Source organism: Neolewinella agarilytica, assembly GCF_900110645.1.
GTDB classification, from domain to species: domain Bacteria; phylum Bacteroidota; class Bacteroidia; order Chitinophagales; family Saprospiraceae; genus Neolewinella; species Neolewinella agarilytica.
Map to the genome: position 1 here is coordinate 1 of NZ_FOFB01000020.1, position 115,343 is coordinate 115,343.

General features: G+C 51.8%; 93 protein-coding genes (1 of these 93 running past the window's edge). 63 read left to right on the forward strand and 30 right to left on the reverse strand.

What is annotated here, in order from left to right; all coding sequences use genetic code 11:
* On the forward strand, nucleotides 1–1,877 hold a 1,877-nt coding region (locus BM123_RS16565; RefSeq protein ID WP_090170581.1), incomplete at its 5' end, for a T9SS type A sorting domain-containing protein.
* A 263-nt stretch (nucleotides 1,878–2,140) separates the two neighbouring features.
* Complete coding sequence (locus tag BM123_RS16570) at nucleotides 2,141–3,463, forward strand: ABC transporter permease (protein ID WP_090170583.1); 1,323 nt, start codon at nucleotides 2,141–2,143, stop codon at nucleotides 3,461–3,463.
* Nucleotides 3,464–3,545: 82 nt separating this feature from the next.
* Here the strand turns inward: BM123_RS16570 and BM123_RS16575 are convergent, their stop codons facing one another.
* Together BM123_RS16575 and BM123_RS16580 are read right to left on the reverse strand one after the other, a co-directional pair.
* Nucleotides 3,546–4,115, reverse strand: coding sequence for a hypothetical protein (locus BM123_RS16575; protein ID WP_090170585.1), 570 nt, complete (start codon nucleotides 4,113–4,115; stop codon nucleotides 3,546–3,548).
* Between the two features lie 206 nt (nucleotides 4,116–4,321).
* Complete coding sequence (locus tag BM123_RS16580; protein ID WP_090170587.1) at nucleotides 4,322–5,569, reverse strand: exo-beta-N-acetylmuramidase NamZ family protein; 1,248 nt, start codon at nucleotides 5,567–5,569, stop codon at nucleotides 4,322–4,324.
* A 47-nt stretch (nucleotides 5,570–5,616) separates the two neighbouring features.
* Here BM123_RS16580 and BM123_RS16585 point away from each other — a divergent pair, with 47 nt between their 5' ends.
* Nucleotides 5,617–7,032, forward strand: coding sequence for an exonuclease domain-containing protein (locus tag BM123_RS16585; protein WP_090170589.1), 1,416 nt, complete (start codon nucleotides 5,617–5,619; stop codon nucleotides 7,030–7,032).
* A 628-nt stretch (nucleotides 7,033–7,660) separates the two neighbouring features.
* On the opposite strand, the gene BM123_RS16590 is transcribed toward BM123_RS16585, so the two are convergent.
* Both BM123_RS16590 and BM123_RS16595 read right to left on the reverse strand, forming a co-directional pair.
* Nucleotides 7,661–8,905 (reverse strand): ABC transporter permease, encoded by a 1,245-nt coding sequence (locus BM123_RS16590; protein WP_090170590.1) that lies wholly within the window; start codon nucleotides 8,903–8,905, stop codon nucleotides 7,661–7,663.
* Nucleotides 8,906–9,024: 119 nt separating this feature from the next.
* A complete protein-coding gene (locus BM123_RS16595) occupies nucleotides 9,025–9,723 on the reverse strand; it encodes a hypothetical protein (RefSeq protein WP_090170592.1) in 699 nt (232 codons plus the stop codon).
* A gap of 116 nt (nucleotides 9,724–9,839) precedes the next feature.
* Between BM123_RS16595 and alr the strand changes: the two genes are divergently transcribed.
* The gene (gene alr / locus BM123_RS16600) at nucleotides 9,840–12,239 is read left to right on the forward strand and encodes an alanine racemase (protein ID WP_090170594.1); all 2,400 of its coding nucleotides are present in this window, start codon (nucleotides 9,840–9,842) and stop codon (nucleotides 12,237–12,239) included.
* A 10-nt stretch (nucleotides 12,240–12,249) separates the two neighbouring features.
* Here alr and BM123_RS16605 read toward each other — a convergent pair whose 3' ends face one another.
* The 3 genes from BM123_RS16605 to BM123_RS16615 all read right to left on the reverse strand — a co-directional run bounded on the left by BM123_RS16605 (nucleotide 12,250) and on the right by BM123_RS16615 (nucleotide 17,777).
* On the reverse strand, nucleotides 12,250–13,800 hold the full coding sequence (locus BM123_RS16605; RefSeq protein WP_139211919.1) for an FG-GAP repeat domain-containing protein: 1,551 nt from the start codon (nucleotides 13,798–13,800) through the stop codon (nucleotides 12,250–12,252).
* Nucleotides 13,764–15,725 (reverse strand): cytochrome-c peroxidase, encoded by a 1,962-nt coding sequence (locus BM123_RS16610; RefSeq protein WP_090170598.1) that lies wholly within the window; start codon nucleotides 15,723–15,725, stop codon nucleotides 13,764–13,766. Before BM123_RS16610 ends, BM123_RS16605 begins: the two co-directional genes overlap by 37 nt.
* A gap of 84 nt (nucleotides 15,726–15,809) precedes the next feature.
* Nucleotides 15,810–17,777, reverse strand: coding sequence for an alkaline phosphatase PhoX (locus tag BM123_RS16615; RefSeq protein ID WP_090170600.1), 1,968 nt, complete (start codon nucleotides 17,775–17,777; stop codon nucleotides 15,810–15,812).
* Between the two features lie 567 nt (nucleotides 17,778–18,344).
* Here BM123_RS16615 and BM123_RS16620 point away from each other — a divergent pair.
* Nucleotides 18,345–19,316 carry an NYN domain-containing protein gene (locus BM123_RS16620; RefSeq protein WP_090170602.1) on the forward strand — a complete coding sequence of 324 codons (972 nt, stop codon included), beginning with the start codon at nucleotides 18,345–18,347 and terminating at the stop codon, nucleotides 19,314–19,316.
* Between the two features lie 3 nt (nucleotides 19,317–19,319).
* Here BM123_RS16620 and BM123_RS16625 read toward each other — a convergent pair whose 3' ends face one another.
* Nucleotides 19,320–21,026: an ABC transporter ATP-binding protein gene (locus BM123_RS16625; RefSeq protein ID WP_217642177.1), complete on the reverse strand. Its 1,707-nt coding sequence runs from the start codon at nucleotides 21,024–21,026 to the stop codon at nucleotides 19,320–19,322.
* 325 nt (nucleotides 21,027–21,351) lie between these two features.
* Between BM123_RS16625 and BM123_RS16630 the strand changes: the two genes are divergently transcribed.
* Nucleotides 21,352–21,537 carry a hypothetical protein gene (locus tag BM123_RS16630; RefSeq protein WP_090170606.1) on the forward strand — a complete coding sequence of 62 codons (186 nt, stop codon included), beginning with the start codon at nucleotides 21,352–21,354 and terminating at the stop codon, nucleotides 21,535–21,537.
* Nucleotides 21,538–21,593: 56 nt separating this feature from the next.
* On the opposite strand, the gene BM123_RS16635 is transcribed toward BM123_RS16630, so the two are convergent.
* From BM123_RS16635 to BM123_RS16645, 3 genes are all read right to left on the reverse strand, one after another.
* Nucleotides 21,594–22,691, reverse strand: coding sequence for an MBL fold metallo-hydrolase (locus BM123_RS16635; protein WP_090170609.1), 1,098 nt, complete (start codon nucleotides 22,689–22,691; stop codon nucleotides 21,594–21,596).
* A 42-nt stretch (nucleotides 22,692–22,733) separates the two neighbouring features.
* Entirely contained in the window at nucleotides 22,734–23,777 is a 1,044-nt protein-coding gene (locus BM123_RS16640) for a lactonase family protein (RefSeq protein WP_090170616.1), read from the reverse strand.
* A 111-nt stretch (nucleotides 23,778–23,888) separates the two neighbouring features.
* Nucleotides 23,889–25,370 carry a sigma 54-interacting transcriptional regulator gene (locus BM123_RS16645; RefSeq protein ID WP_090170618.1) on the reverse strand — a complete coding sequence of 494 codons (1,482 nt, stop codon included), beginning with the start codon at nucleotides 25,368–25,370 and terminating at the stop codon, nucleotides 23,889–23,891.
* Between the two features lie 465 nt (nucleotides 25,371–25,835).
* Between BM123_RS16645 and BM123_RS16650 the strand changes: the two genes are divergently transcribed.
* The 6 genes from BM123_RS16650 to xseB all read left to right on the forward strand — a co-directional run bounded on the left by BM123_RS16650 (nucleotide 25,836) and on the right by xseB (nucleotide 31,406).
* Nucleotides 25,836–26,381 carry a dihydrofolate reductase family protein gene (locus BM123_RS16650; protein WP_090170619.1) on the forward strand — a complete coding sequence of 182 codons (546 nt, stop codon included), beginning with the start codon at nucleotides 25,836–25,838 and terminating at the stop codon, nucleotides 26,379–26,381.
* Between the two features lie 271 nt (nucleotides 26,382–26,652).
* On the forward strand, nucleotides 26,653–27,813 hold the full coding sequence (locus BM123_RS16655; protein WP_090170620.1) for an acyl-CoA dehydrogenase family protein: 1,161 nt from the start codon (nucleotides 26,653–26,655) through the stop codon (nucleotides 27,811–27,813).
* A gap of 90 nt (nucleotides 27,814–27,903) precedes the next feature.
* Entirely contained in the window at nucleotides 27,904–28,836 is a 933-nt protein-coding gene (locus tag BM123_RS16660) for a UbiA family prenyltransferase (RefSeq protein ID WP_175489431.1), read from the forward strand.
* A 125-nt stretch (nucleotides 28,837–28,961) separates the two neighbouring features.
* A complete protein-coding gene (trpS, locus tag BM123_RS16665) occupies nucleotides 28,962–29,975 on the forward strand; it encodes a tryptophan--tRNA ligase (RefSeq protein ID WP_090170623.1) in 1,014 nt (337 codons plus the stop codon).
* Between the two features lie 138 nt (nucleotides 29,976–30,113).
* Nucleotides 30,114–31,127: a CPBP family intramembrane glutamic endopeptidase gene (locus tag BM123_RS16670; RefSeq protein ID WP_090170627.1), complete on the forward strand. Its 1,014-nt coding sequence runs from the start codon at nucleotides 30,114–30,116 to the stop codon at nucleotides 31,125–31,127.
* Nucleotides 31,128–31,220: 93 nt separating this feature from the next.
* The gene (gene xseB / locus BM123_RS16675; RefSeq protein WP_090170634.1) at nucleotides 31,221–31,406 is read left to right on the forward strand and encodes an exodeoxyribonuclease VII small subunit; all 186 of its coding nucleotides are present in this window, start codon (nucleotides 31,221–31,223) and stop codon (nucleotides 31,404–31,406) included.
* Nucleotides 31,407–31,558: 152 nt separating this feature from the next.
* Here xseB and BM123_RS16680 read toward each other — a convergent pair whose 3' ends face one another.
* Nucleotides 31,559–32,368: a DUF6503 family protein gene (locus BM123_RS16680; RefSeq protein WP_090170640.1), complete on the reverse strand. Its 810-nt coding sequence runs from the start codon at nucleotides 32,366–32,368 to the stop codon at nucleotides 31,559–31,561.
* Between the two features lie 98 nt (nucleotides 32,369–32,466).
* Here BM123_RS16680 and BM123_RS16685 point away from each other — a divergent pair, with 98 nt between their 5' ends.
* Nucleotides 32,467–33,333: an SDR family oxidoreductase gene (locus tag BM123_RS16685; RefSeq protein ID WP_090170642.1), complete on the forward strand. Its 867-nt coding sequence runs from the start codon at nucleotides 32,467–32,469 to the stop codon at nucleotides 33,331–33,333.
* Nucleotides 33,334–33,482: 149 nt separating this feature from the next.
* A complete protein-coding gene (locus BM123_RS16690) occupies nucleotides 33,483–33,845 on the forward strand; it encodes a DUF1801 domain-containing protein (RefSeq protein WP_090170645.1) in 363 nt (120 codons plus the stop codon).
* Between the two features lie 20 nt (nucleotides 33,846–33,865).
* Here the strand turns inward: BM123_RS16690 and BM123_RS16695 are convergent, their stop codons facing one another.
* From BM123_RS16695 to BM123_RS16720, 6 genes are all read right to left on the reverse strand, one after another.
* The gene (locus tag BM123_RS16695) at nucleotides 33,866–34,240 is read right to left on the reverse strand and encodes a DUF3703 domain-containing protein (RefSeq protein WP_090170648.1); all 375 of its coding nucleotides are present in this window, start codon (nucleotides 34,238–34,240) and stop codon (nucleotides 33,866–33,868) included.
* Nucleotides 34,241–34,268: 28 nt separating this feature from the next.
* Nucleotides 34,269–34,562, reverse strand: coding sequence for a hypothetical protein (locus BM123_RS16700; RefSeq protein ID WP_090170650.1), 294 nt, complete (start codon nucleotides 34,560–34,562; stop codon nucleotides 34,269–34,271).
* A 65-nt stretch (nucleotides 34,563–34,627) separates the two neighbouring features.
* The gene (locus BM123_RS16705; protein ID WP_090170653.1) at nucleotides 34,628–35,149 is read right to left on the reverse strand and encodes a hypothetical protein; all 522 of its coding nucleotides are present in this window, start codon (nucleotides 35,147–35,149) and stop codon (nucleotides 34,628–34,630) included.
* 196 nt (nucleotides 35,150–35,345) lie between these two features.
* Complete coding sequence (locus tag BM123_RS16710; RefSeq protein ID WP_090170656.1) at nucleotides 35,346–36,749, reverse strand: peptidylprolyl isomerase; 1,404 nt, start codon at nucleotides 36,747–36,749, stop codon at nucleotides 35,346–35,348.
* A gap of 10 nt (nucleotides 36,750–36,759) precedes the next feature.
* Nucleotides 36,760–37,617, reverse strand: a complete 858-nt coding sequence (locus tag BM123_RS16715; protein WP_245748598.1) for a peptidylprolyl isomerase — start codon at nucleotides 37,615–37,617, stop codon at nucleotides 36,760–36,762.
* Entirely contained in the window at nucleotides 37,614–39,584 is a 1,971-nt protein-coding gene (locus BM123_RS16720) for a peptidylprolyl isomerase (RefSeq protein WP_175489432.1), read from the reverse strand. Before BM123_RS16720 ends, BM123_RS16715 begins: the two co-directional genes overlap by 4 nt.
* 138 nt (nucleotides 39,585–39,722) lie before the next feature.
* Here BM123_RS16720 and BM123_RS16725 point away from each other — a divergent pair, with 138 nt between their 5' ends.
* The 4 genes from BM123_RS16725 (at nucleotide 39,723) to BM123_RS16740 (ending at nucleotide 42,669) form a co-directional block, all read left to right on the forward strand.
* Nucleotides 39,723–40,370: a uroporphyrinogen-III synthase gene (locus tag BM123_RS16725; protein ID WP_090170662.1), complete on the forward strand. Its 648-nt coding sequence runs from the start codon at nucleotides 39,723–39,725 to the stop codon at nucleotides 40,368–40,370.
* A gap of 103 nt (nucleotides 40,371–40,473) precedes the next feature.
* Nucleotides 40,474–41,574, forward strand: a complete 1,101-nt coding sequence (locus BM123_RS24620) for a vWA domain-containing protein (protein WP_090170665.1) — start codon at nucleotides 40,474–40,476, stop codon at nucleotides 41,572–41,574.
* Nucleotides 41,571–42,077, forward strand: coding sequence for a hypothetical protein (locus tag BM123_RS16735; protein WP_090170668.1), 507 nt, complete (start codon nucleotides 41,571–41,573; stop codon nucleotides 42,075–42,077). Before BM123_RS24620 ends, BM123_RS16735 begins: the two co-directional genes overlap by 4 nt.
* A 52-nt stretch (nucleotides 42,078–42,129) precedes the next feature.
* Nucleotides 42,130–42,669, forward strand: coding sequence for a GNAT family N-acetyltransferase (locus BM123_RS16740; protein ID WP_090170670.1), 540 nt, complete (start codon nucleotides 42,130–42,132; stop codon nucleotides 42,667–42,669).
* Between the two features lie 47 nt (nucleotides 42,670–42,716).
* Here BM123_RS16740 and BM123_RS16745 read toward each other — a convergent pair whose 3' ends face one another.
* Nucleotides 42,717–44,807, reverse strand: coding sequence for a T9SS type A sorting domain-containing protein (locus tag BM123_RS16745; protein WP_090170673.1), 2,091 nt, complete (start codon nucleotides 44,805–44,807; stop codon nucleotides 42,717–42,719).
* Between the two features lie 174 nt (nucleotides 44,808–44,981).
* Here BM123_RS16745 and BM123_RS16750 point away from each other — a divergent pair, with 174 nt between their 5' ends.
* The 4 genes from BM123_RS16750 (at nucleotide 44,982) to BM123_RS16765 (ending at nucleotide 49,564) form a co-directional block, all read left to right on the forward strand.
* Nucleotides 44,982–45,515 carry a GNAT family N-acetyltransferase gene (locus BM123_RS16750; RefSeq protein ID WP_090170675.1) on the forward strand — a complete coding sequence of 178 codons (534 nt, stop codon included), beginning with the start codon at nucleotides 44,982–44,984 and terminating at the stop codon, nucleotides 45,513–45,515.
* A 357-nt stretch (nucleotides 45,516–45,872) separates the two neighbouring features.
* Nucleotides 45,873–46,607, forward strand: coding sequence for an SAM-dependent methyltransferase (locus tag BM123_RS16755; protein WP_090170678.1), 735 nt, complete (start codon nucleotides 45,873–45,875; stop codon nucleotides 46,605–46,607).
* A gap of 93 nt (nucleotides 46,608–46,700) precedes the next feature.
* Nucleotides 46,701–47,717 carry an aspartate-semialdehyde dehydrogenase gene (locus BM123_RS16760; RefSeq protein WP_090170681.1) on the forward strand — a complete coding sequence of 339 codons (1,017 nt, stop codon included), beginning with the start codon at nucleotides 46,701–46,703 and terminating at the stop codon, nucleotides 47,715–47,717.
* 146 nt (nucleotides 47,718–47,863) lie between these two features.
* On the forward strand, nucleotides 47,864–49,564 hold the full coding sequence (locus BM123_RS16765; protein ID WP_090170684.1) for a hypothetical protein: 1,701 nt from the start codon (nucleotides 47,864–47,866) through the stop codon (nucleotides 49,562–49,564).
* 354 nt (nucleotides 49,565–49,918) lie between these two features.
* On the opposite strand, the gene BM123_RS16770 is transcribed toward BM123_RS16765, so the two are convergent.
* A complete protein-coding gene (locus BM123_RS16770; RefSeq protein WP_139211921.1) occupies nucleotides 49,919–51,667 on the reverse strand; it encodes a tetratricopeptide repeat protein in 1,749 nt (582 codons plus the stop codon).
* A gap of 31 nt (nucleotides 51,668–51,698) precedes the next feature.
* Here BM123_RS16770 and BM123_RS16775 point away from each other — a divergent pair, with 31 nt between their 5' ends.
* Nucleotides 51,699–54,608 (forward strand): T9SS type A sorting domain-containing protein, encoded by a 2,910-nt coding sequence (locus BM123_RS16775; RefSeq protein ID WP_175489433.1) that lies wholly within the window; start codon nucleotides 51,699–51,701, stop codon nucleotides 54,606–54,608.
* Nucleotides 54,609–55,008: 400 nt separating this feature from the next.
* Nucleotides 55,009–55,734, forward strand: coding sequence for an RluA family pseudouridine synthase (locus tag BM123_RS16780; protein WP_090170691.1), 726 nt, complete (start codon nucleotides 55,009–55,011; stop codon nucleotides 55,732–55,734).
* Here the strand turns inward: BM123_RS16780 and BM123_RS16785 are convergent.
* Nucleotides 55,723–57,216 (reverse strand): hypothetical protein, encoded by a 1,494-nt coding sequence (locus BM123_RS16785; RefSeq protein ID WP_090170694.1) that lies wholly within the window; start codon nucleotides 57,214–57,216, stop codon nucleotides 55,723–55,725. The two genes, BM123_RS16780 and BM123_RS16785, sit on opposite strands and share 12 nt — an antisense overlap.
* A 305-nt stretch (nucleotides 57,217–57,521) precedes the next feature.
* On the opposite strand from BM123_RS16785, the gene BM123_RS24750 reads away from it, so the two are divergent.
* The 14 genes from BM123_RS24750 (at nucleotide 57,522) to BM123_RS16850 (ending at nucleotide 72,378) form a co-directional block, all read left to right on the forward strand.
* Nucleotides 57,522–57,647, forward strand: a complete 126-nt coding sequence (locus BM123_RS24750; protein ID WP_262490480.1) for a hypothetical protein — start codon at nucleotides 57,522–57,524, stop codon at nucleotides 57,645–57,647.
* Between the two features lie 137 nt (nucleotides 57,648–57,784).
* Entirely contained in the window at nucleotides 57,785–58,243 is a 459-nt protein-coding gene (locus tag BM123_RS16790; protein WP_090170697.1) for a hypothetical protein, read from the forward strand.
* Nucleotides 58,244–58,300: 57 nt separating this feature from the next.
* Nucleotides 58,301–58,834 carry a hypothetical protein gene (locus BM123_RS16795; protein ID WP_090170700.1) on the forward strand — a complete coding sequence of 178 codons (534 nt, stop codon included), beginning with the start codon at nucleotides 58,301–58,303 and terminating at the stop codon, nucleotides 58,832–58,834.
* Nucleotides 58,835–59,133: 299 nt separating this feature from the next.
* Nucleotides 59,134–59,340 carry a class I lanthipeptide gene (locus BM123_RS16800; protein WP_090170703.1) on the forward strand — a complete coding sequence of 69 codons (207 nt, stop codon included), beginning with the start codon at nucleotides 59,134–59,136 and terminating at the stop codon, nucleotides 59,338–59,340.
* A gap of 56 nt (nucleotides 59,341–59,396) precedes the next feature.
* Nucleotides 59,397–59,600: a class I lanthipeptide gene (locus tag BM123_RS16805; RefSeq protein ID WP_090170706.1), complete on the forward strand. Its 204-nt coding sequence runs from the start codon at nucleotides 59,397–59,399 to the stop codon at nucleotides 59,598–59,600.
* Nucleotides 59,601–59,778: 178 nt separating this feature from the next.
* Nucleotides 59,779–59,973, forward strand: a complete 195-nt coding sequence (locus tag BM123_RS16810; RefSeq protein ID WP_090170708.1) for a class I lanthipeptide — start codon at nucleotides 59,779–59,781, stop codon at nucleotides 59,971–59,973.
* 132 nt (nucleotides 59,974–60,105) lie between these two features.
* Nucleotides 60,106–60,300, forward strand: coding sequence for a class I lanthipeptide (locus BM123_RS16815; RefSeq protein ID WP_090170711.1), 195 nt, complete (start codon nucleotides 60,106–60,108; stop codon nucleotides 60,298–60,300).
* 244 nt (nucleotides 60,301–60,544) lie between these two features.
* Nucleotides 60,545–62,980 (forward strand): TonB-dependent receptor, encoded by a 2,436-nt coding sequence (locus BM123_RS16820; RefSeq protein ID WP_090170713.1) that lies wholly within the window; start codon nucleotides 60,545–60,547, stop codon nucleotides 62,978–62,980.
* 206 nt (nucleotides 62,981–63,186) lie between these two features.
* A complete protein-coding gene (locus BM123_RS16825) occupies nucleotides 63,187–64,344 on the forward strand; it encodes a glycoside hydrolase family protein (RefSeq protein ID WP_090170716.1) in 1,158 nt (385 codons plus the stop codon).
* A 2-nt stretch (nucleotides 64,345–64,346) separates the two neighbouring features.
* Complete coding sequence (locus BM123_RS16830) at nucleotides 64,347–65,570, forward strand: lanthionine synthetase LanC family protein (RefSeq protein WP_090170719.1); 1,224 nt, start codon at nucleotides 64,347–64,349, stop codon at nucleotides 65,568–65,570.
* 10 nt (nucleotides 65,571–65,580) lie between these two features.
* A complete protein-coding gene (locus tag BM123_RS16835; RefSeq protein ID WP_090170722.1) occupies nucleotides 65,581–66,540 on the forward strand; it encodes an LLM class flavin-dependent oxidoreductase in 960 nt (319 codons plus the stop codon).
* A 20-nt stretch (nucleotides 66,541–66,560) separates the two neighbouring features.
* Nucleotides 66,561–69,755, forward strand: a complete 3,195-nt coding sequence (locus BM123_RS16840; RefSeq protein WP_090170725.1) for a lantibiotic dehydratase — start codon at nucleotides 66,561–66,563, stop codon at nucleotides 69,753–69,755.
* 14 nt (nucleotides 69,756–69,769) lie between these two features.
* A complete protein-coding gene (locus BM123_RS16845) occupies nucleotides 69,770–71,971 on the forward strand; it encodes a peptidase domain-containing ABC transporter (protein WP_090170728.1) in 2,202 nt (733 codons plus the stop codon).
* A 2-nt stretch (nucleotides 71,972–71,973) separates the two neighbouring features.
* Nucleotides 71,974–72,378 (forward strand): hypothetical protein, encoded by a 405-nt coding sequence (locus tag BM123_RS16850; RefSeq protein WP_090170731.1) that lies wholly within the window; start codon nucleotides 71,974–71,976, stop codon nucleotides 72,376–72,378.
* 21 nt (nucleotides 72,379–72,399) lie between these two features.
* On the opposite strand, the gene ffh is transcribed toward BM123_RS16850, so the two are convergent.
* The gene (ffh, locus tag BM123_RS16855; RefSeq protein ID WP_090170733.1) at nucleotides 72,400–73,731 is read right to left on the reverse strand and encodes a signal recognition particle protein; all 1,332 of its coding nucleotides are present in this window, start codon (nucleotides 73,729–73,731) and stop codon (nucleotides 72,400–72,402) included.
* Nucleotides 73,732–74,240: 509 nt separating this feature from the next.
* On the opposite strand from ffh, the gene BM123_RS16860 reads away from it, so the two are divergent.
* The 6 genes from BM123_RS16860 (at nucleotide 74,241) to ettA (ending at nucleotide 83,031) form a co-directional block, all read left to right on the forward strand.
* The gene (locus BM123_RS16860) at nucleotides 74,241–75,095 is read left to right on the forward strand and encodes an OmpA family protein (protein ID WP_090170736.1); all 855 of its coding nucleotides are present in this window, start codon (nucleotides 74,241–74,243) and stop codon (nucleotides 75,093–75,095) included.
* 32 nt (nucleotides 75,096–75,127) lie between these two features.
* Nucleotides 75,128–76,141: a helix-hairpin-helix domain-containing protein gene (locus tag BM123_RS24625; protein WP_090170741.1), complete on the forward strand. Its 1,014-nt coding sequence runs from the start codon at nucleotides 75,128–75,130 to the stop codon at nucleotides 76,139–76,141.
* Nucleotides 76,142–76,449: 308 nt separating this feature from the next.
* Complete coding sequence (locus BM123_RS16870) at nucleotides 76,450–77,295, forward strand: alpha/beta hydrolase (protein WP_090170744.1); 846 nt, start codon at nucleotides 76,450–76,452, stop codon at nucleotides 77,293–77,295.
* Between the two features lie 966 nt (nucleotides 77,296–78,261).
* The gene (yidC, locus tag BM123_RS16875) at nucleotides 78,262–80,151 is read left to right on the forward strand and encodes a membrane protein insertase YidC (protein ID WP_245748600.1); all 1,890 of its coding nucleotides are present in this window, start codon (nucleotides 78,262–78,264) and stop codon (nucleotides 80,149–80,151) included.
* 288 nt (nucleotides 80,152–80,439) lie between these two features.
* Nucleotides 80,440–81,225, forward strand: coding sequence for a DUF6438 domain-containing protein (locus tag BM123_RS16880; RefSeq protein ID WP_090170750.1), 786 nt, complete (start codon nucleotides 80,440–80,442; stop codon nucleotides 81,223–81,225).
* A 123-nt stretch (nucleotides 81,226–81,348) separates the two neighbouring features.
* Entirely contained in the window at nucleotides 81,349–83,031 is a 1,683-nt protein-coding gene (gene ettA / locus BM123_RS16885) for an energy-dependent translational throttle protein EttA (protein ID WP_090170752.1), read from the forward strand.
* A 111-nt stretch (nucleotides 83,032–83,142) separates the two neighbouring features.
* Here ettA and BM123_RS16890 read toward each other — a convergent pair whose 3' ends face one another.
* From BM123_RS16890 to BM123_RS16900, 3 genes are all read right to left on the reverse strand, one after another.
* Entirely contained in the window at nucleotides 83,143–83,553 is a 411-nt protein-coding gene (locus BM123_RS16890) for a response regulator (RefSeq protein WP_090170754.1), read from the reverse strand.
* Between the two features lie 119 nt (nucleotides 83,554–83,672).
* Nucleotides 83,673–84,983: a sensor histidine kinase gene (locus tag BM123_RS16895; RefSeq protein ID WP_090170757.1), complete on the reverse strand. Its 1,311-nt coding sequence runs from the start codon at nucleotides 84,981–84,983 to the stop codon at nucleotides 83,673–83,675.
* A gap of 242 nt (nucleotides 84,984–85,225) precedes the next feature.
* Complete coding sequence (locus BM123_RS16900) at nucleotides 85,226–85,735, reverse strand: RNA polymerase sigma factor (protein WP_090170760.1); 510 nt, start codon at nucleotides 85,733–85,735, stop codon at nucleotides 85,226–85,228.
* 392 nt (nucleotides 85,736–86,127) lie between these two features.
* On the opposite strand from BM123_RS16900, the gene hemL reads away from it, so the two are divergent.
* The 10 genes from hemL (at nucleotide 86,128) to BM123_RS16950 (ending at nucleotide 96,348) form a co-directional block, all read left to right on the forward strand.
* Nucleotides 86,128–87,435, forward strand: coding sequence for a glutamate-1-semialdehyde 2,1-aminomutase (gene hemL, locus BM123_RS16905; protein WP_090170763.1), 1,308 nt, complete (start codon nucleotides 86,128–86,130; stop codon nucleotides 87,433–87,435).
* Between the two features lie 69 nt (nucleotides 87,436–87,504).
* The gene (locus BM123_RS16910) at nucleotides 87,505–88,527 is read left to right on the forward strand and encodes a phosphotransferase family protein (protein WP_090170765.1); all 1,023 of its coding nucleotides are present in this window, start codon (nucleotides 87,505–87,507) and stop codon (nucleotides 88,525–88,527) included.
* Between the two features lie 3 nt (nucleotides 88,528–88,530).
* Nucleotides 88,531–89,745, forward strand: a complete 1,215-nt coding sequence (locus BM123_RS16915; RefSeq protein WP_090170768.1) for an acyl-CoA dehydrogenase family protein — start codon at nucleotides 88,531–88,533, stop codon at nucleotides 89,743–89,745.
* A 52-nt stretch (nucleotides 89,746–89,797) separates the two neighbouring features.
* The gene (locus tag BM123_RS16920; protein WP_090170771.1) at nucleotides 89,798–90,751 is read left to right on the forward strand and encodes a gliding motility-associated C-terminal domain-containing protein; all 954 of its coding nucleotides are present in this window, start codon (nucleotides 89,798–89,800) and stop codon (nucleotides 90,749–90,751) included.
* A 99-nt stretch (nucleotides 90,752–90,850) separates the two neighbouring features.
* Nucleotides 90,851–91,327: a hypothetical protein gene (locus tag BM123_RS16925; RefSeq protein ID WP_090170773.1), complete on the forward strand. Its 477-nt coding sequence runs from the start codon at nucleotides 90,851–90,853 to the stop codon at nucleotides 91,325–91,327.
* Between the two features lie 111 nt (nucleotides 91,328–91,438).
* A complete protein-coding gene (locus tag BM123_RS16930) occupies nucleotides 91,439–92,611 on the forward strand; it encodes an O-succinylhomoserine sulfhydrylase (protein WP_090170776.1) in 1,173 nt (390 codons plus the stop codon).
* Nucleotides 92,612–92,737: 126 nt separating this feature from the next.
* On the forward strand, nucleotides 92,738–94,015 hold the full coding sequence (locus tag BM123_RS16935) for an AAA family ATPase (RefSeq protein WP_090170779.1): 1,278 nt from the start codon (nucleotides 92,738–92,740) through the stop codon (nucleotides 94,013–94,015).
* Nucleotide 94,016: 1 nt separating this feature from the next.
* Entirely contained in the window at nucleotides 94,017–94,640 is a 624-nt protein-coding gene (locus BM123_RS16940; protein WP_175489434.1) for an RloB family protein, read from the forward strand.
* Between the two features lie 209 nt (nucleotides 94,641–94,849).
* A complete protein-coding gene (locus BM123_RS16945; RefSeq protein ID WP_175489435.1) occupies nucleotides 94,850–95,998 on the forward strand; it encodes an NAD(P)/FAD-dependent oxidoreductase in 1,149 nt (382 codons plus the stop codon).
* A gap of 125 nt (nucleotides 95,999–96,123) precedes the next feature.
* Nucleotides 96,124–96,348 (forward strand): hypothetical protein, encoded by a 225-nt coding sequence (locus BM123_RS16950; RefSeq protein ID WP_139211924.1) that lies wholly within the window; start codon nucleotides 96,124–96,126, stop codon nucleotides 96,346–96,348.
* A gap of 2 nt (nucleotides 96,349–96,350) precedes the next feature.
* Here BM123_RS16950 and BM123_RS16955 read toward each other — a convergent pair whose 3' ends face one another.
* Both BM123_RS16955 and BM123_RS16960 read right to left on the reverse strand, forming a co-directional pair.
* The gene (locus tag BM123_RS16955; protein WP_090170790.1) at nucleotides 96,351–97,211 is read right to left on the reverse strand and encodes a DUF6503 family protein; all 861 of its coding nucleotides are present in this window, start codon (nucleotides 97,209–97,211) and stop codon (nucleotides 96,351–96,353) included.
* Between the two features lie 150 nt (nucleotides 97,212–97,361).
* The gene (locus tag BM123_RS16960) at nucleotides 97,362–97,916 is read right to left on the reverse strand and encodes a Dps family protein (RefSeq protein WP_090170793.1); all 555 of its coding nucleotides are present in this window, start codon (nucleotides 97,914–97,916) and stop codon (nucleotides 97,362–97,364) included.
* 317 nt (nucleotides 97,917–98,233) lie between these two features.
* On the opposite strand from BM123_RS16960, the gene BM123_RS16965 reads away from it, so the two are divergent.
* From BM123_RS16965 to BM123_RS16980, 4 genes are all read left to right on the forward strand, one after another.
* Nucleotides 98,234–99,061, forward strand: a complete 828-nt coding sequence (locus tag BM123_RS16965) for a type 1 glutamine amidotransferase (protein ID WP_175489436.1) — start codon at nucleotides 98,234–98,236, stop codon at nucleotides 99,059–99,061.
* A gap of 141 nt (nucleotides 99,062–99,202) precedes the next feature.
* Complete coding sequence (locus tag BM123_RS16970) at nucleotides 99,203–99,451, forward strand: hypothetical protein (RefSeq protein ID WP_090170797.1); 249 nt, start codon at nucleotides 99,203–99,205, stop codon at nucleotides 99,449–99,451.
* 60 nt (nucleotides 99,452–99,511) lie between these two features.
* The gene (pulA, locus tag BM123_RS16975) at nucleotides 99,512–101,527 is read left to right on the forward strand and encodes a type I pullulanase (RefSeq protein WP_090170800.1); all 2,016 of its coding nucleotides are present in this window, start codon (nucleotides 99,512–99,514) and stop codon (nucleotides 101,525–101,527) included.
* Nucleotides 101,528–101,593: 66 nt separating this feature from the next.
* Nucleotides 101,594–102,769 (forward strand): AIR synthase related protein, encoded by a 1,176-nt coding sequence (locus tag BM123_RS16980; protein ID WP_090170805.1) that lies wholly within the window; start codon nucleotides 101,594–101,596, stop codon nucleotides 102,767–102,769.
* Between the two features lie 5 nt (nucleotides 102,770–102,774).
* Here the strand turns inward: BM123_RS16980 and BM123_RS16985 are convergent, their stop codons facing one another.
* Nucleotides 102,775–103,815, reverse strand: a complete 1,041-nt coding sequence (locus BM123_RS16985; RefSeq protein WP_090170807.1) for a LacI family DNA-binding transcriptional regulator — start codon at nucleotides 103,813–103,815, stop codon at nucleotides 102,775–102,777.
* Between the two features lie 219 nt (nucleotides 103,816–104,034).
* Complete coding sequence (locus BM123_RS16990; protein ID WP_139211925.1) at nucleotides 104,035–104,379, reverse strand: hypothetical protein; 345 nt, start codon at nucleotides 104,377–104,379, stop codon at nucleotides 104,035–104,037.
* A gap of 188 nt (nucleotides 104,380–104,567) precedes the next feature.
* Between BM123_RS16990 and BM123_RS16995 the strand changes: the two genes are divergently transcribed.
* The 5 genes from BM123_RS16995 to BM123_RS17015 all read left to right on the forward strand — a co-directional run bounded on the left by BM123_RS16995 (nucleotide 104,568) and on the right by BM123_RS17015 (nucleotide 114,729).
* Complete coding sequence (locus tag BM123_RS16995; RefSeq protein ID WP_090170813.1) at nucleotides 104,568–108,251, forward strand: TonB-dependent receptor domain-containing protein; 3,684 nt, start codon at nucleotides 104,568–104,570, stop codon at nucleotides 108,249–108,251.
* A gap of 36 nt (nucleotides 108,252–108,287) precedes the next feature.
* Nucleotides 108,288–112,373: a hypothetical protein gene (locus BM123_RS17000; protein ID WP_090170816.1), complete on the forward strand. Its 4,086-nt coding sequence runs from the start codon at nucleotides 108,288–108,290 to the stop codon at nucleotides 112,371–112,373.
* A gap of 191 nt (nucleotides 112,374–112,564) precedes the next feature.
* Nucleotides 112,565–113,614 (forward strand): PorV/PorQ family protein, encoded by a 1,050-nt coding sequence (locus BM123_RS17005; RefSeq protein ID WP_090170818.1) that lies wholly within the window; start codon nucleotides 112,565–112,567, stop codon nucleotides 113,612–113,614.
* Nucleotides 113,615–113,854: 240 nt separating this feature from the next.
* Nucleotides 113,855–114,328 carry a transcription elongation factor GreA gene (gene greA, locus BM123_RS17010; RefSeq protein ID WP_175489437.1) on the forward strand — a complete coding sequence of 158 codons (474 nt, stop codon included), beginning with the start codon at nucleotides 113,855–113,857 and terminating at the stop codon, nucleotides 114,326–114,328.
* Nucleotides 114,329–114,333: 5 nt separating this feature from the next.
* On the forward strand, nucleotides 114,334–114,729 hold the full coding sequence (locus BM123_RS17015; protein WP_090170823.1) for an HIT family protein: 396 nt from the start codon (nucleotides 114,334–114,336) through the stop codon (nucleotides 114,727–114,729).
* Nucleotides 114,730–114,765: 36 nt separating this feature from the next.
* On the opposite strand, the gene BM123_RS17020 is transcribed toward BM123_RS17015, so the two are convergent.
* A protein-coding gene (locus tag BM123_RS17020; RefSeq protein ID WP_090170826.1) for an LON peptidase substrate-binding domain-containing protein crosses the window boundary here: on the reverse strand, nucleotides 114,766–115,343 show its 3' portion. It continues 58 nt past the right edge of the window; 578 of the gene's 636 nt are visible here — the last part of the coding sequence; its start codon lies beyond the right edge, outside the window; the stop codon is at nucleotides 114,766–114,768.

Genomic DNA, 115,343 nt, shown 5'->3' on the forward strand with positions numbered 1-115,343 from the left:
GTCACTTCCGCTACATCCAGTTCATCAAGATCTACGACGAGGTGGCTCCGACCATCGACGCGGACGAGCCTGCTGACTGTTTTGCCGGAACTTCCCTGACTTGTACTGCTGAAGTTGAACTGACCTTCACGGCACTTGACGAGTGTTCTGATGCTGACGTTCAGATCGAACTGGACGCTAACTACGTAGCTGGTGCCGGCTTCACTGCTGACAACCCTGCCACTCTTGGCGTAGGTGTTTCCCTGAGCAATGACGGCATGGGTGGTTTCACCATCAACGCTACCAACGTACCCGTAGGTAACCACGCTGTCCGCGTTCGCGCCTCTGACGGCTGTGGTAACTTCGACGTTGAGATCATCGAATTCTGTGTTGAGGGTGACAAAGCTCCAACGCCGATCTGTATCAGTCAGCTGACCGTTACGCTGATGCCTGACGGCCAGGGTGGTGGCATGGCTGCTATCTGGGCATCTGACTTCATCGCTTCTGATGTTGAGGACTGCTTCGGTAACGTCATTGACAAGTACAGCATCTACACGGAAGAAGAAGCCGGCGCTGCTGGTTTCGCTCCTGCTGCCGGCCGCCTGGGCATTGACCTTGACTGTGATGATGACTCTACGGTTCCCGTCCGGGTTTACGCCATTGACGACAATGGAAGCGCGGATTACTGTGCGGTCTTCGTACTGGTACAACTCTTCCAGGAGGATCTTTGTACGGGCACGGGTGGAAACCTGGCCGGTAACATTGCTACCCAGGATAACGACCTGATGGAAGGTGTTGAAGTTAACCTGACCGGTAACAATGATATGGACGAGATGGTAATGACTGCTGCTAACGGTGGCTACTCTTTCACCAGCCTGCCACTGAACGCTGACTACACGGTTGAGGCTAGCTACTCTCCTGAAGTTGACCTGTCTCAGGTTAAAGTATCTGACGTAGTGAAGATCGGTAGCGTAATCCTGGGAACGAGTACTTTCGATAACGGTTACGACTTCGTTGCTGGTGATGTTGACCAGGACGGTTCACTCTCTATCTTCGATATGGTCGCGATCCAGCGGGTAATCCTAGGCAATGACGAGACCTTCGCTACGGGAGAGACCTGGCGCTTTGTTACCGAAGAATACAACCTGACGGCGAGCAACTGGGCGACAACTTTCCCGGAGGTGTATAACGTGAACGATCTGGCGGGTGTACTATCGGATGTTGACTTCGTCGCCATCGAGATGGGTAACGTTGTCCGCGAAGGCGGTCGTTCTGCGTTGAACCTGGAAACGGAAGATACCAGCCTGGAGGCTGGTCAGACGCACACGATGATCCTGACGGCAGCTGAGATGCGTGGCTTCCAGGGAACGATCGCGCTGGCTGCCGGTCTGGAGCTCATTGACGTAACATTTGAAGGAGAGGGAGGATTGAACCTCAACCGTGCTGGTGAAGGGCTAATTGGTGTCGCGATGCACGAAGCCATCAGTCTGACACTGGAAGTCCGCGCTACGGAAGCCGGCCGCCTGAGCGAGCTGGTGAGCCTGACGGAGACGCTGGTACGGACCGAAGGGGTAAACCTGAATGGTGAGAGCACTGGCCTTGGCCTTGCTTTCAACGGTTCTTCCCTTGCACCTGCGGTGAGCGCCCTGCTGCAGAACACACCGAACCCGGTTGTAGACGCTACGACGATCCGTTTCGAACTGGCGACTGCCGGCCCTGCTACTCTGAGTATTCAGGATGCTGCCGGTCGCATTGTGCTGGTACGTCAGCTTGACGCCCTTGCCGGTATGAATCGCGTTGATCTTACTTCCAAAGACCTCGGCGCTGCCGGCGTACTGACGTACACGCTGACTGCCGGAGACTTCTCCGCTACGAAGAAGATGGTAGTTGTTCGCTAAGAACGACTGACTTCTCAGCCCCATCCGGAAGGATGGAAGGGAAAACCCCGTTACTCTTCCTGAGTAGCGGGGTTTTCTATTGTTGTTTTAGGAAATCTACTTACAAGCTATTGTTAACCGGCCATTGCGTCCAGGAACCTCTTCTCTGCACCTGCGTTTATCGCCCGATAACTTAATAAATGGATTACTTCTTGTCAGGAGTAAACGCATAAAGTATCGAAATAGGATAATCTCACGGCCTCGTCGTAAGTTTACCATTCAATATGAACCTGCCCCTTTATCTCGCCCGAACTGTAGCCCGTGGTGGCTCCGAATCCATCTCCCGAACCATTATCGGTATTGCCGTGGCTGCCGTAGCCATTTCTATGGCGACTATGGTCCTGGCCAGTGCGCTGATTGGTGGGTTCAAATCAGAAATTTCGGATAAGATTTTTGGCTTCTGGGGGCATATTCACATCACGGCGGACGCTGCCAGTTATGGTATCTTCGATTCTTATAATTATCCTATTTCGATCAAGCAGGATTTCTACCCGCATCTGGACACTACCGGTAGGGTAACCCTTGAAGCCTTTGGTTCCTCTCTCGGGCTGGAAACGGCCGAAGAGGAGGTGAGCAAAGAAGGGGTGAAGCACATCCAGCAGTTCATCGTCCTGCCGGGCGTAGTGAGTGTATACCCCGAAGGAGAACGGCTCCCGACGCAGGAAGCACTGGTGCTGAAAGGAATTGCAGAAGACTACGACTGGGACAACTTCAATCGTTACATCGAAGAAGGAGAAATCCTTAAGGTAACACCCGACTCCACCAGCCGGGGGATCGTGATCAGTAGCATAACTGCCCGGCGATTAGAACTTAAACTGGGAGACCGGATGGACTTCGCCTTCATCGACGGACGCGGGCAGGAGCGGGCCCGGGCGTTCCAGGTGACGGGCATTTATAAAACGGGCCTGGAAGAATTTGACCGGCAATTTGCCCTGGTTGACATCAAACAACCCCGGCAACTGTTGAACTGGGACGATGACAAAGTGGGGGGCTTTGAGGTAATCCTGGACAACATTGATGACCTGGAAATTTTCGCCAATTATATCCACTATCAGGTGCTGCCGCAGGAACTGTACGGCGATAGCATTCGCCAGAAAATCGGCGAGCTCTTCGACTGGCTCGATATACAGGATTATAACTGGGCCATCATTCTGGCGCTCATGATTGTAGTCGCCATTATTAACATGATGACGGCTTTGCTCATCCTCATCCTGGAGCGCACCAATATGATCGGTACGCTCAAAGCCCTGGGGCAGAGTAACTGGAGTATCCGACAGATCTTTCTTTACTACGCCGGCTTCATCATCATCGGTGGGCTGTTGCTGGGCAATGGCCTGGGACTATTACTTTGCTGGATTCAGAAAACCTTTGGGGTCGTCCATCTCGACGAGGAATCGTACTACCTCTCCGTGGCGCCCATCAAGGTAGACTGGGGCTTGTTGCTGGCTTTGAACGTGGGTACTTTCCTGATCACGCTGGCTTTCCTGATTGTGCCCTCTTATCTCGTTACGCGGATCGATCCGGTGAAGGCGATTCGGTTTAAGTAAGGGGGGAAAGGGAAATAAGGGAGAAAGGGGGCGCGCACGCAGGTGCAAGGGAAAGGTCGAGGAGCAACGGAGCCTGCCCGCTTTAGAAGCGGTAGCCAAAACGCCAGTTTGTTACAATGCCACGGTGGAAATTTCGCACGGCGGGGAAACGAAAATCTCTGACCCTGAACCGGACGCCGGCCGTAAATTCAAAATCGAAACGCTCTCCCAGCTGACGGCGGAGACCCCAGAGGAGCTTGGTGCTAATCTGTTCACTTGCTACTAGCGCATTGTTGGAGGTGAAGAGAAATAAATCAGGGCGGTACTCGGCCGTCAGGGTAACGAAATTGCCGCTGTTGTTACGAATGCTCCGGCCGGATTCAACGCGCTTCTCCAGATTGTAGTAATGCCGGCCAGCAACCGAAACAAGTGGGCGTAGGGCGAAGTAGCTTCTTTCGCCGTTTTCATTGTTGCCAATTACCCAGCGGGTTCTCGAAGCAATACCCGCCTCAACGCGCAAGGTGCTGGACGCTGATAAGCCAATTTCCTGCACGAAATGCAGCGTGTTGAGGTTGAACTGCAGGCTGGAGAGGGACTTCTCAACGCTTGCCTCCTGGGCAAACAAAGAAAATACGAACAGGGCAAGCAGGGAAGTGAAATGGAATTTTAACATGGGCTAAGATTGTAGGTGTTCAGGGAGACTAACTCCCCGATGATGTTCTAAACATAGTACACCGCCTACGTCAATTCCAAGGAGCTTAACGCCGGCTTAACCGCTTGAAAGGAGCTTTAACGGACCTTTAAGATGATCCGGTCGAGGAGTTGTACTCCGAGTACCCGAAGACTCGGAGTGCAACTCCTCGATCGGGGAGGAGTTTTTTAGGGATACAGCAGATAGGGCTGCCGCTGCTGGTCGAATGCCGCGAGCTCAGCTTTAAAGACAGTACGAATCTTTTTCGCAGAATCTCCGGCTTCAATCATTTGGCGGAGGCGGGGACCGCCGGCCAGGAGGTCGAAGAAGTCCGGGCGGGTGAAGAAGGTTACGCCCTGCTCGCTCAGGTCGCGGTAGGCTTCTACCAATAGCTCGTAGCGAATGTCGTGGGCACGGGCTTTTTCCAGCGGCCATTGGCTCAGGTCAACGCCCCGGCATAGTTCTCCTTTCAGTTTAGGGTCCGCACTGCCGGGGCCGGGAGTGGGCGTGAAGCGAATGTCTCCATAACGGAGCTTCGGGTGACCGAAGAGCTGAAACTGCCGGTTGGTGCCCCGGCCTACGGAAAGGGCCGTTCCTTCAAAGAAACACAGGCTGGGGTAGAGATAGACACTGCGCGGGTTGGGCAGGTTTGGCGAGGGGGCAATCGGGAGATCGTAAACGGACTGGTGGGTGTAGCCGGGCATGGTGATGATGTCCAGCTCGGCCTGCAGCCCCTCCGGCAGCCAGCCTTCACCGTTGACCATTCGGGCAAATTCGCCTACGGTTAAGCCGTGCACTACGGGGATGGGAGCAATGCCAATGAAGCTTTCATGGCCGGGCTGCAATACGGGGCCGGCGAGGTAATGCCCGTTTGGGTTGGGCCGGTCAAGTACCATCACTTTTGTTCCGTAGCGGGCGGCGGACTCCATAACGTAAAATAAGGTAGAGATGTAGGTGTAGAAGCGGGCGCCGACATCCTGAATGTCGAAGACGATGATGTCTACGTCTGCCAAGTCCGCAGCGGAGGGCTTTTTGCTTTTGCCGTAGATAGATTTGATGGGGATGCCGGTTCTGACGTCCCGACCATCTTTTATATCATCTCCGGCGTCTGCTGTTCCCCTGAAGCCATGCTCGGGGGCGAGGATTTTGCGGATGTCGAGACCGAGATGCTGGAGGCTGTCGGCCAGGTGGACCTTGCCAATGGTAGAGGTTTGGTTAACGACCAGCGCGATGCGCTGGCCCCGGAGCTGGGGCAGGTAAGCCTGGGTCTCCCAGGCAGCCGGGCGGAGCGGAAGGGGAGCGGGCGCTGTCTGCTCCTCAACTTCCCCCTGCACCTGCGGCTGCGCCCCCTCTCCCGTAACGGCTACGGAAGATGTTTTGCCACAATTTGAGGCAAATGTCAGTAGAAAACAAAAAATAATGTATACCTTAGCCATTACAGGAATATTAATACAGGCCCACACTCTTTTTGAGTTGAACCAGGATGAAAAACAAAGAATACGCGATCGTTGATATCGAAACGACCGGTGGACGGGCCAACCGCCACCGGGTTACCGAAGTGGGGATCGTGATCTTTGACGGTGAAAAGGTACTGGAAAGATGGGAATCGCTGATCAATCCTGAAATGCGTATCCCCGCCGGCATCACCGAACTGACCGGTATAACGATGGAGATGGTCGCTGACGCGCCCAAGTTCCACGAAGTCGCCCGCCAGATTGTGGAGCTCACCCAGGACCGGATTTTTGTGGCTCACAACAGCCGCTTCGACTATGATTTTCTGCGGGAAGAATACCGCCGGCTGGGCTATACTTTCAGTCGGAAACAACTCTGTACCGTACGCCTGACGCGCAAGACCTATCCAGGCCTGAAGTCGTACAGTCTCGGCAATCTGGTGCGGCATTTCGGCATTGAACTCAAGAACCATCACCGGGCCCTGGCGGACGCTACCGCTACGACGGAGCTGCTCAGACTCTGCCTGGTCAACGCGGACTCTGATAAGGAAGTCAAGGCACTCGTGAACCGGGGCATTACGGAATCGAAGTTGCCACAGAACATGAAGCTGAGTCAGATTGAAAACCTGCCGGAAGAGTGTGGCGTTTATTATTTTCATAACAATGCCGGACAGGTGATTTACGTCGGGAAGAGTAAGAATATCCGTTCCCGGGTGGCCCAGCACTTCAATGACCGGACCGCAAAGGGAAAGACCATCGCCCGTGAAGTAGCGGACATTACCTGCGAGTTAACGGGCTCCGAGCTGGTTGCGCTCCTGCTGGAAAGCGAAGAGATCAAGCGACTACAACCTTCCATAAACCGGGCGCAGCGACACACGAAATTTGCCTACGCGATCGTCTCGGAAATCAATGACAAAGGCTACCGGGTTTTCGATATTGCCAGGAATACCGCTCAGCTGCGGAAAGAGGCGGATGTGATCAGTGAATTCCCCAGCCTGAGCCGGGCGAAAGGACGGCTGAACTTCGTCCGCAAGCACCTGGATCTCTGCGGTATTTATACCAAACTATCGACTGGCTCTTCGGCCTGTTTTTACTTTCACCTCAAGCAGTGCCACGGGGCCTGCGTCGAACAGGAATCACCGGAAGACTATAACCTCCGGGCGGCGGAAGCCCGCCTGCTGCTACGCAATGTCTTCGATTTCGACTTCCTGCTCTTCGACCGCGGGCGTACGCACGACGAGGAAGCGGCCATCCTGGTGCGGGAAGGGAAGTATCAGGGCTACACCTTCATTAGTAAAGACGAAGCTAATGATGTGGAATCGGTAGTGAGAAGTGTCAAATGCAGCCAGACCCACCCGGATACGGCTCGTATCATCCAACGCTACGTGAGTGAAAAGGGTGGCCGGATGGTGGATATTAAGACGGGGCGGCGGATGTCTTTGGTGTAGGGTGCTCGCTTCGCGACGAGGGTTTCACGCAGACGGACGCAGAGGGCTTCGTCTTGGAGCTAGATGGTATCCAGATTTGAGCGTCTAGCGAAGGCGGTAGCTGCAGCGGCATTGGCTCCCCTCCCCAGCCGGAGGCGTTTGGAGGAGGGGCTGGGGGAGAGGGTTAACGCATACTCGGAGCCGGACCCTCACCGCGAAGCAGCCCCGAAGGGAAAGGAACATTTTATCCTTCGCTCCGCTACGGAAAATGCACACTTCGAGGTCCTAAATTGGCAGTCTAGGACCTCGAAGTGTGCTCAGCCATGGAGCCGGAGGCGAAATTGCTGAGTTCCTTTGAGCGTCCGGTGAGTATGCGTCAGCCCAGGGGGCTGGGGGAGAGGGTTTTGGAGGCTGCTTTGCAGCTTTGCGGTTTAATCACAGAGGTACACGGAGGTCGCTGCGCAGCAGGCAATTAACCACAGATTAACACGGATTCATTGAGCATGTGTCTGCCATGAATCCTATTAATTCGACCAAAATCCTATTTAATCCTACCGCGCAGCAGCCACGCAGTGAATCCAATAGGCAGCATTCATTCTCTCATTCATTCACTCATTCGCTCATTCACTCATTCTCTCATTCATTTCACTCACCGCCTGATCGCCTCCACCGGATCCAGCCCCGCTGCTTTTCGCGCAGGATAGGTGCCGAAGATGATGCCGGTGACCAGGGCCACTATGCCGACGACCAGGAGTGTGTTTAGGGTGAAGACGGCCTTGAATTCCAGATCGTCAACGATCATATTCAGGATAGGGGCCGCGATCAAGGCGACCAGCATCCCCAGAATGAGACCGAAAACACAGCCGATGGCGGAAACGGCCACACTCTCCGCCAGAAACTGGGTAATGATGTTGCGTCGGTTAGCACCGACGGCTTTGCGGACGCCAATTTCGGCCGTTCGCTCGGTAATGGCCATGAGCAGTACGTTCATCACGCCAACTCCGCCGACCACGACGGCGATACCGATCAGAAAGCCCATCACCAGACGGAAGACGAGAATGCCCTCCGCCAGTTGTTCCAGATAGCCGGACTGGGTAAAGGATTCCGTTGCATCGGGGATGTTAGCAAAATGCCGCTCCAGCCAGCCGTCAGCGAACTCCTGAGCGGGGAGAACATCGTGCACGTTGTCAAGTGCAAGGTTCATGTCCGGGTAGACCTTGGGCGCTTTGGCCAGCTGACTGAGCGTATTTAAGGGGAAGACGAAGGCAAGCGAATTGTCGTCATCTTTGGCCTTGAACACCCCGCTTATGGCCAGAGAATCCCCGTAGAGGAAAATCTGTTGACCGAGGGCGTGTTCCGTCAGGCTGTCTCCTTCGGGAAGCAGCCGCCGGGCAAGGTTAGAATTTATGAAGGCGATTTTGTCTCCCCGTTCTGCGGCCTCGGGGCTGAAAAGGCTTCCGTGCAGGATAATAGAATCGGCCGGAGGGTCGAGTAGGGGAAGGGTAGTCGCCATATACCGTAGCCCTATTTTACTACTGTCTGCCGTATGGCCGATCGTACTTCCCTGGCTCATCAGTTGGCCAGTGCTGGCATAGGGCAGGGAGTCTTGCAGTTCCGCCATTACGGCGGGGGAGAGCCTGGCGATGGTGTCTCTTTCGGTATAGATTCCATCGATGCTGCTTCCTTTTTGGCTTCTGACGACGAGGTTCTCCAAAGAGCTTCGTTCAGCGATTTTTTCTCTGGCAAAGAGCTCCAGGCCGTCAATCATGGCCAGCATAGCCACCAGCGCACCAACGCCGATGATGATGCCGAGAACGGAGAGAAAAGTCTGAAAGAAATTGTTGCGCAGGTTGCGGAAGGCTTCGGCGAAGGCGCGGGTGATGGCTTGGAGCATAGCGGGAGTTTGGGATGGCTTCCCAATGTAACCAAGCACTTGCTGCGTAGAGGGGGTGGATAGACTAACGGTCAGTGTTTATCTACGAAGAAGATCCGCTTGAGCCAATTGTCAGGTGATTAATCCGCAGCGAGATCCTCTTTTTCCACCATCTTAAAAAACCACCAAACCAGTAAAGCGGACTCTTCCTGGTAATCGCTCTCCCGCAGGGCGGCGGCGTAGCGCTCCATAACCAGCTCGTCTTTTAGCAGGAAGCCGCGCAGGGTCTGCAGCAATTTGGTGTAGCGGGCGAAGTCGGCTGCGGGTGGGACCGTCTTGGCGCCCAGTTTTTCGCAGATCGTCTGCAGCAGCGCAGTAGAGTAGGGGGCGTACTTCTCCGGATACTGCCCCATCAGGTAGAGAGAGACCATATTATAGTCATCGTCATGATTATGGCTGGGCGTCCGGTCTTTGGGGTGCGCGTCCCGAAAGCGATTGAAGAGCTCATTGATGTAAAAGCCGAAACGACCCACGCGACCTTCGAGGTCACGGTCTTCACTAAACAGGTCACGGAAGGCTTCGCGGACGAAGTCGGGCTCCCAGCGCATAATGGCCAGCATGGCGCGCTTGGGATCGTAGCCGCCACGGCGATAGTGGCGGCGGTTGGTCTTGCTGTCCAGCGCCAGGTCGTAGCTCTCGGCCAGGTCTTTTGCCTCGACGTTGAAGTGCGTCTGCCAGTTTTTCTGGGTCTCCCAGAGGGGGAGGTAGGCGAGGGCTTCGTCGGTGAGTATCCAGTCCTGAAAAGCGAGGATGGCGGCATCAATTTTAGGTACTTGCATGAGGGCAGAACGGCTTTGGAGCGAAGGTATGGGTTTGAGGGGGAGAATAGTTGTGGGAGCCTTACTTTTCCGCCGACTAAAGTCAGCGGTACACCCAATCCTCGTACCTTCACGCCATGCCATCGCTTCCGTCCATCCCGATCCTTTACGACCGTTACGGCGACTTCGACCTCCTCGTCGATTCCCGCCGCCTGCGCGATCCGGAGAAGACGCTGTTTTTTGCGCTGCCGGGGCAGCGGACGCACGGGAACAAATTCGTGGGACAGCTGTACCGAAAGGGCGTGCGGCACTTTGTGGTACATACACTCAGGCGGGGACCGCAGGTGCAGGGGGAGTTGGACAAGCGGGGGAAGTACCCCGAAGCCACTTTTCTCCTCACGGACGATCCGCTGCGGCTGTTGCAACAGCTGGCGGCGCACCACCGGCGGCAGTTCGATATTCCGGTGCTGGCGATTACCGGCAGCAATGGCAAAACCATCGTCAAGGATTGGCTCGCCCAGCTGCTGCAGCCCTACCTGAAGGTTTGTGCCAGCCCTCGTTCCTACAACTCCCGGATCGGGGTACCGCTCTCCGTCTGGCAGCTGCGGCCGGAGCACGAGGTCGCCATCTTCGAAGCCGGCATCAGTGAAGCCGGAGAGATGGCCGCTCTGGCGGAGATCATCCTGCCTACCTGCGGGCTGTTCACCATGCTGGGCAGCGCTCACGCTGCCGGCTTTACGGACGAGCTGGCAAAGCACCGCGAGAAAATATCTTTGTTCCGGGGGGCTAAGTGGGTGGTCGTGCCGGCTGATGACACCACCTCCGTTGGCCTGCTCCGGAAGCTGGACGTTGAGCCCATCACCCATCTCGGTATCAAAGGCCGCTGGCTGGAGGTAGAGGAAGTGTCCCTGGAGCTGCCTTTCCCCGAGCTCCCGGCCATCTATCTGGAGAATGCCTATGCGGCCGCTACGGCTGCTTATGCCCTGGGGCTGGGTAAAGAACAGATTGCCGCCAGCCTCCCCGATCTTCACGTACTGGATAACCGGCTGGAACAACGCGCCGGTCTGCACGGCGGCCCGGTCATCAACGACAGTTACAGCAACGACCTGACGGCGCTGGCCGCTGCTCTTGACTTCGCCGAAGCCAGAGCGAACAGCGGAAAACTATGCCTGATTCTGGGGACGATCCAACCTCGCTCCTCCAACTCACCCAGCACCCGCGTCAGCGCCCCCGAAGACACGCTGCTGCCGCTCCTCCATCCTCGCCTGACCCGCCTGCTCACCATCGGTGAAACGAATGCTGGCTTGTCCCGCTCCATCGCCGGTGCCCGTCATTTTTCCCACCCGGAAGCCTTACTGGCCGAACTGGGGAATATCCCTTTTTCACCCGGAGAGGTGATTCTGATCAAGGGCGCCAGCGAAGAGCGGCTGCACCGGGTGGCGGACGCCCTGAGCCGTCAACAACACCGCACGCTACTGCGGATCGACCTGGCCGCCCTGCGGCACAATTTCAACGTTTACCGGAGTGGTACCTCCGCCAAAATGATCGTGATGGTCAAAGCCAGCGCCTACGGCGGTGGCGCGCCACCCGTAGCTCACGCCCTGGCCGAAGCCGGCGCGGATTACCTGGCCGTGGCTTACCCTGATGAGGGCAGCCACCTGCGGCAACACGGTCTGCAATTGCCCATCATGGTACTTAATGCGGCGGGCCACGATTTTGACCGGATGCTCAGCAACCGCCTGGAGCCGGTCATTCACCGCCTGGAAGACCTGCGACGGGCCAGAGAAGCCGGCCTGAAAGTACACCTTGAACTGGACACCGGGATGGCTCGCCTGGGCTTCCGCCCCGCTGAATTAAAAGCCCTGCTGACCGAACTAAGGTCGGGCGACTACGAAAGAACCATCGCCTCCGTCTTTACCCACCTGGCGGCCAGCGAAGACGGCGCACACGATGACTTCACCCGCCAACAAATCAATACCTTCGATGCTGCTTACGAGCGGATCGCGGAAGCACTGGGCGCTTTTCCTTCCCGCCACCTGCTCAATTCCAACGGTATCAGTCGCTTTCCCGGGCATGCTTACGAATACGTCCGCCTGGGGATTGGTCTTTACGGCATTGGGGATGCGGCTAAAGCTGCGGCTCTGCGCCCGGTACTTTCCTTCTCAACGCGGGTTACGGCGGTCTTCGAGCTGAAAGCCGGGCAAAGTATCGGCTATGGCCGCCGCGGAAAGATGGCCCACGACGGGCGGGTGGCCGTGCTGAGCGTCGGCTACGCCGACGGCCTGCCCCGCCTGGCCGGCGAAGGTCGCTTCTCCGTTCGCCTTCCCGGTGGTCTGGCGCCGGTCATTGGCTCAGTTTGTATGGATATGACGATGGTGGATGTCAGCCAGCTACCCGGGGTGAAAGTTGACGATGAAGCCATGCTTTTCGGGGCTGATCACCCCATTGAGGAGCTGGCCGAAGCGGCGATGACGATCCCGTATGAGATCTTGACGGGCATCGGGCCACGGGTGCAACGAGTGTATACGGCGGAGTGATTTGGACGCTTTAGTCCAGCGTTTTGTTTTCCCAGACGACGACCGGTAGTCCCTGCTTTATCCAGTTGGCCATCCGGCCGCGGTCGGGCACGGCCTCCATGGCCAGGCTGCCGGCAACGAGGTCAGTGTCGCCATCGCCGTCGTAGTCAGCAGCGTCCATTACGATCCAACGGCCGCGGTCGCCGGCCGGCAGTCGGTATTGCCGGAAACTACCGTCAGCTGCACCGAAAAATATGGCCACCGAGAGGGGGTTATCCAGGCTGAAGTCGGGAAAAAAGGAAATGGCCGCCAGGTCTTTGTGTCCGTCCAGGTTAAAGTCCGCCATTCGGGCTCCGTAAGCGCCGGGCATCGGGTGAAAAAAGGCTTCTTCGAATTGCCCGCTGGCGCTTCCGGTGTAGACCCGGATGCCGTGGTAAGCTTTGACGGGCGATTGGTAATCAGCATTGTCACCATTGGTGCATAGCAGGTCAGTGAACTGATCTCCGTTCCAGTCAATAAGTTGAAGGCTGCTTGAGCCCCAGTAAGGTGGGAAGCGCAGTACCACTTCCTGTTGGGGCTTGCCATCAGGGAAAGTGAAGCGGATAACTTCCTCTTTTCCCTGCCCGAAGAGAACGTAGGCGGTGGGCGTGGCTGCTGTCGTGTCCGTCAGTACATTCATCGCTCCGGGGCGATCGCTCAGAGCGCTTGGGGTGTAGCTGCCAGCAGGGTTGGCGTGCCAAAGCGAAAGCCGGCCGGTCCACTTGCCGAATTCGCTTACGAGCAGCTCTTCCGTTCCGTCCTGGTCAATGTCCAGGCGGGCGAGGCTGGTCGGGCGTTGGAGCTTATCGGAGATGGTCTTCGGGCCGGCGGCAGTCCACTGTAACAGGCGGCCGGTGGCCGCTTCGGTGGGGGAGAAGCTGCCGATGACGGTTGCAAAATTACCGATGGAGAGACCGGTGAGGTGGGTAAGTCCGGGGCCGGTAGGGAGCCGGCGGACGGCCCGGAGTTCTTCATCGAGTAATAGCAGGCTCGCCTTGTTGATGTCTGCGAATACGAGGCCCTGGCCGGGCAAAAAGTGCACAAAAGAAGTAGATGGTGGAGAGAGGAAGGCTTCCGGAAAATGAGGGGTGAAAAGGTCGGTTTCCGGGGCGCTCACCGCAGGTGCGGGGGTGGTTAAAGGAGCATGGTCGAGGTAATAGCTTCGGATGGTGGCCCAGTCTTCATCACTGATCCGTTTTTCTTCCGGGTAGATGTTCGCCGCCAGGCGTGCTGTTCGGTCGGCAGGGAGTGTTCCCAGCAGAGCGTCTCTTTCTGCTGCGGAAGTATACCGCCCCAGAAACTGCCCCATGCGGGGCAGCACGATGGTATCCCAGATGTGCCGGGGCAGCGCCCCGGGCTCCGGCGTCAGGTGGCAGCTGCCGCAGCTGCCCTCAATCATTGCTATCGTTCCCTGCTCTGCACCTGCGGTGAGCGCCGGCCCTTCCTCCGGCCGGGAGCACCGCATAATGATGAGCAGCAGACCGGCCACTATGATAAAAACCCTGGTCATTTGGGCGTCCCACCGATGGGGCGATTGTTCCACGCCGGAACTTCGTCGAAGGACGGCAATCTGGCGGGTACCTCCACCAGGTCTTCGTAATCCGTCAGGCTCTTCATGAAGGAAATGATGTCGCTTATTTCGTCTTCCTGCAAGCCCAGCGGGTCTGGCGGAAGTGTCTGGTGATCGAGCTCAATCCCGATTCCTGCACCTCCTCCACGGTTGTAGAAATCCATAACTTCTTCCAGCGTATTGTAGACTCCGTTGTGCATGTAGGGGGCCGTAATGGCGATGTTACGAACGGTGGGCGTTTTGAAGGCGTAGGCGTTGAAGTAGGCCTCGTCCGCTGGCCGGAAGTTGGCGATCCGGCCCGGGTCGGGGTCAAGCTTAGCTCCTTCCCACACAATGCTGTCGGGCACACCCAATACTTCGCTCTCACTTTCCAGATATTGTGGAGGAACAAGCCCGTTGAAGGTGGGGGCGAAGTGACAGGTGCCACAGGCCGCTTTTCCCATGAAAAGGTTGAAGCCGCGAATCACCTCGGGGGCTAATTCGTCGGAGCTTCCCCTGGCGTAGCGATCAAATTCAGCATTCATGCCCTGGAGGCTGGCCACGTAATGGCTCAGGGCGTCGGAAATGCTCCACTTACTGAGGGCGTAGTCGGGCTGATTAGCGTAGGCTTCCTTAAAGAGCTGACGGTAGTCGTCGCTTTTGCGAATACGTTCCTCGATGGTAACGAAGTCTGTGGCGAACTCATGGGCGTCAACCACGACGTGCTTTACCTGCCGTTCGAGGAATTCCTCCCGCATGTCATGGAAATATTTCTCCGCGAAAACACTGTTGATCAGGGTGGGGGAGTTTCGCTGCAGGGTTCCCTTTCCGTCCGTACTCAGGCTTTTGGCGTAGCCGTCCGTAAAGGCCAGTTCGGGGCGGTGACAGCTGGCACAGCTGGAGGTCAGGTCATTGCTTAAAATCGGGTCAAAGAACAACAGTTTGCCCAGTTCCTGGCGTTGTTCGCTGTAAGCCGCTGAGGAAAAGTTGGCATAGTACTCAGCGTTGAGCCAGTCGGCGTCAAAGAGGTGGTCGGCCTGAGGGTTGATGGGGCTGGGGAGATCGCCGTAATCCCCGGCGGACTCAATGTTGAGCAGTCGTTGAGCGTCCGGCAGCGCTTCCGTCAGCGGGTTGATGACCTGGCGAAGAAAGGCCAGCCGGTCAAAGCTGTCGAAATTACCTTCAGCGAGCATTGCCCGCGCCCGGGCCAGGCTGGTGAGGATAAGGGCGTTGGTCGTGGAGTCTTTTGATTCGACCAGAGGGGCGTATTCGCTGTAGTAGGCCGCCATCGTCTGAAACACGACCCTGGCTTCCGGCAGCGCATTGCCGGAACTGGGCGTGTCGAAGCCGGTCAGGCCAAGGGTGAAACTACGTACGAGTTGTTGCTGCAGGCCTTCGAACAGGTGACGGTGCTGCAGGCGAAGACTTTTCATTTGGCGGTGGAGTAGCCGGTAGTCTCCCAGAAGCTTATGGCTGAGTTTTTTGATGGCTGCCCGGTCGATTTCATCCGCAAAAACCAGTTCGTCGAGGGTTTGTAAGCCAGAAGGAGCAATGACGTTGATTTCAGGAACACTTGGTTCAGTTTTGGGTAGCGGTGCGCCGTTAATGTGGCGGGCGATGGTGGCGGGCTGAGCGTAGGCCAGCAGGAACTCCACTTTTTTGTAAGCCTGTCTGGTCGTCAGATGGGCTCGTCGTAGTTCTTCAACAGAAGAAGTATTGATGTTTGCGAGTGCCTGGTAGTGCAGGATGCTGGAATCGAGGAGATTCAGTTCTCCGGCCATTTTTTTATCGAGGGAGGAAAGAACCGTTTGCAGCGATGTCGCCCGGGTACCGGCATCGGGAACACGAAGGATATGCCCGGCAGCGGCAAAGGCACAAACGAATAGCAGGAATTTGAGGGTAGATAAAAAGGAGGTCATGCTCGTGGAGGATAATAAAGGGCCGGCACGAAGACATCGCACCGGCCCGGGAAAACTCAAATAAATGATATAGAGAAGATTTACTTATTGCTTCACCAACTCGATTACTTTACCTTCAGCATTGCGGAGGAAGTAAAGGCCGGCAGGAAGACGGGATACATCAATGCGGCTCACATTGCGGTATACCCGAAGGCGCTGACCGTTGGTATTGTAAAGCGCGATGTCCTGCATTTTATTGAAGTGTACTTCCTGAAGCGTTGGGTTCGGGAAAACCGTGAATTCATCCTGCTCCGTGATGTCCGGACCCGCGAGGTTGGATACCGTCAGTTCATTAAAGCCGTGAATGGCGAAGGTCAGTGAGTGGTTGAAGGGGAACTCATTGGCGCCGCTCGGGTGCTGGCTGTTCACCAGCAGGCTCTTACCATCGGGGGTTGGCATGGCTCCGGTGATCTCTGCACCAACGGGGGTTACGGTAAGGCGGATGAGATCTTCCGTGGTGGCGTTTTCCGTATTCAGGTCAAGGAGGAAAAGCTCACACATGCGGTGACGGATGCCAAGACCGGCGGCAGCGCCGTCGGAGGTGTTTTCAAATGGCATACGGCCGAAGGTTTCTCCGTTGAGGTCTTCGCAAATGACGAGGAAGGGGTTGTCATCGATGTACATTACGTTGAGCCCGTCGGGGTTGGAGAGGTGCTTGGAGGGGTAGTTGTCCTGCGTTGGGCTTTCTTCGAAGTAAGGACCGCCGTTAATGACAACGAATACTTCTTCCGTCTCCGGGTTGTAACCAAGCACGCGGCCGTAATAGTCGCGGTAGCCTGCACCGTCAGCAGTAATGGTGGAGTCCGGGAAAACTTCCTGTACCCGGGCGGTTTGCTCAGCGGCGAGCTCCAGGTGGTGAGGAGCGATAACACCTCCGGCGGCGACTCCTCCGGCAAAACGGCTGCCAGGAGCGTCCCGGCCGGTTTCTGTCCAGTAGATGATGCCGCTCTCTTTGTCAATAGCGACCCATTCGTTACGGTTGTACATGGTAGCACCTACGGCAAGTGCCTGAGTGGAAAAGTCCATCATATTGGACTTGGTCTCTTCAATAGTAATCCACTTTTCGTCAGCGTCGTGCTTATATACCTGAATTTCGCCTTTAGTGAAATCACCGGGTGTTTCGGCAACGAAACGTACCCACGGAGCAGGGGTAGCGTCGATGCCCAGATAGATGTACTTGTTGTCCGTAGAAACGGTACCACCCTCAAAACCCTGACGACCGAAGTTGTACTGCTTGCGGATGGCTTTAGCCTGTTTAGGATCGATTTCAACCATCCAGTTGAAGTTCTCATATTTCTGCAGTGTGTCACCGTCGATGAACGGAAACTCCGGAGCATCCACAACGAATGGGCGGAGATCCCGTACACCCTGGTTGGCAGTGTTGGTGCCGCCATCTTCGTTGTAGCTGATACCGTAAGGACCGGCTCCGAGGGCGTTGTTATTAGTGAAGCGACCATTGTTAATGGAGCTGTTGCTACTGCGGAACCATTCCTCGGCCGTCCAGATGCGTCCGTCAACCACGGAGCTGATGCCACCACAGTTCATACCGGTTTCGCCTACAGTATTGGCAAAGTCTACGTTGAAGAACTTGCCTTCCCGGCCATCTTCAAGTTCCTGGTCCAATACAACCAGGTCTCCGGTGATCTCGTCGCGTTTAACGCGGAAAGCCGTCATGCCGCCACCGTCGCCAATGCGGTCGTCACGGTAGATGCTTTCGTGGCTGACGGACACCCAGCCCATGCTTTCATCGGAGTCATCCGGGGTGAAGCCGATGAAATCATGCCATTCTTTGGCGTGGGTCTGGCCAGCCTCGTTACCATAGGTAGCGGTGGTCTGTACCATGTCCGTACCGCCGATGAAAAGGACCTGCAGACTGAGTGGGCTGCCGGGCATGGTTACCCGGGTAGGGGTGTATCCTTCAGGAGCATCAATCTCAAAAGGAAACACCAACTGTGCGTTAAGGCTGCTTATACCCGAAACGACAAGTAGTAATGAAAGGTAGAAAGTTCTCATAGTCTAAAAGGAGTGTTTTGTTAAGCCACAAAAGTCTCCTCTGTACGTCACGGTAACTTGATCATAATGTTATCCCTGCTGGAATTATGGTATGCGTTTAATGATAATCAATTAATTATTAGTTGATGTTTATTTATATTAAAAAGAACGTTGCGCTTATCTCTACTTTAATTGTTTTTATTAAGTGCCAGCCTGTCGTGTAATGCACATATTTCAGGCAGCTGTCCACTTGTTTATTTTAGTGTTAAGCTTTTTGTCCGGGTTTACATTCTCTTAACTGCTGGTAGCCGCACTTAAGATTTGCTTAAATACCGGAAGAGCTCTGCTCAGTCCTGACCTGTAATTCGGGGCTTCATCCAAACACCTTAGTGAGCAACAAACTGATTGATGACTACGGGAACGATGAGGAAGAAGGGAGTTGCGGCAGGCGGGCGATAAAGAGCCATATTAAAACCAGACGATTATCTTTGCGGCACCAAAATAACTTAGCTGCGCTTTCTTAAAGACAAATAGAATAGACGACAGAGCGCCATTAAGACTTCGCAAAGAATTTCAGAAAGAGTGCATATGAATGACCGACTCACTAAGATCGGCGTCTTTTACGACGGTAACTATTTTCTTCATGTTTCAAATTATTACAACTACGACCATTCCCGCAGGGCAAGAGTAAGTATTGCCGGCTTACATCGCTTCATTGAAGCACGGGTAGGCAATGCCATCGGTCAGCCAGGTAATGCCCGAATCGTGGACAGCCACTATTTCCGGGGAAGGCTAAACGCTGCGGAAGCCCAACAACGGGGCTCCGTATTGTATTATGACCGGGTGTTTGATGACATCCTGATGAGCAGCGGCGTTACGACGCATTACAGCCCACTGCGGACTACTCACGGGCGGCGGGGCGAAAAAGGGATTGACGTATGGCTGGCTTTGGAAGCTTTTGAGTCAGCGATGCTGCGTCAGTTGGATGTCGTTGTTCTCATCGCTAGTGATAGCGACTACGTACCACTGGTCAGAAAGCTGCATGGCCTGGGCTGTAAAGTTTTGGTGATGGGCTGGGATTTCGAATTCACGACGGATAACGGAACCCGGATGATCACGCGTACGAGCCAGGAACTTCTCGAAGCGGCCAGCTATCCTGTTTTGATGAATGACCTGATTGACAGTCCGGTATCCTCCGGAGAAAAGGATTTGATTGACGGCATATTCGTCGCTTCGAATCCAGATAAAAAATGGCGGGAACCTGCGAAAAACGGAGAGGCTAAGGCGACGCTAAAGCCGAACAACAAGGTTGTCCTTGAAGAACCCTCCGAAGGAAGCCCAGGAGATCGGCTGGAGAGTGAGGTTTTTAGTCTTAAAAACGGTTACGGGTTCATTAAGTATCCGCCGAATAACCTCTTTTTTCATCATTCTGCCATTGAGAACGCTGACTTCAGTGAACTCTACGTCAATGACCCCGTAGCTTACACACTGGCCCATAACGACCGTGGGCAGCTGGTGGCAACGGAGGTGGAATTGTTGGAAGATTTTGAGGAGGAATAAAATTTAGCCCAACTCAGCCATTCTTCTGAAATGGTGATTTGTCTCTACTAATTCATCATAGGTGCCGGAGGCCAGTATTTTTCCGTGATCCAGCAGGTGTATCTGATCGGCATGCCGCACGGTGGAAAGGCGGTGGGCGATGATGAGGATTGTCAGGCTCTCCGGAAGCTTATCCAGGCCGTCGATGATGGAGTTCTCCGTGACGTTGTCCAGGGCACTGGTGGCTTCGTCCAGAACGAGTACGGCAGGTTTGCGCAGCAGTGCCCGGGCCAGGCCAATTCGCTGCCGCTGTCCTCCACTGAGGCGGATACCGTTTTCACCAAGGGTGGTTGACAGGCCATCAGGCAGTTCTTCCCGAACGAAAGAAGCCAGCTCAACCAACTCCAGCACGGCCATGATGTCGTCATCCGTTACTTCTTCCAGGTGGCCGAAGGTGATGTTGTCCCGCAGGCTACTGTCGTAAAGGAAAATCGCTTGCGGAACGTAAGCGAGCTGCTTACGCCACGCTTTAACGGTAGAACTATCCAGGGGCCGGCCATCTACCAGAATGTTTCCGGAAGTAGGCTGAAGCAGCCCCGTCAACATATCCACCAGGGTCGTTTTGCCGGAGCCGGTTTTCCCGACAAAGGCCGTCACCTGGCCCTGTGGAATGGTCAGTGTCAACGCCTCAAAGAGTGGCGAGTCCATGCGGGGAAAGTGAAAGCCTATACTGTTAGTAACGATTCGTTGCTGAAAGGGCAATTCTTGTTGCAGGGTTTCTTCAGAAGCTGCCTCGATTAAAGATGCCTTCAGGTCAGGATATAAACGATCCAACACTATTATATTGGACTTGATCGTAACTACAGCACCGTAGAAACTCTGGAGAGCGGGTAATAAGCGGTAGCCGGCAACGGCAAACAATGTTAGGGTCGGCAAAATTCTACTAAGCTCTCCGGCCTGGATGTAAAGAATAAGGGTGACACTAATGATGCCACAGTAAGCAATGATCTCGAGAATAAACCTTGGAGTTTTGTTAATTAATGAAACTCTTGGGTTTACGCTGGCCAGGGTTTTTGTATCCGCCAGATACAAGTTCGTAAAATGGGCTTCATTGCCATAGGTTTTCACGGTTTTAATGCCCTGAAGCAACTCTTCCAGGGTCCGGACCCTGCGTTTTCCTGCCAGCATCTTTTCCTCGCCCAGTCTCGAAAGTAGGTTCTTTCGGAGTTGGTAAATGAGCAGATAAGCGCCACCTAAGAGAAGCCCGGCACTGATGGCTACAGTCGGGTTAATGATGAGAAGAAGTATAATGATGACTACTGTGATGCCGCCCTGAATCATCATCTGGAGAATGGGGCCTAAAATGCCGGAAACGATAACCATCGCCTCGTTTACTACGTGTACCCTGAGGTCCGCAGTATTACGCTTTAGGAAAAAACGATAAGGCTGGCCCAGGTAATAATCAAGTAGCCGGCTGCCCAGCTGTAAGTATACTTTCCACTGAAACTTTTCCTGCCAGTAATTGAGGGTAAGGGCTGCCAGCCTCGAAAAAGTCAGCAGGAACATTACCCCCAGGCCGGTGGCAATCATGAAGGAGCGGGTAGAAAGGAATCCCCCAAATTCATAGAGCCGATTGAGCCATTCGTTGCTGTTGATTCTTTCTGGTTCCGCCAGCAATGCCATAAAGGGTAGAACGCTGGCAATGCCAACGATGTCTAAAAGCGAAAGCAAAGCAATTCCGCCGGTCAACCAGGCAAACTGGTAACGCTCCGATCCGGTTAGTATGGAGAAAACTCTTTTGATGAGGCAAAGATAACGGGATTAGTTTCTATATGGACCCTCGGGTCGGTCAATACATTTACGGCCTACTCCCGTTGTTGGGGGAGCATAAAGAGTTTGCCTGCTAAATTTCGGGGCAGCAGATAAAAGGCTTGCAGGTTTGATCCCTTTTTCGGGTACAGACACTTTGGCGGGGCCCGCAGGTGCAAAGGGGGCTTTAAACAGCAAGGTGCTCAAAAGCCCGTCTTACCCTATCTTCGCGCCAAATAGCTACCAAATGAAGAGCAAGCAAATTCTCGGCATCGTCTTTACCCTCGTGGGAGCCATCGGCCTGGCCGTCGGGGTTATGTCCATTTTTAATAAAGGACTGGCTTTCGGACAAAACCCCTGGGGAGTGGCCATCATCGGCGGAATCTTCTTCCTGACCGGAATGGGGCTGATGCGGACGGTGAGTAGTAACTAGTACGCCATACCAGCGCGTATTGCCCCCGCTGAAAGACAGTCTGGTAATCTCCGGTCTTAGTCCTCTGCCGGTACCCACCACTTTTCCCGGCAACGGTTAATGCCGTCAATACTAAATCGCTGACCGATCAGCGGACTGATGACGCAGTCCAGCTCGTCCGCCTTCGTAATCCGGTCAATGGGCTCATACCAGGGATGGTCACTGAGGGAAAAAGCACCCCAATGGATGGGCAGCAGGGCTTTGCCCTCAATGTCCTGATGGGCGCGAAGAGCTTCCTCTGGCTGCATGTGAATGTTTTTCCAGCGCTTGTGGTATTGCCCGGAGTCGAGCATCGTCAGGTCAAAACCTCCGAGCTTTTTTCCAATCATCGGATAGTGGCTGCCGTAGCCGCTGTCACCACCGAAGTAGAGGCGGTGTAAGCGGGTCTCAATGGCAAATCCACACCATAAAGACTTATTTCTTGTGCCCGGTGATCGCCCGCTAAAATGGCGGGCGGGCGTAGCCGTAAACCGACAGCCAGCCAACTCAGCTGACTTCCACCAATCCAGCTCCGTAATCTTTTCCTGCGGGATGCCCCAGCTGCACAGGTGGGCACCTACGCCAAGGGGGACAAGGAACGCTTCCGTCCGGTCTTTGATGGCCATCAGGGTATCATAGTCTAGGTGATCGTAATGATCATGAGAATAGACAACGAGGTCGATTTTGTCCACTCCCGCCAACGGGTCGTAGTTTTTGTAGGGGAAACGATGACCGAGAAAAGGAACCGGCGCTACCCACTCTCCAAGCATGGGATCAATCAGAATTGTCTTTCCGCCGGTTTCGAGGCGGAGGGCAGAGTGGCCATACCAGGTTAAATGATCTTTTTCCGGGTCAGGGGGAGTCACTCCCGCCGCAACACCCACCGGTAGCGCTTCTGCCGGCTGGGTGTTTTTGGCTTTGAGGTAGCCATAAAGATCACCGAGGAGCTGGCTGAAGCCTTCCTGAATGGGGGTTTTGTCCAGGTTCCGGAAGGAGCCCATTTTCCAGGACACCCCTTGCTCTTTAACGTATTTCATGGCACCTGCGGGCGCGCCAAAATTTGGATCGCTGCGGAACTTTCTGGCAGCGTACCCGACGGGCAGGAGGGCAAGGCCGATTAACCAATGTGGCTTCATGTAGAAGATAATCCACCCGAAAGAGGAAATGTTCGAATTCGGTTACAACCAGGCCAGACTCGTTGGACTGGGGATTTTCTTAAAAGTGTGGTAGTGGATCAGGCTGCCCTTCGGATCAATGCGGAAAACTCCAATGGTGTGATCCTTAGTATTAGCGGACAGGAGCCACTCTCCGGAGGGGGAGACCACCAAATCGCGGGGATGCTCCCCGCCACTGGGGAAGGTGTCTCTGAAAATCAGCTTTTTCGCCCGCTCATCAATGCGCAGGGAGTTCAGGACGCTGAAGGCACGATCAGAGCAATAGACCATTTTACCATTGTGGCCCAGGCGGATGGCCGCTCCACTGGCTTCGTCGATTACGCGCTCCGGCAGAGCGTTAGCGGTGTTAAAGATCAGGGGCTTTTCGCCACTGACGTCCAGTAAGTGAACGACGCCGAGATGTTCACCATTGACCACGGCCAGTTTACCTTCCGGGTGGAGGGCGATGTGTCGGGGGCCGCAGGCATCTTTGAAAGTCAGGTCTTTCTCTTTCTGGTGCAGGAAGAGCCCATCTTCACCACGATCAAACACGGCTAGCTGCTGAGCGCCCATATCGCAGACGAGCAGCCGGTCTTTTGACTCCTGAAAAACCGCGCAGTGCGCCCGGGAGGGGTTGCCGTTGGAAGAACTCAGGGTCAGCTGTTGTATCTCTTCGCCAATGGCGCCATCTTCCCTGCGGGAGAAAACGAATAGCGTGCCGCTGGTGTAACAGGAGACTACGATAGCATTGCCGGCAAAAGCCAGATGGCAGGGGTCGTCTCCCGCCAGGGTATGTTCACTAATGAGCTCAAAGCTGACCTTGCCCCGTTTGTCTTGTCCGACGCGGTGAGCAGTCAGGGCCGCCCCTTCCGATTCGCTGACTTCCCGGACGGCGTAGACGATGCCCCGACGGCGATCCGTAATCAGGTAGCTTGGGTTAACGGCCGGTGTAAAGCCCAGAAACCGAAGACTTCCGTCCGTCGAAGAAAAGTCATAAGCGGAGATGCCCCGGGCTTTTGCGCCGGGGGTGTCTTCTCCTGCTGTGGTGTAGCCACCGACTAAGAGCATTTTGTGAGAATTGAGAACAGTAGTACTGTGGATTGTATAATGATAGGTGGTAGAATTGAAGTGCTGCCCTTCTGCAGAAGCACAACAGTTCTACCGCCCGCAACAAGTCTGTTAATTGAAGTTCAGGTCTTCGTCGCCGAACATGTCGGCCAGTACGTCCCTGAAACTCAGGCTGTTTTCCATCGTCTCTTTATTCAGGACGTCGGTTTCCGCCAGGCCGTGGAGAACGAGTTCCATATAAAGATACTCTTCGTCCTTGCTCATCTTGCGGTCCAGATGGCCGGTAACGAATTTGCGTAGCCCGGCAACGCCGTCCAGTGCTTTTTTGTACTCGCTGTCGCTGGCGTCATTGAGAAGCTCAACGACGTGCCCACCGCTGAAGAATGCGCGGATAACGCCGTAAGGGTCACTTCCGGAGCGTCCGTCAGCGGAGGCTTCGTCCGGATTGGGGAAGTACTCCAGGAAGCTCGTCTTAATGCTCTGGCTAAGGAGCTTCATCGCTACACCGTAGGCTCCTTCCTGTTCGCCTTCATAAACGAGCTCGACCTTGCCGGTAATGGCGGGCACGACGCCCCAGAAATCCGTTATCCGGGCCTGGGTCTTTTTGTCTCCGGCCAGCAGAGCGCGGCGCTCTGCGGTGGAAATGAGATTCTCCAGCGCCGTGATGCTGAGTCTGGCGGATACTCCGGATTTTTCGTCGATGAACTCACTCTCCCGGGCGGCGAAAGCGAGTTGCTCGAGCATGGTGTTCAGCAGATCGTCTACTTCCACCATTTCGGCCTGAGATTCTACCAGATCTGCTTCCTGCTGAGTAATCGCTTTGGCAATTTCTACCGTTTTGGGGTAGTGGGTCAGAATTTGGCTCTGGATACGGTCCTTCAGCGGGGTGATGATGCTTCCCCGGTTGGTGTAGTCTTCGGGGTTAGCCGTAAAGAGGAACTGAATATCCAGCGGGAGGCGGAGCTTGAAGCCCCGGATCTGGATGTCACCTTCCTGCAGGATGTTAAAGAGAGAAACCTGGATTCTGGCCTGGAGGTCAGGGAGTTCGTTAATGACGAAGAGGCCGCGGTGAGCGCGGGGCACGAGGCCGAAGTGAATCACCCGTTCGTCGGCATAGGTAAGCTTAAGGGTGGCGGCTTTGATGGGGTCAACGTCGCCGATGAGGTCAGCAACACTCACGTCAGGAGTAGCTAGTTTCTCCACGTAGCGATCATCGCGGTGTACCCAGGCGATGGGGGTGTCATCTCCTTTTTCGGCGATGAGGTCGATGGCGTAACGACTGATGGGGGCGAGGGGGTCGTCATTGAGTTCGCTGCCTTCCACCACGGGCATGTACTCGTCCAAAAGATTTACCAGTAAGCGGGCAATGCGGGTCTTGGCCTGGCCGCGAAGGCCGAGGAGTAAGATGCTGTGCCGACTAAGGACAGCCCGCTGAATGTCGGGCAAAACACTGTCGTCAAAGCCGATAATGCCAGGGAATACTTCTTCTTTGGCTTTCAGTTTTTTGATCAGGTTCTCCCGAAGTTCCTGTTTTACGGAGCGGGAGGTATAGCCGGAGGCACGGAGTTCGCCGAGGGTTTTGGGATGGGACATTTGTATAGATTTTCTGGAGTCAGTGAGGTAAACGGTAAGGGGGGAGGATAGTTTTAGCATTTAGCGAGTTACTAGCCTCCGGATAACAGGCAAGGACTCTAACTGACCGGATCGGGACAGTGCGGATGACGAGATGCGCAAACGAAGGGGGAAGCTTATCTCAATTTCCTGAAACTATTATCGGAGTAAGGGAGCTTAGCCTCTTGACCGTGAAACACCTGAAGTGTGTATAACCAAATGCACAGATTCAAAATTAATAGCCCCTCGACTACGCCCTCCATGAGGTCGGTCTTCGCTCGGGAGCCGAACGTTGTGAGAAAGGCCGTAGGGAGTCGACCGGCGAAGCCAGCCGCGCAGAGAAATTGTAGTCGAGGGGCATCATTTAGTGCATTTGGTTATACACACCACCTGACATCGGGAAAAACTTTACCAAATAAATTCTATCATTGGCGCAAATAACGTTCCATGCCTACCCCCAAAGTTTTTCTTTATATCTCCATGAGCCTTGATGGCTTCATCGCCACCGAAGACGATGACCTCTCCTGGCTGGACGCCATGATGGTGGAAGGAGAAGACTACAATTACGGGGAGATCATGGCACGGACGGGGAGTTACGTCGTGGGGCGGAAGACCTACGATAAGGTAGTAGAAATGGTCGGAGAGTTTCCGCAGCGGAAAAACTTTCCCTGCTACGTCATTACGCGGCAGAAACTACCGAATGAAGACAATCTTACCTTCCACGGTGGAGACGTAGAGGCGCTGGTCAACAGGCTGAAGAAAGAGGGTAGGGGCGACATTTACTGCGACGGGGGCAGCCAGGTCGTGAAGCTTTTTATGGAGGCGGACCTGATCGATGAGTACATCATTTCCATCGTGCCTGCCTTGCTGGGTAGCGGTAAGCGTTTATTTTCTGGAGGAGCTACGCCGGGGAGTATCCGATTGATAAAACAAGAACACTTTAAATCCGGGCTGGTACAGCTGAGGTATAAAAGATTGAAAAAGGAACTTTGATTTTCAAAGTTGAAAGGCTATCTTTGGTCGCGAACCTTAGGGCAGGCTTAGCGGGGGGCGCTGGTGCAAAGAAAGTTAAGGAGCTTTGTGTGGGGGCAGGAACGGTTTTTGCCCTGCTCTTTTTACGATCCCTTGCACCCGCGTCTGCGCCCCAATCCGTGTTGTTAAACAAAATAAATTCTTGCTATATCAAGTAATTACCTACCTTTAAGCCAGAAATAAACCTTTTTCCACGTTTAGCATTTAATTACAGTCTCTAACCTAGTCGATTATGGTCACCACTGCCTCCCTTACCCCTCAGCAGGAACAATTGGAAATGATTCGCCAGAGTGCGCATGACTTTGCGAAGAGCCGCATTAAGCCACACGTGATGGAGTGGGATGAGGCCGAACATTTTCCCCGCGAACTCTTCAGGGAGATGGGAGATTATGGTTTTATGGGCGTCCTGGTACCAGAAGAATATGGTGGTACCGGTCTTGGCTATGCGGAGTACATTACGATCATCGATGAAGTGGCAAGAGTTTGTGGCTCCGTCGGTCTGAGCCTGGCGGCTCACAACTCTCTTTGTACTAACCACATTCTGATGTTTGGTAGTGAAGAGCAAAAGAAAAAGTATCTCCCTAAACTGGCTACTGGTGAGCACATTGGTGCCTGGGGCCTGACGGAGCCCAACACCGGCTCTGACGCCGGCCGGATGCGTACCGTTGCCGAAAAGCAGCCTGATGGCAGCTACATCATCAACGGAGCTAAGAACTTCATCACCCATGGTCTGAGTGGCGAGGTGGCCGTTGTCATCGTCCGTACCGGCGAGCTGCTGGACAGCCACGGCATGACGGCCTTCATCGTTGAGCGCGGTGATAAGGGCTTCCGCGGTGGAAAGAAAGAACAGAAGCTGGGCATGCGCGCCAGCGAGACGGCCGAATTGATCTTTGAAGACTGTCACCTGCCGGCTGACCGTGTCCTCGGCGAAGTAGGAGAAGGTTTCATCCAGAGTATGAAAATCCTCGATGGTGGCCGGATCAGCATCGCTGCCCTCAGCCTTGGTATTGCCCGCGGAGCATTCAACGCTGCCCTGGCCTACAGTAAGGAGCGGGAGCAGTTTGGCAAAGCCATCAGCCGCTTCCAGGCTATTTCCTTTAAGCTGGCCGATATGGCTACAGAACTGGAGGCCGCAGAGCTCCTCGTTCGCGAAGCCGGACGCCTCAAGGATGCTCACCTGCCGGTAACCAAGCTGTCCGCTATGGCCAAGCTCTACGCCAGTGAAGTCGCCGTTCGTTGCGCCAACGAAGGCGTTCAGATTTTCGGAGGTTATGGCTTCACCAAAGAGTTTCCCGCGGAGAAGTACTACCGTGACTGTAAACTTCTCACCATCGGAGAAGGAACTTCTGAAATTCAGAAGCTGGTCATCAGCCGGTCCCTGTTGAAAGATTAAGGTCTTTATTCAGGCTTTTGGAGCAGACGAATTTAATTTTGCCTCTCCATTTCTTTCCATATGCCGGTAAGCACTATATCTTGCCGCCGAATGTCAAACTACCCAATAATACCCGTCCTGCGCCTCCTGCGTTTTCCCAACCTCCTGGTGGTTGCGCTGACACAGGCTTTAGTGTATTACCGGATCATCCAGCCCGCACTTGAATCCATCGGAGTAACCGGTGTCCTCAATAAGTGGAAATTCTTTGAACTGTGTTCCGTAACGCTTATGATTACGGCTTCGGGCTATTTAGTTAATGATCTGCAAGACGTCAAAACGGACGAAATCAACCGGCCTGGCACCAACCCCATCTCTGTTCTGGGGCGTGATGGCGTTAGTTGGGTCTATGCCCTGATGCTTTTGGGAGGTTTTATCGTTAGCCAGTTGCTGGCTTATCGTCTGGACGAAAGAGAACTCCTCTGGATTTTCCCCGTCGCCATTGGCATGCTGTCGGTTTACAGTACGGGAATGAAAAAAGTGCCGATTCTGGGGAACTTTCTGGTGGCGGCCTATTGTGCCGGCGTACCGGGTATTCTGCTACTGGCCGAACGGAAAGGGATGCTGCAGCTGATCGAGACCAATCCGGAGTTGGGCTATAACTGCCTGCGCATTGTTTTACTGTTTATGGCCTTTGCCTTTCTGGCCACCCTTTTGCGGGAATTGGTAAAAGATATGGAGGACCTTCGGGGAGACCGGGAGGTCGGCCGGCGAACCATCCCCGTTATGTGGGGCATTCCTGCCAGTCAGAAAATAGGTATCCTGTTGGGCGTAATGGTAATTGTTGCCATTCTCTTCCCCATTTTCCTGGGCTGGCCCGCCTTTCTGGCACCTCCTATGCTGGCTTGCATCGGGGTTTTGTTACTTGCCTTAATTTACGTCATGATTCAGCTCTGGCGGGCCCGTGAACCGAAAGACTATCACCGCCTTAGCACCGTCTTAAAGTTCTTCCTGTTGGGAGGCCTGGGGCTACTTGCTTTGTTTTAGCAAAGGAGGAGATTCACGATGTTGCGCAACTTTTAAGACCAATACAGACATTTGACGGGAGTTATCAGGGTATTTACCTGCCCACTATTCTTACGCCCTAAAAAGCTACATATTATCTTCGCGCCATGAGCCAAAACAAGACCATCCTCTCTGGGGTAAAACCCACCGGTAAAATTCATTTCGGACGCTATTTCGGTGCCGTTGAGAACTGGATTCGCTTACAGGAGAGCTATAACTGCTACTACATGGTAGCTAACTACCACGCCATGACAATGCCCTTTGAGGGCAAAAAACTGGCGCAGGATAGCTGGGAGGTTTGTTTTAATCTGTTGGCTTGCGGTATTAAGCCGGAAAACCTTTTCATTCAGAGTCTCATTCCTGAACATGCGGAACTATCCTGGATATTGGGTTGCTACACCAGCGCCGGTCAGCTTTCCCGCATGACCCAGTTTAAGGATAAGAGTGCCCAGAACGCTGAGAAAGGGAGCGAAGGCTTTATCTCCGGTGGTTTGCTGACTTACCCGGTTTTGCAGGCTGCGGATATTCTCATTTACAAGGCGGACCTGGTGCCCGTTGGCAAAGACCAGGAGCAACATCTGGAGCTGACCCGTAACATCGCGCAGCGCTTTAACAACCAGTCTGGCCAGGAATACTTCCCCGTGCCGGAGGCCCTGTACAGTAAGGTCGTTAAGGTCATGAGTACGGCTGATCCGATGCGGAAAATGAGCGCCAGTATGGGCGACAAGCACAACATTGATGTGTTTGCGGAGGAAAAAGTAATTCGCAAGCAAATTGGTAGTGCCGTAACGGATTCCGGGGCCGCGGACGCAGGTGCCATGAGCCCGGGCGTAAGCAACCTCTTTTCCCTCCTGAACGCTGCTGGTGCTACAGGCGCCCATGCTTCCCTGATGCAGGATTATGAGCAAGGGAGCCTGAAGTACAGCGATCTGAAAACAGCCGTTGCCGATGAGCTGGTTACTATCTCAACCGGTATCCGGGAGCGTATGGCCGAACTGAAGCAAGACCGTAAAGCCGTGAAAAATCAGATCAAGCACTCCAGCCACGAAATCCGCAAAACAGCACAGGAAACGCTTAAGGAGGTAAAGGACATTTGTGGCCTGGCGAATATTCGGTTCTAAAGGGATTATCTCATCGGTTGTATCTTTTGGTCTGACAAAGTCGGCCAAAAGATCATCCGATGCGTAAAATCGCGGGTTCCATCCCTGGTTTTTTCCTGGCTTTCCGACCGGATTCCATCCTCCACAAAACCATCAAGCATGCTCAGCGGCCTCACAAATACCTGGAACGATTTACGGGAGTACCTCCCCCGGCCCTACGATAAGCTGGATGACGGAGCCACTCTGGGGCATAAAATTGGTCGTCTGTTTTCGGTACTGGCCATCGACCTGGGGGGTGCCGTATTGTTAATGTTACTCCTGTCAGCCATCTCTGAGCTAGGGCTGCTCAATATGGAAGAGCACGCCGTAGCGGACGCCTTTTCCTCGATGAGTACAACGGCGCTTTTACTGATGGCAGTTGTTGCTGCTCCGTTATTAGAAGAGTTTTTTTTCCGGTTTCCGCTTCGTTTCGAGGCTAATCCCTTTATGGGGCTGGCCCGGATTTTTGTACCTTTTAAAAACACTTCGGCCTTAGATGGTGATGAAGTCGAACGCAAACAGCTCCGGCGGACGAACCTGCGCGATTGGTGGGACCGTAACTACCGCTGGATCTTTTATCTCTCCGCCATTCTGTTTGCCTACGTCCATATTTCCAACTTTAAGATTAATGCGACTATCCTGCTACTCTCTCCACTGTTGGTGGCAGCTCAATTCTGGATGGGAAGCCTCTCCGGCTATCTGCGGGCTCGCTATGGTTTCGTCTGGTCGCTATTACTACATGGTATCCATAACCTCATCTTGATCGGAGGGACTTTACTCGTCGATGGCCCAACGGAAGTGTTTTCCATCGACAATGATGATTACCACCTGCTTATCGAGGAGGTGTCACCTATGAATAAGGGCGAAAATGCAGCCATTTTTACGGAATCAGACAGTCTTGCCTTCGTTGAGCAGGAACTGAGTAAAGTCTTACCCCTCTTGCTGAAAAACGAGTATGACCGGGTGTTCTACCCTACGGAAGAACGAGACCCGAAAGTCAACATTTATTATGGGCGCGAAGGGGGGAGCTCGTCCGCAGAATCTTCCGTTCTGGAGGCATTAGCGAAAGAGTACGAATTCATCATTAAGCCTGATCCTGAAAACGAGCTGCGGGCCATCATCGAGTTCGAGTAGCTGATTTGGCTCCTTCACTCCCCTTTATCCCCTTACTCCTTCACTCCCATTACTCCTTTTCCCCCTCATACTCCCTTATCCCCTTACTCCCTTATGACTTACGCCGAAGCCATCACCGAACTGGAAACCCTGCTGGCCGAGCTACAGGAGGTTCCCGCTGATATCGATCAACTGCACGCGCGCGTTGCGCGCGCTGAGGTCCTTGTGGCCAGCTGCCGCGCCAAGCTGCGCGGCGTGGAGGAACAGCTGGCGGAATTGGGAAAGGCGACGGAGGGCTAGTCTTCAGTTGAGGATCCCTGATCCGAACGCGAATGGGGCCGAAGGCTGCCGGAGCGTGTGTGCGTTTGTTCGTGTTCGGTGCAGGTGTTGCATGGGTAAAGTCGCTTCGCTCCCTTACCCGGTTCGGACCAGAGGTCTTTAACCGAGACAGACTAATCCAACTGCATCACCCCTTCCGTAGCAATAATCGACAATTCCTCCAGCTCACCTTTTTCGAAGAGTCCTGGTAAATCCGCTAAGGGTGTCCCCAGCGGAGCTTTATAGTTCACATAATCCTGAAACAGGACACCGGCAACCACCCTTGGGTTAAAGGCGGAGCGAAAGCGAACACCACCTTTATTGGTTTTATAATCGTAGGCGAGATAGTCGATCCGGTTAGTCTCCTGATTAATCCAGTAGAGGAAGTTATCGTCGTGGTCTACGCCACCGCCCTCCTCATCAAAATTCACCCGGAGGATATCATAGGCTTTTCCTTTGATCGTGGCGGTACCGGCAGCATAGAGGTTAACGGCCGGGTCACGGAGCTTGTGGGGTAGGGTAGCGAAGTAGATAACGGAATTGAGGGTTTCAAATCCGCTGTAGGCTTCCTTTTCATTAAGAGTCTGAGAAGCATTGTCGATCAGGCGGTGAAAGATGCCGCCTTCAATCCGGTCGTTGTAGGCTTTACCCTCTTTTTCGTAGGAACTTTTGTAGATCTCTTTTTCGTTTTCTGTGATGAACTCAAATTGAGAGCCCCGAAAGGTGAACCCGAAATTTACTTTGCTCAAGCGCTGACTGCCGTGGGCTTTCAGGGCACGGTTGAGAATGCTGAGGGCAGCAGGATCAAGTTCTTTAGGGGAAGGAGCAGGCGCGGCCGCAGGTGCAAGCCCGGTTTCAACTTTCTCTGTAGTCGAACTATCGGACGGTTGGCAGGCAGTAAACAGGCAGGCAATGGTTAGCGCGGAGAGAAGCAAGCGTAGCATAGTGTAAGATTAGTGCAATAGCGTAACCGTTAAATCGCCGAAAGGATGACTATCCCTTATCGCTGAAGTAACTTGCCGACCATTCCGATAAATAACTTATGCACAAAACAGTCCTCATTACCGGAGCCACCGGAGGCATTGGCTTCGCTACCGCCCGCGATCTTGCCGGTCGTGGCTACACCGTTATCCTGCACGGTCGAAACCGCGAGAAAGTGGAGGCCGCCACCGCCAGCATCCGTGCAAAGAACGCAGATGCTAAACTTGAAACCGTGGTGGCAGACCTCGGAGAACTGTCCCAGATTCGCCGGCTGGCCGAAGAAGTCAGGGCGCTGGCTCCCCGCCTGAATGTCCTGATCAATAATGCCGGTGTCTGGAACTCCAATCAGGAACTAACCGCCGAAGGTGTCGAAAAGACCTTCGCCATCAATCATCTGGCCTACTTCCTGCTCGCCAAGCTATTGATGCCTTCCCTCCGGGCGGCGCCCGGAAGCCGAATCATTTGTGTTGCCTCCGACAGCCATAAACAGATCAAGGGGATGTTTTTCGATAACATCAACCTGGACGGGAACTACCACGGCCTGCGCTCCTATGCACAGAGTAAACTGGCCAATGTTCTATTCTGCTACGAGTATGACCGTCTGCGACCAAGCGAAGATTACCCCACCATTTTCGCCGTCCAGCCGGGGCTCGTCCAGACGGATATCGGCCTCAAAGGAAACACCTGGCTCCACAGCATCGCCTGGAAAGTGCGACGGCGGATGAGCGGGAACAAAACGCCCGCCCAGGGGGCGGCCACCAGCATTTTCCTCGCCACTGAACCTGGCCTGGAAGATCAGTCCGGGCAGTATTGGGATGACTGCGCTCCTAAGAAATCTTATTCCAGCTCCTACGATCGGGATGAGGCCCGTATCCTTTGGGAAATGAGTTTGGAAATGGTGGGGGAGAAGGCTTTTTTTGAGGATTGATTAATACAGAGTATATCGGTAGATATAATGCGAATTACGGGCTAAAGACCCTTTGGTGCGCACCGAGGGGCTTAAACTTCACCGATTTTGCTCGTAATTCGCATATATACTCTAAGACTAATAATCCCCCAGCAAAACCCACCGCAGCAATGGAGGAAATAGATAGCCTGTACGATAATCTACCCGAAGAGGAGCGGATAATATCCACCATCTTGCGGGAGTTGATCAGGGAAACTATTCCCGATTGCCGGGAGAAAATCTCCTGGGGAGCTCCTTTTTATTATGGGCGAAAATCTATTTGCTTCGTTTGGCCCGCCAGCATCCCCTGGGGTAAACTGACTTCCGGAGTAGCCCTTGGGTTCACCCGGGGCCGGGAATTGGATCACGAGGGATTTCTTCAGTTTGGTGACCGAAAAATAATCGGACGACATATTTTCATTTCGCCCGAGGAAATTGATGTAGAGCAGATCGTGCGCTTGCTCCAGTCAGCTTCAGCTTTGGACAAAAAGTGAAATAGTCAGGAACCGCGGCATTAATCAGTTATCCCGGCTTTTCGGAAAATATCCTGCAGCTCTTTTTCTATTGGGAAAGGTTGAAGTGGAGGAACGTTAGCTCCTCCGGGGTTCCCGACGGGGATCTTTCCAACGAAAGATTTTACCCCTCCGAATACCAGTCTGGGAATCTGCCCGAGTATCTCTTTAGTGCTCTTAATCTTAATCCCAAACTGAAGCATTTTCCAATGCACGTAGCTATGTGCATAAGGATATCTCTGGCCGATTATATGCGCCCTTTCCAGGTGATTCCAGGCCTTCGCCAGCTTGCCGGCGGAATATTCGGCCTGATACTTCTTCAGTTCAGTTTGATAAAATGGCACCAGTTTTTGGGGGATGGAGGTATAAAACTTCATGGTTGCAAGTTTTTTGCAGCAGTGAGAATCACACAATCCCCGCTTTGATGTCCAGCAAAGTCTTTCCTGCTTCCGTGCGATATTTCACTTCTTCGATGGTGAGCATTTTGAGCAGGTCTTCGGGCTTTGGCATGGAGGATGATGTAGCCGGAGCACTGCTTTGTGGCTCTGGAGCATCGGTGTCGGTTTTTTGCAGTTGCTGCAAAAAGTCGAGGATGCCCAGGTTGATCAGTTCATCACTGAGCGCAATGGTGCCTTCCAGTTTGGTGCCGGAGAGGTCACGGAAATTGGTGTCGAAGAGATGCTTTTGAACGGGGTGCATGAGTGAAAGGATTAAGGGGGGAAGGGGAGAAAGGATTAAGGGGGGAAGGGCAGTGCCTGAAACTTCTACGCTTTGAGGTGGAGTTGAATGATCAGCACGTTAGCTTCACTGGTGAGTCGTAAATTTTTGATGAGCGGGACCAGGGCCTGATAGCCGGCAGATGTAAGCAGCGCGGGCACGTGAAGCCGGAGATGGTCCGAGGTGAGTTCGATGCCTTTGGGTAAGCGCTCCGCGATCTGCCCTTGCATCAGTTTGATGATGGGCTTGTCGAACATCTTGAAGCCATCGGTTATGTCGAAATGGAGCCAGGGCTGGTTGGGGAAGGAAACGGAGCCCTTGGGGCGAAAGGTGATTTTACGGCGAACACTGCCGAGAACCGGCGCTTTGACGCCGAGATGGAGATTAACCAGGTTGTTGGCTTCGGGGTCCAGTAGTAGCTCTTCGACTGGGGTGTCGGCCGGCCTGGCGTCCAGTACTTCGTTAAGCAGGGTCCGGCCAATGGGGAGCCGCAGCTCAACGTCCGTCCCTTCCAGTTGGGTCGCCGGATCGTCTAATAAAGCTTGTAAGGGAGCAGGAATAGTGGGCATTCAGTAGATAGTTGGTAGGCTAATAACGAACCGTACACCCTGCTTGTTTAAAACCGTCATTGCATCCTGCGTCAGCGCCTTATTGGCGTTTTGATCTGTTGGTTCGTTGGTCTTTTCGGCTGCCACTATTACATGGTTTTACCCTGGAAAATCAGTGCTCCATTTCCAATGTACGGCAACCCCAAATACCAACGAGCTACTTCTCCGCCGAAGCCCGGGCACCTCCTACGGTAAGCTTCCGGCTGTCATTGAGCCAGTTCTTCACCGCCGGACAGCCCTGGTAGCGCTTATCGATCATGATGAAGGTTTCTCCGATGGTTTTCTCAATCCAGTCGCTCAGGAATTGTTGTTGCTTGGCCTGCTTGGTGGCTTCCTGAATCTTTGCGTAATCCTGGCTCAGAGAAGCCCGGTGCGGGGAAGACCGGGACTGAAGCTGGACGACCCGAAGCATCTTTTCTCCGCGTGGGTCATTGTACTCCATCACTTCGCTTACGTCACCGATCTCCATCTCGTCAATGGTGAAGTATATGTCCGGATCCAGGTCACCGATCTCGAAGAACGTATTACCGCTGGCGGGGTTGGTCATCCGGCCATCGTTGTTGTAGCTCTGTACTTTATCAGTGCCGTAGCGCTTAACGGCAAAGCTGAAACTAAAGGAATCTACCCGGACAAGGTTGGCGATACTGTCCAGGAACTGCCTGGATTCTTCTACATCTTCATCCGTGATTTCCGGGCGAATCAGTATGTGCGACACCCGAATGGTGTTTCCCCGGCGCTCCTGCAATTTGATGAGGTGGTAGCCAAACTCTGACTCCACAACGCCGCTCATCTCTCCGGGGTCCAGGTTGTAAGCAGCGGCCTCGAATTCAGGGACAAACTTGCCCCGCTTCGTCCAGCCCAGGTCTCCACCTCCCCTTGCGGAGCCGTCCTGGCTGTATTTCTGGGCTGCTTCTTCAAAGGTGAGGCTACCTGCGGTAATTCGCTCCTGAATCTCTTCCAGCCGGGCAACGGTCAGCTCCCGGGTGTCTTCGTTGGCCTCCGGTTTAACCGCTATTTCCCCAACTTCTACTTCTGCATTGAAGTAGGGGAGACTGTCTCTGGGGATCTTGGCAAAGAAATCTTTGATCTCCGCCGGTGTTACTTTCACTTGCTGGATAATACTGCCGCGCATCCGCTCCACACTGATCTGCTCCCGCAGATCTTCCCGAAACTGCTCTTTGGTGGCCGTAATGCTTTGGCCGTAGTAGTCTTCGAATTGCTCGATGCTCCCCCCCATATAACCGAGGATGCGGTCAATACGGGCGTTGAGCTGGCTCTCGACCTCGCCGTCGCTTACCTCGATACTATCAAGTTTAGATTTGTTGAACAGTAGCTTGCCCACCAGAATCTGGTCTAATAGCTGACACCGTGCCTCGGGCGGCAGTGGCGTATTGCTCTGACCGGCAGCTTGTGCAAACTGCTCTTCGAGCTGGGAGAGGAGGATGAACTCTCCGCCAACCCGGGCGATGACCTGGTCAATGACCGCGGGCTGACTCTGGGCGGCCAGAGAAGAACTTGCCAGAACAAAAAACAGGGCCAGTACGGAATAAATCGTTTTCATGGTAGAGGTTTTACCGGTTGGTAAAGGTTTCAATATTGTTGCGCCGTAGTTCACGGTCGAAAATTTCTTCGCGGGCTTCGTCGAGTAATTCCCGCTTGCGGTTGTGGAGGATGACCTTGCGGGCCTGATCCTCTACGTAACTGAGTGGGGCAATCTCCAGCCGGGGCTTCACCTCCAGGAGGCGAAAGTAATACCGGAAACCACCTTCCTGCAGGCTAAACTCCCGCTTAGCGTTTACATTGTTAGCCGTCAGAGTGCCTTCAGGAAGTTGAGCGGCAATATCATCCAGGCTATACCAGGCTTCGGGCTGCAGCAAGGACACTTCCGCGAAGCGCTCGCAGTAGTTCTCCAGGGCCATGGTGTCGGTAATTTTACCATTGTTCCACAGCGTTTGCAGGCTTTCCTCGTCCTCCAGCGGGTAGGGGACGCGAATGAGTAAGCATCGAACGATTGGCCGTTCCAGTTGGTACTGACCTTTATTCGACTCGTAATATGCCTCCAGTTGCTCTTTGCTTACCGTACTGTCAAGCCTCAGACTTACCAATACCTGCTCATAGTGGCTGCTGACCAGGCTGGAACGATAATCCCGGACCAGTCGATCAATGTTAAGGTCAGCCGGCAGGTTGCGTTCTGCTTCCCACTGGAGTACCGCATCACGAGACCAACGGTTGACGAAGGCCTGAATGATCAGTGTGCTATCCTCTGCAGTTGCATTAGCCGGGAACATGCCGTCCAGCTCAGAAAGAAGTAACTCCTTCTGGTGCACTCTGGCAAGCACCCGGTCTCCTCCCGTAGATTCTTCTTCGGAACAAGCTGTCAACAACAGGAATGGCAGCCAAAACACGGCTACCCACTTTGGTATTCTCAAGATTTAATCAGTTTAGAGAGTACTTTCTTGTTGACCTTGATGGGGAACTGCTGGCGAAGCATTTCGACCCACTCGCGTTCGAGTTTGTCCTGATAGTCCGCAATCACGTAGCCGCGGGCTTCCTTTAGTTCTTTATTGCGGGCAGGCAACAACTCCTCTACTTTATAGAAAGAAGCCATCCCGGCCTTTAGATCGTTTTTGATAACGGACCGGGCGCCTACCTGTGGCTTCGTTATCTGCAAGTCAGCTAAACGAGCCAACTCATACTTTTCCGTGCTGGCATTGACATTGGCTCTGCCAAATTTGTCCAGTGTTTTGTCTACACCGTTTGTCGCAGCAAAAGCATACAACTCGTTAATGTCGATGTCCGACGCCGTTCTCAACTCGTAGTGAGACACGGCGGCGCGTTTTTCCCACTGGTAATTTTTGGCGTTCTCGGCGAAGAAGGCTTTCAGCCCGGTCGTGTCCTGGCTGGCCTTATCCCATACTTCTATTTTGGTTGCTTCAAATAGCAGGATACCTTCACGGTATTCGCGCATCAGCGCGGCAAATTCGGGGTAATCCCGCTCCAGGCGACTTTCAGCGTAGGCCATCAGTTCGACGTCCACCCACTCTTCATACATGGCTTTGGCGACCGTGAAAGAGTTTCCGCTACGAGCCAGGCTGACCCGCTTACGGCTGTTCTTCCGGAGGTACTCTTGCAATGAGGATAGCATCACCTTATAGCCACCGTCCATCTCCAGTACCGCTTCATCCCTGGCAACACGGGCGGGCTTCCAACGGTAGTTAAGGAAGGTGGAATCTACCAGTGTAGCGGCGTAGCGCCCGAAGACAGCCGTGTTTTCTTTCGTGTTAGCGGAGTTACGGATATCGCGTAGCATCTGTTTTTTGGCGTCGGCATAACGACCATCAGCCTTTACTTTTTTCTCCAAAAGAGGGCGGACATCACTTAATGGTTGGTTTGCTTTCCGGGAAATTCGCTTAATGATGTGGAAGCCGGAACTGGTTTCGATGATGTCGCTTACCTGGCCATCTTCCGTAAGGCTGAAGGCCGCGTTTTCAAATGCGGGTTCGTAGCGGTTGATTCCGAAGAAGCCCAGGTAACCATCGTTATTCTTAGTCTTACTGTCTTCGCTGTAAATCTTCGCTATTTTGCCAAAATCCTGGCCATCATCCAGCAATTTTTTAGCGCTCTGCAACTTGGTGGGAATCGCAACGGTGCCTTTAGCGTCCGCTGGTTTACGAGCAAAAAGGTGAGCAACTTCCATCTCTCCGCGCGCAGGTCGGCTACCTTCTTTAATGGCGAGGTGATAACCGGCATCCGTTCTGATGGGACCAATGACTTTCCCCTTTGGGGCCTGATACAGAGCTGCTTCCAGACGGTGCAGCCCCCGGGGGAAGGGGGCCGTGGCAAAGCCGATGCGGCCACCACGTGTTTTGCTGTATTTGTCGTCACTGTACTCGCTGGCGGCGGCAGCAAAGCCAGCAGCGTCGAGGCCTTTTTTCAGCTCCATCGCTCTCTTATAGAGCGCCAGGGTGTCTTCCGGCAGCGGGTTGCCCTTGAACTGGAAAAGGATGTGGCTGAAGTCAATGTCCGTTTGCTGGCGCTCGTAGAGGTCCGTAATCAACTTGTCGGTTACCTGATTATCGATCAGGTAGTTGTCGGCCAGCTGTTTGCGGTATCCTTCCAGCTCGCGCTGCAGGGAGACGATCGTATCCAGACCCATTTCCCGGGCCCGGGCAACTTTGAGCTTGAACCGTTGGTACAGGTCGAGGTATTCCATGACGCTCTCCTTGCTGAAGTCCGCTACGTCACCATTCGTTTTGGTGTAGATATAGCGGAACTCACCGACGGTTACGTCCTGGCCGTCAACGGTAAATAGAACGTCCGAATCCTGTTGAGCATTCAGGCCCGCGGTGAGAACCAGCAGGATAACAGGTAAAAGAAGGTGCTTTATGTAATTCATATGGTAGTATGATTCATCCGAAAAAGCTCCGAAAGAGAGCGCAAAAGTAACCATTTTTCGGGGGAGCTTATTGTTGTTCCCATTAGCCGGATTTCAGATAGAGTAACCGAATGGCCGGCCAAATCGTTGTTTGGGGGTATGACTGTCTTTATCTCACGATCTCTTTCTGCGCAAAGTCCGCTTGCTGCCTGGGCGGAAGCCGGGGGGCATAACCTGTTGGCTCATTCGCTGATTGACTTTCGGCCCGTTCCGTTTTCTCCGCCGGGGCAGGCAGATTGGTGGTTCTTTTACAGCTCCCGTGCGGTAGAGTTTGCCTTGCTGCAAGGTATCCCCGCAGTAAAACTGGCGGCCATGGGGCCGGGGACGGCTAAGACACTACAAAAGCTGGCGGGCCGGGTCGACTTTGTGGGGGCGGGTAAGCCTGAAGAAGTAGCGGAAGCTTTTGGCGAACGGGCTCGTGGGCAGCAAGTGTTTTTTCCGCGGGCGCGGCAATCCCGCAAAACGGTCCAGACACTGCTCGATGATCAGATAAGGGTGCTGGATGACATTTGTTACAATAATATCGCCGTGCCGCAGCAAACGCCCATTCTGGCGGAGGTATATATCTTCACCAGCCCGCTGAACGTCTCCGCTTATGTAGATCATCAGGCGCTCACCGCAGGTGCAGGGGTGATCGCCATCGGGCCCAGTACCGCTGCCGCACTGACCGTCCGGGGCGTAAACTGCCTTGTTGCCGCCAGCCCGGATGAAGAAGCAGTGGTGAGCGTGTTGAGGGCTTTACCTTGATGGCCGCTTTGCGGCAATTGGGTTTCTCGCGAGCAAACTCCCCCTCCGCCGCAAAACCCAAACGCCCCCCCAACCGTTCTCCCATCACAAGACCCAAAACCATATGATCGGCTGGAGATTCAAAAACTATTTACCCGGTGAAGGCGACGAAACCGACTTTGAGAAACTACTGAAGTTATTTCAGGAGCTACTCACGCACACCTCCGGTAACGTAGGTGAAGCCCTCCAGTGGCTCACCCAGCTGGATCGGCAGTATGAACTGACCAATGAGGACTACTCCATGGCTGAGTTCATCCAGGAGTTGATTGATAAAAACTTCATTCAGCCGGGGGACGGCCCCGGCAAGCCGCCTTACGTCCCAACCGCAAAAATGGAAGGGCAGCTACGTCAAAAAGCGCTCAAAGATCTCTTTGGTGACATCAAAAAAACCAAACGCGGCAACCACAGTACCCGCTATAGTGGCCGGGGAGACGAGCGGACCAGTGAGCGACGCCCCTTCGAGTTCGGAGACAGCCTCGACAAGTTAGCCGTGTCTGAGTCTTTGCGCAACGCGCAAATCAATCACGGCATCGGTGACTTTAAGCTCACCCATGATGACCTGGAAGTGTACGAGACCCACTACCAGGCCCAAATGTCTACCGTACTGATGATTGACATCAGCCACTCAATGATTCTCTACGGTGAAGACCGCATCACCCCCGCCAAGAAAACAGCCATGGCGCTGAGTGAGTACATCACCACGCGCTTCCCAAAGGATACGCTGGACATCATCGTCTTCGGTAACGATGCCTGGCCGGTAGAGATCAAGGATTTGCCCTACTTACAGGTCGGCCCTTATCACACCAATACGGTGGCAGGTCTTGAATTGGCGATGGACATTCTCCGCCGCCGCCGCAACCCGAATAAGCAGATCTTCATGATTACGGACGGGAAACCGACCTGTATTAAACGGGGTAACCGCTACATTAAGAATAGTGCCGGGCTTGACCGTACCATCGTCAATCGTACGCTCAACCTGGCCGGCCGGCTACGTAAGCTGTCTATTCCCGTGACTACCTTCATGATTGCCCGCGACCCCTGGTTGGTGCAGTTCGTACAAACGTTTACGGAAACGAACGGCGGCAAAGCGTATTACTCTGGCTTGCAGGGGCTGGGAGACTTCGTCTTCCGCGATTACAAGAGTAATAAAAACAAGCGTTCATGAATGCCGCCGTCAGAACACTGCTCTTCTTGTCCCTCCTTTGCACCTGCGGCAGCGCCCAGGCCCAACGCGGGCAGATTGTCCCGCCATTTTTGCAAGAAACTACCGCCCCCGCTACGGTAGAAATGGAAGGTGAAACTTACGTACTACCCGATTTTTCCATTACTCCTGCCTTCGGTGGCGGTGGTGGAGAACTAATCAGCCAAACTCCGCTGGGCTACCTCGCTACCCGCCGGACGAACACCGGTCTGCGCCTGGAACTTCGCCGTGTCCGGGATGTTTTTCGGGCCAGCGAATATTTTCGCTCCACCCCTAATCCACTGCTCGTTACCGAGGGCCTGGGCCGTACGCCCAACGGACCCGTTTTTGATTTTACCCAAAGCGCTCCGCACCTGGCCTTTTTCTGCCGACTGGAGATCAATGAAAAGGCCGGTTTTGTGATTCCCGCAAAATTTCGGCTCGGCGCGCACCGATACTGGCAGGATAATTTGTTGAGGGAGAACTAGAAATTCCTTTCCGCCGACTAAAATCGGTGGTACAAACGTAGATCACCTCACCATGTCCGTTTCCCACCAATTGCGCACCACCCGTTTATTGCTTGCTCCTCTTCGTGTTGAAGACATTCCCAAAATCGTGGAATACGCCGGTAACGAAAACGTGTCGCGCTACACCCTGAACATTCCGCACCCTTACCAGGAGAAGGACGCCATCTACTGGCTCAATCTGGCTCATCAGGGTCGGGAATCCGGAGAGAAGTACATCTTTAGTATTCGGGACGGGGAAACAGAAGCGTTCATGGGAGGAATTGGCCTGCACGTGAATAAAGCCTTCTCTCATGCCGAGTTGGGGTACTGGATTGCCGAGCCTTTCTGGAATAAGGGCTTTGTCTCCGAAGCCGCAGCGGCTATCATTCGCTTCGGCTTTGAAGAGCTCGACCTTCGCAGAGTGGCCGCCCACTACGTTGCCGTCAATGGTGCTTCCGGTAAGGTAATGGCTAATGCCGGTATGCAGAAAGAGGGCGTTCTCCGGCAGCACATGTTCCGCAACGGAGCTTACCATGACGTGGTCTACTACGGTATTCTCCGGGAAGAGTTGTAGCGCCGACTTCAGTCGGCGCATCCGTTACCTGAAGTCGGCGCTACAACTTACCTCTTCACTAGCCGGGTCGTCAAAATCTTCCCCGCGCTGCTACGGATTCGGGCTACATAAACGCCGGCGGGCCGCCCCGTCAGGTCGACATCTGCCGTCGCGCTTCCTGTCAGCTGCTTAGTAAGAATCTGGCGGCCGGTCAGGTCGAAGACGCTGACTTGTGCCAGGTCAAGGCCGCCAGCCGGCAACTCCAGCCGGAAGGCGCCGGAAGAAGGGTTGGGAATGGCACGCAGACTGCCCTGCAAGGGGGAGATCTCTTCGACCGGACTCAGAATTTCCTGCGGGTCAAAGCTGCCGATGGCTCCCGGCATGGTGTAAAAGATCTTATCGGTACCCGGTTGAATGGTGGCGAGGTTGATGCCGCTGCAGTTTATTTCGTCTTCCCGGTCCCAGAATTCGCCGTTGTCTACGCTGCGGTACAGGGTTTGGCGATCAATGGCGAAGAGGTCATCCTCAATCTTGAAAATGCCGTAGGTGCGGGGCAGGCTTTCATCCAGGGTCCAGGTGAGGCCTCCATCGGCCGTTCGGTAGGTGGAATTATTGCCTCCGCCGACGTATCCATTGTCCGCATCTGAAAAATAGAAATAACTATAGAATAACCCGCTGGTGCCAGGGGAGGCTACCTCCTGCCAGGTTGCTCCTCCGTCTACGGTCCGGTAGAAAGGCTCCCGCGGGGTACGGTGCACGAAGCCGAAATCATCAGTGATCATCGTCATGTCCCAGCTGCCACCGTTAATATTCAGGCTGTTGGTGTATTCGGCCGTAACACTATTGCCGTCAGAACGTACCGTTTTACCGCTGATGAGGGCAATAATACCGCCGCCGGGCAGTGGAGAGAAGGCCACCCTTGTTCCGCCAATGCCGGCCTGCCGCACAAAGCGTGGCTCCTCGAAAGTGCGGGCGCCATCTTCGCTGCGCTGAAGTGTGAACTCCCGGCCAAAAGCATACACGTGCTTGTTGTTGGTTACTTTCAGTCGCCCTTCGGTGGAACTACCCAGGTTGGCCGTAATGGCCCAGCTGGCACCACCGTTCTCTGATTTGTAAACGTCTCCGTTTTGGGTCTCATAGGCGTAGGCGGATTGCTCGTCGGCAAACTGAATGTTGTCAAACTCTGGCACTTTTTCGGTTAAAAGCAGCTGTTGGTCATTCCAGTCATCGTCCGCGGTAACTAAGGTGAGACCTTCCGCCGCAGCGAAAAAGCGACCCTCAGCGCGGGTGTAGCTATTGTAAGATTGAAAAGTGACAGGGTTTTTGTTGGTCCAGTTGACACCATTGTCGACGGTACTAAAGCGGAAACCCTTAAAGCTGATGATGTGGATGCTGTCTCCTTGTCCGCGCCAGATTTCGGAAATAGTAGAATAGAGCCGTTGCGTGCTGGATTGAAGGGTGAAGTTGTTCCCATCATCGGTACTTTCGTAGAAGTCGGGGCCGAAGGAGGCATAAAAGTTTCCGTCGTCGTCCCGAAAGCCTCCGTTGATGTTGTTCGTCGTGGGGAAGGTAAAGGCCGTTTCCCAGTTCAGGCCGGCATCAGTGGTTTTGAAGAGTTTATTCTCTCCAAAGTAATACCACTCATTGGCGGAGACGGGGAAAAGTTCAGAATACATCTCAACGGGCAGAGAGAGCTCCGTCCAGGTGGCCCCCTCATCGGTAGAGTGCAGAAGTTGTGTGCGGCGGTAGGTGTAGCCAAAGAGATGCCCCTGGAGTTCGTAGTTGTACTCACTGAAATTTCGGCTGCTCACCTGCCGCCAGGTGCTTCCGGCGTCGGTTGAGCGATAAACACCCCGGTTGGTCGTCAGGAAAACAGTCTGACAGTTGGTGGCCGGCAGGCAGGAGACCTTAGTGTAGGAAATGTTAGTGAGCAGTGGAGGCAGGGCCTGAAAGCTTGCCCCGTCGTTGGTGGTCCGGAGGAGGCTGCCGCACTGACCGGTGGCGAAGCCACGGCCTTCGGCGGCGATGTACAGGCTATTGAAATTCTCGTACTGGTCGATATTGTCCGGGAATACCAGATCTGCCGTTTGGGCGCTGACGCAGGTGCAGAGGAAGGTTGACAGAAGCAGGGTGAAGAGCGTAGGGTGAAACTTAAACATAGATCACAATTGGTTTGATGCAAAGCTCTGGTTCCGGGAAGTACTGTCATTCACCCACATGGGTGATTTATACCGCCGAGTGCGCTCCGCGTCTGCCTCCGGCGGGACAAACTGCTCAGGCGGTGTAACTTTTTTTGTCGTGCTGGCGTTGGCTCAGGCACAAACAGGATTGCCATGATTCGCCCGCTAACCCTCACTGACCTGGAAGCCTTCGTTGCCCTGCGAGCAGCCTCTTTTTCCTCCGATCCCCTTTCCTGGGATCAGGACGCAGACAGCATCGTTGATCCGAAAGTATGGGCCGATCGGATCGTTGAAAAACCGGAGGAGCAGTTTCTCCTCGGCTATTTTATGACCGATGAAGCAGGACAGGAACAGCTGGCGGGCCTGCTGGGCTTTCAGCGCTACAATAAAACGAAGCGCCGCCACCGGGGGATGGTCTGGGGCGTATACGTCAGCCCCGTGGCCCGCGGCCGGGGCGCAGCCCGGCAACTCCTACGGGAGTGCGTCCGCAGAGCAAAGGAAATAGCAGGCCTGGAAAGGCTTAACCTAACGGTTTCTAATTACGCCGAGGCAGCCTGCAAACTATACCTCAGCGAAGGTTTCCGGGAGTTCGGGCGGGAAAAGGATGCAGCCCGTACCGGGGACGTAAGCATGGATGAGGTTTATATGACGCTGGACCTGACGGAAGCGCTGGAGAAAACGAGTTGAACACACTGCTCCCGTACCCCTTGCCTGCACCTGCGCCGGCGCCCAAAAGTCTGTCGGGCCCTAAGTGCTCAACCCGGGCGCTACAAGGTCCTCAAGAGCAAACGCTCGAAGGTCCCGCAATACTGCGGGACGCTTTGAGGTTTGCCTGCCACCATCCATTGGACCTTGAAGCGTCCAAGAGGGAGCTTGCGATTGGTCTACCCAAATAGCGTTTAACCGTACAATTCACCAATCCAATTGTTATCTTTGGCAATTCTCGACCAAACAACGTAAAACAGAGCTACTATCGCCACTTTTGACGAAACACAGAAATCACAGGAGATTTATCGTAACCTCTGGGGAGGAGACGACCTTCATGTGGGTATTTATAAAGATGAAAGCCTTAGTCCTTTCGAAGCCAGCCGGGTAACGACCGATAGAATGCTTCGCCTGCTGCCAAGAATTAAGCGGTCTACCAAAATCCTTGTCCTGCAGTCGGGCTTCGGAACCGCTGCCCGCTACATTGCCGAAACGCACCAGTGTAAGATCGAATGCCTGAACGATGATAAGGTGCAGAATGCCTTTAATCAGTCACGGATTGACGAAATGGAGCTGGGCAAGATGGTGAAAGTCTCCTTCGGCGACGTGGACTACATGCCTTACGAACCGGACACTTTCGACTTTGTCATTGCTCAGGACAGCTTCAGCATTACCGCTCAGAAACGGCAGATGTTCCGTGCTATTCACCGGGTAATGAAGCCGGAGGCCCGCCTGGTTTTTAGTGCCATCATGCGTGGAGACAAAGTGGATGCTGAAGGTGACAAGTTGATCAATTCCCTCCCGGTCGAAGAGCTGATCACCCTGGAAGATTATGAGCAGGACGCTAAAAAAGGCTTCTTTCAACAGATCTACAACCTTGATCTTTCCCAGCACCTGGCTATCCACTTCCGGAAAATGGCGGAGTCACTAACGGAGAACAAAGAGGACATGGTGGAACAGACCAGCAATAAATTTGTCGATAAACGGATGCACACTTGTAAGACGATCCAAAAGCTGGCAGAGAGTGGTCAACTGAACTGGGGAATCCTGATGTTCCAGAAACTGAACGGTTAAGATGTCGTACAAACGGGCAACTTTTAACCCCGCTTGTACCCTGTCTCTATTGGGTGAAAGGTCGTATTTTGGCCTCCCCAAAATTACATACGAATGAAAGTTGCTGTTGTCGGCGCTACCGGCCTGGTCGGAGGCGTCATGTTTCAAGTCCTGAAAGAGCATAACTTCCCGATTACGGAACTAATGCCGGTCGCCTCTGCGCGGTCTGTTGGCAAGCTGATTAGCTACGAAGGGAAAGAGTATCCCGTTATCGGAATGCAGGAGGCCATCGACCGCCGCCCGGACGTAGCGATCTTTTCCGCTGGTGGTTCCACCAGCCTGGAATGGGCGCCTAAATTCGCTGAAGTAGGTTGCGTTGTAGTAGACAACTCCAGCGCCTGGCGCATGGACCCCACCAAGAAACTGGTCGTCCCGGAGGTGAACGCTGATGAACTGACGCCATCCGACCTCATCATTGCTAACCCCAACTGCTCCACCATCCAGATGGTGCTTGCTCTGGCACCTCTGCACGAAGCCTTTGGCATTAAGCGCCTGGTGATCTCTACCTACCAGTCTTTCACGGGAACGGGCGTACCGGCCGTTAACCAATACGAAGCGGAAAAGCGTGGAGAAGATACCAGCGACACTGACCGGCCTTACCATTACCCCATTTTTGAGAACTGTATCCCACATTGTGATGTCTTTCTCGACAATGCCTACACCAAGGAAGAAATGAAGCTTGTGCACGAGACGCGCAAAATTCTTGGTGATGATTCTATCGCCATTACGGCTACGGCCGTTCGGGTGCCCGTCCACGGAGGCCATAGCGAATGCGTCAACATCGAATTCAAAAAAGATTTTACCGTGGAGAAGGTGCGGGAGTTACTTGCCGCCACTCCCGGCGTCATAGTACAGGACGACATCAAGAACAATGTCTACCCAATGCCTTTACTGGCAAAGCACAGAGATGAAGTTTTCGTTGGCCGTATCCGTCGGGATGAATCCATCGGGAACGGACTCAACCTCTGGATTGTAGCGGATAACCTGCGCAAAGGCGCAGCTACCAACGCCGTCCAAATCGCCGAGTACCTCGTCGAAAACAAACTGATCGGTCAGACGGTGGAAGCCTGACAACCGAACGAAAGATTAACTGAAGCATTTTACAATGGGGCAGTTCACGTTGAACTGCCCCACGCGACATAAGAATTACCGTACCAACCGACTTCCCGGAGGCAAACTCAAATTATCTGCCTGCCGGGGAAACAACGTAAATTGAAATGAGAAATCGAATTGCCGTCTGGGGGCGTGACGCCCAGGAAAAACGCGTACTGATCACGATCGAACTACAGGTCTCTGACAACATCGTCCGCATTCAAACCTACCCCGAAAAAGTAATCTCCGATGAGGTCTACAAGCTCTTCATGGAGAAGTGGCGTAAAGGGCAGGAGGGAGAATTTCCGGAACCGGACCGGGTTATTGCCCGTGAGTTATCGGTCTCCGAAGGATTGCTGCCCGATGACCTGAAGGCTGAGCAGACAGACATGATCCTCCGCGCTCAAACCGAATGGCACTTCCACGTGCTGAGCGATAAACTGGCCCAGAGCTATAAGTCAGAACTCGCCGAGATTGAAGACCGCATTGAGCGGGCCGGAGAGTACTCCAGCGATCTGTGGAACCAGGCGAAGAACTTTTGGCAAAAAGTCCAGGGGCAGCTACAGGACAAAACATTGTTGCGGGAGCAGGGTAATGAAATCCGTAAGCGTGTCGATGTTTCTTTTGAGAAGCTCAAGGCAATGCGCGAAAAGCTCAATGAGCAGTATAAAGAAGAATCAACCAAGCAAGTTGCTAAGTTTAGCAGCATGCTCGAAGACGTTGAAAAACGGATAGGGGAGGGCACTCACCTGCAAAAAGTGTTCAACGACCTGCGCGAAATTCAGCGCAAGTTCCATAACGTCAAATTCACCCGAGAAGACCGGAATGCGATCTACTCTCGCATCGATGCGGCCTTCAAGACCGTTAAGGAGAAGCGCGGCCAGGGGGGCGGTAACTCTAACAGCGGTGCTGCCGGGCGTACCCAGTCCCGCCTGGACGGATTACTCAAAGCCATGGAGCGGATGAAGAGCAGCATGGGCCGTGACCAGAACGACCTGAAGTTCGAGCGCCGTCGGATCGAGAAGACGGATGGACAGCTGGAGAAGCAAATTCGGGAGGCTAAGGTTGTGATGATCGAAAGCCGCCTGAGCAGCAAGCAGGTAAAGCTGGACGACATGGAGAAGACCAAAACCATGTTGGAAAACAAAATCGCTCAGGAAAAGAAGAAAGCCGAGAAGCGGGCGCAGAAAGATGCTGAACGGGCAGCTGCGGAGGCTGCCAAGGCCAAGATTGCTGCGGATATTTCTACCCGGGACGTAAGCCCGGAAGAAAAAGCTAAGCTGGAGGCTGCCGCTGCGGCCATCGCCGCTGGTAAGAAGAAAAAAGGTGGCCGTACCAAGCCCGAAGACCGGACGCCGGAAAACGTTGCCAGTATGGTTGCTATGAGCGAAATCGTTGGCGGAGAAACACCCGCTGCCTCTCCTATGGCCGAGAAAGCCGGAGATGTTATCGCTTCCGCAATCACCTCCGTTGGTGATGCGGCCGAAAGTGTAACCGAAGAGGGAGGCCTGCTGGACCAGGCAGGCAGTTTTATCGCCTCGGCGGTAGAAGGTATCTCGGAAAAACTGGAAGACATTACCGATACGGCAAAGGCAGTAGCTCAGGTGGCCGGAGAGAAACTCGAAGCCGTCGCGGATATTGCCGAGGATAAGCTGGAAGATGTAATGGACGCCGCCGGAGAGAAATTCGAAGAGGCCAAAGAACAGGTAGAAGCATCCGTTGAAGCCGCTAAGGATAAGGCGGAAGAAGTCGCCGAAGCGGTCGAAAACAAGGTGGAATCGGTCACAGATGAAGTAAAAGAAGAAATTTCTGGAGAAGAAGAGTAGTTTTTTTCTTGTTTTTCTTCACTTTTTTCGCCACAACTATCTGATTGGGAGATAGTTGTGGCGTTTTTTTATCTATTCGTTTTCACAAATACTTAATTGTGTCTTTGCCCTGACTTCTATCTGACCGCATATTTGTATTGTCGGGAGGGAAAACGCTCTCTCATAACCGATACAATGAGATTAAGATTCTGAGATTACGATTGTTTGTGACCATTCGTGTTCCGGTAGATATGGGCCGGAACACGAAGTCACTTTTTTCAATCTAACTTCAGACTAAGATATATGTTCATGGGATTATTGAAAGCCGGGTACCGATTGAGGTGCCCGGCTTTTTTTATTTCAAAAAGGTAAGGTTCAGGCATGTATTCGTTTAGAGAAGCTGCGGACGAAATTTTCCAGGCTGTCTTCAGCTTGCAGAGGCAATTTTTTGCGTAATCGATTCCTTGTTTTTTTTACACCTCCGGAAGAAATGCCAAGGATGTTAGCTATTTCATTAGTGTTAAGAGAGAGTTTAATAAGCAAAAATAGTCTCTCTTCAGCCTCTGTTAAATGAGGAAACTGCATGCGCAGGCGTTGCAAGTAACCAGGATGTGCTCGATTAAACTGTGCTTTAAAATCCTCCCAGTCTGCGGAGGTCAGGATCGTATTGTCGAGATTATAAGAATAGACATTGTTTTCGGGAGCGCTGTATTTAGGTTCCTCGGCCTTATGAGACTCCTCTGCAGACGGAAAAGTTGAAGTTTTGTAAGTTTTGTTGAGTTTAACCAGTGCGGCGTTTTTTTCAGATAGCAGTCGGGTAAGGGTTTTAAGATTTTGCTTTCCTTCTTCAATTTTTGCACGAGACTCTCTCAATCTACGTTGCCAGAACCACCAAGTAGCCGCAGAAACCATTAATAAGAGAAAGATGGCTACACCGAATCGTTCTGCTCTTCGCTGGGAGGTCAGAAGATCTTTTTCACTGGCTTCTAACTTTAACTGTTTTTCTGCCATACGGAAATTCTCTTCAAGACGGGCGATCTGTAACTTAGTTTTGCTGCCGATCAGGCTATCCCGGAGGTAACGAAACTTGTCTTGGTATTCATACGCTAGTTTATAGTTGGTTTGGTTTTCATAAAGCTCACGCAGGCCGGCATAATTTTGTACGATGTTTTCGGTAAATCCATTCTCCTCATTGAAGCGAATGGCTTGCTGAAATCCATTTATGGCCATGTCTGTCTTTCCGATTAAACTATAGGCATGAGAAAGGTTATTGATGGCTTTGCCAAATGGCCTTTTAAGATGTAGCTCTTGAGCCAGATCCTTAGCGATAGTAAGGTAAGGTATAGCCTCATGATAAGAACCTTCCTGTAAGAGCAGGTTGCCAAAGTTAGCATGAGCCGTCTGCAGATTTTTTTTGGCACCATATTTTTCCAAAAGGGGGAGTGCTCGGTAAAAGTAATTTCTTGCTATTTCGAAACTGTCCTTCAGGGCGTGCATTGCACTGAGTTGTTCAAGGCTTTCCGCCATACACAGGCTGTCTCCTGCAGCTTCGCACCATCTGGCAGCATTTTCGTAAGCCCCGATTGCTTCATCCGTTTCTCTCAGGATTACCCAAAGGTGTCCTCTCCGGTAAGCAACGCCTCCCTTCCATCCTTCATTTTGGGAAGTGTTAGCCAATGACTCTGCTATAAGCAAATGCTCCGTTGCAGTAGTGTAGTCCTGCATCCGAACGTAGTCGTAAAAAACATAGATCTCTCCAAATATACGTAGCAGGGTATCCTCCTTGTTTTCTACTGTACTCAGCCATTTTAAGTGAGCTGATAACCGTTGTTCTGTGGGTAGAATTGAATCTTGAGGTACAGGGTTCTCCCTTTCATAGCCAGCTCGGAAATTTGCCTGGCCAGTTAAGGAGAGGCTGTAGAGAAATAGTAAAGAAAAAATAAGTGAACGGGTACTGTGCAAAGTAGGTGGATTAAAATTAGATAGAAATGGTTTTTGAGAAGAGGTGCCTGTGTCGCCTGAACGTTTTCCGGTTTTAAAGAGGGTTGTCCCCCTGTTTGTCCCCCCTTCGTGTGCAGGTTTTGTAGGCTTGATGGTGGAAATTTGCAGTTCATCACCGATCATTAATTCTTTGGTCGGTACACAAACATACTACATGAAATACCTATCTAAAGTAGGAGGTGTACCTGCTTCCTTATCGTTCCTCTTGTGTTTTATTTTTTCTTTCCCCTGTTTTAGCCAAGAAGCAATTCCGACGGTGAAGCCTGTATGGAACAGTATTTACGATAATCCAAAAGCTTCTTTTAGTGAGTTGAGAGAAGACTTCAATGCTTATTGGAAAGACCGAACCGTTGGTAAAGGACATGGCTACAAACCGTTCAGGCGGTGGGAGGCCTATATGGCCCCTCGGATTTTTCCCACTAACGATATGAGCCTGGTCAATAACACGTATTTCAATTACGTCGCCTGGAAAAAAAAGCAAGGGATAGAAGACAATCAGAAGTCTTTTTCGGGTAACTGGACGCCTCTTGGCCCATTCACTAAGGCTACCGGAGAAGATACCGGAGTTGGCAGGCTTAATATGGTTAGGTTTGAGCCAGGGAACAACCAGGTTATGTACGTAGGTGCGGCAGACGGTGGCTTATGGAAGTCTACTAACGGCGGAGCTTCCTGGAGCACTAACACGGACTTTCTGGGCGTCATCGGAGTGGCTGATTTGGCTATACATCCTACAGTGACCAACACAATGTATCTGGCCACTGGAGACGTAGAAAGCGACCGGCGGAGCATTGGTGTCCTTAAAACTACCGATGGCGGAGCTAACTGGAATAATACTGGCCTGAGTTGGACGGCAATTGATGATTACTCGATCCGTAAATTGTTGATGCATCCGGGCAATCCTCAGATTTTATTAGCAGCGACAAATAAAGGAATTTTCCGGACCACCGATGGTGGAGTTACCTGGTCGTCTTCTGCAACCGCTCAAAATTTTAAAGACATGGAGTTTAAGCCAGGCGATCCGAACACTGTTTATGCGTGCAGTAATTCCATGTGGAAATCAACTAATAACGGTGTCAGCTGGACTAGGATAACCAATGGCGTGCCCGTAAATGATGTGGTTCGTCTGGGGTTAGCCGTTACGCCTGCTGAACCCGGATATGTTTACCTGATAGCTGGAAAGCAATCCAATGGTGGACTAAAAGGTATTTACCGGTCAACCAATAGTGGTAATTCGTTTTCTACTCAGTTTGAACCTGTTTACAATAACACATTAGGAGATTACGATAACCCAAATATCCTGGGGAACGAACCCGATGGATCTGATGCTGCCGGTCAGTCCTATTATACACTTGCTTTGGCGGCTTCACCCACGGACCCTGATTTTCTCTTGGCGGGTGGTGTAAGCCAGTGGGCTTCTACAGATGGAGGAGAAAGCTGGTACATCAGTTCTTACTGGGCTCCTGACCCAAATTATGAGTTTGTCCATGCTGATACTCACGAAATCGTTTTTAGTAGCGATGGTACGAAAGCTTTCTCCTCCCATGATGGTGGATTAGCCATGTATACGGATAATGCAACGGGGGATGGTCCTTGGACAGATTTAAGTAATAATCTGAATATTTCTCAACAGACAATCATTGGTATGTCTGCTTCTAACCCCAACAGAATGGCCGCTGGCCTTCAGGACATTGGAACCATTCTTAATACTGCCCCTAGTACCTGGAAAGTTATCGGAGGTGGTGATGGTGAGTACTGCTTTATTGACTACACTAACGACGATATCGTAGTAGAAACAGGAACCAATGGAAGCCATGCCATTTCCTACGATGGAGGCTTAAGCTTTACGGACATAGTCGATGGATTACCAACTGATGGAGAAACTGGTGAGGTGGAGTTTCAGTCTCCGATTCATCAGGATCCAATGGTGCCAACAACTTTTTATGCCGGAGGCCGAAAGCACCTCTATTACTCTCAAAATCGTGGGGCGTCCTGGATTGCGAGAGGAATAGCTTTTCCCGAAAACGGAGGGTCGAATATTACGGAGTTTAAAATTGCCCCCAGTAACCATCAGATAATTTATGCAACGAATGGATTCAATCTTGCAAAGTCAACTGATGCAGGAATAAGCTGGGATTACCTGCCTGAGGCTTCACTCAATGCTTCCGTGACCCAGATTGCTATTTCAAACGTCGATCCGGATAAAGTCTGGGTAACCTACTCCGGTTATGTAGACGGAGAAAAGGTCTATAGCTCGATTGACGGAGGAGACAGCTGGACAAATATCTCAGACGGCCTGCCAAACATTCCTTTCAATACAATCGTGTTTCAGAATGGATCCAATGACTTGGTGTATGTAGGTGGCGATATTGGGGTTTACTGTCGTGGCATCGCGAAAAGTGGTTGGACTTTGTTCTCTGCCGGACTGCCAAACACAAAAGTCAGTGATTTAAAAATCTTTTATCCAACTATGAAGATCCGTGCTGCGACCTACGGACGGGGAACATGGGAATCTGACGCAATTATATCTTCTCTGCCCGTTACGCTTAAGACTTTCGAAGGTGAAAACCATGGAAAGATCAATAAAATATCCTGGGTAACTACTGAAGAAACTGACCTGGCCTATTATGAGGTAGAACGGAGCTCAGATGGAAACACTTTTAATACTTTGTCAAAGGTCCTTCCTTTATCCGTAGAGGTAAATGAGCAGCGTGCCTATAATTTCTCTGACAATCAACCGTATAACGGACTGAACTACTACCGTTTAAAGATGACTGATCTTGACGGCTCATTCGAATATTCTCATGTCATCACTCTTTTTGTTGATGGTGATCAAAATGAGTTGTCTGTATTTCCTAATCCGACTACAAACATCTTGCACTTTAAAGGATTGGCAAGAACTAGGGTGGATGTCAGTGTTCTGGATGCTCTTGGTAGAACAGTGATTGTACAAACAATTAACACATCGGCTGGCCTTGATGTTAGCCGCTTGCCCAATGGAACATACTATCTGGAAATATCGTCTGCGGATGAAATCCTGGACATAAAGCGGTTTGTAAAAGAGTAAAACAGTAGTCTTTGTTTTGTGTGATACACGATGTGAACAACAAATCTGTTTGATACAGATATTAAGAAATGTGCTGTCCGGGATTACCCCCGGATAGCACATTCTATTTCTGATCATGCGCTTAAAAGGCGATAACTATCGAGTCATCCTTTCTTAAATTTAGTCGTTTCGCTATTTAAGACCTCCTGCTTACTTAAGGATAGTCAACCTGTTAGAGGTAGAGCACCATTTAGTCATACGAGTAAAGTATACTAAACAGTAGTTCATAATCATGAATCCTTGACATTAAAAAAAGACATTGGGTTACTACAGTAGTGGCTAGCTGCTGATAACTACCTTTGCGGGCTGTTTCTATCCCGGTTTACTCTTTGGCTCGACCGCCAGGGGCTAAAACAAAATAATGAAGTTCGAAGTCCTCTACCACGATGATCACCTCATCGTGGTCAACAAGCCCGCCAACTTATTGTCTGTACCGGATCGTTATGATCCGGACATTCCCAATCTTACCGCTCTTCTGGGGCGTAAATTCGGAGACCCGGTAATGGCTGTGCACCGCCTGGATAAACCCACCAGCGGAGTCATTGTCTATGCTCGTTCGCCGGAGGCGCACCGGGAGCTCAACCGACAATTTCAGGAGCGGGAAGTAGACAAAGTCTATCACGCCATCGTTGACGGGCAGCCCCCCGAGGAAGGCGACGTCGAGATTGATGAACCCATTGCCCGGAACCCCGGGCAAACCGGACGGATGATGGTCTCTAACCGTGGAGTATACGCCTTCACTGTTTTTAAGGTGATGGAGCGCTTCGGGCACCAGTTCAGCCTGCTGGGCGTTCAGATTTTTACGGGGCGGACACATCAGATTCGCGTTCACCTCAATTATGCCGGCTATCCGCTTATGGTGGATCCTTTCTACGGTAAGCGGGAGGAGTTTAAGCTCTCCGAAATAAAACGACGTTACAATATTGGCAAAGACCAGGACGAGCGCCCCTTACTTTCCAGAGTACCCCTCCATGCCAGCAGGCTGGCTTTCAATCACCCTGATACAGGAGAACGTGTGTCGTTTGAGGCAACGATGCCTAAGGATATGCGGGCAGTGTTGAATCAGTTGCGGAAGTTAGGTAAGTAGTTCAAGTATGATGTCGTACAAATCCTCATAAGGCAGAACCTCTTGATCGTAAGACGGTTGAAGGACGCCTACCGGTACCTCATCAAGCATAGCTCTGTAATCCTTGGTTCTGCGTTTAGTAGAGTTGTAATTATAGTCAGATTTAGTGATTTCCGCCATCATCCGAAAGAAGACGTTGGCCCGAAAGTTCTTCTCTTTATCCAGATACCTGTCCCTGTACTTCATAGTTGCCTCGTATCGATCCATTACGCCGTCGTAGTCTCCGCGTTGTAGTAGTAAAATGAACTGGCTTATGAGGATGGGCACATTTTGTCCTCGTTTATCCTTTGTGAAGGTCGGCACACTATTAAGGTAACGGTGAATCCTGAAGTTATTGTTGTCCGTCCAGTCACTAAGCCGTCCAGACTGGTGCAGCAAATACAAATAAGCACTATAAATGATCCAGGTTTCCTGAATGCTGTTGGGGAGCTTCTTGAATTTCGAGTGATTAATCACCTGTTGATAGACCTTATAGGCATTACTGAATCGTTTGGTGTGGACGGATAGAAGGAAAGAGAACTCAAGATGCTTAAACCAGTTGTACTTTCCAACGGTAATGTGCTGTCGTACAATCTCCAATGTTCGTTCTCCCTTTTCAAACTCCTTTAAGGCTACATAGCAGGCGGTAAGATTGATGCCTATCGCGAAGATTGCTGAAGCATAAGGGAAAGGAAGTTTCATGATTTCCGCTAAGCCCGCTTCACCGTGAGGAACTGCTTCTTGATACTCATTGACACTCATGTACTTTGCTAAATGCAGAGCGCAGGTAGTGTACGTAAGTTGCCCACTGTTCAATGAGCAAGGCATGGAGTTGATATCTGCCAGGTACTCGTCAATTAAAGCTTCTACCTCAGGCTTTTTTGAGCGATCTACTACGTACATGGAACTGATGTGGTACCAATGAGATCTACTGACGGACTCTTTAGATAGCAGCTGTTGCAGTTCCTTCATCTCTTTATTGATGGACAATACTTTATCGGGTTGACCCGCCATTGCGTAGACGCCAGAGGCAACACTCAAACCGAAAATGTGCTCGGCGGTAAACTGATACTTCGCGGCTACGGAAGTCACTTTCTTTCCTAGTTTTATATAGTTTTCTCTTGCGCCAAACCTAATGAGCAATTTGGCGAGCATAACATTGGACTGGCATTCTAACAGGGCAGATTCTCTATTGTCGTATTTACTCTTCTTCAGGTCAACAAAAAATACGGTTTGATAGAGTCTTTCCCGAAGCTGATGTTTCAGTTTATAGTAAGGATTCATTTCTGTCTGTCCGGGGTATAAAAGGGTGAAAGCTTCCTCATCGGAGGTAATTTTTCCGTCGATAAGTGCACGGTAAAACATGTCTAGCTTCGAAGTTCCCGTCTTGTTGTAGCTGACGACAGAAATGTTCTTCGTCTTGTTTTTGTTGAGCACTCGGGTGAGCTCTAGCAATAATTTCATCAGTAGAAAAGGCTTGTAGTATGACAGAGGAGAGAGAAGGCCAAGCAGGCCGTTGCTCTATTCTCGTTTACATACCTCGCAACAATGGGCGAATTAATACACATAAAATCATCCTAAATATAGAAAGAATTTGTTAATTATTTAAAGCTATATATTGTTGATTTTTAGTTATTTATGTATTTATAAATAATTGTTTTTAGGTAAAAGTGTGGGAAAGAATAATGCGTTGAGTGTCATTGAGGAAGGAAAAGGAAGGGGGTATCTATGCAGTAGAAACTATCACGCATTACTAAAAACACACTGTTATGACTGCTGTTATTTACTCCCTCCTCATTACCTTCGGCCTCATTACCTCACCTGCTGATTTTGACAATGCATCTGCTCAGGAGCAGCAGGAAATGATGATTGTTATCGAGGATGTGGTTATGTAGGATAAGCCAATAGACCAATTCAAAATGGAAAAAACTAGGGGTAAGAATTTTACTTCTTCTGTCTCTTCAAAATAAACCGGGAAGTCGCTCCTTTGCTACTGACAAACGGGAACACCACCCACCAAATCAAAACTAGAATGTCACAGTCACCCATAAGGTTCCATCACTCAGGCTTTGATCGTGCAGCAGTAACAGTTGCAGGATTGACTACTAAGCAACTTGGCAAGAAGGTCAACGTAAAGCTTGGCATGCCTAAGTATAATTGTCGCTTCCATGGTATCTGCCAAATGGACTCTTTTGAGGCAATCAACTTTGCTGAAGGTTGCCAACAGGAGGACGAACCGATTCTGCATGGTACCCTAACTATACAGGGGCGTTTAGATCGTGGCACATTACGCATCCCAAGTGGCCAGATGCTGCTAGCCAAAGAACAATATCACTTTGGCCGGGAACGCTTAGTCGTTTGGGAACCTATTCTGCTAAGCAACATCATTCCTGAAGTATCTGAGCAGTACTCTTGGGTACTTCCGGGAGCCTATCAGCTACGTCGAGATGGCGATAGCTATAGAATGGTCCTTCGCTTTGGTACACCTTAATAGATAATAGATAAACAACCCAGGTTACTTCTCAGGCGCCTAAACTTCTCAATCACCATGGTAGCTCAGACTCAACAAGGCCGATACGAACTGACACCCTATGCTCCACATGCCTACGTCTTTACGACGGAGAGAGGGAATACCTATATCGTCCGGTTTATTCGCTATTGGCAGGAGGAGGTTGTTGAGTTATACATTAAGAAAGAACTGGAGGTGTTTGAAATATACTTCGAAGTAATGGAAATAAAAGATAAAGGCTACGACCGTAGAATCCAGTTTACCATCATCGGAGCTATCGTCGATTTCCTTGCTGAAAATGATCGGGTTGGCTTCTTCGACATTAAACGAGAAGACGGCCGAGGCCTTGAATTGCTACGAGTATATCGTATTTGGCTGAAAATGTATGAACGTAACCGAAAAGAAAAATCAATCATGTTAAATCGAATTGTGAGTATTCCTGATCAATTTGATTCACATATAGCCTGCTTGGTCCATCCTAATAATAAAAGCTTTAAAGGTCAAAATGTTGACCAGTTGATGGACAGTGTATTAAAGGAGATATTTCCTCGGGCAACGCTTACTCCTTTCTAGTCATTGACTGGTTTTGAGATGAGCTCCTGAAAACTATCAAACCCATTTTTTTTAATTTCTTCAAAAGATAAAAGTATGTTCGATACTATAATTTTCAGAAGGGCAACGAAAGCTACTCGCGGGCTTTCGGCTCTGTTCTGGTCCCTTCGGGGATGACGAAGGACAAATAAGAGGAATTATGAAGTATGCTCGCCATCTTTCTGATTTCCACGCTTGTGGCAGCGTTCAATGACTGCAGAAATATAGACCGCCCATATCGGGCAATTAATAAATTAATACATAATTCAATTTCCATAGAAATGGCTAATAAGAAAAACCTCTCCCTCGACAAAGATCGCCTCGTACGCCTCCAGGACGCACAACTCGACGCCGCCACCGGTGGTGCCGCTGCTGCCCCAGGGTCCAACACCGTTACCATCGGTCTGCGTGCCGCTAATACAGATGATACCCCCAGCGGTAGCTGCTGTGCTAAGTCTTGTAACCGTCGTGAGGCTGAAATCGCCTAAGGGACCATTTTCTTAATTCAACTACCAGGGGTCCTGTCCCCGTGAAATAGCTTAGTATGAAAAACAAAGATCTTTCCCTCGATAAGGAGCGTCTCGCTCGCCTGCAGGAAGAGCAACTCGAAGCAACCATTGCCGGTGCTGATGGCCCCGGATCCAACAAGGTTGACGTTGATATCCTCCGCGCTGCCAACGACGATACGGATGACGGTACGCGGGCTGCCAGCAACAGCGGCAGCTGCTGTGCGAAGTCTTGTAACTAAGATCCTCCCGGCCGCCGTTCTTTAGTGCCTGCACTAAAATCCGGAGAAGAGAAGCCACCTCAATTTTCCTCTTTTTCTCCTGATCCTCAGCCCCATAGAACGGCGGCTTTTATACTAAGTAATTGTCATTCTATATCCATTCACTACGCCACATTACGAAGGCGAAAAAAGAAAAAACATGAAGTCCAATAAACTCAAACTCGATAAAGATACCCTGACCCGGCTGCAAAGCCAGCAAATGTCAGCCGCCGTAGGTGGTGCTACGGGAGAATACGAATCCAATGTCATTAAAGACGAACCAGAACTACGTGCCGCTGATAACGATGGAGGTGCCGATTCATGCTGTAGTAAGTCCTGTAATCGACGCGATTAATGCCAGGGATCACCTGGTACTCCAATATTCAAATTAAAGCGGTTTGGTCTCATGGGGTATAGCCGATAATAATCTTTTTGAGATGCTGACTGGCCCCCACTTGACTTAGCATAGTATATAAATAATAGAATAATGAAAAAGAAATTACAACTAAAAAAAGAAACACTCGTACGCTTACGCGAACAACAGCTAGCGGCTACCCAGGGAGGAAATGCTCTTGCTGAATCAAGAGGCGTAAACAGTGCTGATGAATTAGCCGTCGCCTTTGCGAGCTGCTGCCGAAAAACCTGTAATGACCCCAAAGAAGAGGAAATTGGTATTGACTAGTCTTGGGTGCGCAATGAATTAAGTGCAAGCAAAAAACTATCAAAAAACAATCAGATAAATTTAGTAGTGTTGGAATAAGGCAGGAGCCTGATTAGGTTTCGGCGAGATATACTGTAAGACCCTTCGCCATAAATATCGTAGGATAATATAAGTAAGACATCTCATAGGTGTGGGCCCTCCTTATTCCTTTTTTACTCTTTTCATTCTGTGTACTCTCCTACCTTTTACAATAAAAAATCGAATAATGTTTATTCATATCCGCCTCATACTTACAGTAATACTTACGGGCTTACTGTTTCCGCTTTTTCTGTTTTGTCAGGATGATTCTTCGATAAAAGTCTCGGGAGTTATTCTAACAGAAGATCAACAGCCCGTAGATTTTGCCTCTGTCTCTATTCTGGCTTCTGAAGATACTGCTGTTGTAGACTTTCAGTTAAGTGATGAATCCGGAAATTATGAGTTTCAAAACCTGAAGGCCGGTGGCTACCTGTTGAGGATTAGCCGACTGGGCTTTCCCGATTATACCACTGAGGCTTTTCAGCTCGTTGATGGTCAGCATCTGGAAATGTCCCCTGTGATGCAATCCACGGGAAATGACCTGGCCGTAGTGGAAGTGACTAGCCGACGGCCCATGGTTGCTTTCTCCGGAGGGAAAATGGTGGTTGCGGCGGACCAACTGCCTGGTAAAGAAATAAGCTCCGGCCTTGAGATCCTGAATAAGGTCCCCGGGGTATTTGTGAATGGGACGTCCATAACACTCAATGGATTTGGCAACGTCAATGTACTTATTAATGGCCGGCGACGAACCATGACTGCCAGCCAGGCCGCCACCCTTCTGCAGGGTATACCCGCAGAGAACATCAAAACTATTGAAGTCCGCAGCGGTAAGTCTGTATCTCAGGATGCATCAGGTACGGGCGGAGAGATCAACATCATCACGCACAAGTCTCTGGGGCAATTCTTTAATTTCAGTTTGCGTAACCGCGTAACGATTGATCGCTTCGTGAGCAACAGCCATAATGCCTACCTAAATTATAACGGTAGCCGCATTCGCTTCAACGGCGGCATTAACTATACCCGGAACTACAGCTACGGCAACCAACAACGGAATGAACGTTACTTCGACAATGATGAAAACCTGTTTGGTACGAACCAGGTAAACATAAACTCCCAAAGCCTTAGCCAATTACCTTCTGGTAACTTCGGTATAGAGTATGACCTCAGCAGCAAACAACGTATTGGCATAAATGGTAACTCTTACTTTACGGTAAAGGATGGCCGGACGACCAATCTCAGTACTTTCGACTTCGTCGATGCCGAAGACCGGGACGTTCTGCTGGGAGAACAACTAGACCTCAATGACAACCTGAGCTCATTTGATGCTTACTACGAAAACGATCTGGACAGCCTCGGCAGCCGCCTCACGGCCAACCTCGGCTACCTGACCGGATACAGCCGGGAACAGATAGACTTTGACCGAAGAGAACCTCCCACGCTCTCTGGAAGCGAAGCATTGAACCTGCGTACGCGCCTCCCCCTTGATGGTGCTCAGACTACATTTCGCACAGATCTGAAAAAGTACCTGAGTCCTTCTACCGTTATCTCTGCAGGCATTAAAATCTCCGACGGAAGCATTGAGAATTTCTCTGTGTTTGATACCATTAGCCGGCAGCCGCCCGTCCGCAATCTCGAACTCAGCGACAGCCTTGGCTACCAGGAGCAGGTGTATGCCGCTTACGCCTCCATTAGCCACGAAATGGGATACCTGAGCTTTGAAGCCGGTTTGAGAGCAGAAGCTACCAGGACGGAAACCTACAGCTATAAGGTTGATGCGCGTGGAGGACAGTCTTACGAAAACCTTTTCCCGAACCTGGCCGTGAGCTACGCTCCTTCCGCTAATCACCAGTTCACCCTCAACTACAGTTCTTCGATTACACGCCCGAACTACCTGGAGCTGAACCCCTACGTTCGTTACCTGGACGCTTTCACCTTCACGACGGGAAATAACGAATTGCTACCCGAAATTGACCACCGGCTAACGCTCAATACGCGTCTCTACCGACTGCTCTACCTGAACTTCGGTCTGATTCGTGGCCAGCGTTACGTCGGCCAGGTCCGGGAACTAACGGAGGACGGGCTGACGACGAGTATCACCCCACAGAACGCCTTCAACGTCCGGGCGGGCTACGTTCAAGCCATCATTTACTACCAGTTCGGTAAAAATGAGAAAGTACAGGGCCAGTTGTCCTCACTGGTGGTGCCTCTCAATTATCTCCCACTCCCTGCTTTTGAAGATCAGGCACAGTTCACGGGGTCAACCACTAAAGTCGTTCTTTCTGCCTCGACGCAGGTTAAGCTCACGGATCGTCTTACTATTGAGGGCGATTACCGATTTACCCGCGGTAGGCTTTACTTCCAGCGGAGAAACCTGAATCAATGGGTGGCCAATGCTCAGCTGAGATACCGCTTACCTGGCGATGCCTTCACGCTGGCAGTAGGGGCTACTGACCTGTTCAACAGTAATAATGCAGCAGGAGAGCGGTTTTTCACGGGCTTTGAGTCTGATTATGCTTCAGACTTTAATACCCGTCGCGTATCGATTGCCCTCAATTACCGCCTGGGTAAGCTGCGTAAAAACTACCGGCGAGGCCCGGAGGGCGACGTTGGTCGCTTCCAATAAAGAAGGCTTTGGGTGCCCTTGTTTCAATAAGGCGTTCAGTAGCCTGAAAGTACTGTCTCAATACAATTTCTGTTACATCTCCTTTTGAGGAGTACCCACTTTCCATTTTTGACGAGTGGGTGGGGGGAAAGGTTTACAACGTATGCCCTGGCAGCGCTAAGCCTTCTCCTTGCCCATACTCTTCATCATCATAAAATTTTCTGGCTATGTCTACGACGGTAACCGCGTTGGCAAATCAAGGGAGTCTGCCTCACCAGGACTCCGCGCTTACCCGGCGGCTATTCGAATTAGCCGAAAATATCGATCGATACGATACCGGCTTTGGCCTCAATGGAATAACGATGTTGGCGGTCTGCCGCTACCTCAATTCAGGAGCGTCAGCAGATTTGGCGATTGCGCAAAACCTTTGCCTTCAGGCTATTGAAGGGGTGACCGACCCGCAACATACCGCAGCCGCTACCCTGGTTGAAATCAGTGAACTGGCTCAGTTTCTGGCTTCCCATGCTGAAACGCTGGAGCTGTCCGAAGCCGTTACTCCCTTACGCGAAATGCTGCACCAGATTTTGGTTAAGCGGATGAATATTTGCTTTGAAAAGCAGGAGCTGGATCCTTACACAGGAGGCTTTCAGCCCGCCTGGTATCTCCTGCTTTATGGCCCGGATTGTCACCAACACCTAAAGAGCTGGCTGGAAGCTTTACCCACCGTTGAAGCCCTCGCAGAGCGCCATGAAGATGGTACTTATAAAGTGGCCACCGGCCTGTCTCACGGCCTGGCTTTCTATGCGCTCTTTGTATGCAAAGTCTTGCAGCGCTGCCCTGAAGTCAGAGCATTTCAGCGGCGCGGGAAGGGCTATCTCAGAGCCTTACGGCGAAGATCGGTTTCCGCCCGCCGCTACGGTTGCTACTACCTGGAAGGTAAGGCGCGCGGACCGGGCCGCTTATGCCTGGCCTACGGAGATATGGGCATCCTTTATGCAGGTCTGCAGCTGGCGCGCTTGCTGGGCGAAACGGATGAAGTTGAATTCTTCACGGACGCTTTGCTCCACACGGCTGGCCGCCGTACGCCGGAAAATACTGCGATCACCAATAATAGCCTGCTTTATGGCCGGTCCGGTGCCTGGTTATTTTTCGATCATCTCAACAAGCTGACCGGCATCAATACGTTCGCCGAGACGGCTGCTTTTTGGCGGGCAGAAGCCATCGCCCATTATGATGATCAGCAGATAATTGAAGGCTTTGATCACTACGATTACCCCGCCATGCAACGTATCTCCCTCTTCGAGGGCCCGCAAGGCCCGTTGCTCGTTGACCTCGCTTTGCGCACTACTCCAACCTCTTTACAATCCACTTTTTACCTCCTCTAATCATGCTTACCGAAACACGCTCCATTCCGGCTATCGATAGATTTTATGAACGATTTAAGGGAAACCTTGAGGAATATGGCTCCAGCTTCTTCAACGGCCTTAGTGGCGCTGCTTTGATCAGTGCTTATTTGGGCGCGGACGTAGATGCAAGGTTTGCTTCTCTGAGCGAGCAATTATTGTCTGAGGTAATGGAGCGCCTCCGGGCCGGAGACCTGAAGCTATCTACTCTGCATACTTTTTGCTCCGGCCTGGCGGGAATCGTCTACGTCGTTGATCACCTTCGGGAAAATGGACTGGCGGACAACCGCTTTGACGAGGCTACGATGGCAGAGCTGAGTGACTTGTTCAAAGAGCGGGCTATGGCTGATTTTAAAAAGCAAAATACCGACTATTTGCACGGGCCACTCGGCGTTTTCTTCGCCCTGCTTCCCCACGCTCACCTGCCAGCGGTGCAAAATACACTGGATACCATCTTTGATACTTATTTGGGGCAGTTGCGTACGGATGAGAAAGGTAGTCGGATATTCAACAGCGTCCTGCAGGGGCAACTTGACAGCGGAGAGTACAACATGGGCCTTGCGCACGGTATGACGGGACATGCCCTGCTTTGGACCGAGGCCTGCCGCCGTGGTTTCCGTCAGGAATCAACCCGCCAGCTGGTGTACGACCTTTTGAAGTATGTAGATAAGCATGAGCGTCCGGCGGGAGCTAAGAAATCTCCCACCCACGTCTTTTATCCCAAGTCTGTTATCGAAGACAATCCCGAAGTATGGGCTGAAAAAGAAGAAGAGAACTACGTCAGCCGGGTAGGGTGGTGCTACGGAGATTTGAACGTCGCCTTTGCCCAGTTGAAGGCAGGCCGCACCTTCAGCGATGAAGAACTGGAGCAACGTGGCCTTGCCCTTGCCCGCCACGTTGCGGGGCGCCTGGATGCTTATGACGCCCAGATCGATGAAAACGTATTCTTCTGCCACGGCTCTGCCGGGCTGGTGTACATGTTCGGTTGCCTGAAAAAGACTTACCCCGCTGAACTGGCCTTCAACCGTGCCTATGAGCGGTGGGCTGATCACTACCGGACCACCTGGGAGAACCCTCGCTACGACGAACTCAAGGGATATCAGCACTTCTCTCTGCTGGAAGGATTACCCGGAGCTGTTTTAGGTACGCTCAGCCTGGATCGCCCGGGCCTCCTGCCTGCCGCTGACGCTTTCTTACTCAACCTGTAAACCATTAATTATGAACCGCCTCTCCTTCGGCATACTGGAATTCGGTAATCGCCATAGCGACCAAAGCAGTATGCATACCATACTGGATGTGCTTGACTTTGCTGAATTAGCAGAGCAAAAAGGCTTTTCCCGGTTTTGGCTGACGGAGCATCACGTTTATAATCCTTTGATCGGTTGGGCCAGCCCCAGAATGCTTTTGCCACTCATCCTGCAGCAAACCGAGCGCATCCATGTCGGTACCGCAGGCGTGCTGATGAACTTTCATTCTCCGTATCAGGTGGCCCTTGATTTCCGCTTGTTGGCTAACCTTTTTCCCGGTCGCTGTGATCTGGGGTTCGCGAATGGCCGCCCGTCCCCTAATATCGGTCAACAGATGAGGTGTGAGCAGTTTTCCCGTTACCCCGATGATTTTGAATTTCGGGTCAACCGGGTGGCACGGTTGTTCGGCGAAGAAGAATCGGTTCTCCGCAAGGAGCAAACCATCATCCCCCCTGCTTTCGGATCTACACCAGACTTGTACGCATTGGGGAGTTCTTTCCGCCGCAATGAGTGGGCTGTCAATAACCAAATGCATATGGTGAAGTCTACCTTTCATACGCTCGATAGTATGGATTTTGATGAGTACGATGTCATTGCCCGCTACCGGGATGAATTCGCCCGTAAGCACGGCTACACTCCACACGCTGTCATCGCCCTGGCAGGCTCTTGTGTCCCTGATGAAACGACGCGTAAACAGGTGGATGAGCAGATGAAAAAAATCAACTACGGCCGGCCCATCGTCAACAGTATTGTTGCCACCCCTGACGAGTTCCAGGAGCGGGTATGGGCCATCGCAAAACGCTACGGCGTCTCCGAATTTGTCTTGCGTGAAGTTGGTCAGCACAGTGATCAGCAACAAGAAAGTATTGGACTCATCAGTAAGTCATTTGGTCTGTTGGCCAGCCAACCAGCACAGCGCATTACTGTGTAAAACCTAAAAATCAAGCTATCATGTTGAAGTTTACCGATAAATACATTTACCGCATTGCCCGGATGCCCCGGAATAATTTTTCTGGCCAGGCCCATTTCGATAATCGACTGGATTTCTTGAAAAAGGAATTAAGTAAGACGGAAGTCCAGGAAGCTATCTATCTGTCCAGCCCTGAGTTTTTTAAGGAGGTAGAGCGTTTTCTGATCGGAGAGCTAACCATGGCTGCCGGTCCTAAGAAATGGAATAAGTTTCAGGTAACTGCGCTCAAGTATCTCAATCGCATCAGCTACCGACCCACACCTTTTGGCATGTTTGCGGGCTGTGGAGTAGGTAAAGTCATGGATTCTTCAGCACTTGAAGCAGCGCCTACTGCTCCGACTTTCCGGCGGGAAATAAAACTGGACGCTGCTTACCTTATGCTGCTAAGCAATGGCCTGTTGAAAATTCCCGGAATCAACGCTGTGCTAAAGTTCTTTCCCAATAACACCATACTTGAAGTTGGGGCAAAGTCTCGATACGTAGAGTACAGTGATACTGATCACGGCCGGGCCTATAATCTGTCGGTTTTTTCCAACTCAGAATACCTCGACCGCGTTCGGCAAGCAGCCGTTGGTGGTGCGACCGGTTTAGAGATTGCTGAAGTATTAGTCGATGAAGACATTACGGTAGCAGATGCGCTCGGGTTTGTATCAGAGTTGGTTGATGCAAAAATCCTCGTCAGTGAGTTAGAGCCGCACGTCGTCGGTAACCCCTTCCAGGATCAATTGGAAAGCGTATTGACGGCGCTGCTTCAGAGACGGGAACTTACCGATGAAGTAGCGGTTGAAGTACGGAAGTTTTACGGTCACCTTCAGCACCTGATTGAACTGATGGAAGCTGCTTCTGAAACCGGGAGTATTGCCAGCTACCGGGCCATCGAAAATCTTGTAGCTGCGTTTCAGGGTAAACCATACCCCAACGTTATCCGGCTTGATGCAGAAGTCAGAAATGAAGTGGCGCCCCGACTGGATTTTCAAATGGCGCGGAAGGTTCAAAAAGGACTCCGGGCACTCATTAAGCTGTGCCGTTACCAGTCCAGCCGAAGCATCGTTGACTTCCGAAACAAATTCTCAGCCCGATACGAAGAGCAGTTGGTGCCGGTCATGCTGGCATTAGATCCTGAGTTGGGGGTCGGCTTTGAAAAGGTCGGTTCCGAGCAATTCACCTTTACGCCATTAGTAGATAATCTCCCGATGGTGCCGCGCCTGGGTAGCAACAAGCGGAAGAAGGTGGAATGGAACTATAAATTGCATAACTTTCTTTTACAAAAGATGATCAGCTGCCAGGTTGAGGGGAAGCGCGTACTTCAGCTAACGGATGAAGACCTGGATGGCTTCCACTATGAAATGAGCCATGTTCCACCAACATCGGCAGCGATGTTCAGCGTCGTTCAGGAGGAAGGGGCTGATGAGCCACTCTACTGCTTTAAAGACCTGGGCAAAGACACCGGGGCTGCACTGCTGTCTCGCTTCGCCCACATGTCTGGTGAGATCAAAGAGGTGGTCGATGATTTGTGCAACTTTGAGGAGGAGTCTTTCGCGGGGAGCGTCGTAGCAGAGATTAACCACCTGGCTAACTTACGGGTAGGCAATATCACGGAACGCCCCCGAAGCCGGAAGCACGAAATTGCTTTCATTACCAAATCGAACAGTGATGAGGGCGGTCTCATCCCCATCACTGATCTTTATGTTGGTGTCAGAAATAATCGGGTCGTATTAGTTAGCAAAAAGCTCGGGAAGGAAATCATCCCCCGGGTTTCTACAGCCCATAATTATGCCTGGAACTGCCTGCCGCTATATAAATTCCTGGCATCTCTTCAGGAAGAATACCACGGTGGTTACTATGAATACCTGGTGGACCTGGGGCCAATTACGGGTATGCTGGACTTCGTTCCACGGATTCAATATGAACGCTTTGTCTTCCGTCGTGCCAGCTGGAATATTCTCACGCAACCGATAAAGAACCTGAAGGAATTACCCTTTGCGGATATGACCGTAAAGCTCAGGGAACTCTTTAAAGAAAACAATTGGCCAACTCGCTTTACCCTTCGTGATGGAGACGCGCCAGTGTACGTAGATCTGCAAAACGATCATTCCATTTACCTCTTCATCAATATGTTGAAAGGATACCGGATGATCATCGAGGAGGTAATCGAGAAACCCACGGATGCACACTGGTTTAACGACGGTGCTGGCGCCCATTACCAACATGAAGTGATGTTACCCTTCCGCAATGAGACTTTCCTGAATCGGAAAGCGAAGCCTGTACCCGCGATAATAGAAACAGAGGATACGCTGCCTCGTGTTGTCTATCCTTCGGATGAATGGCTTTACCTCAAGTTTTACGGAGGCGCCGGCACTATCGAAAAACTGGTCGGCGAAAAATTCCCACTCTTAATTAAAGGTCTGGCGGACCAGGGCCTCATCACCAGCTTCTTCTTCCTGCGTTTGACGGACCCGGATTACCATCTGCGCGTCAGGTTTAAACCTTCGAACTACGCTGCCATCGGTGAGATCCTGCGCCAGGTAAACGAATTTTTCAAACCCGAGCTTGAACACCAGTTTATCTGGAAAATTCAGGTCGATACCTACCGACGGGAACTTGAGCGCTACGCAGGCCCCAACCTGGCGGCCGGTGAGGCACTCTTTGCCGTCGATAGCAAGATGGTAATGTCCGTCAAGAACCTTCTGGTCAGTGAGGTGCAAAAGGATCTGGAATGGCTGGTTATGCTCAGCGTAATGAACATTTACCTGGAGGTGTTTGGCCTAAAGGATGCCGATGCCCGGGCATTCCTGAAAGAAAGACGTGAAACCTTCAGCTATCTGTTCAACACGAACAAGTTACAGAAACGGGATCTCGTTCAACGATACCTCAATCATCGCCCGCAGATTGAAGAAGCGTTACAACATAATCGTTACCCATTTGAACAAGAGGCTCTGCTGCATTCAATTCTGGCAGAATTCAAAGACGAGCTCACCACTGTCTATGATGAAGGGATTGCTCCCCTGGATAAAGACCTCCGCGCTGAACTACTGCAGAGCTATGTCCACATGTTCATCCTGCGCTTCTCTCGTGCGAAGAACAAAATTCACGAGCACGTTCTCTTCTTCATCCTTGAGCGCTACTACCTGCAGGAAGCAGGCAAAAAGCGCAAGTCTGTCCCTCAACTCAAGTAAGCACAGGATCCATTATGTTTTATCAACCCTTTCCCTTCGTCCGCCAGAAAAACATGCGCGACTGCGGCATTGCAGCCCTGCGCATGATCGCTTCCTATCACGGTGTCCGGGTAGATGAATACCGCCTTCGCCAGCTTACCCGAATTGACCGCGTAGGCACCTCGTTCAGCTCTCTGCGCAACGCCGCAGCAGAATATGGTATGAAAGCCGAAGGTGTCTTGCTCCGTAACCTCGACGACCTGGACCTTATTGATGAGGATCGCCCGGCTATCCTGTTGGTCAACAACAACCACTTTGTGGTCTATTACGGTAAGCGTTACGGCAGGTACGTCATAGGTGATCCCGCCCGGGGGCGCCGCTGGCTCTCCGCCAGTACGCTGGCCGCTAAGTTGCTTACCCACGAAACACCGCATGATACCCCTCCCGTCGGCTATGCTTTACTCTTTGAGCCCCAGGCTTCCGAAGAGCCCGGGCTAAACCTCGTGGCTGACGTGGAAGTGACCGACCGCCGTTGGGAGGTTATTCGCAATAGCCTCGGTAGCGCAAAAGTCTTCTTTCCCGTCATCCTGTTGGGCATCCTCGCCATCTCAGCGGTGCAATACCTGCTGCCTTATGTTACCAAGCTTGTCGTCGACCTGGGCATTGGAGCGGGCGACCTGGCTTTCGTGCAATATCTGCTTGTGGGCCAACTTGTGCTGGTGTTGAGTAAAACAGGCTTCAATATCATCAGAGGCTGGCTGGTGCTCCACCTGAGCCTCCGGATCAACTTTCGCCTGATCTCCAGCTTCCTCACCAAGCTCTTCGCCCTTCCCATTCCGTTTTTCGAAACCCGAAGGGTAGGAGACATCCTCCAACGGATACGAGACCACAGCAGGGTGGAGTCCTTCCTGACCCAAAACGCACTATCGATCCTCATTTCCGTGATTACAGTCGTGATTTATAGCGTCGTGCTCCTGAACTTTCATCCACTTTTCTTTCAGTTATTCCTGGCTTCCTCCTTTGTCTATCTGGTCTGGATAACCTTCTTTCTGCGTAAACGGAAGACCATTGACCTGGAGCGTTTTCAATATGCTTCCACGGATCAATCACTCGTCCTGCAAATCCTCAACGGAATGCACGACCTCAAGATCAACAACAGCCAACAGTTCTTCCATGATAAGTGGAAGGAGAATAAGATGGAATCTTTCGGTAATACCGCCCGCTTCCTGCGCATCAATCAGATTCAGGATACGGGTACAATGCTGATCATTGAGATCGCCCAACTCTCCATTCTTTTCTTGTCCGCCAGTCTTATCATTGATAACCAGATTACGCTGGGAACACTGCTGTCCATCCAGTTTATTATCGGACAACTCATCTCCCCAATGGAGCAAATAGTCTCCGGAGTGATCAGAGGACAGGAAGCAATGATCAGCCTGGACCGGATTACCGAGTTCTGGCAGGAACGGGATGAGGCAGAGTATGGAGAGGGCCAACAACTCCTGCCCGGCCAACATAGCATCGAGATCAAAGGGCTGAACTTTACCCACCAGGGACAGCATCGAAAAGCAACCCTGGAGGACATCAATCTCAACATCCCCGTCGGAAAGTCTACCGCTATTGTAGGAGCCAGCGGCAGTGGAAAAACGACCCTGCTGAAACTTCTCTTGGGTTATTACCAGAATTATAAAGGCCTGGTGTCCGTAGGCCAACAAGATTTTCGACAGCTCGATCTGGAAGACTGGCGGCAACGCTGTGGAGTTATCCTGCAAGAAAGCTTCATCTTCAATGAAACGATTCGCGGCAATATCGTGCTGGGGCGGGAATACGATGAAGAGCGCTTCAAGATAGCTGCCAGCATTACTAATCTCGAAGAATTTGTGGGAGAAATGCCACAGGGCTACCTCACCCCCGTCGGACGAGATGGTAAGGGCTTAAGCATGGGCCAGAAACAACGAATTTTGATGGCTCGTGCCGTCTACAAAGATCCTGAGTATGTATTGATGGACGAAGCCACCAATAGCCTGGATGCCGAAAACGAGCGGAACATTATGGAAGCCCTGCAGCGCTTCTTTCACGGGCGAACGGTAATCATTGTCGCCCACCGCCTGAGCACCATTCAGTTTGCTGACAATATCATCGTCCTGCACAAAGGCCGGGTTGCCGAACAAGGTAGCCATGAAGAGCTACTGGCTCGTCGGGGCCGATACTTCGAACTGATCAAAAAACAGATGTAATCATGAACGTTGAAAAACTCCCCGTATGGCTATTGTCCTTCGCCACTTTTGTTTTTCTGGGGGCGGGGCTTGGGCTGTATCTCTTGTTAACTTTCTACAAGCCAGCCATTCCATCGCCCATTGCCGTATCCACCCTGCCGATGGAACAGGAGAACGCTTACCTGCTCTCCGCCCGGGATGCATTGTTGGACCTGGAGCCCGATCAGACTCTGTCCTTCAAAACATATCAGAACAGCGCACCCCGCTACTTCAGGATAGCAGAATATTCTCCCACGGGAGAGGCGGGTGTTTTTAAAATTGTCTTTTCCGCAGAAAACGGTGCTCCACTACCAGAAGAGGTAGAGAGTGGGTTTATCCACCTCCGGCAACCCATTAAAAAAGGCTTACTGGAAACAATGATGCATTAATGCTCTGTGCCAGGCGGAACGTTACCGCCTCCGCTGCTTGCCCATCATCTGTCCCATGGCCGGGTTGTTACTCATCTTGTGCATCATCTTACGCATCTGGTCGAACTGCTTGATGAAACGGTTGACGTCGTCCATGCTCTGACCACAACCGCGGGCAATCCGCTTTTTGCGGCTCATGCTCATGAGTTCAGGGTTGGCGCGTTCCTTGGGTGTCATCGACTGGATGATGGCTTCTACCTTGGCAAAAGCAGAGTTGTCGATCTCTACGTCCTTCATCATCTTCTTCATACCGGGGATCATGTTGAGCAAGCTCTTGATGTCTCCCATTTTACGAAGCTGGTTGAGCTGCCCCAGGAAGTCATTGAAGTCGAACTTGTTCTTCTTCATTTTCTTCTCCAGGCGCTTGGCCTCTTCCTCGTCGAACTGATCTTGTGCACGTTCTACGAAGGAGATGATGTCTCCCATACCCAGAATACGCTGGGCCATCCGGTCGGGGTGGAAAACGTCCATCTGATTCAGCTTCTCTCCGGTGGAGATAAACTTGATGGGCTTATTGACCGTGTATTTTACCGAGAGGGCGGCACCACCACGGGTGTCACCGTCTAGCTTAGTCAGCACGACTCCGTCGAAGTCCAGCCGGTCATTGAAGACTTTGGCCGTATTGACGGCATCCTGACCCGTCATCGAGTCAACGACGAAGAGCGTCTCGTTGGGGCTGATCGCTTCGCTGATGTCACTGATCTCCTGCATCATCTTCTCATCAACGGAAAGACGGCCGGCAGTATCGACGATAACAACATCGTACTTGTTATCCTGGGCGTGAGCGATTGCATTAAGGGCAATCTCTACGGGGTTCTTATTCTCAACTTCCTTGTAGATGCCTGCGCCTACCTGCTCAGAAAGGACGGTCAACTGATCAATGGCCGCGGGACGATAAACGTCACAGGCCGTAACGAGTACTTTCAGTTTACGCTTTTCCTTCAGGTGAAGAGCGAGTTTACCGGTAAAGGTCGTCTTACCAGAACCCTGCAGGCCCGCAATCAGCACTACGCCGGGCTTCCCGACTACATTAATGCCGGCGGCCTGCCCGCCCATCAGTTCGGCGAGTTCGTCCTGAACGATCTTGACCATCAACTGGCCGGGCTTAACCGACTTCAGTACATTGTCCGTTCCGAGTGCTTTCTCTTTCACCTTTTCGGTGAACTCTTTAGCGATCTTATAACTCACGTCAGCGCCTACTAAAGCCCGACGAATCTCTTTGAGACTCGTGGCGACATTGATTTCCGTTATTTTATTATCGCCGGTCAGGCTTTTAAACGCGCCCTCAAGGCGATCACTCAGATTATCGAACATACTAGGTAAACTTTGGGCCGCAAAGATAGTTCGCCGGGGCCGATTCCCGATAATATGGCGACCTAAGTTATTTTGGCAGGGTTAATGCTGCTTTTACGGGGCTTGAGGCGCGGACGCTGGTGCAGAGTAAGAGTTAAAGAGCAAAGTGATGCGCCAGTAAGCAATTGCCCGGGAATCAGGAAGGGCTCCCAGGCAAAGGTCTTCTGATGGCAAGTCAGGGGTTCGTACACACTGCTCCTGTCGGCCACCTCTGCACCTGCGTCTGCGCCCCAATCGGAGTTGCCCCGCCTTTTTGTGGGCTTTACCCACGGCCTTAACAATTAAAAATCAGGGTAAATTCAAGATAACTACCGTATAAAATGCATAGTTACACTTGCAAAAACCAACTATATGACTAAATTGCCTTAGAATCCAGCTACTTTTTTCGAAAAGTTACGTCTCAAAACTGTTTTCCCACCCGAACGCGGGTGCTAAACGCACATTTTTCAATTCAAACCACACTATTTAGTATGTCCACAATCATGAAGTTCTTCGTGATGGCCATCGTCTGGTTAGTCTTCTCCTTTTTGGCCTTCAATACCTGCATTAAGCCAGAGTATTGTCCCGATGACGGAGCCAACGCCGCTGCAGCCGCACCGGTAGACGAACCAGCCGCCGCAATCACGAATGATTACGCCATCGTTTCCAGCCTCGGCTCTAACGACGTGCTCACCGGCTCACGCTGGGCCGCACTTCGAGACAAGCTCGTCGGAGAATACGGTGCTAACCCAAATCAAGCCCTCGACGTCTACGGCCATTATTACGCCTCAGAAGCAAAACCGGCTGATTTCGAAAACATGGGTTTCCTCCGGGCCGAAGAGATTAAGCAAATTCTCCTCCGCGAAACCAATATCCCCGGAGATAAAATCAACACCCTGGCAAGATTGATGGACGGAAGTCCGGATGCAGACCCCTGGCGGGCAGGTACCTTCAACTGGCAAGCCATTGAAGAGGAGCCCGTCGAATCCGCTGTAATCGAACTGGATAAGAACGAAATCGATATCCTTTTCCCCTTCAGCAGCTCTACCAAAGAAGTTGACCCCAGTGTCGACGCTTACCTGGTTAAGCTCGCCCAGCGCCTGCAGCAGACTAACGAAACGGTCGTACTGACCGGTCATACGGACGATGTCTCGTCTGACGAGTACAACATGGGACTCGGGCAACGCCGCGCTGATTTCGTCAAGAACATTCTTGTACGCAATGGTGCACCGGCCAACCGGATTACCACCCGCTCCCGCGGAGAATCTGACCCACGCAGGCCCAATACGACGGACGCTAACCGCCGTCAGAACCGCCGCGTGAACGTCAAGCTCAGCGCCCAGTAACCCCTTTCATCAATCGCAACATTACATTAATAATGAACTATATATTTCTTCACGACGTCAACGATCTATTCGGTATCGAATGTGGCTGGTGGTACCTGTGGTCCTTCCTTGCCTTCTGCCTCGGTGCACTGTTTCACTGGCTCCTTTGGGGCAGCCGTGGCAAAGTCGTCGACACTACCAAAATCGAAGCTGACCGCGATCGCTACCACGCTTCTGCCACCAAATGGGAAAAGGACTACCAGAGCCTGAAGTACCAGCTCGAAGAGAGCCAGAAAGCGGAAGCCGACCTGCGGGCCAGCCTCCAGCGCTGCGAAGCAGACAAGCAATCGATGAAGTTTGCCGCTGAATCTGCTGCCGCTGCTCCACCCGTCATTCCCGTACCCGTGCCCGCCAGCACGGAAACCATGGGCATCGTTTCTGATGCTGGTGCTGGTGCAGATGCAGAAGGTGATATCTACGCCGGTCTTTTCAAGGAAGATAACTTCCAGATCGTTGAGGGCATCGGCCCTAAGGTTAATCAGGTTCTCATCAATGCCGGTTATAAGACCTGGCGCGAACTCTCCAAGGCAGACGCCAAGGACCTCCAGGGCCACCTGGATGCCGCTGGCAAGCGCTTCGGCCTCTGTGACCCCACCACCTGGCCTCATCAGGCCGGACTGGCTGCGGACAGCAACTGGGACGAACTGATCCGCTACCAGAAGTTTACCGACGGTGGACGCGAAAACGTAGGCAGCGGACAGAGCGACTCCAAGTTCGAGAAGCTTGCCGCTAAGAAGCTTGGCTTCAGCAGCAACAACCCCAACGACCTGAAAGTCGTTGAAGGCATCGGTCCTAAGATCGAAGGCTTGCTCAAAGCCGGTGGTATTAACACCTGGTCCGAGCTCGCAGCCGCTGATGTTTCCCGTATCCAGACCATCCTCGATGAGGCTGGCCCACGCTACAAGCTGGCCATCCCCCGCACCTGGCCACAACAGGCTGACCTCGCCGCTAAGGGCGAATGGAAAGCCCTGAAAACGCTGCAGGATGATCTTCGCGGTGGCAACTAACCACCAAGAGTTTAGATTGCTGAGGTTAACTTGAATTGACCTCGAGTTTTGCGGCCCCGCTTCCTTTATTGGAGGTGGGGTCGTTTTTTTGGGTGCAGGTTGCAGGTTGTGAGTTGCAGGGGGCGAGTTGCAGGGTGCGAGTTGCAGGTTGTGAGTTGCAGGGGGCGAGTTGCAGGGTGCAGGGTGCAGGGTGTGAGTTGCAGGGGGCGAGTTGCAGGGTGCAGGTTGCGGGTGGGCGTATCCGGCAGACTCGGTGTTTGGCTGCCGGACCGACATTTCGCAGGTCGAGCCATTACCTCTTCCGCGAAATGATCGATCCATCCGCTCGAAGGGCAACCTGGCACTACCCTGAGCGTTTTATCCCCATGAAATGGATCAAACGAATCGGAATCTTTTTCGGTGGACTGTATTTGCTTCTCTGCCTTCTTTTGTATGTCTTTCAGGACTCGCTCATCTTCCACCCCCGTGCGTTGGCGGCGGAGCATAGCTACGGTAATTACGAAGAAAGCTGGATTGAACTGGAGGATGGGGACCGTTTACACGCCCTGCGTTTACGTGATGAACCGGCCGAGGGGGTAATTCTCTATCTGCACGGTAATGTGGGGAACAATGGCCGAAGCCTCTACCAAACCAAATCAATCAGGGGGCTGGGCTACGATCTGTTTCTGGTCGATTACCGGGGCTTCGGCAAAAGCGAAGGGGTAATTGACGATGAAAATGATATGACGAGCGATTTACAGGCGGTGTATGATGCGCTGAAGCAGGAATACGCAGAAGGCAACATCTTTATTGCTGGCTATTCATTGGGTTCTGGCCCGGCCTCTTATCTGGCCGCCAATAATTCTCCCGGAGGTGTATTACTGGTCTCTCCCTACACCAGCCTTGTAGACATGAAAAACCGCTTCTTTTGGATGTTTCCTGATTTCCTGCTGAAGTATTCGTTAGATAATGCTGCTAACCTGGCGGCCTCGAATTGCCCGGTCATTATCGTTCATGGGACGGATGATGAGTTGATTCCACTGGATATGGGAAAGGGGTTATCCCGTATTGATCCAACCCGGATCAGCCTGCTTGAACTGGATGGGGTAGGGCACCGGGGAGCGATATTGAATACTGCCATCAAAGAAGCTATGAACAAATTGCTGAAGCGTTGAGCAATCGATGACAGGCGGGTTTGCTGGTCCGTCGCTCGCGTTAATTCATTGGGGTAAGCGTAAATCAGATTTACCAAAGCCACTTCGACACAGGTATAAGGAGAATCGGCACAAACTTTTTCTTTAAAAGGCGAAGGATTATTTTTTCACCAGAGTCTACTCAGGTGAAAGGCCATTCTATTGCAGAAAGGGAAAGGGCAGACTCCTTTTATGCTAGCTGTCAACGTAAATCAGGGCTGGTTCACATTGCTGCTTAATTGAAGATAATTAGATGGTGTTTACAACGTCTCCTTCACCTCCTGGGGTGGAGGGGGCGTTATTGGTTTAGAGGGGCAACGCCACTAAGTGCTCCTCGCAGCAGGCAGTATCGTTCTGCTGATGTTTGCAACTATTTAGGTCGGCTATCAATCGGTACCTTCGACAGGCTCAGGCGCCGGCAGCTTTATTAGCAAACCGTCAGAAATACACCTCAGGCGGATTTCTGACGGGGCTGACAAAAGTATATTCGATGTTGGAGCCTGTCGCAACCACCAATCTAAACAATTACGAATCTTTAAATTCGGCAGAATTGTCAGGATCTGCTCGTCGTGAAAAGCCTTTGTCTTGGGCTTTTAATCGTTTTCTATCAACGAATAGTTGCTATCGATGAAAGGAGGAACTTCACCGACGAACGAAAAATAATTCTGTTCGTTTATGCCCCTGCGAGGGGCTCCGCAACTCTTTTGAAAGGTAGCATGACCGGAAGATCTGTCAGCCATTAATAGCGGAACAATTGTTGGAGTATCGCTACCGGTCAAAAGCTGGTTTCCCCGGTTATGGCATTAGAGCCCTCATTTATTCACGGCCTCTTAGGGAAGACATCCGTTTTGCTTACGTACCTTTGCGGCCCGAAAGGGAGTGCTGGCAGGGATGTTTTTCTTCTACCCACTACCTTGTTTCTAAGGAAAAAGATATTGCCCTATGGAGATGGACAGAAGTACCATCGTTGGTTTGGTCCTCATTCTTATCATTTTTGCCGTCTGGCAAACAGTGGTAGCCCCAAGCCCCGAAGAGTTAGAAGCTCAACAGCGCTACCAGGATTCCATCACGGCGCTCAATGAAGCGACGCTGACACCTGAAGCGGACATCGCGCCGGAGTTTACCCCCACTGAATTGGCAGGACTGACGGACTCCGCCCGCCAGGCAAAGTTCGGCAATGCTTTTGGTCCGTTTGCGGCCTCTGCTGCGGGCGAAGCCAAAGAGGTGGTCGTAGAAAACGACCTCATGATCGTTACGCTGAACACGAAAGGGGGGAACATCAAGCGCGTAGAACTGAAGGAATACGCCAAAATGATCGAAGGTGAAGAAGGCAAGATGGTCAAGCTGCCTCTTTATCTGATGGAAGACGAGAAGAACCGCTTCGAGTATACCTTGCCGGTAAACGGTGTTTCGGGAGCCGGTATCAATACCAGCGACCTGTACTTTACCCCTAAAGTGGAAGGGCAGACCGTCATCATGCGGGCACCTACTTCTAACGGAGGCTATTTCGAGCAGCGGTATTCACTGAAAGACGGGACCTACCTGATGGATTATGATCTCCGTTTTGAGGGGCTCAACCAGGTTTTGGTTAATCAGGGAGGAAATATCCAGCTGCAGTGGGATAACTACCTGGACAAAATCGAGAGAAACAGCCAGTATGAGTCGACTTTGTCGACGATGTACTTCAAGCCTACGGACGACGATTCTGACTACTGTTCCTGTACCAGCACGGACTCGGAAACAGTTGATGGTCAAAGCCTCAAATGGGTAGCAGGCTCTCAGCAGTTCTTTACTTCAGCTTTGCTGGCTGACAATTCCTTCTCGCCGGGTAGCGTACTGGCGACCGAGGTTTTTGATCTGGAGACCAGCCCCGACTTAGAGAAAGTATCCGCTACGCTCAACATTCCGGTAGGAAATTCTAACTCGGAAGCCGTTGGTATGCAGCTTTACGTAGGGCCTAATGAGTTTGATCGCCTGCGGGCCATTGGCCATGACCTTAGCGACGTAATCAGCTTCGGGCGCTCCATTTTCGGTGGTATCAACCGCTGGATCATTCGTCCACTTTTTGGCTTCCTGTCTAAGTATATCAGCAATATGGGGATCGCCATTCTCGTGCTTACCCTGATTGTAAAACTGCTGGTATATCCGCTTACTTATAAGATGCTGGTGAGCAACGTGAAAATGCAGGTGCTTAAGCCCGAACTGGAAAAGATGAAGGCCAAGCACAAAGATGATGCACAGGCCCAACAGATGGAACAGATGAAGATGTACCAGGAATACGGGGCAAGTCCGTTGGGGGGCTGTCTGCCGATGGTTCTGCAGATGCCCATCTGGTTTGCACTTTACCGGTTTTTCCCCGCTTCCATTGAGTTCCGCCAGGAGAGTTTCCTGTGGGCGAATGACCTGAGTACTTACGACGTGCTGACGAAAATCCCGGATTGGATTCCCTTCATGCAGGGCCACATCAGCTTATTCGCAGTGCTTTGGGCCATCACGACGGTGATCTACGCTTACTACAACAGCAGGCACATGGACTACAGTGCACAGCCCATGATGAAGTACTTTCAGTACGTAATGCCCATTTTGTTTCTTGGGTTCTTCAACAGCTTCGCTGCCGGACTTACCGCATATCTCTTCTTCTCCAATACCTTCAATATCGCTCAGACGATTATAACGAAGAACTTCCTTATTGACCACGATAAGTTGAAGGCAAAAATGGAAGAAAACCGGAAGAAGCCTAAGAAGAAAAGTGGTTTCAGTGCCAGACTACAGGAAGCATTGAAAGAGCAACAACGGCAACAGGCTGCACAAAACGGTACCAAAAAGAAGGGGAAGTAAGCCCCTTCTGAGTAGTCAGTGTTTTGACACGTAAGTTCTTTTCATTAAATTCCGATCTACTCCCGTAGAGTAGCATTTCTATTCCTTCAACAGCCTTGTTTTAGGGTGCCAGACTTTTGGGCGCTACCCGCAGGTGCAGAGGGAGTCTGAAAGGAGCCGGGTGGAATGATCCTGGTCTATGACTTAAGAGCGTGAAAGTTCTCTTAATTCCTTGTTTTTCAGCGGATAATCATGTTTGAATGATTAATTTTGTGCTGTCTTAAGTAATCTCATTGAAACTGCTCTAGTATGCGAATTTTTTTTCTTCTGCTTCTTCTGATCGCTTTGGTCTATTCCTGTAATCGTGACACGACCGAAGCGGTGACTACCACTGCTCCCACAAGTTACCTGGCACCTGCGGCCGCGCCCAGATCTGGCGGCAATGATCCAACCACGCTCGGTAAAGCTGATCTCAGCCCCGAAGCGGGTTTTAACAAGAGCAAAGATGGTGTGCCCATGGAAGCTCCTTTGCCTGAGCTGGGGGATCCGCAGGAAGAGAAGCGTAAGGTTTCCGCCCAGCGTGCCCGGCCCGCCGGCCAGCAAAAAATGGAAGCCCCTCAGGCTTCCGCTACCCGTAAAAGCCCGGAAATGATGGCCAGCCCACCGGCCCAGGCAGGTGTCTCAGTGGCTTCTATTATGGAGCCGAGTGTGTTCAAAATTTCTAAAACGGCCTGTTACGGTAACTGTAAGCAATACAATCTTGAACTTCATGAGGGCGGCCTGCTCGTAATGCAGGGAAAGCGTAACGTTCGTCATGAAGGCTGGAATACCCGGCGGATGATGGGGTTTAAATACCAGGACCTAATGAAGGAATTTCACCAGTTGACAGCGAGTGAACTGGCGGCTGTGTACCCCGACGCCGAGGAGGTTCCTGCGGATCTCCCCGCTACTGTATTACGGTTCTCCGACGCTGAAGGCCAGGAACGAACCGTTCGGGTCTACGATCTGGACGCTGCTCCGGAGCCCCTGGCGGCCTTCCTGCAGAAACTGGAGGACATGGTCGAAAACGGTATCTGGGACAAGGCGGTGGAGTAGGTCCTTTACCGATATTGCGTAAATAGGTTTTCCTGCTTACTTTCGTGGCCAATAATAAATTTTCGCCCGGCCTGCAGGTCGGGCTTACCCGTCGCCCTAATGGGTGACTCTAGCACAAAACCCATGGCCGATCATAAAATCATATTCTCCATGGAACGGGTCTCGAAGACCTTTCCGGGAGCAAGTAAAAAAGTACTTAACAACATCTGGCTGAGTTTCTACTACGGCGCCAAAATTGGTGTGCTCGGTCTGAATGGTTCTGGTAAGTCTACCCTGTTGAAAATCATTGCGGGTATTGACAAGAACTTTCAGGGAAACGTCGTCTTCAACGAGGACTATAAGATCGGCTATCTGGCGCAGGAGCCGGAACTGGACCCCGAAAAAACCGTCCGGGAAATCGTTGAAGAAGCCGTACAGGATACGGTGGACCTGATGAAAGAGTACGATGCCGTTAACCTTAAGTTCTCCGAGCCGATGAGCGATGATGAGATGGCTAAGCTCATCGAACGGCAGGGAGAACTGATGGAGGAGCTCGAGAACCGGAATGCCTGGGAATTGGACAACAAGCTCAATACCGCTCTGGAATCCCTTCGCTGCCCGCCCGATGATGCCAAGGTGAGTGTACTCTCTGGCGGTGAACGGCGGCGCGTTGCGCTGGCCCGGCTACTACTGAGCAACCCCGATATCCTGCTACTGGACGAACCGACGAACCACCTCGACGCCGAGTCCGTTCACTGGCTGGAACAGTACCTCCAGAACTTTAAGGGTACGGTTATTGCCGTGACGCACGACCGGTATTTCCTCGACAATGTCGCTGGCTGGATTCTCGAACTCGACCGGGGAGAGGGTATCCCCTGGGAAGGAAATTACTCCAGCTGGCTGGAGCAGAAAGCCGAGCGCCTGGAGAAAGAAGAAAAGACGGAGAGTAAGCGCCGCAAGACCCTCAAGCGAGAGCTGGAGTGGATCCGCATGGCGCCGAAAGCACGGCAGTCGAAGGGGAAAGCCCGTCTGGCCGCCTACGATAAACTCGCCGGAGACGAAGGCAGAGAACGGGAAAAGAACATCGAGATCTACATTCCGCCCGGCCCGCGCTTGGGTGACGTGGTCGTCGAGGTGGAGAACCTGACCAAAGGCTTTGACAACCGACTGCTGTTTGAGGACGCTACTTTTACCATCCCCAAAAACGCTATTGTCGGCATTCTGGGGCCTAACGGTGTGGGTAAATCCACCTTCTTCCGGATGCTGGTTGGAGAACACCAGCCAGATAGCGGTACTATCAACGTTGGAGAGACCGTCCAGATGAGCTATGTAGATCAAAATCACGCACAGCTCGCGGATAAAAATCAAACTATCTACGATGTCGTTAGTCAGGGCCACGATATGATCGAGGTCGGGCAAACGAGTGTGAACGCCCGGGCTTACCTTTCGCGTTTCAACTTTGCCGGCGGAGACCAACAGAAGAAGATTGGTATGCTCTCTGGTGGAGAGCGTAACCGACTGCAACTGGCGATGACCCTCCGCGAAGGCGGCAACGTACTCCTGCTCGATGAGCCTACCAACGATATTGATATCAACACCCTGCGGGCTCTGGAAGACGCGATTGACAGTTTCGCTGGCTGTGTGCTGGTGATCTCTCACGATCGCTGGTTCATTGACCGGCTGGCAACGCACATTCTCAGCTTTGAGGACGAAGGTCAAATACAGTTCTTCGAAGGTAACTACAGTCAGTACGAAGCCGCCAAGAAGGAACGTCTGGGGGATGTGTCGCCGAAGCGGCCCCGCTTTAAGAATGTGATTAACAGGTAGACGAAAAAGGCACCTTACTTCTTTTTCTTTTGAACGTCGCTTCGCTCCTTGCGGTCGCTTCGCCGTTAGGGGCCTCCTCCAACACGCGGTAGCCTCAGCCGGCAAAGCCGTCTACCGCCGGTTCGTCGTCAGCCAGAAATTAACGATATGTTCCATGGCTGCCCGGTAAGCTTTCGGGGCAGTGGGTTTTCGGACAAAAGCCGAGGCGCCCAAAGAATAGGCCTGGTCAATTTCCTCCTGGTCCTCTGAGCTGGAAAACATGACGATGGGGAAGGGGGCACGCTGACCAGCGTCTTGCAGTTTTTGCAGGACGCCGAAGCCATCGACACGTGGCATGTGCAGGTCCATAATGGCCAGACTAATGCCCTTAACCGGATGGTTTTTCTGATAGAATTGGAGGAAATGTGCGCCGTCGCGCAAGAACACTACATCGATGCTTTTATCGATTTGTCGTAGCGTACGTTTGGCGAGCGCCGCCTCGAGCGGGTCATCCTCAATCAGGAGTACACGGTGGGGTGTCATTGCAGCTTTCCGTTAATCGGTAGGTAGAAGGATAAGAGCGGATGATGTAAACAAGACACCGGTCGCTGTCCTCTAATTTAATGTAGGGATTATAACACCGGTAAGGTAAGGGAAAATCGTCAGAAAGCGGAAGTAGCGCCAACTTTTACCGGAAGACGGATAGTGAAAGTGGCTCCTTTGCCGGGTTTGCCATCTGCTTCGATCACACCACCCAGGTTACGCATGATGCGGTGAACGCTGGCCAGACCAACACCCGTTCCGGGAATATCGTTTTCGACGTAGAGCCTGCTGAAGAGCTGGAACAGCTTGTCGGCGTAAACGGGGTCAAAGCCAACACCATTGTCAGAAAAGCTGATAATATGCTGGCTTTCCTGCAGGTAGTACCTGATTTTTACGACGGCCTTTTTCCTGTTGCTGGAATACTTAATCGCATTGGACAGGAGGTTTTGGAGCACTTGCTCCAACAGGCCGGCATCGGTATAAATGATGGGGAAGGCGTCATGCTCAATAATGAGCTCATCAGCCTGTAATTCTGTTTGTCGGGTGGCATCGATAATCTGGCCGAGCATTTCCTCGACGTTGACCGGCATGATTTTAGGCTCATTACGTTGATTCCGACTGAGCATGAGCAGACCGTCAATCATCTTTGCGAGCTTGTCCGCTGATTGTTCAACGTAGTTGAGGTAAAGTTCCCGGTCTTCAGCGGGAGCTTCGGGTTCTTCCCGGATCGCTTCGGCAAAGCTGGCAATATGCCGTACCGGAGCCCGAAGATCATGGGCTACGCTGTACATAAAAGCTTTGAGCTCCTCGTTTACGGCACGGCGTTGCTCTTCCAGCAGCTTAATGTCATTGATGTCAAGTATGAGTCCGATGATCTGCTCTGGCCCGGCCTCGGGTTGATAGCGTTTTGCACTGGCTCTAAACCATCGATAATCACCTGCTTGATTTCGATAGCGGAACTCCGAGTGTGCACCGGCGCCGGTGGTGAAAATGTTTAGCGGGATGGGTTTCTTGCTGGGGAGAGAAAGTACGCTTTGAGCTTCAGGGGCGCGGACGCTGGTGGAAGGTGATGTTTCAGGAGCAGTGTTTTCTGAAGAGGGCGCGGGTTGCCGCGCCGCTGCAAGATCCATCGCCCGCTGAAGGTCATCAGGGTGGATCTGTTCCAGAAATTGTCGGTATGACGGAGGCATCCCGATGTCACCGTACCCAAGGATTTCGGCGAGCTGCTCAGAAATGTACATGTAGTCGGCATCGACGTTCTGGCGCACAAAAATGCCACCTTCGGCCGCTTCCGTTATTTCAGAGACAATGAAGGAAAAACGGCGGACTTCCGCCAAATGCAGGTTTACTTCGGCCTGGGAGACGGCTAATTGCCTTTTAAGGCTGGCTATTAGCGCGTCCTGCCCATCGCCGGGAGGAGAGGTCGTCATTTGTGTGTGTATCGTAAAAAAACCTAATCAGAGAGTATGACTCAAATTTACTTAAAACTAATTTGTGCAAGCGCAAATGTCTCTGCTACTTAGGGAATGGCAGCAAATGGAGTGGGAGTGGTGTTGTCTTGCTCGCTACTTGTAAATCTGACCGTGCTTTAGCAAAAAAAAAGCCGTGCCCCCAGGAGGAGGCACGGCAAGTATCTGATTAACAACACTTTTGGTTAAAAAGGGCTAGAGATTTAGTTTTGGTAGCGTTGGCCAATCATTTTCTTCATCCGCTGACGGGCAAGGAAAATGCGGCTTTTCACTGTACCGATGGGAATGTTAAGCTTCTCAGCAATTTCTTTGTACTCATATCCACGGTGGAACATCAGGAAGGGGACACTGTACAGATCGCCTACGCTGTTGAGCATTTTCTTCAATTCCTGTAAACGCAGATCGTGCTCTCCCTGGTTGGGAACGGTGTTGGTGTTTTCCAAAGCGTAAGAATAGTTCTCAATGCTGTTATTGATGTGACGGCGCGTTTTCATCTTGCGGTACCGGTTAATGTAGGCGTTACGCATGATGGTGGATACCCAACTCTTAAAATTCGTTCCTTTAGCAAACTTCTCCTTATGACGGTATGCGCGGAGGCTGGTTTCCTGCATTAAATCTTCAGCATCGGCGCGGTTGCTGGTTAGCCGCAGAGCGAAAGAAAAAAGAAGGCGCTCTAGTTTGTTTAATTCCTGGGTGAATTCCTGGTTAGTCATGATAGTTTCTTTTGCTTAGAAAATGAAGATTGTAAAGTGATTGAACGATTGTTCTGCCATCTGTCAATCAATAACCGTGCCAAAGTTGTAAATTGTTGTTAATCAGGTAGTTGTAGTTTAAGGAAATGTGAAGAAGATGTTTAAATTGAAATAAATGATTAAATATAAACACGACAGCAGAGGTTCTACGGCGTTGGGCTGAAAAAAATACTGCTGGAAGAAATAAAATGGTTAAAAAGGTAGGCGCCGCCAGAAAAATCAGCTGCCTGGTAACTGTTAAGTACATAAATGGGCCGGGCAGGTACCTTAGAGAAGTAACTTTTAATCCCCTGACTTCCAAGTGACGCTATTTTTAAGCGGACTTTATACCTTGTGGCCAGTAAAACCAATTCATGAAGTTCGAACAACGTATTCCCCGTCAAACATCCGCTGTCCTGTTTGACGAAGCGCAGGGTTATTTTCCTGGTGGAGTTAACAGTCCGGTACGGGCTTTCCGTAGTGTAAGCGGGCCACCTTTATTCATCAAAGAGGGCAAGGGGAGCCGGATGAGGGATGAGGACGATAATGAGTTTCTGGACTTCTGTTGTTCCTGGGGGCCGCTTATTCATGGTCATGCGAACGAGTATATCGAGAATAAGGTGATAGAGACGGTTAGAAAAGGGACCAGCTTTGGCACCCCTAACCGTCTGGGCAATCAGCTCGGCAAACTTATTTTGGACCATCACCCCTACGTTGAGCGGATACGTTTTGTTTCCTCTGGTACAGAGGCAGTGATGAGCGCACTTCGGCTGGCCCGGGGGGTGACCGGCCGAAATAAGATCCTCAAATTTGACGGCTGTTACCATGGCCACGTAGATAGCCTGTTGGTTAAGGCTGGATCGGGGCTGGCGACCTTCGGCACCAGCTCATCGGCTGGTGTGCCCGAAAATGTTGCAGCGGATACCATTATTCTCCCCCTGAATGACCGCGACCTGCTGGAAGAGACGCTGGCAAAACATGCACACGAGATCGCCTGCATCATTGTGGAGCCCATTCCGGCGAACAATGGCCTTTTGATTCAGGACCCTAGCTGGCTGGAGTGTCTTCGCATCAAGGCCTGGAAGCATAACGTGCTGCTGATCTTTGATGAGGTGATCTCCGGTTTCCGGGTTGGTTTCACCGGGGCAGCGGGCTATTACAACGTTAAGCCGGACATCATCACCTTCGGTAAAGTGATTGGCGGCGGCTTCCCCGTTGGCGCCTACGCAGCCAGTGCTGAAATCATGGACAACATTGCGCCGGTGGGCCCGGTTTATCAGGCCGGTACGCTTAGCGCTAACCCCGTTGCAATGGCCGCCGGTCTGGCGGCCCTGGAGCTTTGCCTCACGCCGGGCTTCTATGAGTTGCAGGAACAAAAGACCCATGCGATGGCTACCGCCATTGAAGCTTACGCCAAAGAAAAAGGTTATCCTTTGCACGTACCGCACATTGGCTCCATCTTCTGGCTGGCCTTTGGCAACGAACGAATCACCCGCTCCGATCAGATCGATGCGGCTAATATGGAGTACTTTAAGGTCATTCACCACGAACTGCTGCAGACCGGCGTTTACCTCGGCCCAAGTGGGTATGAGGTGGGCTTCGTGTCGGGCGCGCATTCCATTAAGGACCTGGAGGAAGCTGTTAGCAAAATCTGTGCGGCGATGGACGTGGCTTTTGGCTAGCTTATACCGCCGGCTTCAGCCGGCGGAAATTCCAATCCGCTGACTGAAGTCGGCGGTACAAAAACGATCATGCAAGACTATAAAAACATACGCCCCGGCGAAGAGCTGGACTGGCCCCGGCTGGAAGCCTATCTCCGGGAGCAACTTCCTCAGCTGAGCGGAGATTTCTCCGTCGGACAGTTTCACGGAGGGCATGCCAACCTGACCTACCTCGTTCGCTTTGGCGAAGAAGAGATGGTCTTGCGGCGCCCTCCCTTCGGGAAAATTGCTCCGGGAGCGCACGACATGCGCCGGGAGCACCGGGTCCTCTCTGCCCTGAACCCTTACTTTGCACCTGCGCCCCGCGCCCACCTGCTCTGCACGGACCACGACATTATTGGTGCTGACTTCGTCCTTATGGAGCGCCGGACCGGGGTCGTGATCCGAAAAGAACTTCCCGATTGCTTTGCGGACGATATGGCGACTAAAACCCGGCTGACGGATGCTCTCATGCGCGTCTGTGCCGATCTCCACCTGGTAGATGTGGACGCCGCCGGGCTGAGCGAACTCGGTAAACCAGACGGTTTTGCCGAGCGTCAACTTAAGGGTTGGACCAAGCGATGGAACCTGGCCAAACTGGAAGAGAATGCGGACATGAGCTATCTGGCGGAAAAACTGCCGCAGGATATTCCCACTCCGCAGCGCGTCAGCATTGTTCATGGCGATCTCAAATTTGACAACTGCCAGTTTCAGGCAGATGACCCGGACCAGGTCACCTCCGTCTTTGACTGGGACATGGCCACCCTGGGCGATCCGCTGATTGATCTGGCCGGACTGCTGAGCTATTGGCCCGACGCCACCATGCCCATCAACCTGCTAAACGGGGAATGGCCGGACAAAACTTACCTGCGGGAAAAGTATGCTGAATTCAGTGGGCTGGACCTGAGCCGAATGGACTGGTATGAGGCCTTTTCTTACTTTAAAACCGCCGTGATCGTTCAGCAGCTTTATGCTCGTTATGTGGCGGGGTCTACGAAGGACCCGCGAATGGAACAGTTTGGACAGGCCGCTAAACTATTCGCTAACCTTGGCCGCCAACGACTAAAAGCCTAGCTCATGCACTTTGAATATAACGACAAGACAAAAGACCTGATCGGGCGACTCGATGCCTTCATCGAGGAACACATTGCTCCCCTTGACGCAGCCTATCATGCCTGGACGAAAGCTAATCTCTGGCAAGTGCATCCGGCCATGGAAGGGCTGAAGGAAAAGGCCCGCGCCGCGGGCCTCTGGAACCTCTTCCTCCCCGAAGAATACGGTGATTACAGCCCGGGCCTGACTAACCTGGAGTACGCACCGCTGGCGGAACGCATGGGGCGTCACCTCTGGGCATCGGAGGTGTTTAACTGCAGTGCGCCGGATACCGGTAATATGGAAGTACTGGCCAAATACGGCAGCCCCGCCCAACGGGCAAAGTGGTTGCTGCCCTTGCTGGCCGGAGAAATCCGTAGCGCCTTTCTGATGACGGAGCCAGAGGTAGCCAGCTCTGACGCCACAAACATTGCCACCCGTATTGAGCGGTCGGGTGAGGACTACATCATCAATGGTCGTAAATGGTGGAGTACGGGAGCGATGCACCCGGACTGCGCGTTTTTCATCGTAATGGGAAAGACCAATCCGGACGCAGAGCGTCACCAGCAGCAGAGTATGATCATTGTGCCGGCCGGGACGGCCGGTGTGGAGATTGTTCGCCCGCTGGATGCCTTCCATACCTATGACAGTCCCTTCGGGCACGCAGAGATCAGTCTGACCAACGTACGCGTACCGGCGGCCAACATCATTTTGGGTGAAGGACGGGGATTCGAAATCGCTCAGGGCCGCCTGGGCCCGGGCCGGATTCATCACTGCATGCGTCTTATCGGTGCCGCCCAGCGGAGCCTGGAATTGATGTGCCAACGAGTGGATAGCCGGACGGCCTTTGGCCGGAACCTGAGTAAGTTCTCCAGCATCCGGCAGGAGATTGCTAAGTCAGCCTGCGAGATTGAGCAAGCCCGCTTATTAACCCTCTCTGCCGCCGATCGGATTGACCGGCACGGAATCAAAGCCGCCAAGGAGCTGGTGGCGATGATTAAGATCGTTGCGCCAACGATGGCGCAGACGGTAATTGATCGGGCCATTCAGGTTCATGGTGGCATGGGCGTCTCATCGGTAGACTTACCCCTGGCTAACTTCTGGGCCTACGCCCGCAGCATCCGCCTGGCGGATGGACCGGATGAAGTGCATATGTTTCAGCTCGGCCGGAACGTGGTGGCGAAGGGTGGGGTGGTGTAGTTGCAAGCAGCATTCGTATTTTGAGCCTCGTTATTAGTAAAACCGACCTAAAATGGAAACGAAAAGGCACCAATACTTACTCAACGTGGTTTTTCTGGCAGGGCTGTTGCTGCTGGCACTCAATGATCATGTCTTCAAGGGCGCCTACGGAAACTGGTGGACGGGTAAACTCTCCGACTTCGCCGGAGTATTGATCCTTCCGCTTTTTCTGGCTTACGTGTTCCGGGTCGGGAAGCGTACGGCGGTGGCGGCTACGGTAATCCTTTTTACCACGTTTAAGTCGGGCTATTCCCAAGCGATGATTGACGCCTGGAACGGGCTTGGCCTTTTTCATTTGGGCAGGGTTGTGGATTACAGTGATTTGCTGGCCTTCGTGGTGTTACCGCTGAGCTACCGGGTCCTGTCCCGGCCAGAAGGCTATGCGCTCCCTTTGCAGTTTCCTCGCCAGATCAGCCGTTATGCTTTGTTGCCACTGACCCTGGTGTTTTTTGTGGCAACATCCCCGCCAGACAGTTACATTATCATTGGCCCCGAGATCGGTAGTTGTTGCCAGGAGCCGCCAGCCATTGATTCACTTGGCGGAGGGCGACTGTTTATCCCGACGGCTTTTACGCCGGACGGAGACGGGCTCAACGACCGTTTTCAGGTCATTGCTGATGAGGGTATTGCCCGGATTGACACCTTCTTCGTGATCAGCCTGGTGGATGGAGATACGGTCTTTCGGGCGGAGAACGTGACGGATATCAGCCCGGCTACGGGCTGGGACGGAAGTGATGCGGGCGTGACGGAAGCTTCCAATTACCAGTTTGATATCCGGCTGTCAGCCGTTGATGGTAGTCGCCGTACTTACCGGGGCTATGTCTGTGCACTTCCCTGCCGGGAACCAACCGGGATGGCCCGGCCGGTAAATCTGGAGGTCTGTGGCTTCGCGGACGAGATTGACCTGAGTACCATTTTCAGCGATAGCCTGACGACGAGTGAAATACTGGATTGCTTTGTGGAGTAGGCTTGTTTTTCCTTAATGATTCCTCCGGAATCGCAATGAGCCAGGTAGGGAGCCCCCTGATGCTACAAACGGTTATGTAAGGCGATACCCATTTTACAAATGAACCTTACAAGAGCTCACCGGATTTCTGGTATATTAGCCTCCAACATCAACCAGTACACCATCATGAGAACATTAGTCTTTAGCTTCCTTTGCTGTTTCATCCTCTCCATTGCATCCTGCGACAGCGCCGCCAAGACGATGGCTGCTAAAACAGAAATGACCGAATCGGCTGCCGTTCCATCCTATGCAGGGGTCTGGTTGGTAACGGTAGAAAACACGCCGTTGGGTACCGTAACCGGAGAGTTGAAATTAGAAGATATTTCCGGTAGCCTCAAGGGTGTTTTCGTTACGCCTGACGGGAAATCGCTGCCCCTACAGAGCGTTTCTACCACCGAAGACGGCTTAACCACCGGCTTCTATTACCCGGATTACGACGTTGATGTTGACGTGCAGCTGACCGGCAAGCCAACCGCCGAAATGCTGATCGGGCAATCGCTGGGAGAGTATCGAACGACGGCTAAGCGGAAGGAGTAAGAAGCGCTTATGCTGACATTCCGTAAATCGCCTTAAAACAGAAGGACGATTTACCGGTTCCGGTCTTCGTAGGATTTCCATTATTGTCGTTAGGCCGTTTACCTTTGCCCCATGCCAAAATCTCTCCAGCCCCAGACCCGCGCCATTCGCGGGCAAATGGACCAAACTGACTACCGCGAACACTCGACGCCGCTGTTCCTGACCAGCAGTTTTACCTTCGATTCTGCCGAGGCGATGGCCGAAACTTTTGCGGGGCAGCGGGAGGGGATTATCTATTCCAGGTACAATAACCCCAGTGTGGATGAGCTGATCCGTAAGGCCTGCGCACTGGAAGGCACCGAGGCAGGTTTTGCCACGGCCTCGGGAATGGCGGCGGTTTTTGCCAGTCTGGCGGCGCTGGTGGAAGCCGGCGATCATATCGTGGCGACCCGCGCACTCTTTGGTAGCACGCACCAATTACTGACCAACGTACTCCCTAAATGGGGCGTTACTTTTACCTACGTTGAGCCCGATCAGCCGGAAAGCTGGGCGGCGGCGGTGCGGCCCAATACGAAACTGTTTGTCACGGAGACCCCCTCTAACCCCGGCCTGAAGCTGGTCGACCTGGCGGCCGCCGGAAAGCTTTGTAAAGAGCATGGACTGTTGTTTATCGTTGATAATTGCTTCGCGACGCCGGTCTTGCAGCGGCCGGCGGACTTTGGCGCCGACCTCATCACCCACTCCGCCACCAAGTGGATGGACGGGCAGGGTAGGGTGCTCGGAGGGCTATTGCTGGGGACGCAAGTGGTGATGGACAAAGTGACCACCTTTTGCCGCCACACCGGCCCGGCGATGTCTCCCTTCAACGCCTGGGTGATCAGTAAGAGCCTGGAAACTCTGCACCTGCGCATGAAGGCACACTGCGCAGCAGCGCTTGAAATGGCGGAGTGGCTGAGAAAGCAGGCGGCGATCACGCAGGTGCATTATCCGTTTTTAGAGAGCCATGCGCAGTACGAGCTGGCGCGCCGGCAGATGACTGCCGGAGGCGGCCTGGTCACTTTCGAACTGGCCGGCGGCATCGCCGCCGCGCAGCGGCTGCTCAATGCCCTGGAGGTTTGCACCCGTAGCTCCAACCTGGGGGATACCCGTACCATTCTTACCCATCCGGCAACGACCACTCACTCCAAACTAAGCTCTGAAGAGCGCGCCTCCGTTGGCATCTCCGATGGCCTCATCCGGATGAGCGTAGGCCTGGAAGCAGTAGTGGATATTCAGGAGGATTTGCTGCGGGGCTTGAGTTATTAATTGAAAGAAATAGGTTGTCTTTACTCACTTTGTTGCAAACGAATAAGCGAACATTAGTTGTTAGAATTGTTTAAGTGCATCTTTTTTGAATTTTGTAGGTTATATTTGTAAGTAATTTACAAATTCATGTTGTTATCTTTTTCGGTTGCCAACTTTAAATCTTTCCGGGAAGAGCAGGTACTTGACCTGACAGCTTCTGCATTGAAGCCTGCGTTTAGCTGGTTGGAAAACGCTGCCGTACCCGTTGGCAAGGAGGAATCAGCCCTGCGTGTGAAAGCTCTATACGGGGCTAATGCTAGTGGGAAGAGTAATTTGATTAAGGCGATGTTTACGATGATCGGAATAGGACTATTATCGTCACGTGGAAAAGGCCCACTTTCAAGTATTGACCCATTTGGGTTTGATGAGAAACTTCTCAAGAAGCCATCTTTTTTTGAAATGAAATTCATGGCTAACGGCACCCGTTATCAGTATGGGTTTCTAGTTGATCAGCAGCAATTTCACAAAGAGTGGTTGTATGATATATCGGTGCGTAAGGCCGAGGTTTTTAGTCGGAATTTTCAAGTCGTTAAAGTAAATAAGAAATACTTTTCTCGGCCAGATACAATAAACCTCCTAACGCACGCTGAAAACGAAGTCTTTCGTCCCAACACTAGTTTTCTTTCTGCACTTTCTCTATTTGAAATGGATGATGCAGTAAAAAACACCGTAGCTTTTCTATCCTCAATTACTCCGATCGGCGATGCTGACCATGTTTTTATAGAGCAGGAAGCTTACAAAATGATGGAAGATGATAAGTTGAGAGAAAAAGTCCGAAATATGTTGGAATACGCGGACATTTCCTTCGATGGGCTTTTTGTAATTGATAGAGAAGCTGCCAAGAAAGCCAATTCCGATATGGCTCATCGGTATAATCTGCATAGTACGCGTGGGCAGTATTCCCTATTAGCAACCCATGTTGTGGAGGGTAAAACGAAAAAGGTCATGAGTTGGCTGTCTGAGCATAATGAGTCGCAAGGAACGCAAAAATTACTTGTGCTTGCACCTTACGTGATTGCGGCTATACAACAAGGTGGCATTCTCATCATTGATGAGTTCGAAGCTAAGCTGCATACCCGTTTGTCTCGCGAGATCGTTGCCATGTTTAATTCTGCTACGGGAAACCCTAACAACGCTCAGTTCATCTTTTCTACTCATGATACTAATTTATTGGATCATCGCTTGCTAAGGCGAGACCAAATTGATTTTATAGAAAAGGAAGCCGACCGATCATCGACGGTATATTCTTTGGCCGACGTCAAGGGAATTCGTAAAGATTCAGACTTTGAGCGTGATTACCTAGGTGGTAGCTATGGTGCCGTGCCGGAGGTTACAGATTTCAACATTGCTATCCTCGAAGACTAACATGGCACGACAGAAGAAAAAGCACCGTAAGGCCATCCAGAGAGGGAAACGCTTTTTGATTTTCTGCGAAGGTCAGACAGAGCGTCTATACTTCAAGTCTTTCCATGATAAGGGAGTTAGTGTTGAACCAAGGGATCCTAATGGTGATCGTAAGCAACTGGTTAAAGATGCAATTAATTCTGACGATGGTTCATACGATCAAATTTGGGTGGTCTTTGATCTGGATTACTTACCTGCCAAAGGAAACGCACAATTGACTGAATTTGATGCTACTATCTCTAAAGCTCGGGCTGCTGGTATTCGAGTGGCCTATTCCGTAGATGCTTTTGAGCTGTGGTTTTGTCTTCACTATGCTTATGTCAACACCCGACAAGAGCGAGCTTACTATTACCAACAATTGAGTAAGCGCTGGTCAATCAACTATGAACGCGAAGGAAAAAAAGCTAAGTTTTGCTTGGGAATTCGTGCGTTATTGGAAAATGATGAAGCGGCCAGTGAGGAGGAAGCAATTAAACGGGCAAAGAAATTATTAGCCACTCATTCCGAAGAGCCCCCACATCGACAAAATCCTGTAACTACCGTTTTTGAACTTGTAGAAGAATTACTGTCTTCCAAGCAAGGCTAGTGTAATTGAAAGGTTATCCTTGACCCCCGAAAGCATAATAAATAATCACCGCCAGAACAATCAACGGTATCAGGTAATAAAAATAGAGCCGCAATGGGTTGCGGGCAATCCGCCGTCGGGCTTCCGTTTCCGGACTGGTCTTTCGGGTGCTATCTTGTTGCTTTTCGGACTCCGTTTTTGCCATGTGGCAAAATACCAAACTATCGAATATGTTCCGCGCATCCCACTGGGAGAAAACCACCTTTTTACGTGAAGCAGACGTGTTGATCGTTGGTGCCGGCCTGACGGGCCTGCAGGCCGCACTGGAGTTGAAGCGGCAAAACCGAAAACTGAATGTACTCGTGATTGAGCGTGCACCTTTGCCCAGAGGTGCCAGCACCCGTAATGCGGGCTTCGCCTGCTTTGGCGGCCCAACGGAGCTGTTGGCCGACCTCGACGCCTATGGCCCGGAGTCAATGGTGGACACTGTGCGGCAGCGCTATGCGGGCATTCAGGCACTGGAAGAAAACTATGCTGGCCGGGGGATTGACTGGCATAAATGCGGAGGCTACGAAATAGTGGAAGAGTCGGCGTCCCGTAAGACTGCGGAAGTGCAGGAGAGGTTGAAAGAGCTGAATGACCTGCTGGCGGAAGTTACGGGTAGAGCGGAGACCTGGTCGCCGGTTAATTTCTCCGATCTTTCCGACGGGGCAGGGAGCACAATCAGCGGCGTATTCCATAACCCGATGGAGGCACAGTTGCACCCGGGCAAGCTCGTCAGGGTTTTGCTTGAAGATGGCTACGCCGCCGGAGTGCGCTTCCTCTTTGGGGCTAAAGTTGTCGCCGTAGAGGAGGGCAGGGTGGAAGTGGAGGACTTTGGCACCCTGAAAGCCGAAAGAATTTTGCTCACCGTCAATGCTTTCGCCCGTACGTTTTTACCAGAGGACTTCCCGGAAAGCATCCGTCCCGTCAGAAATCAAATTTTACTCAGTCGGAAAATTCCCAACTTGAAAATACAGGGATGCTTTCACTTTCACGAAGGCTACGTTTACTTCCGTAATGTGGGAAATGATCGTCTTCTCATTGGCGGAGCCCGGCATTTAGCGGGGGCTGCTTCGGAGACAGATGCCTTTGGGGCTAACGAGGCCATTGCGGAAACGCTGGTGGCTTCCCTGCAAAGATGGTTTCCGGAATACGGCCTGACGCGAGCTGACTTTCCGGATGCCTGGAGCGGCATCATCGCCCAGGGCGATGGTAAGGAGCCGGTGCTTCGTTTCGCACGTCCGAATGTCCTCATAGCGGGCCGGCTGGCGGGGATGGGCGTAGCCCTGAGTGCTGCGCTTGCCCGCCGTGCTGCGAAACTGCTCCTGGCGGAATAGAGCTGGACGAAAGCCAAACTTAAGTTTATTCGAAAAACGGCAATACAAAGTCCGTTTGATGCGTATTAATGCTACCGATTTACCCAGCAGGCATTTTTACTTCAGAACTATCAACTTTAGTTATCATGTTTTCCTTCTTCAACGAATCAAAGCCTGCTTCAGTCATTGAAGTCACTGGCGGGGTCGCCATCGGAATCTTCGTTACTTACATAATGACTTACGCACCGGAGATATTCTCCAGTGCGCATTCCATTGATTTCAGCTATTTAAGTAATCTCTTATTGCTGGGCATTCCCGTAATAATTTACGGGTGGTTTCAGAGCGAAAAAGTCCGTCAGCGGGCCCGCTGAAATCACTCGACAATGCTGGCTGCGGCGGGTTTGTCAAAGGCCTCGTCAGCAGTGTCCGGCTTAAAGGAGTAGTCCGATACCGTGATGTTGGTAATCACCTCGGTTGGTTTGTCTGACCAGCGTGTGGTATAACCCGTTGGGAGCGTTATGCCATCTACGGTAGTTTTACCATTAAGGACCATGAATTTCTCCGGCAGGTGGCCTCCGTTCGGGAAGAAGCCGCTGTAGGAAACGATGTAGTTGAGAGCGTCCATTTGCTTGGTCTCGGGGTGAAGCCAAAGGATGTAATAGTCCTGGTCTGCATCACCGATACCTTCTCCGTAAGTAACCTTGACGCGGTGGTAGCTCGTTCCTTCCCAGTCTGCGTCTTCGATTTGCTCGAAGAAAATGCCCTCGTCGGCCAATACGAAGGGTAGCCCGACGAAGTAATAGGGCGTGAGGCTCCAAAAACGTGCATTCACGCTCAGGTCTGCATCCGCAGGTAGCTTCCAGGCTTCTTTTCCATCGAAGCCATAGCTCATCCCTTCCTGATCCGCTGACTGGTGAACGGCTCTGGCGTTGACATAATCGTTAAGGATATAAGAATCCCGGATGGTTTTGTCTTTCTCCGTAGGCCGGTAATTGAAACGGTAGTAGAGTGGACTTTGGGCGTACCACTTCTCCAGACCGCCATGCGCATTGATGGCTGCGAGAATAAGCTGGCTGGCGGTTGATTTTTGAAGCCTGTTCTCTGCCGCTGCAATACGATCAGCAAAGGGAGAGGTAGCCTCGGCTACCGGTGTTTCTTCAGCGGTACTTTCAGCAGTGTTTGTTTCACAAGCAGTGAAAACCAGAAAAGGGAGTAGAAAAAGTAGAACTCTCATAGAATTATTTTTTGGAGTAACCCATCGGGTGGCGAGGCGTTCGCTTCGATCGGAGAAAAAGTCGCTTGCGGACATTATGTAATGAAAAACCGCCACCCCCAAACAGGGGAGTGGCGGTTTAATTTTTTCGGACCCTGAGGTCGGTTAATTTCAGTTAGCGTGAGCTTCTTTGGCGGTATGCAAAAAGCCGACGGTAAGACTGTCTTCTCCGAGGAAGTGCTCCAGGTGGTGGCAGCGGTCTTCGATTTTGAAGAGCATGCTTTCCAGCATTGATTTTGTGCCAAAGTCCTCCACTTCAAAGGCCTTTTTAATGGACTTACGGAACTCTTCGGCGATCTTCCGTTCGTTCTTCATGTTATTCTTAAAGGCGTCGCGAATGTGCATGACGTCTTCGGATTCCTGTTCGATGTAGGCCAGATCGACGTACTTTTCAAGACGGGTGGTTGGGGTGTAGCCCAACAGCGTCATTCTTTCTGCCAGTGCATCCAACTGCAGGTTTACCTCTTCGTAGTGCTTCTGCAGGAAAACATGGATGTCATGAAACTGAGGCCCTTCCACCATCCAGTGGTGCTTGTGGTACTGAGCGTACATGATCCACATTGCGGCGAGGTGCTTGTCCAGATGAGAGGCCATCTCTTTACAGGCTTCATCACTAAGACCTACAGGGTTTCCTTCGTATTCGGATTTTTTACGCAACTTTCTCATAAACATTGTTTTTGGTTCTTCCTTAGTACGGAAGCAGAGAAGGGGATGTTCGTTGAGCATATTGCTTTTTTACCTTTTACTGCTCCTGCGGTAGCGCCCAAGCCCGGGAATGTGGACGGTAGACTTTAGCTCTGTTGGTGATCTGCTGTACTATCAGGCGGGCTTTCTCCGGGCTGACATTATTCTTCCGCTCATGGCAGCGTTCAGTAAGGGCCTGACGTTAAAGGTCTCTAAAGGCGCTTGAAAAGTGAAACTTGGTTACCTTGCCAGCACTTTACCGTCAGAAGACTGCATTGATCTCACGAAATTCCCCAAAAATGAGCCGTTTAAGATTAGCCATTCTGGATTTATACAACGGTATCCCTAATCAGGGGATGCGCTGCATTCGTGAAATTGTGGAGCAATTTGCTGACCGCCTTGATTATGATGTCTTCGATGTGCGTGCAGAAGGTAAATTGCCTGACCTGAGCTATGACGTTTTCATCAGTTCCGGAGGCCCGGGTGATCCGCTCGATGGTGAAGGAGAAGGCGGCTGGCAGGAAAACTGGAACGAATGGTTGGAAGGTGTGCATCAGCACAACCTGGCCAATGAGAAGAAGAAATTCGTATTCTTTATTTGCCACAGCTTTCAGATGGCCGTTCACCACTTTAAACTGGCTCAGGTGGTTGCCCGGCGGGGGATCTCCTTCGGTACGTTTCCCATCAGGCCGACCAAAGCAGGTAAGCAGGATATTCTTTTTGCCGACTTAGAAGATCCTTTCTGGGCGGCGGATTTCCGCCGCTTTCAGGCTATCCAACCCAATGAGAACCGACTGCAGGAAATTGGTGCTGAAATTTTAGCACTGGAAAAAATTCGCCCGCACGTCAAATTAGAAAGAGCAATTATGGCCATGCGCTGGAGCGATGAAATGGTTGGTGTTCAGTTTCACCCTGAGGCAGACGCTGAAGGGATGCTGGCCCACTTCAGTCGCCCGGACATCAAACTGGAAGTAATTGCTGAACATGGCCGGGACAAGTGGATGCAGATGATGGAAGACCTCTCCGATCCGGAGCGTATTCGTAAAACTCACGACGCTATTCTTCCAGGCTTTATTACGCGGGCTATCCTGAGCCTGACCGTAAGTGAACCAGCTGAAAAGGCCTGATCTGACTACATACATTTTACCGATCATTTTTGATAGTTGTCGCCTTCCGACCAGACCTTCTGATGGAAGATACGTAAAGACAACTCTGCGAAAGCGTCGATGTTGATCAAGTGAATTCTGTTTAATTATCCCTCATTTTCCATGCCTCGTTCTTCCCGTCGCCACTTGCTGGTATTTCTTATTCTGCTGTTATTCACCCTGGTTTTTGCCGGTTTTCTGGCGGTAGCGGCTTACTACTATTTCACGGGTGCAGAGAACGTAACCATAAAATCCTTCGCTCCGGGCCTGCCCGCTGTTTACCTGGGTTTTATGGCCCGGAAAGAATGGAGAGGAATGCAGGCTATGCGTAAAATGGAGGCAAGAAAACGCAGGTTGGAGTCTGCGCAATAGGGGAGGAACCCACGAATTGAGGTTACAACATTACCTTTAGGACCTGAACTCCTATCGGCTATGCGAATTTACCTGTCTGCGTATTGGCGCAGGATTACCTTTCTCCTTTTTCCGTTCGCTTTTTTTGCCTGTCAAGAAGATCTGCCCGTGTACGATTCCTTTGCTGAATACCCCGTTTATGCTTTTGATGATCTGGGGATGGTTTACACTCCGGAAGCCACAAGTTTCAAACTCTGGTCGCCAACGGCGAAGGCCGTTCGCTTGAGGTTATACGATTCGGATGACCCCGCGGCTACTCCCCGAAGTACGCAGAAGATGAAAGAAGTGGACGGTGCCTGGTCATATACGGCTGAAGGTGACCTGGATGGCACCTATTATACTTTCCAGATTAAGCAAAATGGCCGCTGGCTACCAGAGGATACCGACCCTTACGCCCGGGCTGTAGGGACGAACGGAGCAAGAGCTCAGGTCATTAACCTGGCGGACACCGACCCGGAAGACTGGGACACCGACATCCGGCCGGCTCTGGCTTCGCCAACGGACGCCGTCATCTATGAATTACACCTAAGAGACATAAGTCTCGATCCCCGATCCGGTATAATGCATAAAGGTAAGTTCCTGGGACTTACGGAGACGGGAACCACCACCCCGCAGGGTGACGCTACGGGCCTGGACCATCTCAAAGAACTTGGCGTTACTCACGTACATCTGCTGCCAAGTTTTGACTTTATGAGCGTCAATGAAGCACAGCCCGAGGTGCCACAATTTAACTGGGGATACGACCCCCAAAACTATAACGTGCCAGAAGGGAGTTACGCTACCGACCCTTCCGATGGCCGGGTTCGCATCCGCGAGTTTAAGCAGATGGTGTTGGCTCTGCACCGTGCGGGGATTCGGGTGATCATGGATGTCGTATACAATCACACCGGCCGCAGTGAAGACAGTCATTTTCAAAACCTGATTCCGGATTATTTCTACCGCTTCAACGAAGATGGAACAATGAGCAACGCCAGTGGCTGTGGTAACGAAATTGCCAGTGACCGGCCGATGGTGCGCAAATACATCCGGGAATCCGTAGAATACTGGGCCCGGGAATATCACATCGATGGTTTTCGCTTTGACCTGATGGGCATTCATGATATCCCGACGATGAATGAGGTCAGCCAGGCACTGCACGCCATTGAGCCTTCAATTCTGGTTTACGGGGAGGGTTGGACGGCGGGCGACAGCCCGCTGCCAGACTCCCTCAAAGCGCTCAAAGCCAATACGCCTGAGTTGATAAATATCGCAGCCTTTAGCGATGATCTTCGGGACGGACTGAAGGGTAGCGTATTTAACCACGAAGAAAAAGGCTTCGTTTCGGGGGCTAAGGGTAAAGAAATGTCCATCCGCTTCGGGGTGGTTGGATCTACGCAGCACCCGCAAATCAATTATGACAGCGTCAACTATTCCAATGCGCCCTGGGCCAAAGAACCTTCGCAGTGCATCAATTATGTAAGCTGCCACGATAATCATACGCTTTGGGACCGACTGGCGATCAGCAACGGCAAAGACGTCCCCAGCCGGCGGGAACAAATGCATCGACTTGCGTTAGCGGTCGTACTGACCAGTCAGGGCATTCCGTTCTTACACGCCGGCAGTGAAATGTGCCGTACGAAAAACGGTAACGAAAACAGTTATAACTCCGGAGACGGGGTGAATGCGATCCGCTGGAACGGGAAACGAGCCCATAAGATTACCTATGAATATGTCCGCGGTCTGATCGCTCTACGAAAAGCTCACCCGGCCTTCAGGATGGGGGAAACAGATTTGATTAGCCGCCATCTGACTTTTATTGATACTCCGGACGAACAGTTAGTCGCCTACCGAATTCAGCAAGCTCCGAATGATGATTGGGCAGATATTGTAGTGGCCTTCAACGGTTCCGGTCAGGCGCAGCGGGTACCACTGCCTGCGGGAAATTGGTCTCTCGTGGTTAATGGCCGTACCGTAAATCCTGAAGGAATTGGTGGCACGCAGACAGAATGGACTTACCTGAATGGAGGCGCAGCAGCGGTGTTGAGGTTAGTGAACTGATTCATTAGGTCGATTTTCCAGCTATTCACTATCAATCTATCAATCTATCGCTCTACCTTCGCGTTCATGTCCAGCAAGTACGAACAAAGAGGCGTCTCCGCCACCAAATCCGAAGTCCACGAAGCCATTAAAGGCATGGACAAAGGCCTTTACCCTAAAGCTTTTTGTAAAATTCTCCCTGATGTGGTCGGCGGTAGCGATGACTGGGTCAATATCATGCACGCTGACACGGCCGGCACGAAAACCAGTCTTGCTTACCTCTACTGGAAAGAAACCGGGGACTTGTCCGTTTGGGAAGGCATCGTTCAGGATAGCCTGGTGATGAACCTCGATGATATGGGCTGTGTCGGTGCCGTAGATAATATTTTGATCTCCTCTACGATTGGTCGGAACAAAAACCGCATTCCGGGAGAAGTGCTGGCCACCATCATTCAGGGAGCTAAGAAGTTTGCCGATACGATGGCAGAACAGGGAGTAGGCCTTCACCTGACCGGCGGAGAAACCGCCGATGTGGGAGACATCGTTCGCACCATTGACGTAGGCTTCACCACCTTCGCCCGCCTGCCCCGTAAGCAGCTCGTCATCAATGACATCAAACCCGGTCATGTGATTGTGGGCCTGGCCAGCTACGGTCAGGCTACTTATGAGACAGCCTACAACGGCGGCATGGGCTCAAATGGCCTGACGAGTGCCCGCCATGATGTGTTCAAGCACGATTACGCGGACAAATACCCCGAAAGCTTTGATCCGGAAGTGCCCCGCTCTGTAATCTATACGGGAAGCCGCTCGCTGACGGAACAAGTTGATATTGGAGGTGGTAAAACGATGGCTGCCGGAAAGCTTGTCCTGAGCCCCACCAGAACTTACCTGCCGGTACTGAAAGTTTTACTCGATCAGCTGCAGCCACACATCGCTGGCCTGATCCATTGCACTGGCGGAGCCCAGACCAAAGTGGTGAAGTTTATCGAAGGCGTCCGGGTAGTAAAGAACAACTTCCTCCCCGTCCCGCCATTGTTTGATCTCATCCGCAAAGAAAGCGGTACGGACTGGCGGGAAATGTACCAGGTCTTCAACATGGGGCATCGCCTGGAGGTGTACCTGCCCGAGGAGCACGCGCAGTCTGTGCTGGACATTGCCGCCAGTTTCAATATCGATGCCACGGTGGTTGGCTTTGTGGAGGCGGCTGATCAGGCAAGCGTCCGCTTGCATACACCGGCCGGAGTGGAGGATTACTTTGAGTAAGCGCTTTACTTCGTCGCTGAACTTTCCCGGACTACTATCTCCGGCATCAGGACCAACTGGTCATTCGGATGCTCCTCATCTTCCTTACTGGTGATCGCCTTAATGGCGCGCCTGGAAGCAATTCTACCCATGGTAATGGGCTGTTGATCCACACTCGAAAGGGTAGGGGAAACGAGTTCATTAAAAGGCTCATTGGAAAAGCCCATAAAGGCAATGTCTTCGGGTACCCGCAGGCCTCGCCTGCGGGCTGCCTTCATCCCGCTTACGGCGCTGAAGTCACTGGCACTGAAGATGGCCTCCGGGCGGGGACTACGTTTCCAGAGTTCCTCAAAGGCTTCTTCGCCACTATCAAAATGGGAAACGATCTCGAGTACAGAATCGTCGTTTACTTCCAGTCCTGCTTCTTTCATCGCGTCCAGATAACCCAGATACCGGTTGCGGTAAATGTGGAGATGTTGCGGGCCCCGCAGGTGGGCAATGCGTTTATACCCCTGATCAATGAGGTGTTTAGTGGCAGCATAACCGCCCTGCCGATCATCAATTATGACGGCGGGGACAACTTCCAGGGAGGTCGGGACATTATCGAAAAACTGAATGGGAAAGCCAGAGCTGATGAGCTTCTCGTAGAGTTTCAGGTTGTCTCCGGTGTCCTTCGCAATGGAAATAAGTAAGCCGTCGACCTGCAGCCCCCGCAGGGTGTCTACCATCTCGCGTTCCCGTTCTGAGGAGTCAAAACTTTGGCAAACAATTACGCGAAAACCCGCCTCGTCAGCCTCTTCTTCGATTCCTCTGATCACCCGACCGAAAAAAGCCCGGTCGATGGCGGGTACAATTACACCTAGTGTGTTACTTCGCCCACGCCGGAGAGCAGCGGCAATGAAATTGGGTTGATAATTCATCTCCAGTGCTTTGGCTTTCACCAATTCCCTGGTTTTTTTACTGACCGCCAGGTTATTATTCAGCGCTCTGCTAACGGTTGAAGCATTTAGCCCCAACTCGTAAGCAATATCATGAATCGTGGTTTTATCTGATTTTTTCTTAGACATATCTGGTCGTAAAACTTGGCTGGCTTAGCAGAAGCCAAGATAGGGTAAGCAAATCATCGCAATCGGTTTCAGGCGGGCAATAATCTCAAAGAGTCGTATTAAAGGCTTTTTCAGGTACTCACACTACTCTTGACCAGGCTGTTTCATGCTGACGGATAAAGATACCGTGTTTTTTGCGCGGCCGCAGGTGCAGGGAAAGGTTGTGAGTAGCAAATGCATTTAAGAGTTGAGTCTACCTGCTGCCGCTCCCTGATTAGCGTTCAGAGCAATATCGCCTGAACGCTGTGCGCTGAAATTACAGTCGGGAAAGGTTTTCCCGTCTTTCCATTTTTTGGCTTGGAGGAGCAGGGGAAGCTTTTGTGGCAAAGCATTCATTTCTGGCCTGAAACCAGGCATTAATTGCCATGTAATCAGCTGATGAATAGCCCAGGCTGCCATCGTGAGCCGGCCAACGGCGGTTAGCCCTGAGGCATGGGGCAACTCCCATTGCTCTTTCAGCCCTGCCTGCACCTGCGTTTGCGCCTCATCATCGGTAAGCAAGTTGCGCCAAAATCCAATATTCACGTCTTTGCCTTCACCATTCCATCCGTGTTTGCTTACTTTTGCCGGCCTAACACCCTCCCTTACTCATATTGTTTGTCGGCTAACAGTCTTCCGTGGACTTATGGCTTTAATATGTTGTTCGGGTGTGTCACTTTTGTATTTCAGAAAACCACCTCGGTTTTTCCGCACTAGTATTAAACTGCTCAGGAATGAAAAGAACTTTACTCTTATTTCTCCTTGTGTTCGCTGCTTTCACCGTTTTTGCCCAGACAGCCCTTTCCGGGAAGGTGATTGATATCGATAATAACAAGGAGCCCTTACCCTTCGCGACCGTCCAGATTTTTAAGGACGGTGCTTTCTACCAGGGAGCAAATACCGACTTAGACGGTAACTACTATTTCTCTAATATTGACCCGGGCACTTACGATATCCAGGTTGATTACACCGGTTATCCACCCACCAAGCTGACGGGTATCCCCGTCAAAGCCGGCCAGACCAACTTCGCCGACGTCGAAGTATCCGGCGAAGGAGGGGTAAACCTTGATGTGGTGGTCGTAAAGGGCTTCAAAGTCCCTCTCATCGAGCAAGATAATACTACCTCCGGCCAAACGGTCACCTCTGAGCAGATTCGTAACCTGCCAACGCGTAACATTAACCAGATTGCTTCGATCACCGCCGGTGCCTCCTCTGCGGACGAAGGCGGGGCCATCAACATTCGTGGCTCGCGTTCGAATGCCACGGACTACTACGTGGATGGTGTACGGGTAAGCTCAAATAGTATCGGTATTCCGGATTCTGAGATTGAGCAGCTACAGGTAATTACCGGCGGAGTGGAAGCCCGCTACGGTGACGTAACCGGAGGAATCATCTCTGTAACGACCAAAGGCCCGTCCAACAGCTTTAACGTGAACGCAGAAGCAGAAACCAGTGAGGGCCTGGATGCCTACGGTAACAGCCTGGTTGGCTTGTCCGTCAATGGGCCGATCCTGCGCAGTAAGAAGAGCGGTAATTCAATTCTCGGTTACCGCTTCTCCGGTCGCTATACTTACCGGGAAGATGACGATCCCAGTGGCGTTCCGCTTTACCGGGCCAAAGATGAGGTCATTGCAGCGCTGGAGGCAGAGCCAATTACCATTCGTAATGGTCAGCCTTTTGTTGCCGCTGACTTTCTCACCCAGGATGATGTAAATGTCATTGAGACTCGTCCTTTCGAGGCCAGTGATGTCCTCAACTTGAATGGCAAAATTGATGCCCGCCTCAGTGATGCCATCGATGTTTCTCTTACCGGGGCTTTTGGTCAGGGAAGTAACCAATTTACGCCAGGCTCAACGAGTGGAGCCGGAGGTCGTTCTCCCTGGCGCCTGCTTAACGCACAGCACAACCCAACCAGCAATACGCAGAACTACCGGGGTAACTTCCGCTTCCGTCACCGTTTGGGTGGCTCAGGAGTGGCAGACGGCGACGGTGCAGCGAAGAGCGTCATCCAGAATGCCAGCTATACCTTACAGTTTACGTTGGAGAATAATACCTCTGACCTGGCGGATCCGATCCACGGTGATAACTTCTTCGACTACGGCCACGTAGGTACCTTCGATGTGGATTATATCCCCGTATATGATTTCCGTTTCGATACCACCAGCCAGAGTTTGCAGCCGTTCCAGATCGACTACCGGGAAATTCTCCGGAGCTTTGATCCTTCAACGTCTAGCAATCCAACACTAACCAACTATAACAACTACCTGGGCTTTAATGATGGGGATGTGTTCACCAGCGACAACTACGGTATCATCAATATTGGTAGCGGAGGCCCGACGCTGGACCAATTCGCTGCCGTTAATGGCCGGACGCAGGCATTGTTCAACGACAGCTGGGGTTTTCATCGTAACGTAGGAGCGGTATACAACCTCTACCAGAAAGCGGACAACGACATCTACACCTTCCAGGCGAATGCTGCCTTTGAAATCGTTCCCGGAAGCTCTGACAAAAGCCGTCACAGCGTTCAGTTCGGGGTGATTTATGAGCAGCGGACCAACCGTGGTTACTCTCTTAACCCCAGTGGTTTATGGACCGTAGGCCGGCAGTTGGCCAATATCCACATTCCTTCCGTTGCTGAAGACAACCGGGTGGTGGACAGTATTGCCATTAACGAGCTTAACTTCAATGCCAATGCCGCGGTTGTGGCACCAACGGTTACGGATCAGGACGGACAATTCTACCGTGCCGTCCGGGAACGCCTTGGAATTCCGCTTGACCAGCACATCAACATTGATGGGCTTAATCCGGATGACCTTAGCCTGGATATGTTTAGTGCCCGTGAACTTACCTTCAACAACTTGCTTGATTACTTTGGCTACGACTACCTGGGCAATGAGTTTGACGGTACATTCGACGATTTCTTTACCATTGACCCATCTACGGGGGAAAGAGCTTTCAATGTAGCTCCTAACCGGCCTATTTATGCGGCGGCCTATCTGCAGGATAAGTTCACCATCAACAAAATGATCTTCCGTGTTGGTGTTCGTGTTGATCGTTATGATGCTAACACCCGGGTGCTGAAAGACCCTTACAGCCTTTATGAAATTATCGGGGCTGATGATTTTCACGCTAATTTTGGTGGTGAAAGGCCCGGTAGTATTGGAGAAGATTATGCTGTCTATACTTCAGAAGACAATGGTACTGAAGTACAAGCTTACCGAAACGGTGACGACTGGTTCCTGCCGAACGGTACGCCCGTTAACGGTGCTCAGGAAATTGAGGGTATTCGTACGGGGCTGGTCTTTCCGAAATACGCTAATTCTGCCGTCCATGAGGTCGCTAACTTCATCAAGGATGACGAATTTACGGTTGAAACCTCCTTCAAGGATTATGAAGTACAGTTTAACGTGATGCCACGTCTGGCTTTCTCTTTCCCAATTTCTGAGGATGCCAACTTCTTTGCACACTACGATGTCTTGCTGCAGCGCCCACCAAGTGGAACACTGGCTACGGCTTTGGACTACTTCTTCTTTGTGGAGCGCGCTGGTGGTTCTACCTTCAATAACCCTGCTCTCCGTCCGGAGCGTACGGTTGATTATGAGGTAGGCTTCAAAACGCGCCTTTCTGAAACGTCAGCACTTACCATTGCTGCCTACTACAAGGAAATGCGTGATATGATTCAGTTGCGGACTTACTTCCCGGTTCCACTGGTCAATCAGTACACGACCTATGACAACCAGGATTTCGGCACAGTAAAAGGTTTCAACCTTACTTATGACTTGCGTCGGACAGCCAACTTTACGGTCAATGCCAACTACACGCTGCAATTTGCGGATGGTACGGGTTCTGATGCCAACAGCCAGCAAGGACTGACGAACCGGGGTAACCTGCGTACGCTCTTCCCGCTCAACTTTGACGAACGCCACCGTATCAACCTGGTACTGGATTACCGTTTGGACAAAAACAGCAACGTGCCTAAGTTCCTGCACAACGTAGGTGCCAACCTTCAAACTTCGGCAGTTACTGGCCGTCCTTACACGGCAACCTTCCTCCCTTCTGAATTGGGAGGTTCCGGTACGCAGGGAGCCATCAATGGTGCCCGCAAGCCGTTCAACTTTACCCTTAACGGACAGATTAACAAAGACATCTTTTTTGGTAAGGGGTCTTACGTGAACATCTACTTCCGGGTATCTAATATCCTGGACCGCCGTAACGTACTGAATGTCTACTCCGCTACGGGCTCTGCTGATGATCCGGGCTTCTTACAGTCCAGCTTCGGCCGCGACCAACTGGAGAGCATTAGTGGCACTTCCCGCGAAGTGGACAGCTACCTGGCATCCTACTCCTGGAGAGTTCTGAATCCTGGCTTTTTCACCTTGCCTCGCCGGATGTTCATCGGTGCAATATTCAGTCTCTAAAAGAACCACCAACACCTCAATTATAATTTTTAAGCTATGCAAATTAAGCAGCATATTCTTTTCGTGATCGTGCTGGTGGCCCTGTTGCTACCCACGACTCAAGTAGAGGCCGCTAAAGACCCTACCCGGGCACCCAGACCCGTCAGCGCTTCTCAGCAACAGCGCATTGATTTCAGGTCTAACTGTGACAATGCTACCAAGCAGATTGACATGGAGATCAATAATGTCCGTGCTCGTCTTACTACGGGAGGAGACGTTTGGTGGGATGGCACTAACGGTCGCTATATCGTTCCTAAGCCACCGGAAGGGGTTCAGGAGATCAGCTCTATTTTTGCCGGAGCCGTCTGGCTCGGTGGCCGTGACCCCGGCGGCGGGTTGAAAGTTGCTGCTCAGGATTATGGCCGGAGCGACGCTGAATTTGACTATTACCCCGGGCCTTTAACGGATGAGGGAACCACTTCTAAAGATACTTGTGCCCGCTGGGACCGTTTCTTTACGGTAAAGGGACAGGATATACGTGATTTCCGGAAACTATACGAAGATGCTTTAGAGGCTAATGAACTGCCTTTGGATCCGTCACAGATTCCTTCCGATATTCTAGGTTGGCCTTCAACGGGCAACCCTTACTTCTTTGATGAGAACGGCTTTGAGCTTCCGAATACTAACCAGGGACTGGCCGGTTTCTGGGACGAAGACCTCGACGGTATTTATGACCCGACACTAGGAGACTACCCGATTATCGAAATTCGGGGTTGTGGCGAGACGCCTCAGTTCCCCGAAGAAATGGCTTTCTGGATTTATAACGATGCGGGTAACACGCACCGGCAGTCGGGTACGCCGACTCAAATTCAGATGGAAGTTCAGGTACAGGCTTTTGCTTATACTACTTCCGATGATATCAATAACATGACCTTCCAGCGCTATAAGCTGATCAATCGGGCACAGGAGGATATCCTGGATACTTACTTCGCCATGTGGGTTGACCCGGATTTGGGTTGTTTTACGGACGACTACGTAGGTTGTGACACTACTCGTTCCCTCGCTTACGTCTATAATGAAGACGAATTGGACGGCGCAGACGGTTGTACCTGTTCAGGTGGTGTGAATACGTATTGTGACGAAATTCCAATTCTGGGCGTTGATTACTTCCGTGGCCCGCGTGCTCCCATTTTCGAAAATGGCGTTCAAGTAGGTGAGGAAGAACTCGGAATGAGTTCGTTTATCTACATGAACAACCTCGGAATTGGTGGTCCGGCTCCCGCTACAACTGACCCCAGTACTGCAGAAGAATACTACAACTATCTGCAGGGTATCTGGCGGGACGGTTCTCCGCTCTTTGACTCAGAAAGTGGCTATGACGTACCTGGTGGAACACCCACCCGCTATGTCTTTACGGGTGCCCCCAATGACCCGGATGGTCACTCTATGGTAACGGCCGATCTTCCCTTTGGTGACCGTCGTACACTGCAGGCTTCCGGTCCCTTCACGCTCCAGCCCGGAGCGGTTAACGAGCTTATCGTTGGGGTAGTTTGGGTTCCTAACCAGACCTATCCTAACCCTTCCATCCAGCGTTTGCAACAAGCAGACGACCTGGCGCAAAGTCTTTTTGATAACTGTTTTGACATTTGTGACGGACCCGACGCACCAGACGTTGACATCATCGAGCTGGATCAGGAAATTGTATTACTTCTCAGTAATGGCGGGAGTAGCAATAACTTCAACGAGCAGTACACAGAGCCTGGCCTTGGGGTACCCCGTGGTTTTGACAGTCTCTACCGTTTCGAAGGCTACCGTGTTTACCAATTCAGTGGCCCGAATATTTCACTTGCTGATGTCGATGATCCGGAACGGGTGCGTGAGATTGCCCAATTCGATCTCAACAACGGTATCACTAAGGTATTTAACTGGGACCCCATCGGGGAAAATGATAACCCCCTTACGGATCCCTTCCTGGTACCTTCGCTGCAGGCTTCCGGTTCCGATAACGGTATTCGTCACAGCTTGCGAATTACCCAGGACGCCTTCGCCAGTGGCGGTGAAACACGCTTGATCAACCATCGTCGGTACTACTTCACGGTAGTAGCTTATGGTTACAACAACTACAAGGAGTACGACCCGCTGGATCAGGATAATCCGGGGCAGTCTCAGCAATACAAAGCTTCCAGCCGAAACATTGGCGACCCGCTTACCGGACAGCCCTTCTATGAGGTTATCCCCCGTCCGATTCTCGATAAGGAGCTCGCCGCAGAATATGGCGACGGAGCGGCCATTACCCGTATTTCCGGAGAAGGAAACATCGGGAACTTCCTGGACGTAACGGCCGAAACCCGTGAGGCCATGGAGGCTGCTTTCGCCGCAGGAGAAGACTTTAACGGTGAAATCACCTATGAAGTCGGTGCCGGTCCGATCGATGTATTCGTTGCTAACCCGCTCGACGTAGTGGACGGTGAATACGAAGTAACTTTCTTCGATGAAGACATGAGCAACGACGACCTTGATGCTCCTGTCAATTGGATGCTACGCTGCCTTGGTGATTGTGGTGAACCCACGATCATCAGTGAGCGCCCCATCAGTGAAGATAATGAGCAAATTGTGCCTGAGTTTGGCTTTGCCGTCCGGGTTGCTGACCCCGCTGAACCGGGGGATGACCCTGATGGCGCTAACGGTGCTGTTGGTGGTACCATCACCTATGACGATCCAGACGCTGACCCCTGGTTAACCTTCCTTCCGGACAATTTCTCCGTCGGGACGGGTATCGCCCAGTTGGATGTTAACCTGTTCGATTACGTCGATACAGAAACATTTGATTCCTTTGAGGAAGATGATCCGGAACAGCGCTACAGCGATCTGTTCCCGGGAATTTACCCTTATCAGCTCATGGACTGGGAGGCTAAAGAGAACGGCGTTCCGTTTATCTCTCCGGTGTGGCTTTCCACGACTTCCACCAACGGTAGTGCGGCCCGCTTCTTTAGCATGGATCAGTTAAACAACGTGGATATTGTTCTTACCAGTGATAAGTCGCTTTGGAGCCGTTGTCCGGTTATTGAAACGGCTAACTATTTTACGGAAAACGATGGTGTATTCAGTCAGCCAGACGACCACGCCCGGATGTTTGACACCCGTGACGCACCGAGTGTTACCAGAGAAGCTGATGCTAACGGCCTGCCAATGGTAGACGAAAATGTTGACCCTGATCTGGCCCGGGGTATGGGTTGGTTCCCCGGCTACGCCGTAGATGTGGAAACAGGTCAACGACTGGAAATCTTCTGGGGAGAAAACAGCTTGTACGACGGTCGACAGGTGGAGACTGACGGAGACGATTTTACCGTTCAGGGCAATGGTAATGACATGATCTGGAATCCTTCTGATGTTGTGTTCGAACAGGTGCCAGGCCAACAGGGGCTCAGTCTCTTTAATTTCGTAGCGGGTGCACAGCACTTCTTCTACGTTACCAAGCGCCCTTACGATGGCGGTGAGTATCTGGAAGGTCGTTTTGAGCCTCGTACTACCCTTAGCCGTAAGGTGAATGGTGTACGGGAGATCATCTGGGCAGGCTTCCCGCTCTTGACGCCGGGAGCTGAACTGTTGTCTTACGAAGACGGTATCATCCCTAACGATGCAACCATTAAGTTGCGGGTGACGAACAAGTACAACTACGCCGAAGGAACGGAAGACAGCAATGGCTACCCGACCTACCGCTTTACCATTGACGGTAAGAGTGCTAACGAAAACCTCGATGAGGCGGGTGTTGCCCGGGCATTGGATATGATCAATGTTGTTCCTAACCCTTACTACGGCTTTAGTGTCTACGAAGACAGCCAGTTTGAAACAAACGTGAAGATCACCAACCTGCCCGCGCAGGCAACGGTGACGATCTACTCGCTTGACGGTAAGTTTATCCGTAAATACGAACGGGACGAAATTCCTGCAACGGTTCGCGGAGGCAACGGTCCGATTGGCTCACGTCAAATCTCTCCGGCTCTGGAATGGGATTTACGGAACTTCAAGCAGATCCCGGTTGCCAGTGGTGTTTACCTCATCCACGTTACCGCACCAGGTATGGGTGAGCGGACGCTGAAATTCTTCGGGGTGCAGCGGCAATTCGATCCTTCGGGGCTGTAAAGCTTCCGTTATCCGGCGCGGACGCAGGTGCAAGGGTTTTTCTTTGAGGCAATGGAGGCTGATTTTTCCACTGCTTTTAATAAACATCCCCCTGCACCTGCGGCCCCGCCCTAATCTTAACTTAACCGGGACAAGCACTGCTTACGCCCGAAAAAATATTCCCTTTTCCGGGAACCAACCTATACAGTAGTATGAAGAAAATCTACCTACTCGTTCTTTGTTTCGGCCTGGCAGCAAGCAGCCTCTTTGCCGGAAACCCCGACCGGCAGGGCGAAGCCGGAGCCGCTCAGTTGCTGATGAACCCATGGGCTCCCAGCGCCGGTTTGCACTCACTTAATACGTCTAGTGTCTACGGCGTGGAATCCATGAGAATTAACCCGGCTGGCTTGTCTCGTATGACGGGCACAAGCGTCATGATTGGCTATGCTAACTACCTTCAGGGTACTGGCCTTTCGCAGCAATCTCTTGGCGTAGCCAGCCGTGGAAAGGGTGGCAGTGCTATTGGCTTCAGCATCCATAGCCTTGATTTTGGAGACGTACCCGTTACGACCACTAACCAACCGGAAGGCACCGGTGCCTTACTGAACATCAGCTTTATCAACATCGGTCTTAGCTACAGCTATACCTTCGAAGAAGCGGTTTCCGTGGGCGTAACCCTGCGCGGCGTTAGTGAAGGGACCAGTGACGTTAGCGCCTTCGGCTTCGCCATTGACGCTGGTGTGCAGTACGTTACCGGTGAGAAGGATGAATTCAAGTTTGGCCTCAGCCTGCGCAACATCGGTTCCAGAATGGCTTACGGCGGTCAGGGGCTGGCCACTTCGGCCCCGAACCCCGATCCATCGACTTCTTATAATCTTACCTTTGATCAGCGTGCTGCTGGTTTCGAAATGCCCTCTGTACTGAACATCGGCATGTCGTACGATCTTCTGTCCGGAATCGAAAATCAGCGGGTTACCTTGATTGGAAACTTTACGGCGAACTCCTTCAGCCGGGACCAACTCGGTGCTGCCATGGAATATGCCTTCCGCGAGCAGTTCATTGCCCGGGTAGGCTACCGTACCGATATGGAGACTGATGAGCTGACGGAAGTACCGCTGTACGACGGATTGAGCGCAGGAGCCAGTATCCGCGTACCTTTCTCGAAAGGGGACGCGAGCCGCAGCTTCAGCGTTGATTACGCCTGGAGAAATACGCGCATTTTCAACGGTACCCACAACATTGGTCTCAGCGTTTCTATCTAAAAGCTACTGATTCAACAGATTGCCGGCTTTGCTGCTCTAAAGGAAAAGTCGTATCTTTGAAACCATAATATACTCAAAAGCGTTCTTACCACTACGGTAAGGACGCTCTTGTTTTTACCCTTCGCCGGTGGAAGACCAAGCACGGCGGTAAATAGTTAACCCACGGCATGCCAGGTTTTTGCGACTTTCCCCCAGGGAAAGACGGGGAAACTTTCTGCATTGCCTAAAACTTGCATGACCATGTCCCAAACGCACTACCTGTCTCAGGAAGGATATGATAACCTTCGCGCTGAACTTGATGAACTCACCACAACGGGCCGCTCTAACGTAGCTAAGGCAATTGCCGAGGCACGGGAGAAAGGAGACCTCTCAGAGAACGCTGAATATGACGCAGCAAAAGACGCTCAGGGCCTTTTGGAGATGAAAATTAACGAGTTAGAAAAAATAATGGCCAACGCCCGTGTGTTGGACACCAGCCAACTGGACACCAGCAAGGTAACGGTGATGAGCAAGGTGACCATCAAGAACCTGAAGGTCAATAAAGAGATTACTTACATGCTCGTTGCGGAAACAGAAGCCAACCTGCGGGAAAAGAAGGTTTCGGTAAACAGCCCAATGGGCCAGGGCTTGCTGGGGAAAGCGGTAGGCGACATCGCAGAAGTGACTACGCCAAATGGTACCATTCAGTTTGAGATCATGGCTATCAATATCTAGACTCAATGGCAACGATTTTTACGCGTATTGTCCAGGGGGAAATCCCCTGCTACCGGATTGCGGAGACAGAAGAGTTCTTAGCTTTTCTCGACGTGCGCCCCATGACTGAAGGGCATACGCTTTGTATCATCAAACGCGAAGAAGATTACTACTTCGACCTCTCCGATGAAGAGCTAACCGGGCTCACATTGTTTTCCAAGCGTGTTGCAAAAGCCCTGCAGGCAGTTGTTCCCTGTAAGCGCATCGCGGTGGGTGTACTGGGCCTGGAGGTGCCACACACGCACGTACACCTCGTGCCCGTTACCTCAGAGGGGGACTTCCGCTTCGGGAAGTCCATCGCTGTCAGCGAAGACCGGATGAAAGAGATTGCAGCAGCGGTAGCTGCTGAGATGGAAGCCTGATCCATTCTCCCTTCCGCGGTAGACCCGGTACGGGGCCTACCATTCCGGAGGCATCAATTCCCGAAAATGGCCATTTAATTTCGCCCGGTCCCGGATGGCTGTTTTACGCTCAATACCCGGACTGATGGATTGGAGATGATTCAGGAGGTATTGTTGCCTTTCCTTTCCATTCAGGAGGGTAAGTAACTCATATTCCTGTTCAAGCGTCATGCCTACGTAGTGGCTGATATCGTAGGTTTTGAATCCTTCAGCGGTAGACTTGATCGTCTTGTCAATGTTCAACAGGCGGTAAATGTCGGTCGTAATAGAAATAATTTCTTCATTAATGGCGGGGTCCTCTTCGAGGTCAACCGTCAGCAATTTGCCGCTTCCTCCGGGGTAGAGTTTCTCAGGGAAATTCCGCCAAATATCTTCGAGGTAAAAAACTCTTTTACCCAGACAGTGGATATCACTTTCTCCGCCAGGATACCGCATCGCTATTTCCGTGAGTTCAACTTCCGTCGCAACGGGGCGAATTTTTCCGTTGATGACCGTTGGCACGCAAAAAGTGGTCCCTTGCTGTTCGGCATCCTCGATTAATTGTCGATAGCGGGGCTCGAAAATGTGCAAATTGA

Coding starts and splice junctions, on each gene's coding strand:
- BM123_RS16770 (WP_139211921.1), bottom strand. CDS start 51,667: ATGATCGGTGATGAACTGCAAATTTCCACCATCAAGCCTACAAAACCT.
- BM123_RS16645 (WP_090170618.1), bottom strand. CDS start 25,370: ATGTCCCATCCCAAAACCCTCGGCGAACTCCGTGCCTCCGGCTATACC.
- BM123_RS16720 (WP_175489432.1), bottom strand. CDS start 39,584: ATGAATTACATAAAGCACCTTCTTTTACCTGTTATCCTGCTGGTTCTC.
- BM123_RS17000 (WP_090170816.1), top strand. CDS start 108,288: ATGCAAATTAAGCAGCATATTCTTTTCGTGATCGTGCTGGTGGCCCTG.
- BM123_RS16930 (WP_090170776.1), top strand. CDS start 91,439: ATGCCAAAATCTCTCCAGCCCCAGACCCGCGCCATTCGCGGGCAAATG.
- BM123_RS16635 (WP_090170609.1), bottom strand. CDS start 22,691: ATGAAGCCACATTGGTTAATCGGCCTTGCCCTCCTGCCCGTCGGGTAC.
- BM123_RS16660 (WP_175489431.1), top strand. CDS start 27,904: ATGTCAAACTACCCAATAATACCCGTCCTGCGCCTCCTGCGTTTTCCC.
- BM123_RS16965 (WP_175489436.1), top strand. CDS start 98,234: ATGAGCCGTTTAAGATTAGCCATTCTGGATTTATACAACGGTATCCCT.
- BM123_RS16810 (WP_090170708.1), top strand. CDS start 59,779: ATGAAGTCCAATAAACTCAAACTCGATAAAGATACCCTGACCCGGCTG.
- BM123_RS16570 (WP_090170583.1), top strand. CDS start 2,141: ATGAACCTGCCCCTTTATCTCGCCCGAACTGTAGCCCGTGGTGGCTCC.
- ffh (WP_090170733.1), bottom strand. CDS start 73,731: ATGTTCGATAATCTGAGTGATCGCCTTGAGGGCGCGTTTAAAAGCCTG.
- BM123_RS16650 (WP_090170619.1), top strand. CDS start 25,836: ATGCCTACCCCCAAAGTTTTTCTTTATATCTCCATGAGCCTTGATGGC.
- ettA (WP_090170752.1), top strand. CDS start 81,349: ATGGCCGATCATAAAATCATATTCTCCATGGAACGGGTCTCGAAGACC.
- BM123_RS16980 (WP_090170805.1), top strand. CDS start 101,594: ATGTCCAGCAAGTACGAACAAAGAGGCGTCTCCGCCACCAAATCCGAA.
- BM123_RS16750 (WP_090170675.1), top strand. CDS start 44,982: ATGATTCGCCCGCTAACCCTCACTGACCTGGAAGCCTTCGTTGCCCTG.
- xseB (WP_090170634.1), top strand. CDS start 31,221: ATGACTTACGCCGAAGCCATCACCGAACTGGAAACCCTGCTGGCCGAG.
- BM123_RS16585 (WP_090170589.1), top strand. CDS start 5,617: ATGAAAAACAAAGAATACGCGATCGTTGATATCGAAACGACCGGTGGA.
- BM123_RS16815 (WP_090170711.1), top strand. CDS start 60,106: ATGAAAAAGAAATTACAACTAAAAAAAGAAACACTCGTACGCTTACGC.
- BM123_RS16575 (WP_090170585.1), bottom strand. CDS start 4,115: ATGTTAAAATTCCATTTCACTTCCCTGCTTGCCCTGTTCGTATTTTCT.
- BM123_RS16995 (WP_090170813.1), top strand. CDS start 104,568: ATGAAAAGAACTTTACTCTTATTTCTCCTTGTGTTCGCTGCTTTCACC.
- BM123_RS16580 (WP_090170587.1), bottom strand. CDS start 5,569: ATGGCTAAGGTATACATTATTTTTTGTTTTCTACTGACATTTGCCTCA.
- BM123_RS16925 (WP_090170773.1), top strand. CDS start 90,851: ATGAACCTTACAAGAGCTCACCGGATTTCTGGTATATTAGCCTCCAAC.
- BM123_RS24625 (WP_090170741.1), top strand. CDS start 75,128: ATGAACTATATATTTCTTCACGACGTCAACGATCTATTCGGTATCGAA.
- alr (WP_090170594.1), top strand. CDS start 9,840: ATGCCATCGCTTCCGTCCATCCCGATCCTTTACGACCGTTACGGCGAC.
- yidC (WP_245748600.1), top strand. CDS start 78,262: ATGGACAGAAGTACCATCGTTGGTTTGGTCCTCATTCTTATCATTTTT.
- BM123_RS16835 (WP_090170722.1), top strand. CDS start 65,581: ATGAACCGCCTCTCCTTCGGCATACTGGAATTCGGTAATCGCCATAGC.
- BM123_RS16780 (WP_090170691.1), top strand. CDS start 55,009: ATGAAGTTCGAAGTCCTCTACCACGATGATCACCTCATCGTGGTCAAC.
- BM123_RS16820 (WP_090170713.1), top strand. CDS start 60,545: ATGTTTATTCATATCCGCCTCATACTTACAGTAATACTTACGGGCTTA.
- trpS (WP_090170623.1), top strand. CDS start 28,962: ATGAGCCAAAACAAGACCATCCTCTCTGGGGTAAAACCCACCGGTAAA.
- BM123_RS16785 (WP_090170694.1), bottom strand. CDS start 57,216: ATGAAATTATTGCTAGAGCTCACCCGAGTGCTCAACAAAAACAAGACG.
- BM123_RS16845 (WP_090170728.1), top strand. CDS start 69,770: ATGTTTTATCAACCCTTTCCCTTCGTCCGCCAGAAAAACATGCGCGAC.
- BM123_RS16860 (WP_090170736.1), top strand. CDS start 74,241: ATGTCCACAATCATGAAGTTCTTCGTGATGGCCATCGTCTGGTTAGTC.
- BM123_RS16790 (WP_090170697.1), top strand. CDS start 57,785: ATGTCACAGTCACCCATAAGGTTCCATCACTCAGGCTTTGATCGTGCA.
- BM123_RS16915 (WP_090170768.1), top strand. CDS start 88,531: ATGCACTTTGAATATAACGACAAGACAAAAGACCTGATCGGGCGACTC.
- pulA (WP_090170800.1), top strand. CDS start 99,512: ATGCGAATTTACCTGTCTGCGTATTGGCGCAGGATTACCTTTCTCCTT.
- BM123_RS16970 (WP_090170797.1), top strand. CDS start 99,203: ATGCCTCGTTCTTCCCGTCGCCACTTGCTGGTATTTCTTATTCTGCTG.
- BM123_RS16670 (WP_090170627.1), top strand. CDS start 30,114: ATGCTCAGCGGCCTCACAAATACCTGGAACGATTTACGGGAGTACCTC.
- BM123_RS16850 (WP_090170731.1), top strand. CDS start 71,974: ATGAACGTTGAAAAACTCCCCGTATGGCTATTGTCCTTCGCCACTTTT.
- BM123_RS16760 (WP_090170681.1), top strand. CDS start 46,701: ATGAAAGTTGCTGTTGTCGGCGCTACCGGCCTGGTCGGAGGCGTCATG.
- BM123_RS16920 (WP_090170771.1), top strand. CDS start 89,798: ATGGAAACGAAAAGGCACCAATACTTACTCAACGTGGTTTTTCTGGCA.
- BM123_RS16685 (WP_090170642.1), top strand. CDS start 32,467: ATGCACAAAACAGTCCTCATTACCGGAGCCACCGGAGGCATTGGCTTC.
- BM123_RS16825 (WP_090170716.1), top strand. CDS start 63,187: ATGTCTACGACGGTAACCGCGTTGGCAAATCAAGGGAGTCTGCCTCAC.
- BM123_RS24620 (WP_090170665.1), top strand. CDS start 40,474: ATGATCGGCTGGAGATTCAAAAACTATTTACCCGGTGAAGGCGACGAA.
- BM123_RS16740 (WP_090170670.1), top strand. CDS start 42,130: ATGTCCGTTTCCCACCAATTGCGCACCACCCGTTTATTGCTTGCTCCT.
- BM123_RS16890 (WP_090170754.1), bottom strand. CDS start 83,553: ATGACACCCCACCGTGTACTCCTGATTGAGGATGACCCGCTCGAGGCG.
- BM123_RS16960 (WP_090170793.1), bottom strand. CDS start 97,916: ATGAGAAAGTTGCGTAAAAAATCCGAATACGAAGGAAACCCTGTAGGT.
- BM123_RS16700 (WP_090170650.1), bottom strand. CDS start 34,562: ATGCACCCCGTTCAAAAGCATCTCTTCGACACCAATTTCCGTGACCTC.
- BM123_RS16710 (WP_090170656.1), bottom strand. CDS start 36,749: ATGAAAACGATTTATTCCGTACTGGCCCTGTTTTTTGTTCTGGCAAGT.
- BM123_RS16680 (WP_090170640.1), bottom strand. CDS start 32,368: ATGCTACGCTTGCTTCTCTCCGCGCTAACCATTGCCTGCCTGTTTACT.
- BM123_RS16870 (WP_090170744.1), top strand. CDS start 76,450: ATGATCGATCCATCCGCTCGAAGGGCAACCTGGCACTACCCTGAGCGT.
- BM123_RS16595 (WP_090170592.1), bottom strand. CDS start 9,723: ATGCAAGTACCTAAAATTGATGCCGCCATCCTCGCTTTTCAGGACTGG.
- BM123_RS17015 (WP_090170823.1), top strand. CDS start 114,334: ATGGCAACGATTTTTACGCGTATTGTCCAGGGGGAAATCCCCTGCTAC.
- BM123_RS16830 (WP_090170719.1), top strand. CDS start 64,347: ATGCTTACCGAAACACGCTCCATTCCGGCTATCGATAGATTTTATGAA.
- BM123_RS16745 (WP_090170673.1), bottom strand. CDS start 44,807: ATGTTTAAGTTTCACCCTACGCTCTTCACCCTGCTTCTGTCAACCTTC.
- BM123_RS16695 (WP_090170648.1), bottom strand. CDS start 34,240: ATGAAGTTTTATACCTCCATCCCCCAAAAACTGGTGCCATTTTATCAA.
- BM123_RS16655 (WP_090170620.1), top strand. CDS start 26,653: ATGGTCACCACTGCCTCCCTTACCCCTCAGCAGGAACAATTGGAAATG.
- BM123_RS16880 (WP_090170750.1), top strand. CDS start 80,440: ATGCGAATTTTTTTTCTTCTGCTTCTTCTGATCGCTTTGGTCTATTCC.
- BM123_RS16705 (WP_090170653.1), bottom strand. CDS start 35,149: ATGCCCACTATTCCTGCTCCCTTACAAGCTTTATTAGACGATCCGGCG.
- BM123_RS16610 (WP_090170598.1), bottom strand. CDS start 15,725: ATGACCTCCTTTTTATCTACCCTCAAATTCCTGCTATTCGTTTGTGCC.
- BM123_RS16735 (WP_090170668.1), top strand. CDS start 41,571: ATGAATGCCGCCGTCAGAACACTGCTCTTCTTGTCCCTCCTTTGCACC.
- BM123_RS16590 (WP_090170590.1), bottom strand. CDS start 8,905: ATGCTCCAAGCCATCACCCGCGCCTTCGCCGAAGCCTTCCGCAACCTG.
- BM123_RS16795 (WP_090170700.1), top strand. CDS start 58,301: ATGGTAGCTCAGACTCAACAAGGCCGATACGAACTGACACCCTATGCT.
- BM123_RS16985 (WP_090170807.1), bottom strand. CDS start 103,815: ATGTCTAAGAAAAAATCAGATAAAACCACGATTCATGATATTGCTTAC.
- BM123_RS16690 (WP_090170645.1), top strand. CDS start 33,483: ATGGAGGAAATAGATAGCCTGTACGATAATCTACCCGAAGAGGAGCGG.
- BM123_RS16800 (WP_090170703.1), top strand. CDS start 59,134: ATGGCTAATAAGAAAAACCTCTCCCTCGACAAAGATCGCCTCGTACGC.
- greA (WP_175489437.1), top strand. CDS start 113,855: ATGTCCCAAACGCACTACCTGTCTCAGGAAGGATATGATAACCTTCGC.
- BM123_RS17005 (WP_090170818.1), top strand. CDS start 112,565: ATGAAGAAAATCTACCTACTCGTTCTTTGTTTCGGCCTGGCAGCAAGC.
- BM123_RS16895 (WP_090170757.1), bottom strand. CDS start 84,983: ATGACGACCTCTCCTCCCGGCGATGGGCAGGACGCGCTAATAGCCAGC.
- BM123_RS16840 (WP_090170725.1), top strand. CDS start 66,561: ATGTTGAAGTTTACCGATAAATACATTTACCGCATTGCCCGGATGCCC.
- BM123_RS16910 (WP_090170765.1), top strand. CDS start 87,505: ATGCAAGACTATAAAAACATACGCCCCGGCGAAGAGCTGGACTGGCCC.
- BM123_RS16805 (WP_090170706.1), top strand. CDS start 59,397: ATGAAAAACAAAGATCTTTCCCTCGATAAGGAGCGTCTCGCTCGCCTG.
- BM123_RS16900 (WP_090170760.1), bottom strand. CDS start 85,735: ATGACTAACCAGGAATTCACCCAGGAATTAAACAAACTAGAGCGCCTT.
- BM123_RS16950 (WP_139211924.1), top strand. CDS start 96,124: ATGTTTTCCTTCTTCAACGAATCAAAGCCTGCTTCAGTCATTGAAGTC.
- BM123_RS16955 (WP_090170790.1), bottom strand. CDS start 97,211: ATGAGAGTTCTACTTTTTCTACTCCCTTTTCTGGTTTTCACTGCTTGT.
- BM123_RS16945 (WP_175489435.1), top strand. CDS start 94,850: ATGTTCCGCGCATCCCACTGGGAGAAAACCACCTTTTTACGTGAAGCA.
- BM123_RS16615 (WP_090170600.1), bottom strand. CDS start 17,777: ATGAGAACTTTCTACCTTTCATTACTACTTGTCGTTTCGGGTATAAGC.
- BM123_RS16725 (WP_090170662.1), top strand. CDS start 39,723: ATGACTGTCTTTATCTCACGATCTCTTTCTGCGCAAAGTCCGCTTGCT.
- BM123_RS16775 (WP_175489433.1), top strand. CDS start 51,699: ATGAAATACCTATCTAAAGTAGGAGGTGTACCTGCTTCCTTATCGTTC.
- BM123_RS16640 (WP_090170616.1), bottom strand. CDS start 23,777: ATGCTCTTAGTCGGTGGCTACACCACAGCAGGAGAAGACACCCCCGGC.
- BM123_RS16935 (WP_090170779.1), top strand. CDS start 92,738: ATGTTGTTATCTTTTTCGGTTGCCAACTTTAAATCTTTCCGGGAAGAG.
- BM123_RS16620 (WP_090170602.1), top strand. CDS start 18,345: ATGAATGACCGACTCACTAAGATCGGCGTCTTTTACGACGGTAACTAT.
- BM123_RS16630 (WP_090170606.1), top strand. CDS start 21,352: ATGAAGAGCAAGCAAATTCTCGGCATCGTCTTTACCCTCGTGGGAGCC.
- BM123_RS16765 (WP_090170684.1), top strand. CDS start 47,864: ATGAGAAATCGAATTGCCGTCTGGGGGCGTGACGCCCAGGAAAAACGC.
- hemL (WP_090170763.1), top strand. CDS start 86,128: ATGAAGTTCGAACAACGTATTCCCCGTCAAACATCCGCTGTCCTGTTT.
- BM123_RS24750 (WP_262490480.1), top strand. CDS start 57,522: ATGACTGCTGTTATTTACTCCCTCCTCATTACCTTCGGCCTCATTACC.
- BM123_RS16940 (WP_175489434.1), top strand. CDS start 94,017: ATGGCACGACAGAAGAAAAAGCACCGTAAGGCCATCCAGAGAGGGAAA.